95 protein-coding genes and 4 pseudogenes (2 of these 99 cut by a window edge) are annotated in these 115,343 nt (G+C 62.9%); 66 read left to right on the plus strand and 33 right to left on the minus strand.

Translation table 11 applies throughout. The features are described from left to right. The 4 genes from pdxA to B5V03_RS32885 all read left to right on the plus strand — a co-directional run. Positions 1–33: the final stretch of a 4-hydroxythreonine-4-phosphate dehydrogenase PdxA gene (gene pdxA, locus B5V03_RS32870; protein WP_433995357.1), read on the plus strand. It extends 948 nt beyond the left edge of the window; only the last 33 of its 981 coding nucleotides appear in the window; its start codon lies beyond the left edge, outside the window; the stop codon is at positions 31–33. Next, positions 33–1,064: a cupin domain-containing protein gene (locus B5V03_RS42930; RefSeq protein ID WP_129274540.1), complete on the plus strand. Its 1,032-nt coding sequence runs from the start codon at positions 33–35 to the stop codon at positions 1,062–1,064. The genes pdxA and B5V03_RS42930 overlap by 1 nt, the downstream gene beginning before the upstream one ends. A 353-nt stretch (positions 1,065–1,417) precedes the next feature. Next, positions 1,418–2,752: an NAD(P)/FAD-dependent oxidoreductase gene (locus B5V03_RS32880; RefSeq protein WP_129274541.1), complete on the plus strand. Its 1,335-nt coding sequence runs from the start codon at positions 1,418–1,420 to the stop codon at positions 2,750–2,752. Positions 2,753–2,841: 89 nt separating this feature from the next. Beyond that, positions 2,842–3,195, plus strand: coding sequence for a cupin domain-containing protein (locus B5V03_RS32885; protein WP_129274542.1), 354 nt, complete (start codon positions 2,842–2,844; stop codon positions 3,193–3,195). Between the two features lie 70 nt (positions 3,196–3,265). On the opposite strand, the pseudogene B5V03_RS42835 reads toward B5V03_RS32885, so the two are convergent. Beyond that, a pseudogene (locus tag B5V03_RS42835) lies at positions 3,266–3,472 on the minus strand (ATP-binding protein); the annotation flags it as partial. A gap of 98 nt (positions 3,473–3,570) precedes the next feature. Here B5V03_RS42835 and B5V03_RS32895 point away from each other — a divergent pair. Genes B5V03_RS32895 through B5V03_RS32910 form a run of 4 tightly spaced genes read left to right on the plus strand, consistent with a single transcriptional unit; the run spans position 3,571 to position 7,305 of the window. After that, positions 3,571–4,485, plus strand: coding sequence for an ABC transporter permease (locus B5V03_RS32895; RefSeq protein ID WP_129274543.1), 915 nt, complete (start codon positions 3,571–3,573; stop codon positions 4,483–4,485). Then, on the plus strand, positions 4,482–5,360 hold the full coding sequence (locus B5V03_RS32900) for an ABC transporter permease (RefSeq protein ID WP_129274544.1): 879 nt from the start codon (positions 4,482–4,484) through the stop codon (positions 5,358–5,360). The genes B5V03_RS32895 and B5V03_RS32900 overlap by 4 nt, the downstream gene beginning before the upstream one ends. After that, positions 5,357–6,352, plus strand: coding sequence for an ABC transporter ATP-binding protein (locus B5V03_RS32905; protein WP_129274545.1), 996 nt, complete (start codon positions 5,357–5,359; stop codon positions 6,350–6,352). Before B5V03_RS32900 ends, B5V03_RS32905 begins: the two co-directional genes overlap by 4 nt. Continuing rightward, a complete protein-coding gene (locus B5V03_RS32910; RefSeq protein WP_129274546.1) occupies positions 6,349–7,305 on the plus strand; it encodes an ABC transporter ATP-binding protein in 957 nt (318 codons plus the stop codon). The genes B5V03_RS32905 and B5V03_RS32910 overlap by 4 nt, the downstream gene beginning before the upstream one ends. A gap of 59 nt (positions 7,306–7,364) precedes the next feature. Here the strand turns inward: B5V03_RS32910 and B5V03_RS32915 are convergent, their stop codons facing one another. The 5 genes and pseudogenes from B5V03_RS32915 to B5V03_RS32930 all read right to left on the minus strand — a co-directional run bounded on the left by B5V03_RS32915 (position 7,365) and on the right by B5V03_RS32930 (position 11,846). Continuing rightward, positions 7,365–8,729 (minus strand): ABC transporter substrate-binding protein, encoded by a 1,365-nt coding sequence (locus tag B5V03_RS32915; protein ID WP_164988456.1) that lies wholly within the window; start codon positions 8,727–8,729, stop codon positions 7,365–7,367. 313 nt (positions 8,730–9,042) lie between these two features. After that, positions 9,043–9,603, minus strand: a pseudogene (locus tag B5V03_RS42095) (serine hydrolase domain-containing protein); the annotation flags it as partial. Positions 9,604–9,654: 51 nt separating this feature from the next. Beyond that, positions 9,655–10,260, minus strand: a complete 606-nt coding sequence (locus B5V03_RS42100) for a hypothetical protein (protein ID WP_206736217.1) — start codon at positions 10,258–10,260, stop codon at positions 9,655–9,657. 170 nt (positions 10,261–10,430) lie between these two features. Beyond that, positions 10,431–10,556, minus strand: a pseudogene (locus B5V03_RS42585) (helix-turn-helix domain-containing protein); the annotation flags it as partial. A 309-nt stretch (positions 10,557–10,865) separates the two neighbouring features. Continuing rightward, entirely contained in the window at positions 10,866–11,846 is a 981-nt protein-coding gene (locus tag B5V03_RS32930; protein WP_129274548.1) for a LysR family transcriptional regulator, read from the minus strand. A 103-nt stretch (positions 11,847–11,949) separates the two neighbouring features. Between B5V03_RS32930 and B5V03_RS32935 the strand changes: the two genes are divergently transcribed. The 12 genes from B5V03_RS32935 to B5V03_RS32990 are packed head-to-tail and all read left to right on the plus strand — an operon-like array spanning position 11,950 to position 21,269. Then, positions 11,950–12,894 (plus strand): ketopantoate reductase family protein, encoded by a 945-nt coding sequence (locus tag B5V03_RS32935; protein WP_129274549.1) that lies wholly within the window; start codon positions 11,950–11,952, stop codon positions 12,892–12,894. 4 nt (positions 12,895–12,898) lie between these two features. Then, entirely contained in the window at positions 12,899–13,285 is a 387-nt protein-coding gene (locus B5V03_RS32940; RefSeq protein ID WP_129274550.1) for a VOC family protein, read from the plus strand. Between the two features lie 13 nt (positions 13,286–13,298). Beyond that, positions 13,299–13,769 carry a MaoC family dehydratase gene (locus tag B5V03_RS32945; protein ID WP_129274551.1) on the plus strand — a complete coding sequence of 157 codons (471 nt, stop codon included), beginning with the start codon at positions 13,299–13,301 and terminating at the stop codon, positions 13,767–13,769. Then, the gene (locus B5V03_RS32950; protein WP_129274552.1) at positions 13,766–14,992 is read left to right on the plus strand and encodes a CaiB/BaiF CoA transferase family protein; all 1,227 of its coding nucleotides are present in this window, start codon (positions 13,766–13,768) and stop codon (positions 14,990–14,992) included. Before B5V03_RS32945 ends, B5V03_RS32950 begins: the two co-directional genes overlap by 4 nt. 3 nt (positions 14,993–14,995) lie before the next feature. Next, a complete protein-coding gene (aroE, locus tag B5V03_RS32955) occupies positions 14,996–15,823 on the plus strand; it encodes a shikimate dehydrogenase (protein ID WP_129274553.1) in 828 nt (275 codons plus the stop codon). Positions 15,824–15,838: 15 nt separating this feature from the next. Beyond that, complete coding sequence (locus B5V03_RS32960; RefSeq protein ID WP_129274554.1) at positions 15,839–16,693, plus strand: shikimate dehydrogenase; 855 nt, start codon at positions 15,839–15,841, stop codon at positions 16,691–16,693. Positions 16,694–16,744: 51 nt separating this feature from the next. After that, a complete protein-coding gene (locus tag B5V03_RS32965) occupies positions 16,745–17,413 on the plus strand; it encodes an amino acid ABC transporter permease (RefSeq protein ID WP_129274555.1) in 669 nt (222 codons plus the stop codon). A 10-nt stretch (positions 17,414–17,423) separates the two neighbouring features. Continuing rightward, on the plus strand, positions 17,424–18,080 hold the full coding sequence (locus tag B5V03_RS32970) for an amino acid ABC transporter permease (RefSeq protein WP_129274556.1): 657 nt from the start codon (positions 17,424–17,426) through the stop codon (positions 18,078–18,080). Positions 18,081–18,130: 50 nt separating this feature from the next. Then, a complete protein-coding gene (locus B5V03_RS32975) occupies positions 18,131–18,958 on the plus strand; it encodes a transporter substrate-binding domain-containing protein (protein WP_129274557.1) in 828 nt (275 codons plus the stop codon). Between the two features lie 60 nt (positions 18,959–19,018). Continuing rightward, complete coding sequence (locus tag B5V03_RS32980) at positions 19,019–19,765, plus strand: amino acid ABC transporter ATP-binding protein (RefSeq protein WP_129274558.1); 747 nt, start codon at positions 19,019–19,021, stop codon at positions 19,763–19,765. A gap of 13 nt (positions 19,766–19,778) precedes the next feature. Beyond that, the gene (aroQ, locus tag B5V03_RS32985; protein ID WP_129274559.1) at positions 19,779–20,228 is read left to right on the plus strand and encodes a type II 3-dehydroquinate dehydratase; all 450 of its coding nucleotides are present in this window, start codon (positions 19,779–19,781) and stop codon (positions 20,226–20,228) included. Between the two features lie 6 nt (positions 20,229–20,234). Beyond that, complete coding sequence (locus tag B5V03_RS32990) at positions 20,235–21,269, plus strand: Gfo/Idh/MocA family protein (protein WP_129274560.1); 1,035 nt, start codon at positions 20,235–20,237, stop codon at positions 21,267–21,269. A 55-nt stretch (positions 21,270–21,324) separates the two neighbouring features. On the opposite strand, the gene B5V03_RS32995 is transcribed toward B5V03_RS32990, so the two are convergent. The 3 genes and pseudogenes from B5V03_RS32995 to B5V03_RS42590 form a co-directional block, all read right to left on the minus strand. Continuing rightward, complete coding sequence (locus B5V03_RS32995; RefSeq protein ID WP_129274561.1) at positions 21,325–21,594, minus strand: hypothetical protein; 270 nt, start codon at positions 21,592–21,594, stop codon at positions 21,325–21,327. 89 nt (positions 21,595–21,683) lie between these two features. After that, positions 21,684–21,770 (minus strand): annotated as a pseudogene (locus B5V03_RS41810) (3-hydroxybutyrate dehydrogenase); the annotation flags it as partial. Positions 21,771–21,855: 85 nt separating this feature from the next. Then, positions 21,856–22,140: a hypothetical protein gene (locus tag B5V03_RS42590; protein WP_245502412.1), complete on the minus strand. Its 285-nt coding sequence runs from the start codon at positions 22,138–22,140 to the stop codon at positions 21,856–21,858. Positions 22,141–22,343: 203 nt separating this feature from the next. Between B5V03_RS42590 and B5V03_RS33005 the strand changes: the two genes are divergently transcribed. The 9 genes from B5V03_RS33005 (at position 22,344) to B5V03_RS42935 (ending at position 29,520) form a co-directional block, all read left to right on the plus strand. Beyond that, positions 22,344–23,090 carry a GntR family transcriptional regulator gene (locus B5V03_RS33005; protein ID WP_129274562.1) on the plus strand — a complete coding sequence of 249 codons (747 nt, stop codon included), beginning with the start codon at positions 22,344–22,346 and terminating at the stop codon, positions 23,088–23,090. Positions 23,091–23,297: 207 nt separating this feature from the next. Further along, positions 23,298–23,804, plus strand: a complete 507-nt coding sequence (locus B5V03_RS33010; protein ID WP_164988457.1) for an ureidoglycolate lyase — start codon at positions 23,298–23,300, stop codon at positions 23,802–23,804. Positions 23,805–23,816: 12 nt separating this feature from the next. Next, positions 23,817–24,734 (plus strand): allantoinase PuuE, encoded by a 918-nt coding sequence (locus B5V03_RS33015; RefSeq protein ID WP_129274564.1) that lies wholly within the window; start codon positions 23,817–23,819, stop codon positions 24,732–24,734. Between the two features lie 20 nt (positions 24,735–24,754). Then, the gene (locus B5V03_RS33020) at positions 24,755–25,621 is read left to right on the plus strand and encodes a substrate-binding periplasmic protein (RefSeq protein WP_129274565.1); all 867 of its coding nucleotides are present in this window, start codon (positions 24,755–24,757) and stop codon (positions 25,619–25,621) included. Positions 25,622–25,671: 50 nt separating this feature from the next. Beyond that, positions 25,672–26,343, plus strand: coding sequence for an amino acid ABC transporter permease (locus tag B5V03_RS33025; RefSeq protein ID WP_129274566.1), 672 nt, complete (start codon positions 25,672–25,674; stop codon positions 26,341–26,343). 10 nt (positions 26,344–26,353) lie between these two features. Next, positions 26,354–27,025 carry an amino acid ABC transporter permease gene (locus B5V03_RS33030; RefSeq protein WP_129274567.1) on the plus strand — a complete coding sequence of 224 codons (672 nt, stop codon included), beginning with the start codon at positions 26,354–26,356 and terminating at the stop codon, positions 27,023–27,025. A 3-nt stretch (positions 27,026–27,028) separates the two neighbouring features. Next, a complete protein-coding gene (locus B5V03_RS33035; RefSeq protein WP_129274568.1) occupies positions 27,029–28,024 on the plus strand; it encodes an NAD-dependent epimerase/dehydratase family protein in 996 nt (331 codons plus the stop codon). After that, the gene (locus B5V03_RS33040) at positions 28,021–28,797 is read left to right on the plus strand and encodes an SDR family NAD(P)-dependent oxidoreductase (RefSeq protein WP_129274569.1); all 777 of its coding nucleotides are present in this window, start codon (positions 28,021–28,023) and stop codon (positions 28,795–28,797) included. Before B5V03_RS33035 ends, B5V03_RS33040 begins: the two co-directional genes overlap by 4 nt. Before the next feature lie 147 nt (positions 28,798–28,944). Beyond that, positions 28,945–29,520, plus strand: a complete 576-nt coding sequence (locus tag B5V03_RS42935) for an ATP-binding cassette domain-containing protein (RefSeq protein WP_349643412.1) — start codon at positions 28,945–28,947, stop codon at positions 29,518–29,520. Positions 29,521–29,612: 92 nt separating this feature from the next. Here B5V03_RS42935 and B5V03_RS33050 read toward each other — a convergent pair whose 3' ends face one another. The 9 genes from B5V03_RS33050 to B5V03_RS33090 form a co-directional block, all read right to left on the minus strand. Beyond that, entirely contained in the window at positions 29,613–31,058 is a 1,446-nt protein-coding gene (locus tag B5V03_RS33050; RefSeq protein ID WP_129274570.1) for a GntP family permease, read from the minus strand. A 110-nt stretch (positions 31,059–31,168) separates the two neighbouring features. After that, positions 31,169–32,185: an urea transporter gene (gene yut, locus B5V03_RS33055; protein ID WP_129274571.1), complete on the minus strand. Its 1,017-nt coding sequence runs from the start codon at positions 32,183–32,185 to the stop codon at positions 31,169–31,171. Between the two features lie 64 nt (positions 32,186–32,249). Continuing rightward, on the minus strand, positions 32,250–33,146 hold the full coding sequence (locus B5V03_RS33060) for an urease accessory protein UreD (RefSeq protein WP_433995358.1): 897 nt from the start codon (positions 33,144–33,146) through the stop codon (positions 32,250–32,252). Positions 33,147–33,196: 50 nt separating this feature from the next. Then, positions 33,197–33,841, minus strand: coding sequence for an urease accessory protein UreG (gene ureG, locus B5V03_RS33065; protein ID WP_129274573.1), 645 nt, complete (start codon positions 33,839–33,841; stop codon positions 33,197–33,199). Positions 33,842–33,859: 18 nt separating this feature from the next. Further along, a complete protein-coding gene (locus B5V03_RS33070) occupies positions 33,860–34,579 on the minus strand; it encodes an urease accessory protein UreF (RefSeq protein WP_129274574.1) in 720 nt (239 codons plus the stop codon). Continuing rightward, a complete protein-coding gene (ureE, locus tag B5V03_RS33075) occupies positions 34,563–35,255 on the minus strand; it encodes an urease accessory protein UreE (RefSeq protein ID WP_129274575.1) in 693 nt (230 codons plus the stop codon). The genes B5V03_RS33070 and ureE overlap by 17 nt, the downstream gene beginning before the upstream one ends. 10 nt (positions 35,256–35,265) lie before the next feature. Further along, positions 35,266–36,987, minus strand: coding sequence for an urease subunit alpha (locus B5V03_RS33080; protein WP_129274576.1), 1,722 nt, complete (start codon positions 36,985–36,987; stop codon positions 35,266–35,268). Positions 36,988–37,031: 44 nt separating this feature from the next. Further along, complete coding sequence (locus B5V03_RS33085; protein WP_129274577.1) at positions 37,032–37,469, minus strand: urease subunit beta; 438 nt, start codon at positions 37,467–37,469, stop codon at positions 37,032–37,034. 20 nt (positions 37,470–37,489) lie between these two features. Continuing rightward, a complete protein-coding gene (locus tag B5V03_RS33090; RefSeq protein WP_129274578.1) occupies positions 37,490–37,792 on the minus strand; it encodes an urease subunit gamma in 303 nt (100 codons plus the stop codon). A 202-nt stretch (positions 37,793–37,994) separates the two neighbouring features. On the opposite strand from B5V03_RS33090, the gene B5V03_RS33095 reads away from it, so the two are divergent. The 3 genes from B5V03_RS33095 to B5V03_RS33105 all read left to right on the plus strand — a co-directional run bounded on the left by B5V03_RS33095 (position 37,995) and on the right by B5V03_RS33105 (position 42,536). Then, a complete protein-coding gene (locus B5V03_RS33095) occupies positions 37,995–38,831 on the plus strand; it encodes a high-affinity nickel-transport family protein (protein ID WP_129274579.1) in 837 nt (278 codons plus the stop codon). 974 nt (positions 38,832–39,805) lie between these two features. Beyond that, the gene (locus B5V03_RS33100; RefSeq protein ID WP_129274580.1) at positions 39,806–40,975 is read left to right on the plus strand and encodes a metallophosphoesterase; all 1,170 of its coding nucleotides are present in this window, start codon (positions 39,806–39,808) and stop codon (positions 40,973–40,975) included. After that, positions 40,968–42,536, plus strand: a complete 1,569-nt coding sequence (locus tag B5V03_RS33105; protein ID WP_129274581.1) for a GMC family oxidoreductase — start codon at positions 40,968–40,970, stop codon at positions 42,534–42,536. Before B5V03_RS33100 ends, B5V03_RS33105 begins: the two co-directional genes overlap by 8 nt. 24 nt (positions 42,537–42,560) lie before the next feature. Here the strand turns inward: B5V03_RS33105 and B5V03_RS33110 are convergent, their stop codons facing one another. From B5V03_RS33110 to gspD, 6 genes are all read right to left on the minus strand, one after another. Further along, positions 42,561–43,982: an HlyD family type I secretion periplasmic adaptor subunit gene (locus B5V03_RS33110; protein ID WP_129274582.1), complete on the minus strand. Its 1,422-nt coding sequence runs from the start codon at positions 43,980–43,982 to the stop codon at positions 42,561–42,563. Then, on the minus strand, positions 43,969–46,167 hold the full coding sequence (locus B5V03_RS33115) for a type I secretion system permease/ATPase (protein WP_129274583.1): 2,199 nt from the start codon (positions 46,165–46,167) through the stop codon (positions 43,969–43,971). Before B5V03_RS33115 ends, B5V03_RS33110 begins: the two co-directional genes overlap by 14 nt. A gap of 248 nt (positions 46,168–46,415) precedes the next feature. Beyond that, a complete protein-coding gene (locus B5V03_RS33120) occupies positions 46,416–49,799 on the minus strand; it encodes an AIDA repeat-containing protein (protein ID WP_129274584.1) in 3,384 nt (1,127 codons plus the stop codon). 491 nt (positions 49,800–50,290) lie between these two features. Beyond that, positions 50,291–50,950, minus strand: a complete 660-nt coding sequence (locus tag B5V03_RS33125) for a transglutaminase-like cysteine peptidase (protein ID WP_129274585.1) — start codon at positions 50,948–50,950, stop codon at positions 50,291–50,293. A 229-nt stretch (positions 50,951–51,179) separates the two neighbouring features. After that, the gene (locus B5V03_RS33130; protein ID WP_129274586.1) at positions 51,180–51,668 is read right to left on the minus strand and encodes a tetratricopeptide repeat protein; all 489 of its coding nucleotides are present in this window, start codon (positions 51,666–51,668) and stop codon (positions 51,180–51,182) included. A gap of 37 nt (positions 51,669–51,705) precedes the next feature. Further along, a complete protein-coding gene (gene gspD / locus B5V03_RS33135; RefSeq protein WP_433995359.1) occupies positions 51,706–53,988 on the minus strand; it encodes a type II secretion system secretin GspD in 2,283 nt (760 codons plus the stop codon). A 412-nt stretch (positions 53,989–54,400) separates the two neighbouring features. On the opposite strand from gspD, the gene B5V03_RS33140 reads away from it, so the two are divergent. The 9 genes from B5V03_RS33140 to gspM are packed head-to-tail and all read left to right on the plus strand — an operon-like array spanning position 54,401 to position 61,879. Then, complete coding sequence (locus B5V03_RS33140) at positions 54,401–56,083, plus strand: GspE/PulE family protein (protein WP_129274587.1); 1,683 nt, start codon at positions 54,401–54,403, stop codon at positions 56,081–56,083. Positions 56,084–56,087: 4 nt separating this feature from the next. Next, positions 56,088–57,305 (plus strand): type II secretion system F family protein, encoded by a 1,218-nt coding sequence (locus B5V03_RS33145; protein ID WP_129274588.1) that lies wholly within the window; start codon positions 56,088–56,090, stop codon positions 57,303–57,305. 16 nt (positions 57,306–57,321) lie between these two features. Continuing rightward, on the plus strand, positions 57,322–57,792 hold the full coding sequence (gene gspG / locus B5V03_RS33150) for a type II secretion system major pseudopilin GspG (RefSeq protein WP_129274589.1): 471 nt from the start codon (positions 57,322–57,324) through the stop codon (positions 57,790–57,792). After that, positions 57,737–58,243, plus strand: coding sequence for a prepilin-type N-terminal cleavage/methylation domain-containing protein (locus B5V03_RS33155; protein WP_129274590.1), 507 nt, complete (start codon positions 57,737–57,739; stop codon positions 58,241–58,243). The genes gspG and B5V03_RS33155 overlap by 56 nt, the downstream gene beginning before the upstream one ends. Then, positions 58,233–58,628: a PilW family protein gene (locus tag B5V03_RS33160; protein ID WP_245502414.1), complete on the plus strand. Its 396-nt coding sequence runs from the start codon at positions 58,233–58,235 to the stop codon at positions 58,626–58,628. Before B5V03_RS33155 ends, B5V03_RS33160 begins: the two co-directional genes overlap by 11 nt. Then, positions 58,625–59,314, plus strand: a complete 690-nt coding sequence (locus B5V03_RS33165; protein ID WP_129274592.1) for a PulJ/GspJ family protein — start codon at positions 58,625–58,627, stop codon at positions 59,312–59,314. Before B5V03_RS33160 ends, B5V03_RS33165 begins: the two co-directional genes overlap by 4 nt. Then, positions 59,311–60,258, plus strand: a complete 948-nt coding sequence (locus B5V03_RS33170; RefSeq protein WP_129274593.1) for a general secretion pathway protein GspK — start codon at positions 59,311–59,313, stop codon at positions 60,256–60,258. The genes B5V03_RS33165 and B5V03_RS33170 overlap by 4 nt, the downstream gene beginning before the upstream one ends. Continuing rightward, positions 60,255–61,325, plus strand: coding sequence for a PilN domain-containing protein (locus B5V03_RS33175; RefSeq protein ID WP_129274594.1), 1,071 nt, complete (start codon positions 60,255–60,257; stop codon positions 61,323–61,325). The genes B5V03_RS33170 and B5V03_RS33175 overlap by 4 nt, the downstream gene beginning before the upstream one ends. Before the next feature lie 23 nt (positions 61,326–61,348). Further along, the gene (gene gspM, locus B5V03_RS33180) at positions 61,349–61,879 is read left to right on the plus strand and encodes a type II secretion system protein GspM (protein ID WP_129274595.1); all 531 of its coding nucleotides are present in this window, start codon (positions 61,349–61,351) and stop codon (positions 61,877–61,879) included. An 18-nt stretch (positions 61,880–61,897) separates the two neighbouring features. Here gspM and B5V03_RS33185 read toward each other — a convergent pair whose 3' ends face one another. Next, positions 61,898–63,127, minus strand: a complete 1,230-nt coding sequence (locus B5V03_RS33185; RefSeq protein ID WP_129274596.1) for a hypothetical protein — start codon at positions 63,125–63,127, stop codon at positions 61,898–61,900. Continuing rightward, complete coding sequence (locus tag B5V03_RS33190) at positions 63,124–65,670, minus strand: tetratricopeptide repeat protein (protein ID WP_129274597.1); 2,547 nt, start codon at positions 65,668–65,670, stop codon at positions 63,124–63,126. The genes B5V03_RS33185 and B5V03_RS33190 overlap by 4 nt, the downstream gene beginning before the upstream one ends. Positions 65,671–65,963: 293 nt before the next feature. Here B5V03_RS33190 and B5V03_RS33195 point away from each other — a divergent pair, with 293 nt between their 5' ends. From B5V03_RS33195 to B5V03_RS33210, 4 genes are all read left to right on the plus strand, one after another. Beyond that, complete coding sequence (locus B5V03_RS33195; RefSeq protein WP_129274598.1) at positions 65,964–67,220, plus strand: lipid II flippase MurJ; 1,257 nt, start codon at positions 65,964–65,966, stop codon at positions 67,218–67,220. A gap of 192 nt (positions 67,221–67,412) precedes the next feature. Then, positions 67,413–68,081 carry an FkbM family methyltransferase gene (locus tag B5V03_RS33200; RefSeq protein ID WP_129274599.1) on the plus strand — a complete coding sequence of 223 codons (669 nt, stop codon included), beginning with the start codon at positions 67,413–67,415 and terminating at the stop codon, positions 68,079–68,081. 7 nt (positions 68,082–68,088) lie between these two features. Continuing rightward, the gene (locus B5V03_RS33205; RefSeq protein WP_129274600.1) at positions 68,089–69,228 is read left to right on the plus strand and encodes a glycosyltransferase; all 1,140 of its coding nucleotides are present in this window, start codon (positions 68,089–68,091) and stop codon (positions 69,226–69,228) included. An 88-nt stretch (positions 69,229–69,316) separates the two neighbouring features. Beyond that, positions 69,317–70,741 carry a hypothetical protein gene (locus B5V03_RS33210; RefSeq protein WP_129274601.1) on the plus strand — a complete coding sequence of 475 codons (1,425 nt, stop codon included), beginning with the start codon at positions 69,317–69,319 and terminating at the stop codon, positions 70,739–70,741. 25 nt (positions 70,742–70,766) lie between these two features. Here the strand turns inward: B5V03_RS33210 and B5V03_RS33215 are convergent, their stop codons facing one another. Further along, complete coding sequence (locus B5V03_RS33215) at positions 70,767–71,567, minus strand: class I SAM-dependent methyltransferase (RefSeq protein ID WP_129274602.1); 801 nt, start codon at positions 71,565–71,567, stop codon at positions 70,767–70,769. A 77-nt stretch (positions 71,568–71,644) separates the two neighbouring features. Then, a complete protein-coding gene (locus B5V03_RS33220) occupies positions 71,645–73,030 on the minus strand; it encodes a glycosyltransferase WbuB (RefSeq protein ID WP_129274603.1) in 1,386 nt (461 codons plus the stop codon). Between the two features lie 619 nt (positions 73,031–73,649). On the opposite strand from B5V03_RS33220, the gene B5V03_RS33225 reads away from it, so the two are divergent. The 5 genes from B5V03_RS33225 to B5V03_RS33245 are packed head-to-tail and all read left to right on the plus strand — an operon-like array spanning position 73,650 to position 79,286. After that, a complete protein-coding gene (locus B5V03_RS33225; protein WP_129274604.1) occupies positions 73,650–74,669 on the plus strand; it encodes a hypothetical protein in 1,020 nt (339 codons plus the stop codon). Next, positions 74,669–76,102, plus strand: coding sequence for an MBOAT family O-acyltransferase (locus B5V03_RS33230; RefSeq protein WP_129274605.1), 1,434 nt, complete (start codon positions 74,669–74,671; stop codon positions 76,100–76,102). Before B5V03_RS33225 ends, B5V03_RS33230 begins: the two co-directional genes overlap by 1 nt. Positions 76,103–76,113: 11 nt before the next feature. Continuing rightward, complete coding sequence (gene gmd, locus B5V03_RS33235; RefSeq protein WP_129274606.1) at positions 76,114–77,199, plus strand: GDP-mannose 4,6-dehydratase; 1,086 nt, start codon at positions 76,114–76,116, stop codon at positions 77,197–77,199. Further along, positions 77,189–78,151, plus strand: a complete 963-nt coding sequence (locus B5V03_RS33240; RefSeq protein WP_129274607.1) for a GDP-L-fucose synthase family protein — start codon at positions 77,189–77,191, stop codon at positions 78,149–78,151. Before gmd ends, B5V03_RS33240 begins: the two co-directional genes overlap by 11 nt. A 13-nt stretch (positions 78,152–78,164) precedes the next feature. Next, complete coding sequence (locus tag B5V03_RS33245; RefSeq protein ID WP_129274608.1) at positions 78,165–79,286, plus strand: acyltransferase family protein; 1,122 nt, start codon at positions 78,165–78,167, stop codon at positions 79,284–79,286. A 20-nt stretch (positions 79,287–79,306) separates the two neighbouring features. On the opposite strand, the gene B5V03_RS33250 is transcribed toward B5V03_RS33245, so the two are convergent. From B5V03_RS33250 to B5V03_RS33260, 3 genes are all read right to left on the minus strand, one after another. Continuing rightward, positions 79,307–81,496, minus strand: a complete 2,190-nt coding sequence (locus B5V03_RS33250; RefSeq protein ID WP_206736220.1) for a glycosyl hydrolase family 28-related protein — start codon at positions 81,494–81,496, stop codon at positions 79,307–79,309. A 38-nt stretch (positions 81,497–81,534) separates the two neighbouring features. Beyond that, positions 81,535–82,449: a glycosyltransferase family 2 protein gene (locus B5V03_RS33255; protein ID WP_129274609.1), complete on the minus strand. Its 915-nt coding sequence runs from the start codon at positions 82,447–82,449 to the stop codon at positions 81,535–81,537. An 83-nt stretch (positions 82,450–82,532) separates the two neighbouring features. Further along, positions 82,533–83,453, minus strand: coding sequence for a peptidylprolyl isomerase (locus tag B5V03_RS33260; RefSeq protein ID WP_245502415.1), 921 nt, complete (start codon positions 83,451–83,453; stop codon positions 82,533–82,535). Positions 83,454–84,026: 573 nt separating this feature from the next. Between B5V03_RS33260 and B5V03_RS33265 the strand changes: the two genes are divergently transcribed. From B5V03_RS33265 to B5V03_RS33295, 7 genes are all read left to right on the plus strand, one after another. Further along, the gene (locus B5V03_RS33265) at positions 84,027–85,526 is read left to right on the plus strand and encodes a substrate-binding domain-containing protein (RefSeq protein WP_129274611.1); all 1,500 of its coding nucleotides are present in this window, start codon (positions 84,027–84,029) and stop codon (positions 85,524–85,526) included. A gap of 270 nt (positions 85,527–85,796) precedes the next feature. Further along, a complete protein-coding gene (locus B5V03_RS33270; protein WP_129274612.1) occupies positions 85,797–86,594 on the plus strand; it encodes a hypothetical protein in 798 nt (265 codons plus the stop codon). A 295-nt stretch (positions 86,595–86,889) separates the two neighbouring features. Next, positions 86,890–100,068 carry a filamentous haemagglutinin family protein gene (locus tag B5V03_RS33275; protein ID WP_129274613.1) on the plus strand — a complete coding sequence of 4,393 codons (13,179 nt, stop codon included), beginning with the start codon at positions 86,890–86,892 and terminating at the stop codon, positions 100,066–100,068. A 412-nt stretch (positions 100,069–100,480) separates the two neighbouring features. After that, complete coding sequence (locus B5V03_RS33280) at positions 100,481–100,693, plus strand: hypothetical protein (RefSeq protein WP_129274614.1); 213 nt, start codon at positions 100,481–100,483, stop codon at positions 100,691–100,693. A 342-nt stretch (positions 100,694–101,035) separates the two neighbouring features. Continuing rightward, positions 101,036–102,244, plus strand: coding sequence for a polysaccharide biosynthesis/export family protein (locus B5V03_RS33285; RefSeq protein WP_245502416.1), 1,209 nt, complete (start codon positions 101,036–101,038; stop codon positions 102,242–102,244). Between the two features lie 164 nt (positions 102,245–102,408). Next, positions 102,409–102,819, plus strand: coding sequence for a hypothetical protein (locus tag B5V03_RS42600; RefSeq protein ID WP_245502417.1), 411 nt, complete (start codon positions 102,409–102,411; stop codon positions 102,817–102,819). Further along, positions 102,819–103,664, plus strand: coding sequence for a lytic transglycosylase domain-containing protein (locus B5V03_RS33295; protein ID WP_129274615.1), 846 nt, complete (start codon positions 102,819–102,821; stop codon positions 103,662–103,664). The genes B5V03_RS42600 and B5V03_RS33295 overlap by 1 nt, the downstream gene beginning before the upstream one ends. A 42-nt stretch (positions 103,665–103,706) precedes the next feature. Here the strand turns inward: B5V03_RS33295 and B5V03_RS33300 are convergent, their stop codons facing one another. Together B5V03_RS33300 and B5V03_RS33305 are read right to left on the minus strand one after the other, a co-directional pair. Next, on the minus strand, positions 103,707–103,970 hold the full coding sequence (locus tag B5V03_RS33300; protein WP_206736221.1) for a FecR/PupR family sigma factor regulator: 264 nt from the start codon (positions 103,968–103,970) through the stop codon (positions 103,707–103,709). Further along, positions 103,921–104,712: an RNA polymerase sigma factor gene (locus B5V03_RS33305; protein WP_206736222.1), complete on the minus strand. Its 792-nt coding sequence runs from the start codon at positions 104,710–104,712 to the stop codon at positions 103,921–103,923. Before B5V03_RS33305 ends, B5V03_RS33300 begins: the two co-directional genes overlap by 50 nt. Positions 104,713–104,876: 164 nt before the next feature. On the opposite strand from B5V03_RS33305, the gene B5V03_RS33310 reads away from it, so the two are divergent. The 9 genes from B5V03_RS33310 to B5V03_RS33350 all read left to right on the plus strand — a co-directional run. After that, the gene (locus B5V03_RS33310; protein WP_245502418.1) at positions 104,877–106,697 is read left to right on the plus strand and encodes a ShlB/FhaC/HecB family hemolysin secretion/activation protein; all 1,821 of its coding nucleotides are present in this window, start codon (positions 104,877–104,879) and stop codon (positions 106,695–106,697) included. Then, a complete protein-coding gene (locus tag B5V03_RS33315; protein WP_129274616.1) occupies positions 106,698–108,623 on the plus strand; it encodes a DUF2341 domain-containing protein in 1,926 nt (641 codons plus the stop codon). 4 nt (positions 108,624–108,627) lie between these two features. After that, a complete protein-coding gene (locus tag B5V03_RS33320; RefSeq protein ID WP_129274617.1) occupies positions 108,628–109,032 on the plus strand; it encodes an ExbD/TolR family protein in 405 nt (134 codons plus the stop codon). Between the two features lie 9 nt (positions 109,033–109,041). After that, complete coding sequence (locus B5V03_RS33325; protein WP_129274618.1) at positions 109,042–109,764, plus strand: energy transducer TonB family protein; 723 nt, start codon at positions 109,042–109,044, stop codon at positions 109,762–109,764. Positions 109,765–109,805: 41 nt separating this feature from the next. Then, a complete protein-coding gene (locus B5V03_RS33330; protein WP_129274619.1) occupies positions 109,806–111,608 on the plus strand; it encodes a putative porin in 1,803 nt (600 codons plus the stop codon). A gap of 2 nt (positions 111,609–111,610) precedes the next feature. Beyond that, entirely contained in the window at positions 111,611–112,204 is a 594-nt protein-coding gene (locus B5V03_RS33335; protein ID WP_129274938.1) for a hypothetical protein, read from the plus strand. An 8-nt stretch (positions 112,205–112,212) separates the two neighbouring features. Then, positions 112,213–113,238, plus strand: coding sequence for a peptidylprolyl isomerase (locus tag B5V03_RS33340; protein ID WP_245502419.1), 1,026 nt, complete (start codon positions 112,213–112,215; stop codon positions 113,236–113,238). 155 nt (positions 113,239–113,393) lie between these two features. Then, positions 113,394–114,854 carry an undecaprenyl-phosphate glucose phosphotransferase gene (locus B5V03_RS33345; RefSeq protein WP_129274620.1) on the plus strand — a complete coding sequence of 487 codons (1,461 nt, stop codon included), beginning with the start codon at positions 113,394–113,396 and terminating at the stop codon, positions 114,852–114,854. A 257-nt stretch (positions 114,855–115,111) separates the two neighbouring features. Next, on the plus strand, positions 115,112–115,343 hold the 5' portion of the coding sequence (locus B5V03_RS33350) for a helix-turn-helix domain-containing protein (protein ID WP_129274621.1). 134 nt of this gene lie beyond the right edge of the window; only the first 232 of its 366 coding nucleotides appear in the window; its start codon is at positions 115,112–115,114; its stop codon lies off the right edge, out of view.

The following is a 115,343-nucleotide window of genomic DNA, read 5'->3' on the forward strand; positions in this document are numbered from 1 at the left end:
ACCACAACCAAAGAACTTGAAAGGGTAGTCTAATGGGCCTCCGCTTCATCTTCATGCTGACGCGCAACGACCGCACGGTCGTGGACGCATCAGAACAGCTCAAAACCGCCTTGAATCTCGGCGTTCGCCATATCGGCTTCAAGGACATCGGCCTGCCTATCGACCGACTCAAGGTCCTCAACCAGGTCATCAAGGCAGACGGCGCGACCTCCTATCTCGAGGTCGTTTCACTCGATCCGGAAAGTGAAATCGTTTCAGCGAAGGCGGCGGCCGAAATCGGCGTTGACATCTTGCTCGGCGGCACACGTGTCGACGATGTCCTGCCGATCGTCGCCGACACCGGGATCCAATACTTCCCGTTCCCGGGTCGCATCACGGGTCACCCGAGCGTGCTCGAAGGGAGTATCGAGGAGATCGTCAACAGCGCCAAGGCGTTGACCGCGCGAGAGGGCGTGCATGGTCTCGACCTGCTCGCCTATAGGTCCAAGGAAGACGTTCCGGCCCTCATCAAAGCGGTGTGCGCGGCGGTGTCCAAGCCCGTCTACGTGGCCGGCTCGATTGATACGCCCGAGCAGATCGCCATCCTGAAGGAAGCGGGCGCCGCCGGATTCACGATCGGCACTGCCGCCTTGGACGGCAAGTATCCGGCCGACGACAAGGACGTCGCTCGCCAACTCGGGGCCATCATTCGTGACGTGGCCGTGCTCAATCGGCACCTCTCGCCGTTCCACAAGAAGAACCTGACCAGCTCGTTCGGGCGCTTCAACGACACCTGGTCTCCAAAGATCGCCGGTCAGATCAATGATATGCAAATCAAGCTTGCCAAGTTCTCGGGCGAGTTCATCTGGCGCTTTCATAAGCGCGAGGACGAACTTTTCTTCGTGCACAAGGGCCGGCTCCTGATGAAGTTCCGCGATCGGGACGAGATCATCGAGGCGGGCGAGTTCATCGTGGTCCCGCATGGCGTCGAGCATTGCCCTGTCGCGTTGGACGATACCTGCGAGGTCGTGCTGCTCGAACCTGGTACGGCAGCCGCCAATACCGGTACCGCTCACATACCCTGACATCGATGGCGCAGTTCAGCCGGGAATAAATGCCGGCCCGACCTGCGATGAGAGCCGGACCGCCAGGAGCGAAACGACTGCCTCACGCTGGACCTGCGGACTGACCATCAGGAGACAGGGTGAGCACCCTCCGTGTCGGTTCGACTCAGGAGGGGCGAAAGAGACAGCACTGCGAAACTTCGTGCTGGTTTCGCCGTCAACCGGTGGCCCTTCTGCTGAATGACCACGCATTGCGGCACATTCTATCAAACGCCTGCGGCTATGCTCGGCCGACAAGGCAAACGCGCGCTGATCAGGGTCGCAGGCTAGGTCGCCTATCTGCGATCAGAACAAAAACTCGGAAAAATCTTACAGTGCCCGTTCAAGTTGATCTCGTTCAAACCAGCCCGGATTTTCCGACGCATGTCGATGCTGTGGTCATAGGCGCCGGCATCATAGGCACTTGCACAGCCTACGAGCTCGCGAAAAAGGGGCGGTCTGTCGCTCTCATCGAGAAGGGGGTGGTCGCAGGCGAACAGTCGAGCCGCAATTGGGGTTGGGTCCGTCAGCAGAACCGCGATCTTCACGAACTGACACTGGCGATGCTGAGCCTGCAACGTTGGGACGAACTCGGCCGGGAAATCGGACGTGATCTCGGGTTCAGGCAGACCGGAAATCTCTATTGTACCGATGATCCGGGGGTCTTTGCCAAATGGGAAAGTTGGCTGAGGTCGGCCGCGGAGAGAGGCTATCACAGCGAATTGCTGACGTCAGTTCAGGCGGGGGAGCGCTCACCCGGGACAATGACCAAGTGGATCGGCGGGGTCTGGTCGCCGACGGGTAGCCGCGCCGAACCGAGCATGGCAGTACCGGCAATCGCTGAAGGCGCGAAGGCGCTCGGAGTTTCACTTCAGCAGAATTGCGCTGTACGCGGCCTCGAGATTACCGACGGATCGGTTCAGGGCGTCTGGACCGAGCGAGGTTTGATCCGGGCGCCGATTGTGGTGGCCGCAGGCGGGGCCTGGACCTCGCGTTTGTGCCGTCGGCATGGCATCGACCTGCCTATCGCAAACATTGGCGCGACGGCGCTGCGCACCAAGCCGATCGCCGATGTGCTGACTGCCGGAAATTTTGCCGCTCCCGGCTTCTCGATGCGCCGACGGGTCGATGGGGGATATACTGTCGCGGTCCCCGGCCACGGCACACTGAATATTGCACCGCAGGGTCTGCGCTATGCGACGCGGTTCTATCAAATGTACCGCGCGAAGTTAGCCAAGAAGCTCAAATACCGTCTCAACAGCTCATTCTGGAATGGGCCCGAGGCGGCTGGCGGATGGCATAACGACGAAGTCTCGCCATTTGAACGGATTCGGATCCTGGACCCGGCTCCCGATCCGCAGATGGTGGATCTGGCCATCAGCAATCTCACCAAGGAGTTTCCTGCCCTGCGGGGCATAGAGGTGGCCGCGTCGTGGGGCGCGCTCATCGATACCGCTCCCGATCTCGTGCCGATCATATCGACGGTCGATGCGTTGTCGGGTCTGGTCATCGCCTCGGGCTTCAGTGGACATGGCTTCGGAATCGGCCCTGGTAGCGGCCTTATCGCGAGCCAGTTGGCGACCGGGGATACGCCGTGTGTCGATCCGAGCCCCTATCGACTTGCTCGCTTCAGCGACGGGTCAGCGATCCGCCGTCCTGAGATGATGTAAAATGTAGATTTGCGCGCCGTGAACTGTTGCCCACCGGCCAGGGCGGTTATCGACAACGTCGCCTGCACCACGAAAGAAAGGCTGTCACCATGTCTCTTCTCGTTAAGCTCGACCTCGCCCCCACTGGCGAGCCCAAGCACTCCAAGACCTTGCCAGGCCGCCTGGTCTCCGGCGATCCATCCTACAAGACCTGGGCACAGGACGCTTCCCGCGGCGACTCAGTCAAGACCGGAGTCTGGGAGGCCACGCCCGGCGAGAACCGCTCGATCAAGGGCGAGACCTTCGAGTACTGCTACATCCTTTCCGGCGTGGTGGAGCTGACCGAGGAAGGCCGGGAGCCTCGGATTTTCCGCGCCGGCGACAGCTTCGTGATGAAACCGGGCTATGTCGGCGTCTGGAAGACGATCGAGACGGTGCGGAAGATCTACGTCGTCGTGGGCTGACCCGGCCGCCGAAAATCTGCTGTCCCGGTTGGACAAAATGGACTTTCCCGCCTGGTGCGCGAAGTTGGCGCACTGTGAAGTGGAAAATCGCGCCACGAGGCAGGTTGGCGGTCACCCACAGGCGCCCGGTATGAGCTTCGATGATCGAACTGCAGATCGACAGTCCCACCCCCAGGCCGCCCGGCTTCGTCGTGTAGAAGGGGCCGAAGACGCGCTCGATACTTTCTGTGGCCAATCCCGGTCCCGAGTCCTTCACCTCGACGAGAACACGGTCAGGCGCGGTGCAGGAAAGACAGGCAGAATTCAGATTTCGCCATTCCGGCGGCTTGTCATCTTGAACTTGCCGTTAGTTGCTCGCTATCGTAGTTGTCGCCAATGGTGCTCTTCATTCTTCGCCGACTATGGTTGGCCGCCTTGGTGTGCCTGACGGTGCTGGTCGTCAGCTTCGCCTTGACACACCTTTCGGGCGATCTGGCCGCGTCCATCGCAGGCCCGAACGCGACCGCGGCCGATATCGCGATCATTACGAAGAATTATGGCCTCGACCGGCCGTTAGTGGTGCAGTTTCTCGAGTGGGCCGGCCATGCCGCCGAGGGCGATCTCGGCCGATCCTTTCTCTACCATGCCCCGGTCTCTGGACTGATCCGCGACCGATTGCCGGTCACTCTGACACTTGGCCTGACCGGACTTTCGATCGCCCTGTTGATCGGCCTGCCGCTAGGCATTCTGGCGGCGGTGCGGGAGGGCTCGGCCATCGACCGTGGCATCATGATGGTGGCGTTGCTGGGACAGGCGATGCCGGGCTTTTGGCTCGGCTTGGTCATGATCGTTCTGCTTGGCCTGGAACTGCAATGGTTGCCAATTTCGGGCGTGGAAACGTGGCAAGGCTATATCATGCCGGGGATCGTGCTCGCCTTTTCGGCTATCCCGGCATTGATGCGCCTGACGCGGTCGGGAATGATCGACGCGCTGGCAGCGGATTACATTCGCACCGCGCGCGCCAAGGGACTGAGTCGAACGAAGATCATCCTCAAGCACGCCTTGCGCAATGCGGCAATGCCGGTGGTCTCCATCGCGGCCGTGCAGCTTGGTTTCATGTTGGGAGGGTCAGTGGTGATCGAGTCCGTATTCGCGCTGCCGGGCGTCGGCTATCTGGCCTGGGAATCGATCATCAAAAATGATTTCCCGGTCGTGCAGGCTGTCGTGCTATTCTTGGCCGTCATCTACATCGTCCTGACCTTGCTGGCGGACATGATGAATGCGCTGCTGGATCCGAGGCTGCGAGCGTGAGTTCGGTCGGGATTGCACAAGCCCTTCCGGGTCGCCGGCGCTTTCCAGCTTTTCGCCGCCTCGCCACGCTGCTCGGAGTGGTGATCGTAGGGACCGCGTTGCTGGTCGCGATTTTCGCGCCCTATCTGACGCCGCATGATCCATTCGCTCAGGACCTCAACCTGCGCCTGATCCCGCCGGTCTGGATGGAGGGCGGCCAACCGACGCATCTATTGGGCACGGATCAGATCGGGCGGGACTATCTTTCGCGCCTGATCTACGGCACGCGCATTTCCATGCTGATTGGCGTGCTGGCCGTTATCACATCCGGGCTCATCGGCATCACGCTCGGGATCGTCGGCGGGTTCTATGGCGGGCGGACCGATGACTTCGTCATGTTCCTTATCACCTGCCGTTTGTCGATCCCGCTGATCCTGGTGGCGTTGACGGTGGTGGCGCTGGTTGGCAGTTCGCTTGCGGTGGTGATCCTCACGCTGGGGCTGTTGCTGTGGGACCGGTTCGCCGTCGTGGCTCGTACCACCGCGATGCAAGTGCGCAACCTCGATTATATCGCCGCAGCCCAAGCTGCCGGTGCCTCGCGCGTGCACATTCTCGTGCGCGAGGTGCTGCCCAATATTGCCAATCATTTGGTGGTGGTGGCAACGCTGGAAATGGCGCTGGCGATCTTGCTTGAAGCTGCGTTGTCGTTTCTCGGCCTAGGCGTGCCGCCGCCTTTGCCGAGCTGGGGCCTAATGATCGCCGAGGCCAAGGAATACATGTTCTTCAGCCCGTGGGTGATCATGACCCCGGGCGTCGTGCTGTTCGTCCTGGTGCTCGGCGTCAACCTTCTGGGTGATGGACTGCGCGACATGCTAGGAGCGGATCTGGAGCGATGACAGCCTCGTTGCAAGATCCGGTTCTCAGCGTCGCCAATCTGCGGGTGTCCATCGGCGGGCGCACGGAAGCGGTGCGGGGCATGTCGCTCGCAGTAGCTCGCGGCGAAACGCATTGCATGGTTGGCGAGTCGGGCTGTGGCAAATCCATCTCCGCGCTGTCGGTGATGAACCTGCTGCCGCGTGGCATCATCCGAACTGCCGATCATATCCGCTTTCAGGGGCAGGATCTGCTTGCTATGTCGGAGCGGCAGATGTCGCGGCTGCGCGGCGACAAGATATCGATGATCTTCCAGGAACCGATGACGAGTCTGAACCCGGCCTACACGATCGGGTCGCAAATGTCCGAGGTGCTCGAACGCCATCGTCGCGCCATACGGCGGCAGGCCATGGACAGGGCGGCCGAATTGCTGGCGCGCGTGGGAATCACGGCGCCGGGGATGCGTCTGGGCCAGTATCCCCATCAGCTCTCCGGCGGCCTGCGCCAGCGGGTGATGATCGCGATGGCGCTGATGTGTGATCCAGAGTTGCTGATCGCCGACGAACCCACCACCGCCCTCGATGTGACGGTGCAGGCGCAGATCCTGCGGTTGTTGCAGAAGCTGCAGCAAGAGTTGGGACTGGCATTGCTGTTGATCACGCATGACCTCGGGGTGGTAGCGCGCATGGCGCAGCGTGTCTCGGTGATGTATGCGGGCGAAGTGGTCGAAACCGGCGCGGTCGGTGACGTGTTTGCTGCTCCGACGCATCCCTACACCCGCGGGCTGCTGGACTGCATTCCCGTGCCCGGCAAGACGCAGACGGGCGAGCCTCTGGGTAACATTCCGGGCATGGTGCCCCGCATACCGCCTGGCTTTGCCGGTTGCGGGTTTCGCGATCGCTGTATGTCAGCCGCGCCGGAATGTGCGCAGGCCGTGCCGCTGCGCGATGCTGGCGGCGATCATTCCTATCTTTGCCGGCTACCGCCGGATTGGACGCGGGCCAGCGCGGCATGACTTACGCCATCGAAGTCAGGAACGTGCACCGGGAGTTCAAGCAGTCCGGCGGTATCGTGCGCCTCCGTCGACCGGTGCGCGCGGTGGACGGGGTGACGTTCTCGCTCCCGGCGGGCGACGTGCTGGGCGTCGTGGGCGAGTCCGGCTGCGGCAAGTCAACGCTCGCCCGGCTCATCATGGGCCTACTGCCACTGACCTCGGGCGAGATTTTGGTGGACGGACGCAGCCTGACCGGTATGGATCGACGCGAACGCGCCCGGCTGATCCAGCCGGTGTTCCAGGACCCGTTCTCCTCGCTCAACCCGCGCCATCGCATTCGCGATATCGTCGGCCTGCCGTTGGCCTCCCAGGGCGATATGCCGAAGGCGCGGCAGGTCGACCGGGTCATGGAGATGCTGGCGCGCGTTGGAATTTCCAGCGAGATGGCCGAGCGCATGCCGGGACAACTCTCCGGCGGCCAGCGTCAGCGTGTGGCCATCGCGCGTGCCCTCGTGCTGCACCCGCGCATCGTGGTGTGTGACGAGCCCACCAGCGCGCTGGATGTGTCGGTGCAGGCGCAGATTCTCAATCTGCTGACGGAATTGAGGCGGGAGCTTGGGCTGACCTATCTCTTCATCAGCCACAATTTGGCAGTGGTGGAACACATCGCCACGGAAGTCGCGGTGATGTATCTCGGCCGGATCGTCGAGCAGGCACCGGCGCAGGAGCTGTTCCGCACGCCTGCGCATCCCTACACAAGGGCGCTTCTCTCCTCCGTGCTGACACCGGATCCGGCTCTCGGCATTCCTGATGTTGGACTGGGCGATGCCTATCCGGATCCCACGAATGTCCCGCCAGGCTGTCGTTTCCACCCGCGGTGCCCGAGCGCATTCGCAGAATGCGCGGTAACAATGCCCGACAACATCCGCAAGGATGGTCGTCTGGTCGAATGTCTGCTGGCAACTACGTCATAGGCCAGCCGCCACCTGATCCGTATCAGGTCGCGGCCGTCCGTGGGAGGCTGTGCCAGGATCTACTTCCAGCTGGACAAATAGAAGCGCGGAATATCGTCCGGGAAGCCCTGGAAATTCAGCTGCTTTGAAAATGCGACATAGCGGACATCGCTGAACAGCGGGATGAAATTGACGCGCTCCGTCGCCAGGCGGATAGCCTCGGAAAAGGCCTTGCGACGCACCTCCGGATCGTTGCTGGCCCCGGCCTGATTCAACAGTTTGTGCACATCGGGGTCACGGGCGTAGTCGTCCAATCCGCCGCCGAGCCAATAGGGCATGAACGCCGAGGCATCGTTGACGGAATTGCTGCCCCAACTGCCCGAATACAGTGGCGCCTTGCCTGCTTCCGCGAGCTGGATGGCCGCGCCGATCTGCAATTGCTGGATGCGCATGTTGATGCCGACGGCCTTGAGATAGTTCTGTATCGCAGCGGACAGCTGCGCGGGAGCATAGGTCACGAGTTCCGTATCGAATCCGTTGGGATAACCGGCCTCAGCCAGAAGCTGCTTGGCCCGGGCCGGATCGTATGGATACTTTACCGCCGCCGATACATCGCAGCCGAACTGGCTGGGGAAGCACGGCGCGTCGATCACGCGCGAATCGCCCTGGATCAGTTGCTTGGCCATCGTGGCGCGGTCGATTGCCGAGATAACGGCCTGCCGAACCTTCAGCTTGGTCAGCGGATTGTCGGCGCCTGTACGGCCGGCGGCGTCGATAGTCATGAAATGGACGCGCATGGTGCCGAACCGCACGGCCTCCAAATTTGGCACCCGGGAGATATTCGCGAACTGGTCGGCATTATAACCCCAGATCCAATCGGCGCGTCCGCCAAGCAGCTCCGTCATTTCGGTTGTGGCGTCGGGTACTTCGTGGATCTTGATGTATCGGATGGCGGGCCGGCCCTTGGGGCTGCCGGCGTAGTAGCCGTCATACCGCTCCATATCGATCTGGGTGGTGCCGTCGACCTTGGTGATCTTGTAGGGGCCAGTACCGATCGGGGCCTTGGAATAGGCATCGGCGCCGATCTTCTCGCGATAGGCCTTCGGCCAGATCGGCGTGACCATCGACAGATATTCCATCACGGCCGGAGACAGGCCGGTCAGCTTGAGCCGCACGTGAAAGTCGTCGATCTTCTCGGCGCCGGCGAAGGAGGTGTAGTAGGCGGGGATCGCCACCCGCTTGTCCTGAATGATGGTGTTGATCGTGTACACCACGTCATCAGCGGTGAAGGGGTCGCCGTTCTGGAACGTTACGCCCTCGCGCAGGGTGAAATCGATCGTGGTGTCATCGACCTGCTTCCACGAGGTGGCCAGAGCCGGTTTGATCTCCATGGTTTGGGGATCGCGATACGCCAGGCAGTCGAAGGCCTGGAACGCAACGACCATGCCGGTGCGCTGCGAATTGTAGTATGGGTTGACGTCAGGAATCGCATCGCGCCAGGTGATGCGCAGCGTGTCAGCCGATTTTTGCGCCAGCGCCGGGGCCGCCAATACCATTGTTGTGCAGGCGGCGAGCAGCGCGCCGCGGAGCCAAGTATCCGATCGCATCTTTTTGTCCTTTTGATTCCGAAACGCAGAACGACGCCGGAAGATTCAGTGCCGAGAACCGGCATCCGGAACAGAGGCAACCCGCATGCCAGCGAACTGGCAGGGGCTACCGCCGCGTCCGGCGTTCAAACTAAGCCGTAACGCCTCCGATCTATCCATGATCGACGGCCGCGAGCAACTTTTTCAGGAAACCGTCGATGGCTTCTCCGTCGATCCAGCGAACAACGGCCACGAGGTCGTGCTCGGGATCGACATAGACCATGTTAGTGCCGTTGCCGACATGGGCGAATGCGGTGGCCGGAGCACTCGGCCAGCGTTTCCCGTCGGTGTTGAGAAACCAATTCATGTAGCCGTAGATCGGCTCGGGCTTGGTCGGCGTCAGGGCTTGATCGATCCATTGAGTCGAGAGTAATTGACGATCTTTCCATTTGCCGTGACGCAGCGTGAGGTAACCAAAGCGGGCCATGTCATAGGCATTGATGTACATGCCGCCGCCCCAGTGCCCACCGCCGGTCACCGACTGCACCGGGTAGCCATCCAGCACCACCCAGGAATTCTCGTAGCCGAACCAGCGCCAGGTACTGGAGGCACCGATCGGGTCCATGATATTATCCTTCAGGACCTGCGGCAGCGGGCGTCGCCATACATTGAGGGCCGCGAGCGCCAGAACATTGGTGCGAACGTCATTATATTTGTAAACAGTGCCTGGCGTGTTGCGTGGCGAAGCCCCCCATTCCGCTGGATTGTCGCTGGGCCGGTCCGCTCAGTCCGGCTTGCCCCACAGGATGCCTTCCCAGTCGCTGGTCTGTCGGAGCAGATTGTCCCAGGTGATGGCGCGATTGTGCGGCGATTCAAACGGGAGAAGTAGATCGGGCGTGTTGAGTCGATCCGATTTGTTGGTGGTCAAGGGTGGGGCGTAGAGCTGTATCGGCGCGACGTAATCCCTTACGGCGTCATCGACGCTCTTGATCATGCCACGCTCGACGGCAATGCCGATCACACTTGAAAGAAAGCTCTTGGTCACGCTGTGAGTCATATCGACCCTGAGCGGCTCTCCCCATTCGGCGACGATGTAACCCTTGTGAATAATGATTCCTGTCGGGTCACCACGCTCCCTGATGGGCCCGATTGCATAGCCGAACGGTTCGCGGCCGAAGTTTTGATAGTGATTCATCACCAAGTCGCGGGGCGCCTTCGTCTCCCCGGCAACTGCAAAATCGATGGCTTCCTTCAGAATGTCAGGGTTAATGCCCGACTCCAAGGGCTTCCTGTGTTGCCACGTTGCATCAGGGTAATAGGGCGCATCCGGATTTGCATCACGATCGGGTTGATCGACTGGCCCGCCCCGGCCCGAACGAGAAGAAGCCATAGCTTTCCTTTCAATCAGATTTCTTTAGACACTGGATGTTGCCGTCTCCGACGTGGCCGCCTCGATATTCGAACGTCGCCGCACGCCGGCGTCTACGACGATCTGCATAATTCCGCTACGACTTTCTCGCCTTCACCGGGGTAACATGTTGAGCGGGAATATCGGCCAGTGAATGCGGCGGTGTTACGCGAGATGCCAAGGATACACCCAATCTCCCAAGCGCTCTTCCCCCGCGAAGCCCATTGCAGGCATTCGAGCTCGCGAGGAGACAAGCATACTCCGCCGACATTTCGATCTGGCGTGTCGCGGTGAAGTGACCTTCTTTGACGAGGCATTTGACAGCTTCGGTTTCGCGTTGAACTACGGTACCCTGGCGCCGGCATCCCGAGTCGGATCGTCAATCGAATACAACGCGGCCGCCATGCGCCGAGCTATGATTGTCTACGAGGTGGTACGCCAGACGGTCGCGCATCAGTCGGCTGCAAAGGCGGTGGAGGGCTGCCTTGCCTCCCTGACCAACCGTGGCTTCGAGGGTTGGACACATGACATCGGCAGCCATTTCGTGCAAACCGGACGTTTAGCTTCCGCCTTCAATAAGCGTTCGACTACGATGCCAAGTCGCGTGGCCTTCGTTTCTTTGGCCGACCGGAACGATGTAGACCCCGCACTTCCTGCTGTTGAAAGAGTTCCCCGCAGACGTCACGCAACCATTGGTTTGCCGGGTCGTGATGGAAGCGGGCGTGCCAATATTGCTTCACCGTAAAGCCGCCGATCGCCAGCGGGCAATCGAGCACGCGCAGTCCGTAGTAGTGAGCCAACGTTTCGCCAATGTGTCTTGGAAGGGTGGCGATCAGGTCAGTCGTCCCGACGATTGCGGGTAACCCCAAAAAGCCCGGGAGCTCAAGCGCGACGTCAAGGACCATCCGCTGCTCCCGTAGCGCGTCCCCGAGCAACTGATGTCCGGTGCCGGAGCGAATGAGGACGTGGGCTTCACGCCTGAAATCCTTTGCGGTGATGCGGTCGCGGATCCTCGCATGGTTTGCGTTCGCCAAGCAGACCCAATCCTGCGGAAAGAGCACCTGTTGGAAGTGCCCGGCGTCGAGGTCCGAGATGTAGCCGAGGGCTAGATCGGCCTCGCCAGACTGCAGCATTCGTGGGGTGTCGGCGCCAATCTGCGCCGCCTCAATGCGGATGCCCGGAGCAACGCGACGAACATAGCTGAGGATGGCCGGAAGGAGCGTGATGTGGCTCGCATCCGTCATGCAGATGACGAAGCGGCGCTTTGCAGTCGCCGGATCAAACTCAGGGCGAAGCTCCGTCAGACGACGCAGCATCTCCAACGCCTGTCTGGCCGTGCCGATGAGAGCCTCGGCGCGCGGCGTCGGCAGCATTCCCTCCGCTGACCTGATGAAGAGCGGATCGTCCAGTTCCTTTCGCAGGCGGGCCAGCCAGATCGAAATGGTCGGCTGACTTTGACCGAGCTTCTCGGCTGCCTTGGTGACGCTGCCCGTGGTGAACAGCGCATCGAAGAGCCGGAGCAGGCGCGGCTCCAGCAGGTTGGTCTCGGCGTGATGCTGATGTTTCATTAAAAATCGCAATAATGGATATAGCGATCATAGCATATCTTAATGTGGACCGGCCTGCTACCACGCGACCAATGCCGACAAAGGCACTGGGAGAAGCGTTCGGATGAGGATCTGCTTTATCGGAGCCGGCGCCTTGGGCTCGACCATCGGCGGCACGCTAGCGCGTGGCGGAGCCGAAGTCTGGCTGATCGATCCGTTCCAGGACCATGTTGACGCAATCAATGCCCGCGGCCTTCGCGTGCTCGAAGGTGGCGGCGAGACCGTCGTGAAGGTCACTGCCTGCACCTCCGCGGCCCGGGTCGGCATCAAGGCGGACCTCGTCATCGTCCTGGTCAAATCCTACCACACGCGGGATGCGATCCAGGCGGCAGCGCCGATCATCGGGCCGCAGACGGTTGTGATGTCGCTTCAAAACGGTCTTGGTCACGAGGACATCCTTTCGGAGGAAGTTGGTCGCGACCGGGTCATGGCAGGCAAGACCTACGTTGGCGGCGTGCTGCTTGGACCTGGTCATGTTCGGTCCGGGGTCATCGGCAAGGAAACCATCATCGGCGAACTTGATGGACGCTTGACGGAGCGCGCGCAGCGAATTTCCGAGACTTTCAATCGTGCCGGCATTCTCACGCTGCTCAGCGACAACATCTTGGGCACGATGTGGGACAAGTTGTTCATCAACGTCGCCGGAGGAGGAATCACCGCCGTTACCGGACTGACTTATGGCGGCCTCTATTCACTACCGATCCTGGAAGATTGCGCGCTGGCCGCCATTTCAGAGAGCATTGCTGTCGCGCAGGCCGCCGGCGTGAAGATCTCCATCGCAGATCCGCGCCGTGCCTGGACGATGGCGTCTGCTGGACTCCCGCCCGAGTTCAAGACGTCGATGTTGCAGAGCTTGCAGTCCGGCAATCTGACCGAGGTCGATTACATTCACGGCGCCGTCGTGCATTGGGGCGCCAAGCTCAACGTGCCGACCCCCGTCAACTCTACCCTCGTCGCTTTGGTCAAAGGGCTCGAATACGCCCGCAGCGATTATCCAGGAAAGGCCTGAGACGATGTCGTTGCCACGCGCCTATGTCGAACACGTCGCGATCCGCGTGCCGGACGTTGATCATCACGTCGACTTCTTTCGTCAGGTGCTTGGTCTTGCCATTCGCGACGAGCAACCCGCCGATGGTGCGCGCCCACGTCAGGTATGGGTGCTCGGAAGCGTGCAACTCATTGAAGATCCGAATTTTGTCGGACCGGAGGGGCGTCTCGCCCATCTTGGCATCATGGTCGACGATTATGACGGTGTGCTCGCCCGTGCCACTGCCTGGGGCGCCAAGGCGTTGCCGGCCGGGCCGAACTGGCTCGAACTGCCGGGCGGGCTGAATGTCGAAATCTTGCAAGCGAGCGCAGGTGCCGTGGAAGCGGTCCTGGCGATCAATCCCCGTGCCTAGAGGAAGACGCGACATGACCGATGAGCGCTACTGGGACGATGCCAAGGTCGGTGACGAATGCGTCACCCCCGCAGTGACGGTCACCGAAGCGATGGTGAATGCCTATGCCGAACTGACGGGTGATTTCACGCCGGTTCACCTCGACGAGGAATACGCCAAGACCACACCCTTCGGCACGCGCGTCGCGCACGGGCTGTTTGGTCTGTCGCTGGCCGACGGTTTGAAGACCCGTGCCGACTACCGCTTTCTCCCGGGTATGTCGCTGGGCTGGACGTGGGATTTCAAGCTGCCGATCAAGCTCGGCGACACTGTGCATGTGAAGTTTCGCGTCGGCTCCATGCGCACTACCAAGCGCAATGGGTGGGGCATCGTGGTGCTGCCCTCAGAGCTGATCAATCAGCACGGCGAAGTGGTGCAGCTAGGTGAGCATCGACTGATGATTCCGATGCGCCCGAAGGCCAACGCCGCAGGAGAGCAGGCATGACCGCGCAAGATCTGCCGCTTAAAGGCATTCGGGTCATTGACTACAGCCATTTCCTGGCAGGCCCGTTCATGGGACGTTGCCTCGCCGCGATGGGCGCGGAAGTCATCAAGGTAGAGCGTCCGAAGCAAGGCGATGCGGGCCGGGCCCACGGCTATTTCAAGGACGGACAATCCGGCTACTTCCTGCAGCAGAACATGGGAAAGCAGGGATTGTGCATCGACCTGCGCGACACGCGTGGTCTCGACCTGATCATGAAGCTGGTCGACACAGCCGACGTCTTCATCGAGAACTACCGCCCCGGCGCACTCGAGCGCCTCGGGCTCGGTTACCAGGCCGTGTCGGCGCGCAATCCCAGACTGATCTACTGCTCGGTCTCCGCCTATGGCCACACCGGCCCCTATGCCGACCGTCCGGGCTTCGGCCTGATCGCGGAGGCGATGTCTGGCGCCCTGGCGCAACTTGGCTCCCCCGGTGAAGCGCCGCCGCTGCTGCGGATGCCACTGGCCGACATGTATACCGGCATTCATGGTGTGGCTGCCATCAATGCCGCGCTGGTCGGCCGCGCGTCGTCCGGGCGTGGCCAGCATATCGATCTGGCGCTGTACGACTGCATGGTCTCGATGCACGACTATGCGGTCCAGCGCTACTTCCTCTCCGGGGGTAACGACCTTCCGAAACAGACCGGCAGCGGCCAGCCGGACTCGACCGTCTACGGAGTGTTTCCGGCCAAGGACGGTAATCTTGTCATCGCTGCGCAAGTCGATGATGCGTGGCGACGGTTGGCGACACTGATTGGGGGAAGCAGATTGTCATCCGACGAACGCTTCACCACGCCTGCCGCGCGGAACGCCCATTATGCCGAAGCGATGGATATTGTGCGCAACTGGACGCTGTCGCAGCCGTCTCGGGATGCTTGTCTCGCCGCACTGGAGGAGGCGGGTGTTCCGTCCGCTCCCGTGCAGACCATCGAGGAGGTCGTGAACGATCCGCAGATCCAAGCGCGTGGCATGCTGGTCGAGCAGGAGCATCCTGTGCTCGGCAAGGTGACGTTGCCGAACCTGCCGTTCCGGTTCTCCGATTGCGACACCACGGTGCGCGCTCCGGCCCCTCTGCTCGGCCAGGACAATCGCCGCATTGCCGTCTCGCTGGGACTGTCGGCCGAAACCATCGATGCGATGGTGCGCGACGGCGTGCTGTACAACGAAGCCGCAGTGCAGGAGTGAGCCATGAGCGATCGTTATGCAGTGATTGGCAATCCGATCGGCTTCAGCAAATCACCCCTTATCCATAGCACTTTCGCCAGAATGACCGGACAAGACCTTGTCTATGAGGCGATCGAGGGACCCCTCAATGGTTTCAACGAGCGGGTTGATCAATTCCGGACAGAGGGGGCCAAGGGGCTGAACATCACCGCCCCGTTCAAGCTCGATGCTTTCGCCTACGCAACCGAGCTTTCAGACAGCGCCAGACGCGCAGGCGCCGCAAACTGCCTGAAGTTCGACGGTGATCGGATCGTTGCCGAGAATTTCGATGGTGTCGGCCTCGTGCGCGATATCACGGTCAATCTCGGCGTCAAAGTGGCCGGCCGGCGCGTCCTGATGCTCGGCGCTGGAGGAGCAGCGCGTGGCGCGCTGCTGCCGTTCCTGCGCGAGGAGCCGTCCGAACTGGTGCTCGTCAACCGAACGCTGTCGAAAGCGATGGCATTGGCCGAAGAGTTTGCCGGTTGTGGTCCCCTGATTGTCAGCGGCTATGCTGAACTGGCCGACCTTGCCGAGGGTTATGACGTCGTGGTCAACGCGACGTCGGCCAGCCTGCGCGGTGAAATGCCGCCGCTTCCAGGCAATGTCTTCCGCGGTGCGGAACTGGCGTACGAACTTGCCTACGGCAAAGGATTGACTCCGTTTCTGCAAGCGGCCCGCGCCGAAGGCGTAGCCAAGCTGGCCGACGGCGTCGGGATGCTGGTCGAGCAGGCGGCGGAAGCTTTTTCCTGGTGGCGTGGTGTTCGACCGGGCACGGCTCAGGTCATCGCCGAACTCACCGTCCCATTGAGCTGACCGGCGATGCCAAGCATGTATCCGAAGCCCAGCTTTCTCGTCGGCTTGATCGGCAACGGCATTGCTGCGTCCCGCACCCCGCCCATGCACGAAGCGGCCGCTGACGCCGCTGGCATCCGCTATCTCTACAAGAAGATCGATCTGGCGGAGTTGAAGCTCGGCGTGGAGACATTGCCGGAACTGCTCACGGCAGCAAGGTGGATGGGCTTTGACGGTTTGAACGTGACCCATCCGTGCAAGCAAGCGATCCTTCCCCTGTTGGACGAGCTTTCGCCTGACGCGGAGGCGCTTGGCGCCGTGAACACCGTCGTCGTCAGGAATGGTCGGATGACCGGCCACAACACCGACTGGTTCGGCTTCGCCGAGAACTTTCGCCGCAACATGCGAGGTGCACCACTCAATCGCGTCGTCCAATTCGGCGCGGGCGGCGCAGGCTCGGCTGTCGCTTTCGCACTCATGAAGCTTGGCGTGCAGGAACTGACGATCATAGACGTCGACCAGGCCAAGGCGCAGAGTGTGGTCGACGGTTTGTCTCCCCGATTTGTAGAGGCGCGTTTGAGGGCCGGCCACGATGTTGCAGCCGCCGTCGCCGCCGCGGACGGAATCGTGAACGCGACGCCGATCGGCATGGACAAATATCCAGGCACGCCGCTGCCGACGGCCCTGCTGCGTCCTGATCTGTGGGTCGCTGAGATCGTCTACTTCCCGCTTGAAACCGCCCTGCTGCGCGCGGCGCGTGCCCTCGGCTGCCGCACCGTCGATGGTGGTGGCATGGCGATCTTCCAGGGCACCGAAGCATTTCGCCTGTTCACGGGCATCTCACCTGATCCAGACGCCTTCCTCGCCACTTTTGCATCCCTGGGAGGGTGACACCGGGCCGATGGGCGAGCGGCACGTACAACGCCCGAGAGGAAACGCAAGATGGGCTACAAGCTCGATTTCTCGGTGGTTTGGCATGCGATGCCCGCGCTGCTGTGGGGGTGCGTGGGTACATTGAGTCTGGCGCTTGCCGGCATGACGCTCGCGATGGTGATCGGTGTCGCCGGCGTCGCGGCACGCGATTCGAAGGCGGGCTGGTTGCGGGCCATCGTGATTGGCTTCGTTGAGATCGTGCGCAACACGCCTTTCCTGGTGCAGATTTTCTTTCTGTTCTTCGCCCTGCCGCTCATCGGCTTGAAGCTCAATCCGACCGCCACTGCCATTATCGCACTTGGGCTCAATGGCGGCGCCTACGCCATCGAGATCATCCGCGGCGGCGTCCAGTCTGTTCATAAAGGACAGGTGGAGGCCGGCTACGCGCTCGGACTGCACAAAGGGCAGGTTTTCCGGTTCATTGTGCTCAAGCCCGCGCTTCGCGCGATCTATCCCTCTCTCACGGGTCAGTTCATCATGCTGACGCTGACCTCGTCGATCTGTTCGGCTGTATCGGCCTACGAACTGACATCGGTTGCGCAGCGCATCGAAAGCGACACCTTCCGCAGCTTCGAGGTCTATTTCTCCGTCACCTTCCTCTACCTCGCGATCTCCTGGCTGTTGATGCTGGGCTTTGCGGTCATCTCTCACCGCTTTTTCTCTTATCCGACACGCTGAGGGGGAGATCATGGTCCCGCATTTTGGCCTTCCGGAGTTCGGCTTCCTGCTGCGTGGCCTGCAATGGACGGTGCTGCTTACGCTGGTCGCATTCGCAGGTGGCTGCACGGCGGGGCTCGCTATCGCATTGCTGCGCACCTGTGGCCACAAGAGAGTGGAATGGATCACGCGCATATACATCGGGATATTCCAGGGCACTCCGCTGCTGCTACAGCTTTTCGTCGTGTACTACGGATTGGCGCTAACCGGGTTGAAGCTGGACGCGTTCGTCGCGGTGGCGATCGGTTTCACCGTGAATGCATCCGCCTTTCTCGGCGAGATCTGGCGCGGAGCGATACAGGCTGTGCCGCGCGGTCAGACCGAGGCGGCGATGGCGCTTGGATTGCACTATTCGTCCCGCATGCGCGACATCGTGATGCCGCAGGCAATCCGCATCTCGCTGCCGGCGACCATCGGCTATCTCGTGCAGCTCATCAAGGGCACCTCGCTCGCCGCCATCGTGGGCTTCATCGAACTCGCCCGCGCCGGTCAAATCGTATCGAACCAGACCTTCCAGCCGTTGCTCGTCTTCGGCGTGGTCGGCGCAATGTACTTCGTCCTCTGCTGGCCACTCTCATGGTGGGGCAGTCGGATGGAGGCCAGGCTTGCCCTGGCCAATCAAAGGTAGGAACGGCGCACCTGCTCAAAACATACAGCCATCATCAGGAGGAGATATCCATGTTGTTTTCACTCAATCGTCGCCAGCTCGGCATTGCCGTGCTGACGCTGGGTGCCATCGCTGTTGCAGGCGAATCGCAGGCGGGGACTCTGGAAGACGTGAAGAAGAAGGGCGTCGTCGTCATCGGCATTCAGGGCGATAATCCGCCTTGGGGCTATGTCGATAGTTCAGGAAAGCAGGACGGCATCGATGCCGACATGGGGCGCGCCTTCGCTGAATATCTCGGCGTCAAGGCCGAGTTCGTCCCGCTGGCGGTGGCCAATCGTATTCCGGCGCTGACCACAGGCCGCGTCGACATTCTGTTCGCAACCATGGCCATGCTGCCTGAGCGCGCAAAGGCGGTGCAGTACTCCAAGCCGTATGTTGCCAACGAGATTACGCTTGTCGCTGCCCAGGCAACGCCGATCAACAGCAATGCCGACATGGGCAAGTACGTTATTGGCGTTCCGAGGTCCTCCACGCAGGATACTCAGGTTACCAATAACGCCCCGTCCGGGACCGAGATCCGCAGATTCGACGATGACGCGGCCACGATCCAGGCGCTGCTCTCCGGTCAGGTGCAGGCCGTCGGCGCAAACAGCTTCTACTCGCAGCGTCTGAACGCTGCAAAGCCGGAACTTGGGTTCGAGCCCAAGCTTCACTTCACAGCTCTGTACAACGGCGCATGCACGCGCCTGGGAGAGAAGGAGTGGAACGAGACGGCCAACAAGTTCATCGACGAGATCAAGTCTAACGGCAAATTGGCCGGCTTCTACGCCAAGTGGATGAAGGCGCCCATGCCGACCTTTCCCGACTCGGTTCCCGGCGTTCCGTTCACAGTTCAATAATCACGGCGAGCGGCCGACGCGCTGCGCGTCGGCCGTCGTCCGATAGTGGAGGCCGAATCCATGCAGGATCATATCCTGATCGAAATGATGGGTGTGCAGAAGTGGTACGGCGGGTACCAAGCTCTCCGCAACGTCGATCTCACCGTGCGCAAGGGCGAAAAGATCGTGCTCTGCGGTCCGTCCGGCTCAGGCAAGTCGACGTTGATCCGCTGTATCAACCGCCTGGAGGCGATCCAGCAGGGCAGTATCGTGGTGAACGGTCATCGGCTGGACGACAGCATCAAGGCAATCGACGTCGTACGCCAGGACGTCGGCATGGTCTTTCAGAGCTTCAACCTTTTTCCGCATATGACGGTCTTGCAGAACTGTACGCTCGCACCCATTCGCGCGCGCCGCATCAGCAAGACCGAAGCGGAAGCGACCGCGCGAAAATACCTCGAGCGTGTCCGCATCGGTGACCAGGCCGAGAAGTATCCGGCTCAGCTTTCCGGCGGCCAGCAACAGCGTGTCGCGATTGCGCGTGCGCTCTGCATGCAGCCCAAGGTGATGCTGTTTGATGAACCGACGTCAGCGCTCGATCCCGAAATGGTCAAGGAGGTGCTTGATACGATGATAGGCCTCGCCAACGACGGCATGACCATGATTTGCGTCACCCACGAGATGGGTTTTGCTCGCCAGGTTGCCGATCGTGTGATCTTCATGGCGGAAGGCCAGATCATCGAAGAAGGCGCGCCCGACGCTTTCTTCCGTAATCCACAGCACGCCCGCACCAGGCAGTTCCTTGGCGAGATCCTCGCCCATCACTGAACGGAGTTCTTTCATGAATCCTCTTGTCTACGTCCTCAACGGACCAAATCTCAATTTGCTTGGCAAGCGCCAGCCCCACATCTATGGTTACGAGACGCTAGCGGACGTGGAGCGGGATTGCCGCGCGCTGGCCGGGGAGCTCGCACTGGAGATGCGCTTTCACCAGTCGAACAGGGAATACGAGCTGATCGACTGGATCCATGAGGCGCGCGAGACGGCTGCCGGTATCGTGATGAATCCCGCGGCCTTCACCCACACGTCGGTCGCCATTCTGGATGCTTTGAACACGTTCGAGGGGACGGTGATCGAGGTGCATATTTCCAACGTGCACAAGCGCGAGGAATTCCGCCACCACTCGTTTGTCTCCAAACGCGCTGATGGAGTGATCGCAGGCTTCGGCACTCAGGGTTATCTGCTCGGCTTGCGTCGTGTGGCCAAGCTGCTTGATGAGAAGAAGGGATAGTAGCGCATGAGTGCACCCGTCCGCCTGTCGGTGATGGGAGCGGGCCTCATCGGCAAGCGACACATCGAACATATTCTCGCGCGGCCGGAGACGATACTGTCGTCGATCGTCGATCCGATGCCAGCGGCGCGAGAGTTGGCAGTGTCGCTGAAAGTGGACTGGTTTCCGTCGTTTCAGGGCATGCTCTCCGTAAATCGGCCGGAGGGGGTGGTCGTCGCCACCCCCAATCAGATGCATGTGGCCAACGGCATGGATTGTATCGCTGCGGGCATTCCAGCGCTCATCGAGAAGCCGTTAGCGGATGACGTCGTCGCCGCGCAGGCCCTGGTCGAAGCCTCCGAGCGGGCGGGCGTGCCGCTGCTCACCGGCCATCATCGCCGCCACAACCCGATGATCCAGCGCGCCAAGGCGGAGATCGACAGCGGCCGGCTCGGCCAGATCGTGTCGGTGCATGGCATGTTCTGGCTGATCAAACCGGACGACTATTTCGATGTAGCCTGGCGTCGCGAAAAAGGGGCGGGGCCTATTTTCCTGAATCTCATCCACGATGTCGACCTGCTGCGGTACCTGTGTGGGGATATCGTGGCGGTACAGGCCGCCCAATCCAATCGACTGCGTGGAAATACCGTTGAAGAGACAGCGGTGATCATTCTGCACTTCGTCTCCGGTGCGCTGGGAACGGTCAATGTCTCCGACACCATCCAGTCGCCTTGGAGTTGGGAATTCACGGCTGGTGAGAACCCGGCGTACAGTCATACGCAGGAGACTTGTTACCAGATCGGCGGCACAAGGGCATCGCTGTCTGTTCCGCAACTCGATCTTTGGCATCATCCAAGCAAGGCCAGCTGGTGGGCGCCGATAGAGCGCGAGCGGCTGAGGTATGAGAAGGAAGACCCGCTTGGCCTGCAGATTGCCAATTTCTGTGCGGTTATCCGAGGTGCAGCCGCGCCTGTAGTGAGCGCGCGCGAAGGTCTCAAAACCCTCGAAGTGATAGACGCAATCAAGCGCGCAGCGGAAACCGGAGATCTCGTGTCGTTTTGAAGCCGGCGGGTCCCAGGTTCGAGCCCTGGTGCGCCCACCAAATCAAAAGACCTTTTCAATAAATTACGGGATTGGTCGCCGAGAATAAAATGGGTCTCGTGCGACGCTTTTTGGTGGTCGGACGCCGCACACCGCGAGATTGCTGCAGCACGTCCTCATTGAAGGCGTCCTCGCGCAGGCGCAAGGCCGTGGTCGGGTGTTCATCTTCGGCGATGTCGAGCAGCGTGCCGTTTCTCGCAACATTGCGCGTCGAGCGATCCCTCTCATGGAAGACCTCGCTGCGGTCGGAGTAATTGAGCGGATTGCTGCTTGCGCTGGGAAACATAGTTTGAGGTCCGTGTTGCGAGCGGTACCGGCATCGCGTGCCGTCACGCGTTGCTTGGGCTGATTTGAAATGCCTTACACTGTGGTCTAGGCGCCGGCGTCCGCGAATGCACGGGCGCACGCGAGCCCTATGCCGCTGGTTGAGCCGGTTACAACGGCGGTTTTACCTTTCAGAATTCCCCTCTCGGTTACCTTATCCGTAGCTTGCAAAGACAATCGAAGACTTGCGGGCCGGAGCGTCCTTCCGGCCTCCTGCGGCGCTCTACTTAGAAGGCGCGCCCACCTTATGAATCAAGACCTTAGCGGTCTTGACGTGCGGGGAAACCAGCGCCGTTTCCGGCTTTGCTCTCGCTTCGAGCTTCAGCACCGCCGCTTCAGTGAGCCGCATGTCACGACGGAGGTCGTGCGAGTCGAGAATGGCTTCGACGTCCTTCAACAGGTGGCCGGTCACGGCGGCGATCTCCGCTACGCTGGCGCCGGCGATTGCCGAGCGAACCACCGCCGTGCCCTTAACGTCGTGAAACGGCCGGCTTGGCGAATTCACCACCTTCGTGGCGATTCCCTTCGTCGAGGACAGGCGTTGGTATCCTATACGGATACACCCGGTTTATTGCGGAATCGGATCCAAAACGGTATCCTCTGCAGCGAGAGAGGCGGTCGTGGCAGTTGGGGTCGCGCGGCCGGCGCGTCCCTTCGACGTGATGCGTCTCGACAAGCCGAGTCGGCACGACTATCAATCTGCGATTGGCGATGCCGCGAGGATCGAACGTGACCAGGCCAACTGCGCGTAAGCACCTTTCCGCCACTGCTTCTGCGCGCAAAACCGCAGCGCCAAGGCGTTCCCGCTCCGAGGGCAGTGTCACTGAGGCGACCTATAGAAGGCTTCTTGACTTAATCGAACTGCGGCAACTCGCGCCGGGTGAGGTGATCGAGGAACGCCGCCTGGCGCTACGGCTCAAGGTGTCACGCACGCCCCTGCGCGCGGGAATCAGCCGCCTGCTCGGTGAGGGCAGGCTGGAGCAGCTTTCGAACGGCTCGGTCATCGTGCGCAACATCGGGATCGCCGAGCTGCTCGAGCTGATCCATTTGCGGCTGATTCTCGAGAGCGAAGCCGCCTCACTTGCGGCGACCCGCATCGGCCTGGATATCCTTCAGCCAATCAAGGCCAACTTGGAGAAGATCCTGGCGACCGCCGAGATCACCAAGGCCAAGCATTGGACGCTGGACGATGAAATCCACGACCAGATCGCCGGCAATTGCGGCAACCGGTCGTTGGCCGCGCTGATCGGCGAGACCCGCCGCAAGATCAGGATGTGCAACGTGGAACGACGTCCCGAACGGCTCTTGCCAGCATGTCGCGAGCATCTCGCCATCGTGGATGCCATCATCCAGCGCGACGCGGCTGTGGCGCGCCACGCCATGATTCAGCATCTCACCAACGTCCGCCAAGGCATGCTGGAAACCTTCGGAATCTTCCTGCCCGACAGCCACGGCTGATCGCCACTGCGGCACCGGTATCCGCGGACGGCCGCTCAGGTGTAAAGCAATCTGCTCAATTTTTTGTCGGCGATCGCCGCGCATGTGTTCATGGGGCCGCAATGGCTGCGCTTGACACGATAAATCCCCTGGGCTCCAATGGTATACCATTGGAATAACAAAGTTGGTCGCCTTGATGTGTGTCCTTGCCAGGGATCTCAATTTTCGATGATGGGCTCGCCTTCCTATACGATCTCGGTCGAGCCGCTGTCCGCGGCCGCGTTTGCTCCCTTCGGCGACGTGGCGTCGCGCCCGACCGGCGAGCGGCGGCGGTATCTGCCGACAATGCTAAACCGTGCCGACGAAGCGCAATCGTTCTCGTTCTGGATCAGCAGCGCGGCCGCGCTCCGGCGCCTGCCGCTGCGGGCGACCACGCTGGAGCGGCATCCGTATTCGGCTCAGACATTTGTCCCGCTCGGCTCTGCGCGCTACCTTGCCGTGGTCTGTGGCGCGGACCCCGGCGGCGAACCCGACCTGACGACGCTGAGAGGATTTGTTGCCGGTCCCGAACACATCGTCACCTATGCGCGCAACGTCTGGCATCATCCGATGACGGTGCTCGACGCGCCCATGGAATTCGCGGTGGCGATGGGAGTTACAGGTCGGCAGGATGACGACGTCTTCTTCGATCTCGATGCCGAAGTGATTGTCGTGATGCCGGCGGCGGCATTCTGAGGAGCGACCGTCATGACGGTGCAGAGTTCCCATGATCGTGATTTCGTCGGCTATGGACGCAATCCTCCGGATCCGAAATGGCCGGATGGTGCGCGGATCGCGCTGAACATCTGCATCAACTATGAAGAGGGCTCCGAGGCCTCGTTGGCCGATGGCGACGGTTTCACCGAGACGGCGCTGACCGAGGGCGGCGGTGGCTTCGAGGGCAGGGATCTCGCCGCGGAGTCGATGTTCGAATACGGCAGCCGGATCGGCTTCTGGCGGCTGATCCGGCTGCTGTCCGAACGGAATATGACGGCGACGGTCATGGGGTGTGCGCTTGCGCTGGAGCGCAATCCGGATGCGGTCGCGGCCATCCGCGAGCACGGATACGATGTGTGCGCGCATGGCTGGCGCTGGGAGCGGCATCAGCATCTCGGCGAGGATGAGGAGCGCGAGCGGATCCGCAAGACCGTGGCAAGCCTGACGCGGACGATCGGCGAGCGGCCGCTCGGCTGGTATTGCCGATATGGCGCCGGCGTGAACACCCGCCGGCTCGTGGTCGAGGAGGGAGGCTTCCTCTACGATTCCGACGCCTATAATGACGAGTTGCCGTACTGGACGAGCGTCTCGGCCAAGCCGCATCTGATCGTGCCCTATGGCCTCGTCAACAACGATGCCAAGTTCATGCGCGGCGCGATGGCGACCGCGGACGATTTCTTCGCCTATCTGAGAGACGCGTTCGACATGCTCCATGCGGAAGGCGCCACCGCGCCGAAGATGATGTCGGTCGGCCTGCATACTCGGATCGCCGGCCATCCGGGCCGGGCCGCAGGCCTTGCACGCTTTCTCGATCATGTCGCCACCCGCGAGGCCGTGTGGGTCTGCCGGCGCGCGGACATCGCCCGGCACTGGATCGCCACCCATCCTGCACAACCTGGACAGTCGTGACCCATGGAAGGACCAGACCGATGACACTCCGATCAAAGCTTGTTGCAATCGCGCTGGTTCTCGGCGGGGTTCAGATTGCGATCCGGGCGAATGCCCAAGAGGCGGACCATCCTTCCGAGAAGCCGCTGGTGGTGGCGTCCGACTTCGGCGTCGCGCCCTGGATGGTGCGGGGTACCAGCGGACCCGAGGGCTTCGGCGCTGATCTGATCAATGAGATCGGCAAGGACCTCGGCCGACCGAAGGTCGAGATCGTGGATATCAATTTCTCCGGGCTGTTTGCCGCGCTATTTGCCAAACGGGTCGAGTTCCTGGTCAATCCGCTGAATCTGACGGCGGAGCGCTCCGAGCGGATGCTCTATACCGAGCCGCTGTTCACGACCGGAAACGGCTTTCTCGTTCGCGTGGCCGACGAGATGAAGGGCTTCGAGGATCTCAAAGGCAAGAGCGTCGCGGTGAACAGGGGCACCATTTCCGACACCTGGGCAACCGCGAATGCCGAGAAGTACGGGTTTGAAGTGCAGCGGTACGACACGTTTCCGGACAGTGTGCAGGCTATCCTGACGCGGCGCGCCTTCACGGCGCTGAACGAAATTCCGACAACCGTTTACGCTGCCAGCCAGAACAAGGCGATCAAGGTCGGCTACAAGGATTTCAGCGGCCGTAACTTTGCATATGCGTTTCGTCTGGAAGACGTCGAGTATCGCAACAAGGTCGAGAACGTCATCGAATGCATGAAGCTCGACGGACGTCTCCGCAAGCTGCACGAGAAGTGGTACGGCGCGGCTCCGGACGCAGGCTCGGCGATCGAGACGGTGTTCTTCGGCTACGGCCCTCCTGGCTTCAAGGGGTTCGAACCCACCGCCCACGTTCCGGCCTGCAAGAAGTAGATACGACAGCCGGACCGTTTCGCGGTCCGGCCACCGGATGATGGCAGCCGATGGACCGCATTCTGGAATACTATTTCAATCCCAAAGTCATCGCGCAGGCATTTCCGGATGTGCTGGCGGGTTTCCGCGTGACGGTCGCGGTGGCGCTGCTGATTATCGTGTTTGGTATCGCGATCGGTTTGTTGCTGGCCCTGTTGCGTTGCGCCAACTTGCGGTTCTTGAATGCGCTGATCATCGTCTATGTGGATGTGTTGCGGACGCTGCCGCAGCTCGTCATTATTGTCTTCATCTATTTCGGCCTGCCGTACGTGGGCCTCACGCTGTCGCCGTTCGTCACCACCGTGCTGTCGCTAGCCATGGTGCTGTCCGCGTTCAGCAGCGAGATCTTCTGGTCTGCCATCATGGCAGTGCCGCGTGGGCAATGGGATGCCGCAAGCGCGCTGGGGTTCGGGCCGGTACGCACGCTCCTGCAGATCATCCTGCCGCAAGCTGTTCGGCTGTCGGTTCCGCTGCTGACCAATCGGGCGATATCGATCAGCAAGGGCACCGCGCTCGGCACCGCGGTGTCGCTGCCGGAGACACTGGGCCAGGCCCAGAGCGTGACCGCGATCGTCGCCAATCCTTCGCCGCTGACGCTCGCTGCCGCATTCTACGTCCTCTTCTTCCTTCCGCTCGTGGTCGCGAGCCGATGGATCGAGCGGCGATCCGGCCGGGGACGGTGAGGAGAACGCCATGCAGGCGCTGTTGGACAATTTCGCCGATATTGACGCCTTGATGCGGGTCTACCCGCTGCTGCTACAGGGGCTGCTCTACACCGCACTGCTGGCGGCGGTGGCGCTGCCGCTTGGCTTGCTGCTTGGCCTTGTCGTCGCGGTGGCCTACAGCTTCCACCATCGCTGGGTGAACATCGCACTGCTGGTCTATATCGACCTGTTCCGGGCGTTCCCCGTGGTAGTGCTGCTGATCCTGGTGTTTTACGGTCTGCCGTTCCTGGGCCTGACGCTGGGCGGATTTGCCGCCGCGGTGTTCGCGATCGTGCTCAACAATTCCGGGTACTATGGCGAAATCTTTCGTGCCGGCATCGAATCGGTGCCGCGCGGCCAGTACGATGCGGCGCGCGCCCTCGGTTTCAAGCCGTTGCATGTGGTGGTCTACATCGTGCTGCCGCAGGCGGTGCGCAATGTGCTGGCGCCGCTGGCGAGCAACTCGCTCGAACTGATCAAGACCACATCAATCGGCGCGCTCGTCGCGCTGCCCGAACTGCTGCGTTCGGCGCGGGTCGCCCAGGAGCAGACTTACAACCCCACGCCGCTGATGGCGGCCGCGGTGATTTTCTTCGTGCTGCTGTACCCTATCGCCCGCTGGGTGGCGCGCCTGGAACGGCAGGCTTTGGTGTCAAGGTAGGCCATGGCGATCCTGATCACAGGCGGTGCCGGGTTCATCGGTCTTGCGTTGGCTGAGCATTTGCTGGCCGCGGGCCGGTCCGTGGTGCTGTTTGACCTGGCCGCGCCCCCTGCGGACGTCATGGCGCGGCCAGAGCTCGCAGGCGCTCGGTGGATCACCGGCGATGTCAGACGCCGCGCCGATGTCGATGCGGCGCTTGCGACCATACCGATCGAGCTCGTGATCCACGCGGCGGCGGTGACGCCGAACGAGATGCGGGAACGTACCGATGCGCGCGGAATCATTGATGTCAATATCGGCGGGACCGTCAACCTGATGGAGCGGGTCGTCGCTTGTGGCGGCATCCGCCGCGTCGTCGTGTTGAGCTCGGTTGCTGTGTACGGCTTCTCCTCACCCGCGCAGTCGGGCTTTTTCGAGGAAGAGACCAGCCATCCGGCGCCTGCGGCGCTTTATGGCATCAGCAAGCTTGCGGCGGAGCAGGTGGCGCAGAGGATTGCGCATCTTCACGGTTGCGATACGCGGATCGTCCGGCTCGGCCCGGTCTATGGGCGCTGGGAGCTGCCAACCTCGGTGCGCGATGCGCTCAGCCCGCACCATCAGGTCCTTCAGGCACTGCGAAACGGTCAGGAGGCGATCCTGCCGCGCCTGATGCGCGCCGACTGGATCTACTCCCGCGATGCAGCGGCCGGCATAGCCGCGGTCGCCATGGCGTCAGCTCTTGGTCATGCGATCTACCATGTCGGCGGCGGCAGGCTGTCCGACCTGCCGGACTGGTGCCGCACGCTGGCAAGCCGGTTTCCGGATTTCCGCTGGCGGTGCGCCGAGCCAGGTGAGCCAGCCGGTATTGTCTACAATCTGCCGGTCGATCGCGCGCCACTGAGCATCGCGCGTCTGGTGCGTGATACCGGATTCGATCTGGCCTACCCGGTGGGCGCGGCGGTTGCGGATTATTTGTCCTGGGCGAGGCTCGATCGCCCGGCATCGGGAGGCGTATCATGACGGGGCGGCTGCTGGGCAAATCGATTGTGATCACGGGCGCCTCATCCGGGATCGGACGCGCCATCGCATGCCGCTTCGCGGCCGAAGGTGCGCGTCTGGTGCTCGCCGACATCACCACCGACGTTCGTGAGGGAGGTGTGCCGACCATAGAGCGGTTGCGCGCGGACGGCTGCGAGGCGGAGTTCATCTGCACCGATGTCTCATCGGAGGCTGATGCGAGGCGGGCGATTGCGCTAGCGGTGGAAAGGTTCGGCCGGCTCGATGGTCTCGTCAACAACGCGGCCATCGGCATCGGCAAACCGCTGCTCGAGGCGAGCCTTGCGGAGTGGAACAGGGTCTTTGCGGTAAACCTCACTGGCGTCTTCCTCATGAGCAGGGCCGCGGTTGCGGCGATGCTGGAGCAGGAGGTTCGCGATGGCGTTCGCGGCCGTATCGTCAATATTTCATCCCAGCATGGCATGATCGCCTGTCCGGAGGACATTGCCTACGGCACCTCGAAGGCGGGCGTCGTCTACATTACCCGACAGATCGCGGCGGACTATGCGAAGGATCATATCATCTGCAATGCGGTAGCGCCCGGCAAGATCGTGACCGGAAAGCCGGGGCGTGCCGCCGAGCCGCGTTGGATGGATTATTCCCGTAGCCGCACGCCAATGCCGCGCCTGGGCGTGCCAGACGATGTGGCCAATACGGCGCTGTTCCTGGCGTCCGACGACGCCACCTTCATCACCGGCGAGAACATTCTCGTCGACGGCGGCTGGATGGCCGCATGACAATCGCGGAGACATCGATGATCCAGGACCCCGCAACCGTAGCGCCCGTGATCGACTTGCAAGGCGTCAGCAAATGGTACGGCACGACTCAGGTGCTGAAGGGAATCGACTTCCGCGTGGCGCGTGGCGCGTGGCGAGCGCGTGGTCGTGTGTGGGCCGTCGGGCTCCGGCAAATCGACCATGATCCGCTGCATCAATCGGCTAAAGGACCACCGGGAGGGAAAGATCATCGTCAACGGGGTGGAACTCGACCACACCACCAGGAACGTCGACATGGTGCGCCGCGACGTCGGGATGGTGTTCCAGCAGTTCAACCTGTTCCCGCACCTGACCGTACTTCAGAACCTGATGATCGCGCCGGTCAAGATCCGTAAGGTCCCCAAGCCTGAAGCCGAGGCGACGGCGCGTCGGTACCGTCCAGCATCGCCTGCATCGCGGGCTCCCCGGATTGGATGGCGCTGCGATTTGCTTCTTGACCTCCTCCGCCTGTTGGGAAAGCGCGCGGCCGGCTTCTCTTCCAGACAACGTCAGCCGCGGCCGCTTGGAAGAAATTGGGCGCCAGCATCCGCGACTTTCCTGCTAGATTGCACCCGAAGACGCTCTGCCAGCCACTGCCCGTGTAGTGCTCGCTTCCGTGTGTTGCTTCAGATCCGAATGCCTATGTTACCCGTCCACTCATCGACTCGTTGGCCGTGCGAAGCCGCTTCCGCCGCGAGAGCGTAGACACCGCCCCCTGCGGCTATCACGGCCGCCCAGCCCAACGTCACGCCAGTTCCATTGATGCTGCGGCAATTTCCAAAGTATAACCGCTGTCGTCAAAATGACCCGAACACCGTACCCAGGACAAGGACAGCGGCGAGCGCAATGATGCAGGTTACGATCACGGTCATCACCATATCGAAATAGCTCTCGCGGTGGGTCAGCCCGCTGATCTGAAGCAGTAACAAGACTGTACCGTTATGTGGAAGAGCATCGAGCGTGCCAGCGCCAATCGTGGTCACGCGATGCATCAGCGCCGGATCGATTCCGTGCTCAGCGGCGAGCCGCAAGAAGGTGTCGCCAAGTATATTGAGCACGATCGCCATCCCCCCGGAAGCGGTACCGGTAAGCGCAGCGAGCGCGTTCACGGAGATCGTGAGAGAGATAAGGGGGCCTCCGCCAATCGCGAGTAGCGCGTCACGTACGTCCGCGAACGCGGGCAGCGCCGCAACGACAGCACCAAAGCCGACGAGACTGCCGATCATCAGGATTGGCATGACGGAGGAAGCAGCGCCAGCATCCAGGCTTTCTCGCAACGCCGGGAAACGCCGATAGTTGAAGATGACGACAGTAAGGGTCGCAGCTCCGAGCGCAATGAGAACCGACCAGACGCCGGCCACTGCTCCGATCGTGGTGTCGCCCCACACCTCTTTGGCCAAGAACGAAAAATCCAGCCGTGGGAGGACGACCAGAGACATTAGGAAATTCGTACAGATGACTACAACCAGCGGCAATGCGGCAATCGCAAAGAGGGGTAGGCTGGCACTGTGCTTGCCATGCTGAAATTCAGCTGGATCAAAATCGCCGGCCGCGGTCGCCTGCATACGAACGGTCTCGTTGATACTGGAAGATACCTCCGAATTGCGATCATAGCCCTCGCCGGCCCTGCGAGCGGCCGCTTCTGCGCGGCGGAGCCACCACATGCCGATAATAAAAATGATGATCGAAGCGATGATGCCCAGACCGGGCGCCGCGAAGGTTGTTGTGCCGAAGTAAGGCATCGGAATGGCATTGTTGACAGACGGCGTTCCTGGCATTGCCGACATCGTGAACGTGAACGCCCCGAGACCGATGGTAGCCGGCATCAAGCGGCGCGGAATGTTCGCAGCCTGGAACATCTCTTTCGCCATGGGGACTAACACGAAGAAGGCGACAAAGACGCTGACACCGCCGTAGGTGACCGCGGCCGAAGCCAGCACCACTGAGAGTATCGTGCGGCGTGTTCCCAATCGTTCAGTCAGAAAACGCGCGATCGAGGTGATCGAACCGCTGTCGTCCATCAGCTTGCCGAACAACCCGCCAAGCAGGAACATCGGAAACCACTGCGTAACGAATCGACCAGCAGCCGGCATAAAGGTCTGCGTCCAATGAGCAAGAAGCGGCTCACCCGAAATCGCGGCGGCAAGGAGCGCAGCCACCGGTGCCACTATGAGTACGCTCCAGCCTCGATAGGCAAGCCACATCAGCAGCGCGAGCCCGAGCAGTATCCCGACGAGTCCCATGATTCAGGCCCCCTCTTATCAACTTGATATCCAGGACGCTATGACGTCCCAGTTCGTCTTGGAGTATTACGAAATTAAGGTCAGACATATGAGCTTCCAAAAGTAGGGATCTAGGTTGTGCGCGCTGTCGCGGCATCGTCTGTTGCGGTCGACGCCGGCTCGAAACACTGGCGTGGAAGAAGGAAGATCCACGTGATGAGCACAAAAGGCGCGGTAAGCGCAGGGATGGCGAGCGGCGTCAAGGCAACGTTCAACGCCGCTTGTGCGATGACCGTAACCAGCGTGCCCAGCATGGCGTAGATCGCGACCCGCCAGCTCGGTCGGTAGAATACGGCACCCAGCGCGATCGCCGTCAGAACCGGGCTGAAACCGAGAAGACCGCCGGTGACCAGCTCGCTTTCGGCACCGAAAAGATGAGCCGCCAGGACTGCCAGTATCGCACCGGCGAGCGCGAATGCGGCGGCAGCCCATGAGTTCACGGCCAGGCCAGCGAGCAGCAGAAGGCCGGCCACGCCGCTCGCCTTCAGGAAGACCTGTGAGATGCTTTGAAGCACACCCTGGACAAGGTCGATGAGCTCGAGCGGGTTAACCTCATAGCGTTGAAAGGCGGTGACAACGTCGCCAGCCGGTAGTGCAGCCCCTGTGAGGCCGGAAAATCCATACGTGGCCAGCAGAAGGAGCCACGTCGTCAGCACGAACGGAAACGTCAGGCTGGACACACCCCAGGGCTTAAGGGCGTTGACGGTCCCGAGCATCGCGATAACCGAAACTGACGCCCCCAACACCACATAGACCCACATGAGCGCGTTCGGAGATAGAAATGTCGTCAACGCAAGTCCGACAAGGACGCCGTTGTATCCATAGAGCCCGGCATGGAGCGACGCTTGATCAGCGTTAAGCCATTGGGCCGTCACGTTTGCCACGACGACAGCGAGGACGCCGGCTATTGCCACTCGAGGAACGCCGGCTGCGTATGAACCCCAGGCGATCGCGGCCAGAAAGAGAAGCCCGGTTAATGGGTTGTCCTGAAACATGACTTGCCCGATGCTGCGCAAATTGATGTCCAGGAACCGCACGATACCTGACGACGCAGAGAGGCTTTCCCACTTTGCCAAGATCTTGATCAATGCTGCCTCCTCGAACGTGTCGACGTCGGCTGTTGGAGATCACCTGTTGGGCGCAGCCGATCCGCTAGCGCCAAAGATAGGGCGGAGGTAGCGCGGCGCCGATGATCTCCTGACGTGCCACGCTCCAGAACTCACGCGCCTTGGCTTTCACTTGCGCGGTTTCGCGGCCCAACACCTTGAAGATCAGGCCGGCGTCGTTGGGCAAATGGCACGCGCCGAACGCAACACCCTCCGCAAGGTCAATGTCGGCTTCTACACGCTCGTAGATCCGGTCTGCCTTGTCCTTGGGCGCGCACAGGATCACATTGGCGAACACATCAAAGGAGTCCATCACGCCAGTCTGCCGCATCACATATCGCTGCGGCTCGATTACCAGCTTCTCTGCGAACAAGGAAAGACCATCGGGCCGCGCAGCTGCTGTTGATATCGACAGCACGGTTGCTCCGAAGCACTCGTCGGGATGATGGTGCTTTCGGCCCGGCTGAATAAGTTCCGAGAGGAGCAATGTGGCCGACGGAGCGACGGAGATTTGTGTGTCGCTGATAAATCGTGCGTGCCGGTGCGGGATCACGGGTTCGGGAAGGAACTCCAGGTATGCGTCATCGGCAAGCGTTATGGTTTGACTTTGCGCCGCATAATTGGCGTCCATCGCGTGGATCTTGGTTGCCGATTGGGAGGTAAGGTGAGCTTGCGCGCCCGGACAAAGGGTGACGTCCAGAGCGAGCCGGTCTCCCTGCAGCAAGCAGCCCGTGGTGGTGATCAGGAAGACATAGGCCAAACCCGGCATTTGTTCGTCGCAATGCAACGCGCGCTGCACCATGTAGGGAGCGCGGCGTTCCAGGTTTGCCAGGATCGTCTTGCCAGAGCGGTGCTCGAAACCCAGACGGAGGAAACCCGTCTTGCCCACTGTGCCGCTGCTCATCTGCGGCGGTTCATCCTGGAACGAGGCGAATTCCGGCATCGATGCGCCGAGCGCCTCAGCGCGTGTCCAGGGAGGGAAGGGCGCTGGTATCATGCTGAACGCCGTGCGCGCGGATTGATATCGAACAGAAACTCCCGCTCGATCAGCGCGACCAATTCCGGAACACCTTCTCCCGTCTTGCAGTTCGTGAACAGGAACGGTTTGCTGCCGCGCATCATCCGCGAATCGTGCTTCATCACGTCAAGGCTGGCCCCGACATGGGGGGCAAGATCTGTTTTGTTGATCACTAGTATGTCGGAATACGTGATCCCGGGTCCGTTCTTGCGAGGGATCTTATCGCCCGCGGCGACGTCGATTACATAAATGAAGTAGTCCACCAATGCTGGCGAAAAGGTGAGCGTCAGGTTGTCGCCTCCGCTTTCGATCAGCACGACGTCGCTATCCGGAAAGCGCCGTTCCATATCCTCGACCGCAGCGAGGTTCATGCTTGGGTCTTCGCGCACCGCAGTATGAGGGCAGGCGCCCGTCTCCACTCCGAGAATGCGTTCCTGGAGCAGGATGCCCTTGAGGGTACGCTGAACGTGCTTGGCGTCTTCGGTCGTCACCACGTCGTTGGTGATGATAAGCACCTTGATGCCGAGGTCGAGCAACCGCGGTGTTATGGCTTCCACGATCGCGGTCTTGCCTGACCCGACCGGGCCGCCGATGCCGATGCGCGTGATATTCTTCGACATCCGAGGCTCCCTTCGACGTCAGTTCATGAACAGGCGCACATGCGCTCTGGTATGGACAGCGGCCAGAATGTCCGTCAATGGCGCAAAACCTGCCATGTCCGACAGCCGCGCCGCCGCGGCGGCCTCGTACATCCCTGCCGCTTGCCCGGTAAGCTCGTACAGAATCGTCTGGGTCTCGATGTGGCTGACTTTCATCAACCGCAAGGCCGCGCCAAGGATTGTTGTCGCAACGCCGTATTGGTGCACGACAAACGCCCGGCTGGCCGGCAGATCCTGTGCGGAAAAATTGATCGCCAGAGCTATCGGGTAGCAACCGGGGGTAACAGACGTTTCGATGCGTTCACGCCAGGTGCGAAGCAGCGGCGCGCCCACCATCTCCACACCCATCTCCGTGAATTTCTTGCCCATGCGAACCGACATTGTTCGCGCTTCATCTGAAAGCTTGCGCGCGTACACCTGCGCATCGATCCTGACGAGGATATCGACGTCACCGGCAGCCGCCGCGCGATGCGCGGCGATCAGGGCGATACAGTCACCACGCGCCGCCTGGTCCAACGCGGTGCGTGCGAACGCTCGAAGCGTTGCCGCATTGGTGACGACGCCTTTCTGGATGGCGGATTCCAGGCCGGAAGAAAACGCGAACGCCCCAATGGGGAACATCGAGTCACCAAACTGCAGCATCCGCGAGAGCGATGCGATGCTGCTCGACGCATCGGCGCCGTCATTCTCGATGGTCATGTGCAGAACCGGCCGTTGCCGGCGATGTTAATTCCTGAGCGGCGGCTCCCGGATGGGCGTGGACGTGTGTCGGTGGATGTCCGTACACGCGTCCCGTCTCGGCCTCGACACCGGCATAGCTCTCATGGGTGTGTGAATGGACCGGCCCCTCCGCGCCACCGAAAAGCCGACGTGATTCATGCGGCGCGAGGTAGGGAACGACCACCCGGCCGGGTACGAATTGGTAGCGGATTCCTTCAAAACGGTGCGTATTCATGACGGACGCCATCACCTTGCGATCGACGGTCAGCGGGACGTAGACGGAGTTGTCCTTGACCAATGCCGGCCAATGCTGATTACCCATCGCGTGGCCCAGTTCAACGCATGTGCGCATGGCCATTTCGGGCGCGAGGTTCATCAGCTCGTCCAGATGCACGATCATCACGTCACGCAACTCGATTCGCGCGACAAGTGCCGAGAGCGCCTGGGCATCCCAGAGCAGCACGTCGCCATCGTGGATATGGGTGGCGCGGTCGATTGAGACTGCGATCTCCACCCCCTTTGCAGTCGTCTTGCGGAAGCGGCTTTTCTGCGCTTCCCACTGGTCGATCTCCAGCAAGTCAGTGTCCGCGGCAGACAAGCGGTCGGCCCATTCGGGATCGCCGATGTTGCCCAGAACGGTCTGGATGAGGATCATGGCGGGCGCCTTAACTGAAGAAATACTTCTGGTTCAGCGAGACAGTCGTCAAAGGCTGTACGGTCGCGTGCTTGCCGTCGACGGTGACGGCGAAAGTCTCCGGACTGACTTCAATTTTCGGGGTTCCGGTATTTCGGATCATGTCGCGCTTGCCGATCTTGCGGACGTTTCGCACCGGCATCACCTGCCGGCGAAGCTCCAGACGCTCCTTGATCCCGGCAGCATGAGCGACGCCGGAGACGAACGTGATGCAGTTGGCCGCCAATGCATGGCCGTAAGCCCCGAACATCGGCCGATAGTAGGTCGGCTGCGGCGTCGGCAGCGACGCGTTCGGATCGCCCATCACTGCCCAGCTGATGAAGCCGTTCTTGATGATGATCTTGGGCTTGGCGCCGAAGAACGCTGGCTCCCACAGGACGAGGTCGGCGATCTTGCCGACCTCGACCGAACCCAGCACGTCGGCAATACCGTGCGTGATCGCCGGATTGATGGTGATCTTCGCCACGTAGCGCAGCACCCGGAAATTGTCGTTGCCGGGCGCGTCCTCCGGCAGCTTGCCGCGCCCGTTCTTCATCGCATCGGCGGTCTGGATGCAACGCAGCCAGCATTCCCCGATGCGTCCCATCGCCTGCGAATCGCTTGAGAACATCGAGATTACGCCGAGGTCCTGGAGGACGTTTTCGGCGGCGATGGTTTCAGCTCGGATTCGGCTCTCGGTGAACGCAACATCCGACGGGATGTCGGGGCTGAGGTGGTGACACACCATGATCATGTCATAGAGCTCCGCCTGTGAGTTGATGCCGTAGGGGAGCGTAGGGTTGGTCGAAGACGGTAAGACGTTGGGAAGGCCCGCGATCTTGATGATGTCGGGCGCGTGGCCGCCGCCGGATCCTTCGGTATGGAACGAATGGACCGTGCGCCCCTCAAACGCCTCGATCGAATCGTCGACGAAGCCGGATTCGTTCAGCGTGTCGGTATGGATGCACACTTGAGTGTCCGTCTCGTCTGCGACGGTGAGCGCAGACCGAAGCACCGCCGGGGTGGTGCCCCAGTCCTCGTGACATTTCACGCCGATCGCGCCCGCCTCGATCTGTTCCACCAGAGCTGCTTTGCCGTGTCCGTGCCCCTTGCCGAGAATGCCGACGTTGAGCGGCCAGTTTTCGAACGCGCGCAACATCATGCGGATGTTTCCGGGACCCGATGTGACGGTCGTCGCGTAGGAGCCGTCCGAAGGACCGGTGCCGCCACCGATCAATGTCGTCGTGCCGTTTGAGAGCGCCGCCTGCGCCTGCTGCGGAGAGATGAAATGGATGTGCGTGTCGATCCCGGCGGCCGTCAGGATCAGATGTGAGCCCGAGATGGCATCGGTGGCCAGGCCAATCTCCAGGCCAGGTGTAACGCGATCCATCGTCTGCGGATTGCCGGCCTTGCCGATCGCGCTGATACAGCCGTCCCTGATCCCCACATCTGCTTTCACCACGCCCAGTACCGCGTCGATCACGGTCACGTTGGTGATCACGAGGTCAGGAGCACCGCCCGCCCGCGTCACCTGATTGTCCATGCCCATGCCCTCACGCATGCTCTTGCCACCGCCGAAGACGAGCTCGTCGCCGTAGCCGCCGCGTAAATCGCGCTCTATTTCCACGAACAAGCCCGTGTCGCCCAGGCGGATGCGGTCACCTGTCGTCGGACCGAACAGGCCGACATATTCTTGCCGAGACATGGTAGGCATAGTGGCCCTCGTTCAAGCTCTGCTGTTCGACGCGATCTCACGCCTTATGTCGATCGGAAGCCTCGCTTCGCCGCCTGCGCCACCGCCTTGGATTTGACTGTGGCGGCGTCTTGGCCTGCGGTTGGACCATCGACGAGATTGTTGAAACCATAGACGGCGCGCTTGCCGCCGTAGGGAACGAGTTGAACCTCGCGTTCGTCACCGGGCTCGAACCGCGTTGCGGTCGATGACGGAATGTTCAGGCGCAGCCCAAAGGCGGCCGAGCGATCGAATTCCAGCGCACGATTGACTTCGAAAAAATGGAAGTGCGATCCGACCTGTATCGGGCGATCGCCCGCGTTGCGTACCTTAAGCGTCGTCACCGGACGATCGGCATCGAATGCGATCGCCGCTGAACTGCACACGTAGCCGCCGACCGGCACGTCCCTTGTCGCCGGGTCGACATTTGCGGCAACGGCAGGGCCCACTTTTGGTCCAGCCATGTTAACCTCCTGTCAGGCACTCACTGGATGGGCGTGTGCACCGTCACCAGGCGGCTGCCGTCGGTGAACACCGCCTCGATCTGCACCATTGGAACGAGATCGGCGACGCCGTCCTTCACATCAGCCTTGGTCAGGGCGGTACGCGCCTCCTTGGTTACGTCTTCGATTGTTTTCCCAGCGCGTGCGCCATCGAGGGCGACCGCTGAGATAACGGCGACGGCTTCGGGATAATTGAGCTTGAGGCCCTTGGCTCTTCGCTTTAACGCGACATCTGCCATCATGTAGACGAGCAGCTTGTCGAACTCTCTTGGAGTGAGCTGCATGCAATCCTCCGGGCCCGCCTGGCTTGCCTTAGTGCAAGGACAGCCACCACGAGTAGGTGCCTCACACCCGTCAGTGTCAATCAGGGTTCTCCCCCGGTCTTCTATCGGAATCGCCCTGATGGACTAGCCATCACAAGCGGACGTATCGTTTTGCAGTATCCGAAAGTTTCCTGGCTCCGATGCCCATCTTGAAACGTGCGCAATGACCGGAGCCGCCCTGAATGTCTTGTCCTTCCTGTATCTCGGCTTCCTGCTCGGGATGCGGCATGCGGCCGACGCCGACCATGTGGTCGCCATTGCGACAATCGTCAGCCGCGAGCGCAGCGTGGCGGGCTCGGTGCTGATCGGCGCCGCCTGGGGCGTCGGGCACACCGTCACGGTCATGGCAGTCGGCGCGGCAATCATCGTGTTCGGGGTCGTCATTCCGCCGCGGCTCGGCGTGTCGATGGAATTTGCCGTCGGCGTCATGCTCGTCCTGCTCGGCGTTCTCACCTTGGCAGGGATAGGCCGCGCGGGCGGGGTGGCCCGTGTGCATGCGGGCGTTCCCAGCGTACATGAACTCGACGTCCACGACCACCTCCATGCGCACGGCGACTATTTGCACCGGCATCCGCACGGTCACAGTTCCGGGGTGCACGGTCACGCCGACGAGCACACGCCGCTGGCGCGGCTCGACCGCAGCGGGCTCGGTTGGATCGCGCTTTATGACTGGCTGCGCCCCTTCGTAATCGGCCTCGTGCACGGCCTGGCAGGGTCGACCGCCGTCGCCCTAATGATCCTTTCGATCATCCGCGAACCGGTGGCCGCGCTCGGGTATCTCCTGCTGTTCGGGCTCGGGACTATCGTCGGAATGATGCTCATCACGCTAATCCTGTCGGCGCCGTTTACGTTCACGGCGGTCAATCTGCCGAAATTCAATTGGCTGCTCCGCGTGGCATCGGGCTTGGTCAGCTTCTCCTTCGGGGTGGTCCTGATCTACGGCATCGGTTTTGCCGAGGGCCGCATGTTCACCGACATGCCGATCTGGAATCCCCATTAACCTAGCCGTCGGCTTGGGGTCAGCGGCAAGCCATGAGTGCGTAGGTCTGATTCGTTGCCGACACCGCTCAGAAACCGAAGGACAGTGTCGCAATAATACATGGAGGATTCGCCATTCAGATGATGAGCATGCGCGGTGGGCGGACATTGTTGCCGGTCGGGGTCATTGTGGCGCTCGCCCTAATGATCGGGGCTCGAGGACAAGTAGCTCGCTTTCGGTTGGGGGTGGACTCAGGCGGTGCATTGGCTAGCTGTTCTCGATGCTGCTGCGCCTGATGGGGCGACGCTAGGGTGCCATTTCGGAAGTGCGGCTCCAATGAAAATGTCGAGAGCCTAGAGGAACATTTTGCCGCGCGCCGTCTCTGGGCTCCCGGTCTGGGGATCCTGAGGTGAAAACGCCTTCCCCGCGATTCATAGTAGAGCTTGGTAGGAGCGTCGCTTGATGCCGTCACGCGCCGAAGGCCTCCGCGATCGCGCAGCTTGCTTCGCGGCGGGGCCCGTCATTCCTCGGCCGAGCTAACCACCAATTGACCCCGAAACCCCGTGAACAAACGACGATAAAGGTGGTCAATCGCGAGCCATTGTTTTTGTCGATCTTTTCGCTTGCTATTTGCGTTCGGGACGCAGGGCTCGCGGGTCAGCAGGACGCGCCTTGCGATTTACAATTCAATCATAACCTATTGACCTATATAGCTCCGGTGAGGCGGTCTTTTACAGCTAAGTGCCTGTAGTTGTGTGTAAAAGATCGGACTCTCAATCAGCGGGTCCCAGGTTCGAGCCCTGGTGCGCCCACCAAGCTTTTCAATAGCTTAGGGGTTTTCGCGGTTGTCGCTCCGGCAGACGTCGTATCGCTGATTCGACAAGCCGGCTGCCATTGTTCTCTCGTCGCTTTCCGGCACCGGAAATGGGCGATTTCCGAACGCGCTTTGCATAGGTCGGGTAAGAAGGTCGCGCTGATACCGGCGGAGAGAACCGATTCCCCAACTCATATTCGGCCTGATCTATCTGCTGATCCTGACCCGCTTCCTATGGCCGATCGATTTGCCGCTCTGGGTCAAGATCGTGGTCGCCGTGCTTGCATTGGCGGCCTTGCAGTTTCATCGGTGGAGCGAGCTCTCGTCGGGCTCCGTGTTTTCTCCCGAGTTTCCACGTCCGGTGGTCGCCCTCTTCAACTGGGCGTTCGGCGCAATCGTTTTGCTGGCGTTGCTGCTGCTGGCGCTCGATGTCGGGCTTTTGCTCGCAATCCCATTCAATGGCGGCCTCGTGAGTGTGCCCGACGACGTCCGCTATGGCTTGGCTGCGTTGGCCGCGCTCTCGGCCGCGATCGGCGTCCAGCAGGCGATGCGGATTCCGCCGCTCAAGGATGTCGAAATCGCGATCCGGGGGCTTCCACGCCAGTTCGACGGCTACACCATTCTGCAACTCACCGATCTTCACATCAGCCGCCTGTTTCCCGCGGCATGGGCGCGCGCGGTCGTTGAGCGGTCGAACGCGCTGGGTGTGGACCTGATCGCGATTACCGGAGACCTGATCGATGGAACGCACGATGCGCGACGCGCCGACATCGAGCCGTTGCGGGACTTGAGGGCAACGGATGGAGTTCATGTGATCTCCGGCAATCACGAGTACATTTTCGGCTACAGCACGTGGATGGCGCACTTTGCCGCGTTGGGGCTGCTGTCGCTGGAGAACAGGCACATCGTTCTCGATCGCAATGGCGGCAAGCTGGTCATCGCCGGCATCACCGACCGGGCAACGCGCCGGAGAGGTCATCACGTCCGCGATCTTGCTGCAGTCCTTGATGGTGCACCCAAAGACGCCCCGGTCATCCTGCTTGACCACCAGCCGAGCGATGCGCGGCACGCCGCCAAACTCGGCGTAGCCGTGCAATTGTCCGGACATACGCACGGCGGATTGATCATGGGTCTAGACCGCCTGGCCGCACCCGCGAACGCAGGCTACGTCTCGGGCCGGTACGACGTGGACGGGATGACGCTCTACGTGAATAACGGTACTGCGCTATGGCCAGGCTTCGCGCTGCGGCTCGGTCGCCCATCCGAGTTGACGCGGATCACGTTGCGTCAGGCCCCCCGGGAAGCGACCGGGCTTGAAGGGCACGAAATGGAAGTGAGCCGAATTGATTGAACAGGGATACGACACGATCATCATCGGCGGAGGTTCCGCCGGAGCGACGCTGGCCGCGCGCCTCAGCGAAGATCCAGCGCATCGTGTGCTGCTGCTCGAGGCCGGGCAAGATCTCCGCACCGCGACCACGCCGGAACACATCCGCATTCCGAACCCGATGCGCGCCATCGGTGATGACGACTTCCGCTGGCCGAAGCTGCTGGCGCGACGCACCGAGCGGCAGCCGCCGCTGCTGCTCTGGCGTGGCCGCGCCCTGGGTGGCAGCTCGACCATCAATGGCCAGATCGCGATCCGCGCCGTGCCCGACGACCTCGACCGCTGGGCGGCCGCGGGCTGCACTGGCTGGTCATGGGACGAGATGCTGCCTTATTTCTGCAAGCTCGAGACCGACAAGAATTTCCCCGACGCACCCTATCATGGTGATCGCGGTCCGATCCCGGTGTATCGCGCTCCGATCCCGGATTGGGGCAATGTCGACCGGGCGCTGCGCGCCTCGGCGCTCGGCCTCGGCTATGGCTGGTGTGAGGACCACAACGCGCCCACAGGCACCGGCGTCTCGCCCTATGCCATCAACAGCGAGTCTGGCTTACGGATCTCCACCAATGACGGCTATCTGGAGCCGGCGCGCGGTCGCGCCAACCTCGACATCGTCGGTCACGCCTTGGTCGACACCATCACCTTCGAAGGCAACCGGCTGCACGCCAGCGGCGTCCGGGTCCGCGTGAACGGCCAATTCTTTGCGCCCCGCGCGACGCGCGAGGTGATCCTCTGCGCCGGCGCCATCCATTCGCCGGCCATCCTGCAGCGTTCCGGCATTGGGCCTGTCGCCCTGCTGGAGAAGCTTGGCATCCCCATCCGCGCGGACTTGCCGGTGGGCGAGAATTTGCTGGACCATCCGATCGTCAACGCGCTGCTGCATTTGCGTGAAGACAGCCAGGTCAGCACCCTGATGCACCGGCATACCAATTGCTGCCTGCGCTATTCGTCAGGTCTCGCAGGCGCCGGCGACAACGACATGATCATGATCGCCGGAAATCTCGCCCGCTCGTCGAAATCGATGGTTGAGGTCACGCTCGGACGCATCGCCGTGTCTGTCTATCAAGCTTTCAGCCAAGGCCACGTCCGCATCGTGACTGTTGACCCCGAGGTCGATCCTGAAGTCGAGGAACGCATGCTGTCTGACCCCAGCGATCTCCTGCGCATGCGCGACGGCGTCCGCCGACTGCGTGATATCTGTCTGCAGCCTGCGGTGACCGATATCGCCGACCGCGTCGATTATGGCGCCAGCGGACGCTCCATGGACGAGCCGTTCAGCGACGCGGAGCTGGATGACTGGTTATTGGCCGAGTGTAGCGACGCGCAGCACGCCAGCGGCACCTGTCGCATGGGCGCGCCGGACGATGTGCGCTCGGTCGTCGATCCCGAATGCCGGGTGATCGGATGCACGGGATTGCGAGTCATCGATGCCTCGATCATGCCGGAGGTTCCGCGCGCCAACACGCATTTGACCACGGTCGCGATCGCGGAGCGCATGGCGGGCCGGCTGAAGGGCGCGAGATAAAAGGCATGGGCTCGATCTGAAAGCTCACCGCTCGCGCAGGCTCTCCTGGCTGTAGCGGACCAGCGGCGAGAGCACATAGGAGATGATGTGGCGGGAGCCGGTCTTGATCTCCACCGTCACCGCCATGCCGGGTGTGAGGTTGACCGTTCGTCCGTCGATGTCCATCTGGGCGCGGTCGAGCGAGACGCGGGCGGAGTAGACCAGCTCCTGGCCCTTGGGCTCGCTGGACGCGGTGTCGGTGCCGGCGGGGGCGTCGCCCGGCTTTTCCGGCGGCTTCTGGCGGACGATGGCGTCCTGGGAGACGCTGAGCACCTTGCCCTGGCGCAGGCCGTAGCGGGTGAAGCTGAAGGTGTCGACCTTGATCGCGGCTTCCTCGCCGGGAGTGACGAAGCCGATGTCCTTGTTCGAGATCATCGCTTCGATCTCGAGGCCGCCTGAGGTCGGCACCACCACCATCAGCGTCTGCGCCGGCGTCACGACCCCGCCGACCGAGTGCACGGCGAGCTGCTGGACTATGCCATCCTCCTGCGCGGCGAGACGCAGCAGGCTGGTGCGCTGCTCGGCCTTGACGATGTCCTGGCGCAGGCCGGCCGCCTTCTGCTCGGCTTTCGCAAGCTCATCGAACAGGCCGCGCTGATATTCGGCCTCGGTGCGCCGCAACGTCTCCTCGATGCCTCCGACTGCAGCATCGGCCTCGGCATAATGGCTCTTCTGGACCAGCAATTCCTGCTGTTGTGCGACCAGATCCTGCGTCTCGGTCAGGTATTGTAATTTCGAGCCGAACTCGCGATCGACGAGATATTTTCGCACGTCGACGCGCTGCTGCATGATCGGGATCAGCGCGCTGATCTTGCCGACCGTGGCCTCGGTGGTCGAACGCTCCGCTTTCTTCTGCGTACCCTGCCATTCGAGCGAGGTGACCTTGGCGGCCTGTTCGGCGGTCTGCGAGGCCAGGAAGCGCTTTGCGGTGCGGATCTGCTCGGCGGTCGCGCGCGCGGGTGGGGTGAACTTGGCGGGATCGCCGCCGGCGAGCGCTGCGTGCAGGCGCGCGATGTCGAGCTCGCTCGCAAGCAGATCGCTCTGGAGATGGCCGAGCTCGGCCTGGCTCATGGTGGGATCGAGCTCGATCAGGAGGTCGCCCGCCTTGACGCGCTGGCCGTCCTGCACGTGGATCGCGCGGACGACTGCGGTCTCGAACGGCTGGATCACCTTGGTGCGGCCATCGGGCACGATCTTGCCGGTCGCGGTGGCGATGATGTCGACGGTGCCGATGCTGGCCCACGCCAGCGCGATCAGGAATACCGCCGAGATTGACGCGGAGATGGCGCGACCGATCGGCGAGGGCGGGGTCTCCACGATCTCGAGCGCCGCGGGGAGGAACTCAAGCTCGTCGCGCGTACGCGTCGGGCTGCGCAGCGCGGCGATCATTGCCTTAGCCGACTTCATGGATGCCTGCCTGTACCCGGTGCAGCGTGGCGTAGCGGCCGCCGCTGCGGATCAACTGGTCGTGCGAGCCGTCCTCGACGATGCGGCCGCGCTCGACGGTGATGATGCGGTCGGCGGTGCGCACGGTCGAGAGACGATGGGCGATGATCAGCACGGTGCGGCCCGCGGTGATCTCGCGCATGTTCTGCTGGATGATGCGCTCGCTCTCATAGTCGAGCGCGGACGTGGCTTCGTCGAAGATGAGGACGCGCGGATTGGTGGTCAGCGCGCGTGCGATCGCGATGCGCTGGCGCTGGCCGCCGGAGAGCGTGCTGCCGCGCTCGCCGATCACCGTGTCGTAGCCGTCCTGGAGCTCGAGAATGAACTCGTGCGCACCGGCGAGCTTTGCCGCGGCGACGACGCGCTCCATCGGCAGGGCGGGATCGGCGAGAGCGATGTTGTCGCGCACCGAGCGGTTGAACAGCATGTTCTCCTGGAGCACCACGCCGACCTGCCGGCGCAACCAGGTCGGATCGATCGCGGCAAGATCGTTGCCGTCGACCAGCACGCGGCCGGCCTCGGGCAGATAAAGACGCTGGATCAGCTTGCCGAGCGTGCTCTTGCCGGAGCCGGAGGTGCCGACGATGCCGACGATCTGGCCGGCCGGAATCTTCAGATTGATATCGCTCAGGATCTGCGGACCGTCGACGCGGTAGCGGAAGCCGACATGCTCGAAGGTGATGTCGCCGCGAATGGCAGGCAGCGCCGCGCGGCCGGTGCGATGGGTCGGCTCGGGCACCGTGTTGAGGATGTCGCCGAGGCGCTCGACCGAGAGCCGGGCCTGGTGGAAATCCTGCCACAGCTGGGCGAGCCGCAGCACCGGCGCGGTGACGCGGCCCGACAGCATGTTGAAGGCAACCAGCTCGCCGACGGTGAGGTTGCCGTCGATCACGAGCTTGGCGCCGAAATAGAGCAGCAGCGCCATGTTGATCTTGCTGACGAACTGCACCGCCTGGCTCGCGACATTGCCGAGATTGACGACGCGGAAGCTGGAGGCAACGTAGCCGGCGAGCTGCTCTTCCCAGCGTTTCTGCATCTGCGGTTCGACCGCCATCGCCTTGAGGGCTTCGACGCCGGTGACGCTCTCGACCAGGAAGGACTGGTTCTCCGCGCCGCGCTTGAATTTTTCGTCGAGACGGTAGCGGAACAGCGGCGTGGCACCGGCCGAGATCACGATGTAGAGCGGGAACGAGGCCAGCACGATCGCGGTCAGCAGCGGCGAGTAGAACGCCATCAGGCCGAGGAAAACGAAGGTGAAGAAGAGGTCGATCACCAGCGTTAGCGCCGAGCCAGTGATGAAATTGCGCAGGTTCTCGAGCTCGCGCACCCGCGCCACGGTGTCGCCGACCCGCCGCGCCTGGAAATAGGACAGCGGCAGCGCCAGCAGATGGTGGAACAGCCGCGCGCCGAGCTCGACGTCGATGCGGTTCGTGGTGTGCGAGAACAGATAGGTGCGAAGCGCGCCGAGCACGACCTCGAAGATCGAGATCGCGATGATGCCGGCGACCAGCACATCCAGCGTGCCGAGGCTGCGGTGTACCAGCACCTTGTCGATCACCACCTGGAAGAACAGCGGCGAAACCAGCGCGAAGATCTGCAGGAAGAACGAGGCGAGCAGCACCTCGCCGAGCAGGCCGCGATAGCGGTTGATCGCGCCCATGAACCAGGTGATGTCGAAGCGCCGCGACAAATCGGCAAGGCCCGCGCGCTTGGTCATCAGCACGATGCGGCCGTCCCAGATCACCTCGAACTGGGCCTTGGTCAGCATCTGCGGGCGCGGCGAGCCCGGATATTGCACGATCGCCTTGCCGTCACCGGCTTTGCCCAGGATCAAGAAGCCGCCGTCACGCAGGGGGACGATGGCCGGCAGCGGCGTTTTGTCGAGCCGGTCCCAGCTCGTCCTGACGAGGCGCGCCTTGATGTCGAACTGCCTGGTACAGCGCAGCATCTCGGTGGTGCGGATCTCGGCGCCGCCGAACTGATGGCGGATCTGCTCGGGGTCGGCGGGCACGCCGAGGAACTGGAGCATCATGACGAGCGCGGTCAGGCCGGGATCGGCCGGCGGCTTCGGAACGGCCTGGACCGGCGGCTCCTTCGGCAGCTCTTGGGCGGCCGGATCCCGTGAAATGGTCTCGTTCAGGCTCATCGGCAGCACATTTCAGCAAGGTCTCGGTCCGGCGATCTCACGGACAGCTGTCCCGCCGGCCGGCGGGGCGGGGCGATAGCTAGCGCGGCTATGTTACGGTTTGATAACTATGTCAGACTGCTCACATAATTCGTGAATTTGGTGAACGGCGCGGGCGGAATATGAAAGCGGCGGGAGCTGGTGAGCTCCCGCCGCGGTCGCAAGGCGCATCGGGCTGCCCCCGATGCGCCAGGCTCGTGTTGGCTGGCTCAGCCGTGGCTGGCGAGCTGCGGCTGCTGCTGCGTCGTGTCCTGGGACATGAGGCTCTCGATGCCGGCATCCGGAACGATGCTCGCCGACTGCTGCACCAGCAGCGACAGCGAGATCGCCGTGCCGCCATGACCGTCGTCGGCGACGTTGAACTCGGTGCCGGACTGCACGCCCGCGAACTGATAGGCAACCGTGCCCGAGTTCGTGGCCAGCGTCAGGGTCGAACCGTTGAAGGTGAACGAGGAGACCGACATGTTGAGCAGGTCGATCGTGTCGCCGACTTCGAAGTTCGACACCGTGCCGGTCAGGCCGGAGGCCTGGTCGAGCAGGAGGGTCGCCGCGCTGCCGGCAAAGTCGACGCCGTCAGCGGTGCCGCCGGCGGTGACATACTCGAAGCCGTTGATGAGGTGGGAGTCGTTCGTGACGCCACCGGCGCCGACGAAGAGCTGACCGCCGGCATTGACGGTGGTGTTGTTGGCGGTGCCGCCGACAAACTCGACGCCGCCGTTCAACGTGGTGCCGGTCGCGAGACCACCGGTGGCCACGTCCTGGGTACCGCCGGCATTCACGATCGCGTTGTAGGCCGTGCCATCCTGGCCGATACGCTGGCTGCCGCCGCTATCGACAGTGGTCCCCGTGGCGACGCCGCCGCCGATGACCTGTTCGATACCGCCGTTGCCGATCGTGGTGCTGCTGGCGTTGCCGGCGACGTGGAGGAAGCCGCCGTCAACCGCCGTATTCGTGGCGGTCGCGCCGGTGGCGACATATTGCAGGCCGCCGGCGTTGATGACCGTGTCGATGGTCGTTCCGCCCGAGCCGACATAGGCCGAGCCGCCGTTCTGGATCACGGTGTGATAGGCGACGCCGCCGTCCAGCACCTGCTGATTGCCGCTGAGCGTCGTACCGCTGACGGTGGCCTGGTAGACGTCCTGGTAGCCGCCCGCCTTGACGGTCGTGTTGATCGCGCTGCCGCCGTAATAGACGTTCTGTGCGCCACCGCTCTCGACTGTCACGTTGGCCGACACGCCACCGCTGAGCGCGTTGCCGTCGCCGACGGTGCTGCCGCTCGAGAAGCCGCCGACATACTGGAAGCCGCCGGCGATCACGGTGCCGGTGGCCTTGCCGCCGGCATCGACATACTGGAAGCCGCCGGTCTTGATCAGCGTGCCGTTCGCGATGCCGCTCGTGCCGACATACTGCCGGCCGCCGTTCTCGATCGTGGTGTCGGTGGCGGTGCCGTGCATCACCTGCTGATCACCGCTCAGGTCGGTGCCGATGACGGTCGCATACAGCACGCCCTGGTACCCGCCGGCCGCAACCGTCGTACCGGTCGCGGTGCCGCCGAAGTAGACGCGCTGGGTGCCGCCCGCCTGTACGGTCGTACCGACCGCCGAACCGTAGTCCAGCTGAACGCCGCCGTTGACGATGTTGGCGTGCTGCACGGTCGCGCCGGATTCAACGGTCAGCTGACCGCCGTTGCCGACGGTGATCTGGCTGGAGACGTTGCTGCCCGCGAGGACATCGAGCGTACCGCTGCCGCTGACGATGAAGCCCATCGCGGTCGCCGTCGATGCGTCGACCGAGATCGTGCCGGTCGAGACCACGGTCGGAGCCGCGAACGGGGCCGAGGTGCCGGTGTTGCCGGCCGCATCGGTCGCCTTGGCGCTGACATTGTTGGCGCCAGCGGACAACGTGACGCCGGAGAGGCTCCAGATGCCGTTGCTGCCGGCCGTCGCGGTGCCCACCAGGGTGGCGCCGTCATAGATCGACACCAGCTGGCCAGCTTCGGTCGTGCCGCTCACCGTCACGGTCGGGAGGTTGCCGCCGTCGACGACCACGCCGGTCACTGCAACAGCGGGCGCAACCGTGTCGACGATCACGTTGATCGCGGTGGCAGCATCGCTCACGGCGCCGGTCGTGTCGGTGACCTTGGCCGTGATGGCGTGGGCCGCATTGCCGAGCACGCCGGTCTGGATGTCGACATAGCCGCGCGCGATGTCCGCGAGCGAGAGCGTCACGGCGGTGCCGATCGCGGTCTGGCCGTCGAACAGCTGCACGACGTCGCCGGCGAAGTTGCTGCCGGTGGCGATGCGGACCGTCAGGTTGGTGTCGTTGGTGCTGGCACCATTGGCAAGCGCGCCGGTGTTCGGCGAGACGTCGTCGGTGACCGAGACGATGGTCGGCGCGGTCGGGGTATTCGACAGGTTGAAGATCTGCGCGGTGATGCCGTAGGCGGAGTTGTCGCCGAGGGTGTGGCTGAAGTCGGTCCAACTGATCACGAAGCCGCCGTTGGCGAGCGCCGCAACGTTCGGATAGAGCTGGTTGCTGCTGGTCTGCGTGTTGACGATGTACTCGCCGCCGATCTTGCTGCCGGCCGCATCATAGACCTGCGCCTTGATGCCGGGGCCGCTGCCGTCGCCGGTGCCTTCGTCCGACCAGGTCACGACGAAGCCGCCGCCCTTCAGTGCGGTGATGCTCGAAAAGCCCTGGTTGCCGTCCGTCTGGGTGTTGACCTGGAATTCCGCGCCGACCTTGACGCCGCCCGCGGTGAAGACCTGCGCACGGATCTCGCCGGCGGTGTCCTCGAAGCTGATGACGAAATTGCCGCCGGCAAGACCGGTCACGCCGGCTACCATGCGGTTGTTGTAGAAGGCGGTGTCGACGGTGAATTCGGAGCCGACCTTGGTCGCGCCGGTCGCGCCCGGGTGGAACACCTGGCCGCGGACTTGCCAGTCGCCGGTGCGGAAGTCGTTCCAGGTGACGACGAAGTCGCCGTTGCTCAGCGTTGCGATCGAGGCACGCTCTTGATCGAAGCTCGGATTGGTCGAGTTGACGAGGAATTCGGAGCCGACCTTGGCACCGCTCGCGTCATAGACCTGCGCCTTGACGTCGGCGGCCGACGAGCCCTGGTTGCTCCAGGCGACGACGAAGCCACCATTCGGCAGGCCGGTGATGGCGGGGGTGTTCTGGTTGTTGGCGGTGACGGAGTTGATCACGAACTCGCCGCCGACCGGAGCGCCGTTGGCGCCGTAGATCTGCGCCTTGATGTCGCCGCTGGTGGAGTTCTGGTCCTGCCAGGAGATGACGAAGCCGCCGTTGGACAGGCCGGTCACGACCGGGGTTGCCTGCGAGCCGGTGACCTGGGTGTTGACGAGGAATTCGCCGCCGACCTTGCTGCCATCGGCCGCATAGAGCTGGGCGTGGACGGCGGAGCCGCTGGCATCGCCGAGCGTGCTGCTGCCGCTGGTGGAGCCGGCGAGGCCGTCCTGCCAGGTGACGACGAAGCCGCCATTGGAAAGACCGGTGGCGGAGGGATACCACTGGCCACCGGCCGTCTGGCTATTGACCTGGAATTCGGTTCCTATTTTTACGACGGTGGTCATAACATAACCTCAAGTGATGCTGATGGGAGTGCTGAAGGACCGGATTTACGCGCTGCCAGCTTGTTTTGTGGAGGCATTCGCGAAACCCGCATGGGCTCTAAACGATCTATTTATGATGTTTTATGATACATTTTTGCGCAACATGCGGCATTTTGTCCGGATTAATGTTACATTTATGATGTGAAGCGCTTCCGTCTGCGCAACCGATGAGGGCGCCGACGATGCTATGCAATCGCGCGCCGGGTATGCCTTCGGTGGTGTAAGCATGCGCGAGTGAAGGATCCTAGCCGCTGACAAGGCGCCACGCGCGTTGCCGCGCGATCCGCGGCGTTCGTAACTTGGATTATATTATTGCAAGTGCGCGTAACCGCGCATCCAGTGCGTCGACACAGTGCCAATACGGGTCTGAGATGACGCGCGTACGATGACGGCGCCGTTCTATTCGTGCGCCGTCCTGGAGGTTCGATACTGAGCGATAACGCCCCGCCCGATCAGCGGGCGGGGAGCTCGGCGGGCGGCTTTGTCTGTTCGGCGCTGAAGGACACCCAGATGTTGGGATCGGTCGTGCTCTGTCGCGCGATATAGCGGTAACTTGTTTCGTACCAGAACAGGATTTCCGGGGTCTGGTTGTCGAGTATCATCTCGCCACGATCGGAACGGACGGTCAGGACCGCATGGCGGCCTTTGCCGACGCCGCGTTCCTCGACGGTCGTGATCAGCAGCGCGCCCGCCGGCCAGCCGGCCTTGGCCAGCATCCGGCGCTTGAGCAGGACGATGTCTTCGCAATCGCCGCGATCGATCGGATAGGCCCAGCGTTCGCTCGCGCCGTAGAGCTCGGCATCACTCGTCCACGTGACGCGATCGTTGGCGAATTTGTTGATCTCGTACAATTGCTGGAGCAAAGCGGGTGTGAGCGGCACGTCGCGGGCCTGATCCGGAGCCGGCCGGCACTCGTCTGCGTTCTCCGCGCAGAATTTCATCCAGCCGGTCGGCGCTCTCGTCGCGTTGCCGAGCGCTGCGAACAGCGCGGGACGGACGAGAAAGGCGTGGGCAGGAGAGGACAACCAGACGGCGGACAGGCCAATTGCGGCGATGGCCCACGCCCGCGCTCTCGCGGTTGCCGTCCAGCCCTCCCAGCCGAATTTCGCCATGCCCGCCCCCACCACGATCCTGGCGGGGAAGGTGGCAGAAACAGCTCGCGATCCTGCTAAGCAATTGCCTCAAATTGAATCGATCCGTCCGATGACAGGCGGCGTGGGCGACCGGAAATGGTTTACGTCTCGTAACTTGACCGGCGTCGTGCAGGGGAGAGTATCACCCGCCATCGTGGCCTTCCGACAGTGATGTTACAGCCATCATGCTAGTCGCCGGCAATCACGGCTAGTCCTCGGGCCAGCGCAACGCGTGCCATTGGCCGGCCGCGATCTGGCCGCGGCTCATTTTCGAGGCCAATGCATTGCGGAGTTTGGCAAAATTTTCGCGATTCTTCTTCGGTGCATGGGCCGCCGCGAGATTCAGCCATTTATAGGCGGCGACGTCGTCCTGCGGCACGCCTTGGCCCTTGTCGTAGGCGAGGCCAAGCAAATATTGCGAGGTGGGATCGCCTTGCTCGGCAGCCAGCCTGTACCAGTAGCCCGCGGCGTCATAGGCTTGCGGCAGGCCTTGCCCCGTCGCGTACATGAAGCCGACCATTCCTTGTGCGCGGGCATTGCCGCGCTCGGCCTGCGGCAATAGCAGGCGCGCGGCCCTGTTGTAGTCGCCGCGGTTGAAGGCTGCAGTCCCGCCGCCCGGCGCATCCGCGCGCACAACGCCTGTCGAGGCCAATGCAAGCACGATAGCGGCGACGAAGACCTTGCCGGACCTGATCATGTGAACCGCTCCTGCTCTTCGGGAAATTTGTGCCGGCTCAGCGATAGGTCGTCGGCGCCGTCTGCTTCGGACCGATCGCGTTGATCGTGCCGCGCAGCTTGGTACGCAGCTCCTCGGCGACGAAATGCGCATCGGCTCCGTCGCGGATGATCTGCGGACGGATGAAGATGATCAGCTCGGTGCGCTTGACCTGCTTGTCGGTCTGACCGAACACGGTCTCGCCGAGGCCGGGAATCTGGTCGAGCCCCGGAATGCCGGCGCGGGTCTTGGTCTGGGTGTCGCTGATCAGGCCCGCCAGCAGCACGGTCTGGCCGCTGGCGACCGCGACCGAACTGCGCACCTTGCGGGTCGACACTGTCGGCGTCAGCGAATTGGTCGACGTCGACGAGTTCGACGAGCCCGAGTTGCCGACGGGATTGCTGATCTCTTGCTCGACGTCGAGCCGGACATTGCCGTTGGCATTGATCCTCGGCACCACGCGCAGGATGATGCCCGTGCTGCGATAATCCGTGGTATTGGCGATGGTGTTGTTGCCGGTCAGCACCGTCGCGCTGCCGGTCTGGATCGGGATCTCGTCGCCGACCTGAAGCGTCGCGATCTGGTTGTCGATCACGACGACGGACGGGTTCGACAGCACCTTGACGTCGGTGATCGCATGCAATGCGTTGAGCACGGCGCGCGGCGTCTGCGCGGAGCCTACCAGGAAGTTGAAGCCGGGAACGGCGCGCTGAAGCACGACATCAGCTGCTGCAGCGGCAACAGATGTTGCACCATTGAAGCCAGCCGAGCCGGTATTGGGCTTGAGGCCGACATCGCGGCTCATGATGTAGGACTGGATGCCGTATTGCAGATCGTCGGTCAGCGTCACCTCGGCGATCGTGGCGTCGATGGCGACCTGCAGTTGCGGCTGGTCGATCTCCTTCACGGTCTCCTCGATGAGGCGGTATTGCTCCTGACTGGCATAGATCAACAGCGTGTTGTTGACACTGTCGGCGGTGATGCGCACCCCGTCCAGCACGCCCCCGGGACCACCACCCGCGCCCGATCGTCCACCGCCCTGGCCATTTGCTGCATTATCGAAAAGACCGCTGCCTTGCGTATTGGAGGCCGAGCCATACCCGGACTGACTTCCGGCGGTGGCATCATTTGTCGTTCCGCTTGCCGCGCGTCCGCCCGATCCAAAGCCGCCCGATGATTGATTTGTCTGGCCAGCCGAGAGGCGATTGAGCGCGCTGCCGCCGCTGCTTGAGCTCGATGCCAGGCCAGAACCGGGCGCGACCTGTCCGCCCGCGCCGTCGAGCGGTGAGGACGACGTCGATCCTGACGCGCTGCCCCCGCCGAAGACGTCATTGAGCACGCGCGCGATCTGTCGGGCGTCACCGAACTTCACGCGGTACACATGCACGGCGGAACGGCCCGTATTGGTGGTGTCGAGGCGACGGATCCAGGTGCCGACGCGTTGCAGGATTTCCGGCTTCCGCGTCACCGCGAGCACGGCGTTCATTCTGGCGATCGCCTGGAACTTGACGAGGCTCTGCGACATGCCGCCTTCGCCGGAGTCCAGGATCTTCTCGAGCTCCACGATGATCGGACCGGGATTGCTGTTCTGCACCGGAAAGATGCCGGCGGATTGTCCCTTCATCCAGTCCGCGTCAAAGCTGAGCACGAGGTCGACCGCATTTCGACGTTCGCTGCCGCTGCCCTGAATCAGGATCACGTTGCGATTTGTGTCGGCGCGGATCATGCCCGGCTTGACCGCGAAACTGTCGACGAGCTTCAGGATCGTCTGTGCCGACGCGTATTGCAGCGGCACCACCGAAATTCCGTAGCCCGGTGTCATGCGGTCGGCAGCGTCCGCAGCTCCAGTTCCGACGGCGTCGGCCTGCGGCATCAGCCGATAGCCGGTATCGTCGCGCACCAATGCGACACCGCCGATCCGAAGCGCGTTCTCCAGTGCGAAGGCGACATCGGATTTCGGGATGGGCCGTCCCGATGACAGGCTGATGTTGCCCTGGACGCGGGGGTCGATCACGTAGCCGACGCCGAGGATGTCGCCGAGCACGATCTTGGCGACGGAGGCGATCGGCGAATTGTCGAAATTGAGCTCGAAACGATCGCCGCTCACCGTAGCCTGCTGGGCCGAGGTGGCCGGCGCGGCATCATCGGCGGGTGCTGCAGCGTAGATCGCCGTCTTGGCGCGAGGACCGGTGCTGAGCTCGCGTTGCGGCAACTGGTTAGGATAGCGCGGCAGCAGATCGACCGAGCGGACCTTCTCGAAGACGTCTGGATCCTTGGTGTCGGCATCGGCAATGCCGCTCACGGTGTTGCAGGATCCAAGCAGCACGCAGATCATTGCGCACGGGACAAACAAGCCGATCCGGAATGCTGTTCGGCTCAATTTCTGCCTCACTCACGCGCCACCTGCCGTTCCGCTTGATGAGCGGACCGGCTTCAGGGGTAACGTTTGCATAATCTTCGCGTGTGACAGCAGTATGTTGCGAATCTTATATCTGGCGCAGGTGCTGTGAGTGTTCGTTATTCGCCGGACTTTCGTTGCGCGTGCAGTGGCGAAATTTGCTGTAATTCAAGTGAGGTACGCTCTGTTTTGGCTTATCATATTCTGGTTGGAGTAATGATGTTACGAATCGTATTGTCACATTTCCAATGGAAAAGGTGAGGTAAACGGCGCGCTCGCTGCGATGTGGCTTCAAGAGTGATCCCGGTACAATTTCATGACCCTTCCGAGTGCGCACGAGTTTGCTGCTCAGTTCTGTCAGAAAGCCGGGCTGAAGGCGGACTCCCACAAATCAGGCGCGCCCAACGGCGCTGGTGGTGAAGGCAGCCTTCGCAAGCTCTGGGAGATCAGCGAATTGTCGGCGAGCGAGTTTGCCGATGAAGTCGCTCGCTACTTCGAGCTGCCACGGACGAATTTTCAGGAGATGATGGCAGCGGAATCCCGAGTGCAGCAGTTCTCGCGGCGCTTCCTGCGCGAGATGGCGGTCTTCCCCTGTCATGTGGCCGAGATTGGTCCGGTCCTCGTTCTCGCCGACCCAACCGACAGCGCATCGATTCACGCGGCCGCAATCGTGTTGGGGGCGGCGCCCGCGATCAGGGTTGCCTCATTCGAGGACATCGCGACCGCGCTCGATCAGCGCCTCGGCGAGGAGGAGAGCGCGACCACCCAGGCCGCCGCCAGTGCGACCGTGCGTGACGACGACATCGACAATCTGCGCGACCTCGCCAGCGGTGCGCCCGTCGTCCGCGCCGTCAACGACATGTTCGAGACCGCCGTCGAGCTGCGCGCCAGCGATATCCACATCGAGCCGGGCCGCAATGCGCTGGTGATCCGGATGCGCGTCGATGGTCTGTTGCGCACTGTCGGGACGCCGAACGGCGTTCCTCCGGCCGCGGTCATCTCACGAATCAAGATTCTGGCGGGCCTGAACATCGCCGAGCGCCGGCTGCCGCAGGACGGTGGTGCGCGGGTGCGGGCCGCGCGGTCCGAGATCGACGTGCGCGTCGCGATCATGCCGACACAGCATGGCGAGTCCGCCGTCATCCGCCTGCTTCCCCGAGATCGCGCCCTTCTGTCGATTGACAAGCTCGGCTTCCTGGCCGGCGACCAGAGCAAATTGCGGCGCATGCTGGCACTGCCGCACGGCATGATCATCGTCACCGGCCCGACCGGCAGCGGCAAGACCACCACGCTTGCGACCGTGCTGTCGCTGCTCAACGAGCCGACCCGAAAAATCCTGACCATCGAGGATCCCGTCGAATATGAGATCTCCGGCATCTCCCAGTCCCAGGCTAAGCCCTCGATCGGTCTGACCTTCGCCACCGCGCTGCGCTCCTTCGTGCGCCAGGACCCCGATGTCATCATGGTCGGCGAAGTCCGCGACTCCGAGACCGCGCATGTCGCGATCCACGCCGCGCTCACCGGCCATCTCGTGCTGACCACGCTGCACACCGAGACGGCGGCGGCCGCCGTGCCGCGCCTGCTTGATCTCGGCGTCGAGGCGTTCCTGCTGCGATCGACCCTGCGCGCGGTGATCGCGCAGCGCCTGGTGCGCCAGCTCTGTGACCGATGCAAGAGCAGCCGGCCGCTGACCCATGCCGACGTCGAGGCCGATCCGCGCTACACGGCGGTCGGTCTTTCCGTCGGCAACGTCATCTTCGAACCCGTCGGCTGCGAGCGCTGCGGCAATGTCGGTTATCGCGGCCGTATCGGTGTATTCGAGGTGCTGGAGATGAACGAGGAAGTTCGCGCGCTGGTCGAGCAGCAGTCCGACTGGGAATCCATCGACAAGGTCGCCATCCGCAACGGTATGACGACCATGATCGAGGACGGCCTCGCCAAATGCTTGTCGGGCATGACCTCGGCGGCGGAGATCCTGCGCGTGACCACCGTGCGGTGACGAGATGCCGAACTTTCGCTATCGCGCGCTGACGCAGAAGGGAGAGGTGGTCTCCGGCTCGATCACCGCAGGCGATCTCGCTGAAGTGGCCCAGCGCATCGAATATCTCGGGCTGGTCGCGATCGATGCCGGTCCCGAGGAGGAAGCCAAGGGCTGGTCATTCTCGCTGGCCTCCCTCACGTTGTCGAAGCCGGGGCCGGCTGACGTCACGATCTTCACACGCGACCTTGCTCTGTTGCTGAAGGCCGGTGCCCGGCTGAACGATGCGCTGGAACTGCTCGCTGGCGATATGGATGTCAGCCGGCTTCGTCCGGTTGTCAACAAACTCAAGACGGCGATTCTATCAGGCGAGAGCTTTGCCGAGGCGCTCTCCCGCGAGCCGACGTTGTTTCCGCCGATGTACATCGCGCTGGTCAGGGTCGGCGAGATGTCGGGCGGGCTGGACCATATCCTGGAGACGATCGGGATCGAGCGCACGCGCGCCGAAGCCTTGCGTCGCAAGGTCACCGGCGCTCTGCAATATCCAGCCTTCGTGCTGCTCGCGGCCGGCGGCGTATTGATCTTCTTCGTGACATTCGTGCTGCCGCAATTTTCGGCGGTGCTGCGCGACTTCAACGCGAAGACCGATCCTGTCATCGAGGTGTTTCTCACGCTGTCGGACATCTTGCGCGGCCACGGCTTCGAGGTCGGCGCCGTCGTCGCGATTGCCGTCATCGGCGGCTGGCTGGCCTGGCGCAGGCCGGCGGTTCGCGCCAGCATCGTGACGCAGGTCGCGCGGCTGCCTGTGATCTCGGCCGTGATCGAATTCCATCGCGCTGCGCTGTTCTCGCGCAACCTCGGCATCCTGCTCGGCAGCGGCGTGACGTTGACGGCGACACTGCGCATCCTGGTCGACATTATGACCGCGACCGGCAACGTCTCGGCCTGGACGGCGATGGCTGACCGCGTCCGCCATGGCGGCCGGCTCGCGGAGGCGCTGGCTGCGTCCGCCGTGCTGCCGCCGGTCGCGGTGCGGATGCTGCGGCTTGGCGAGGAGACCGGACAGTTGCCGACGCTGTCGGGCCGGGTCGCGGAGTTCTACGAGGAGAAGCTGCAGCGGCAGCTTGATCGCGTCGTTGCCATCATCGGGCCGGCCGCGATCATCCTGATCAGTGTCGTGGTTGGCGGTCTGATCGTGTCGGTCATGACGGCGCTGCTGTCGGTGACGCAAGTCGTCGGTTGAGAAGGGAAGGGTTCGTATGGTCGGCTGTTCGGAGAAGGTCCCGCGTTCTCGACCAAAACATCGGCGACGGCGTCAGGGTGAGGACGGCTTTACGCTTGTCGAGATGCTGGTCGTCATCACCATCATCGGCATGATCATGGCGCTGGTCGGTCCGCGGGTGCTCAATTATCTCAGTGAGTCCCGCGTCAAGGCCGCAAAAATCCAGATCCAGAGTTTCAGCAGCGCGCTCGACCTGTTCTACCTCGATGCCGGGCGCTTCCCGACCGGCTCGGAAGGGCTGGCTGCGCTCGCGCGTCCGGTCAGCGGCGTGGTGTCCTGGAATGGGCCTTATCTGAAGGGCGGCTCGGTTCCCAACGATCCATGGGGCAATCCCTATGTCTACAAGCAACCTGCAGAACGCGCGCCTTACGAGATTCGCTCGCTCGGTTCGGATGGCCAGGAGGGCGGAACCGGGACCTCGACCGATCTCTCGTCAGGACAGAATTGACGCAGGCGAAGCTGGCTTCACACTGCTCGAGATGATGTGCGTGCTGGCAATCGTGGCCATGCTTGCGGCAATCCTGCTTCCGCGTCTGCCGACCTCGACGTCGCGACCACGGCTCGAGGCCTATGCAGTTGAAGTCGCAGCCTTGCTCAAGGCCGACCACAACGCCGCGCTCTCGCGCTATGGTGCGGTCAGCGCCGTGGTGGACGCGCGCGCGCGGACCGTCAGGTCGGGTTCAAGCGCATGGATCGTCGAGATCCCGCAGGATGTCGTGTTCGATGCATTGTTGCCGCAGCGCTGCAATGGCCGGCCGGCGCTCTCGACCATCAGCTTTTTTGCGAGCGGGATGTCCTGCGGCGGCACGATCCGGCTGACGCGGTTCGGTAGCGCGATCGAGGTGCGTGTGAACTGGTTGACGGGAGGCGTGGAGATTGTCGCGCAGGATGTCACCTAAGCGTAGAGGTGAGCGCGGCTTCACGATGATCGAAGCCGTCGTGGCGCTTGCGCTCGTCATGATCGGGCTCGCGGCGATCGGGACGCTGGCCGCCACCAATTCGCGCGGCGCATGGAAGCTCGAGCAGCGCGCGGCGTTGGCTGATACCGCCCGGCTGGTCGCCTCGACGATCCCGCGTGCAGGCGTCCCGATACCGGAGGATCTCGCGGGAAACGTTGCCAGTCATCGCTGGCAGATGCGGGTGACGCCGTTCCTCGGCGAAGTTCCCGAGGTTCCGCAATCGCGCTTCATTCCGCAGCGTGTCGAGCTGCGGGTGCGGGCGCCGAGTGGCGCCATCCTGTCGCTTGAGACGGTACGCCTGCAGTTGAGGAGCGGCGGCGGATGATCCGGCCCGATGTCCGAACGCGGCGCTCTCAACGTGGCTTCACATTGCTCGAGGCATTGATTGCGCTGGCCTTGATGGGACTGATTATGGGCGCGCTGGTCTCGGTGACCGCGCAATGGCTGCCGAGCTGGAATCGAGGGATCATCCGGGCGCAGCGAAACGAGCAGGTGGCCATCGCGCTCGATCGCCTGGTGGCCGACCTCTCGGCGGCCGACTATGTGGGGTCAGGCCGATCGATCGGCCCGCTGTTTCGCGGGGAGGCGCAAGGCGTCATATTCATTCGCTCCGTGGTCGGCCCGAACGGGCGTCCGGGCCTCGAGATCGTTCGGATCGCGGAGATGACCGACAGCCGGGGCGCGCTGCTGGTCCGCACACGCGCGCCCTTCGCGGTGCTTCCGAACGGCGACCCTTTGGTGGATTCTGTTCCCTTCGGCGATCCGGTCGTGCTTCTGCGCGCGCCGTTTCGGGTCGGCTTCAGCTATGCCGGTGCCGACGGCAAATGGGAGAGCAAATGGCCGACCGGCGAGCTGCCTGCGTCGGTTCGTTTCGAGGTCAGGGACATCGAGCGTGGGACGGTGATGTCCACGGCGGCAAGAATCCATGTGGATATGAGTGCGCCGCGACCCGATCCGTCCAACCAGCCTGAAACCGCTCGGGCGCAGCCAGTGAGTGGATTGATGCGATGAGCGGCGCGACGTGGACCGGCAAAGGCGCGTTCGGATCGCACGACGGGTTCATCGTCGTCGTCGTGTTGTGGATGCTCGCGGCGCTCGCAGGCCTCGCCACAGTTGCTTCTCTCTACATGGCACAGTCTGCTGCTACTCTCTCGTCGCTCGATGCCGCGACGCAGTGGGAGATGCTGAGCTCGGCGGGTGTCGAGCTTGCAGCTTACGAACTGTCGGCCCCCGTGACGGCTCGTCGTCCGACGCATGGCGGATTTAGCTTCCGCCTGGCGAATTCGCTGGTACGGGTCGAGTACATGTCGGAAGCCGCCCGGATCAATCTCAACATGGCGCCGCGAGCGATGATCGTGAGCCTGTTCGCCTCGCTCGGTGCGCCGACCGAGGCGGCCGATCAATACGCCGATCGCGTCATCGCCTGGAGGAGTGCGCCACGGTCAGGCGCGCAGGATGACGAGCAGGAGCTCTATCGCGTCGCCGAATCGAACACGCTGCCTCGGCGAGGAGCGTTCAACAGCGCCGACGAACTCTGGTTGGTGCTCGGCTTGCCCGTCGCGCTGGTCGAGCGGGCGATGCCCTTCGTCACTGTGTATAGCGGTATTGCGGAAGTCAACGTTCTGGATGCGCCGCCAGAAGTCATCGCTGCGTTGCCGGGCATGACCCAGGCAAAACTCGATGCGTTCCTCGGTCAGCGTGATGATCTTCCGCGAGACGATCCCGCGTTCGTCATCGGAGCCCTCGGCGGGAAACAGCCAGGTGCGACGACGGCGGGGAGCGAGGCCTATCGTGTCCGGATGCGGATCGCGCTTCCCGACGGCCGACAGCGGACACCGGAGGCGGTCATCCTGATTTCGGGCCCTGGAGAGACGGAGGCGTTCCGCGTGCTTGCCTGGCAGGACGAGATCGATCCATATCGGGGAGGACGGCCGGCGCCGTCGGCGAGCCGATGAGCCTTGCTACTCAGATCACAACGGCGCTCTCGCTGTGGATCGAAACCGTTGTGCGGACGGCGAGCGCGTGGCTCGCGCGTGCGCAAGATGCGCGGCGGATTGCGGTCAGTGAGGACGAAGCGGATATCTTCACGTTCCGCTTTGCATCAAAGGCGAGGAGCAAGGACGGCGACTTGCCGTCCTGCCGGATCAAGCTCGTGGAAGGCGGCTTGGATGGACCGCTGCCGCCGGAATGGGCGGCGGCCATACGAGGCGCGAGCGTCGAGCTGACGCTGCAATCGTCGCGGTTCGTTTTCCGTCCGCTCGAGCTGCCGGCCAAAGCGGCCGAATTTCTCGACGGGATCATTCGGTCGCAGATCGACCGGCTGACACCCTGGAATGCAGCCGATGTCGTGTTTCGCTGGACACCGCCACAAGGCGCCGCCGATGATCACATCGCCCTGACCGTGGTTGCGACGGCCCGCACCGCCGCGACGTCGCTCGCGCGGATTTTCCTGGATCTTGGGGCCGCCGGCGTCGAGATTTCACCCGCCTCCAGTTCCGAGCGGGTCGTCGTGTACGACCAGCGCGTCGGGGGAATTGCCAAATCCGGTCGCCTGCGGATCGCGCTGGTCGCGGTGCTTGCGACCACTGGCGTGTTGGCCATCCTGTCGGCAGGTCTCGGTGGGTTCATCACGGATTCCTACGATTCGGAGCTGCAACAAACCCAGCGCCGCATCGCAGAGCGGCGTGCGATCGCAAGGGGTAACCAGAATGGATCGGGCGGTTCGCCGTTCGACTTGCTGGCGCGCCGAAAGCAGACGGTGCCGTCGGCCGTCCTCGTGATGGAGGAGCTGTCGGCCATATTGCCCGACCACACTTACACGACCGAGATGCGCATCGAGGGCGACAAGCTTCAGATCACGGGACTGACGCAGGATGCACCGTCGTTGATCCAGATTCTCGAACAGTCGCGGCAGTTCGTAGCCGCGGGATTCTTCGCACCGACGACACGCGCCGCCACCGAGCAGCGAGAGCGCTTCCATATCGAGATGAAGATCAAGCTGCAATCCGGTTCGGGCACATGATCAATTTGCAGAAGTTTGAGGCCATGCTCACCCGGTACCCGCGCGGCGCGGTTGCCGCTTATATCGCGCTGGTGGGATTGTTTGCTGTCACGACGGTCCAGACCGTGTTCGAGGTGCTGCGGAGCCGCGCTGCCGCGGTTTCGGCATCCGACATCCTGCAAACTCTGGAGTCCCGAAATCCGGTGCGTCCGTCGGTGGCCAGGTCGGATACTGGCGTGCCCATGGGATCGCCCTTCCTGGAAGGTCCGACTGTCTCGGTCGCAGGAGCGACACTGCTGCAACGGGTGCTCAGCGCCACCAAACGCGTCAACGGCAATACGTTGTCGTCGCAGGTCGATCTACAGGGTCCGCAATCGAAATCCGGCTTCGTCTCGGCGACGTTCAATCTCGAGGTCACGGCCACGTCGCTCCAGATGCTTCTCTACGACATCGAGGCCGGCATGCCCTTTCTGTTCGTCGATCAGCTCGTGATCCAGGCGCCGACCGGCACGGCGGATAACGGCAAGCTGCGGGTGGTTCTCGGCGTTTCCGCGCAGCGGCAGGCCGCAAAGTGAGCGGCGAGATCGGGAGCGTCAGCTGCGAAGATAGCCGCCGCTGATCGGCCTCGGCGCCACGCCTGCGGCCGGCGCGGGAGTGGATTGCGGTGTCGATCTGGGCCTGAACAACAGCAGCAGTAACGCCATCGCGAACGTGTCGCCGAGGCTGAGGAGCTGCGGCTGGAAGAACGCGCCGAACGACAGGCCTGCCAGTCCGCCGAACCGGGCGCAATCAAACCGGCGCTGCTGTGCAGTCTTGCTTGCGGCGATGCTCGCTTCGATCCCGGCTGCGGCAAGGCTGCATGCGAGAAAGAAGATGATCAACCCGCCGCCGGTGACGCCGAATTCGAGCAGGAGTTTCAGATAGCCATTATGGCCCGCCTCGTCCCCCAGTGCCCGTTTGAAACCGATGCCGACCGGGTTGTCGGCAATCGCGGCCATCGCAAGGTTCCAGCGTTCGTCTCGGCCGGAGAAGCCCGACGAAAGACCCCGGCCGGAATCGTCGAGCGCCAGGATTTCGACGATCTGCGGCCAGAGCAGGATGCCGGCAAGGATGGCGATGATCAGTGCCGCGAGTTTCCTCGGGCTCAGGGGATCGAACGTCATCTTATGCAGGACGAGAGCTGTCATGCACCCGATCAGGGCAAATCGAGAACTTACCAATGCGATCATGGCCAGGCACAGGATCCGTACGACAAGGCCAAGGGCGCCCGGCCGAAACTGCGAGAAGATGAATGCCGCAAGCAAAGGCGCAGCAAACAGATTTGGCTGGATGGCGCCGACCGTGCGGTCTTTCGGCCATCCCAGGATTGCGATTGCCAAAATGCCGAACGAGCACAGGATCACGGACGCGACACCCATGCATCTTTCGAAATCGGCAGGGTCGAGCGTCCAGAGAACGGATAGCGTCAATAGCGTGACCAGGAGCAGGGCAGTGTAGAAGATTCCGGTCAGCGTGGCCAACTCGCCGTCGTGGAGCTGAAGACCGAAGGAGAGAAAGACAACAGCAAGGATGGCGAGCTGCGGGGTGTTCATGCGGCCGATGGTCGGGAGGAACCGGGAGTGAAAGGCCAGGCACATCGTCGAGAGGAACGCGGCCAATCCGATCACTTGATAGACGATCTGGGTGGCGCTGGTCGTATAGGCAGCCGCGGCCTCGGCGAAATTGACGTTCTCGCCGAGCAGTGGATAGCTCAAAAGCGCGCACCATGCCCAGAATGCGACCGATGCCGCCATTCCGGAGCTGTGGGCGAAAGATCTGTTCATGCGGATGTCTCCGGCTCTGCCGCCTTCTGAGCGGTCGCGCCCGCCGATGCTGCCGCCGCGGCAACGCGGATATGGCCGGGTGCCAGTCCGGCCCGATGACGATCCATCATCTCGGCATAGGCTGCTTCGATATGATTGGTGAAGCGGGCCGTATCGAACAGCGGCGTCGTCAGCCGATGGCGCGCGAGCGTCTGCCTCAGGCCGGCGAGCCTGGCTGGATCGTGAGCCAGTGCGACAGCCAGCCGCTCGTAGTCCGCCATCGTGGTCACGATCAGCTCCGGTAATTGAATGGCCTGCAGCAGGCTCGCTCCGACGCGGCTCGCAAAGGTGTCGCCGAGGCACGTCATCACGGGGAGGCCGCTCCACAGCGCGTCGCTCGCGGTGGTGTGCGCACCATAGGGAAGCGTGTCGAGGAAAAGGTCGGCGCAACGATGCCGCGCCAGATGCTCGGCGTTGGGAAGGCGGCGGGCGAAAACCAGACGTTCCGCCGCTACGCCCGCGGTTGCAGCTTCTCGTCGAAGATTGTTCGCAGCCGCCGGATTGTCCTCGAACAGCCACAGCACGCTGTGCTCCACCGCCAGCAGGATACGCATCCAGCATGAGAACATGATCGGCGTGATCTTGTAATTGTCATTGAAGCAGCAGAAGACAAACGCCGCCTCAGGGAGCCCGTGCTCCGACCGAACCAGAGCCGTGTCAGCGATCGGCCTGTTGCGATCGTTCGGCTGGTAGCTGTCGGGAAGCCAGGCGACCTTCTCCGCGTAGCAGTCGACTTCATGCTCCGGAATGACGATTCGATCGGCGATGATATAGTCGACGAAGCCGGCGCCGAGGGTACCGGGAAAGCCGAGATAGTTGACCTGGATCGGCGCAGCACGTTTGGCGAGGATGCCGGTTCTGGCGTCCTGGGTGTATCCCTTCAGGTCGACCAGGATGTCGACCTCGAGATCCCCGATCATGTCCGCAATCTGGTTTTCGCCGAGTGGTTTTGCTTCGACGAAACGCTCGAAGGCCGCCTCGATCCGCCGCCGCATATCGGAATGATCGTTCGGGCCGACCGAGATGGCGGTGACCTCGAACCGCGACCTGTCGTGGTGCTCGAACAGGCCGGCCGTCAACTGCGCGGTCGCATGCTGATGGAAGTCCGCGGAGAGATAGGCGATGTGGATGCGGTCGCGATCACGGCGCTCGCTGTGGCGGACGGGCGCGCCGGCCGATCGGAAGTTGCTCTCGATCCAGGCCTGCGCGCATTGCATCTGCTCGGCTGGCGTGGACGGAATGGCGATGAACATGAACGGCGCGATCGTCTTGCCGCTCCGGACCGACGATCTCGCCGCTTCGCACGCCGTCTCGAAGCCCATCCAATCGCAGAGATGTTGACGGATGCGCAGGCACGCGGCCGCCACGCCCGGTTGATCCGGACTGAGCGCAAGCGTCTTTTCCCAGGCCGTGAGCGCGTCGTCGTAGCGCTTCAGGAGATAGGCGACCTGGCCGCGCGCGAGCCATGCCTGCGGGAGTCTCGGGTTCCGGGCCAGTGCCCTGTCGAGCGCCGCCAGGGCGCTCTCATGTTGACCGAGTGCCAGCAAGGCCTTGCCGTGCCCGATCCACGCATCGGCGAAGCCCGAATCTTCAGCGAGGGCTCGGGTGAAGGCGGCGTCCGCGTCGAGATGATGTCCGGAACGAAGCAGGACGTTGCCGCGCCCCGACCAGGCCGCAGCCAGCTTTGGCTGGATCGCGAGCGCACGATCGTAGGCAGAAGCGGCCTCATCCGGACGATCGCAATCGAGCAGGGCATTGCCGCGGCCGACCCAGGCTTCCGCAAAGCCGGGGCGAAGCCTCAAGGCGCCGTCTGCGGCTGCCAGCGCCTCGTCGTGCCGACCCGACTGGGTCAGCGTGAGGCAGCGGCCAAGCCATGCTTCGGCCAGGTCCGGCCGCACTTTCAGCGCGTCGTCATAGGCCGCAAGCGCATCCTGGAAACGGCGCTCGTTGAAATGGATGGTGCCCTTATCGAGATGCGCCTCGGCGAGCTGCGGATTGAGCCGCAAGGCGTGGTCGTAGAAGCCGAGGGCTGCATCATGTTGGGCCGACTTGGCATGGGCTGACCCCAGCATGACGTAGGCGGGGACATGCGCGGGATGATGCGCGACGAGCAACTTCAGTCGCGCGATGGCGTCGGGATAGCGACCCTGCGCGAGCAACACGGCTGCGCTGGCGTGCAGCAGGATCACGCTGGTCGGTGCGGACTGAAGGCCCCGCTGGCACAGTCCGATCAACTCTTCATGCTCGCCGGCGCGGTGAAGGATGGCGGCATAATTCTCGATGAACTGGACATTCACCGTGCTCGACTGAAGCGATCGCCTCATGAGCGATCTGGCACTGTCGATGTTCCCGGCTGCGGCCTCGGCAACACCAAGGAAATGCAGCGCCTGGAGATGTCCGGGATTGGCCTTGATGACACGGCGGTAGAGTTTTGCGGCGCCCGCGATGTCCCCTTTGTTGTGCAAGGACAGCGCTCGATCCAGAATTTGTCCGTCGTCACGCATCGCCGTCCGTCCAACCACGCCTTTCTAGGGGCGCATTTGAACAGAACTGTGACAAATCACAGTGTAATATCAATGAATGTGACTCTGATATAACGAGACAATCACGCCTGTCATCCGTTGATGATCTTCCTGCGATAGCTCAGTCGGCTGGCGGCGTCAGATCAGAATTGGTGCAGGTGCAGGAAGTCAGATCAACCGGAGGGTCGGAGGCCGGGCAGATTGCGGCTGTGCCGCCGCGCCCTGCTGCGGATACCGCGCCAGGCCGTCGCGTCAGTCCTCATTTGCCGCATATCATGAATCTGGGACTGCTGATTGCCGCCATGGCGGTCGGTCAGGGCGCGATCTTCGCCGTTCAGACCTGGCTGCTGGCGAACGGGCGGTTCGAGTTGCTCTCCTGGTTCGGCACCCACTATTCCTTTGCAATCTTCGGCATCATTCTGACCGACGGCGGTACGAGCACGATCCTCGCCCGTGACGTCGCGCGCTTGTCGGGCAGTCAGGATTCGTCCGACGAGTTCTGGCAGTCGTTTTGCGAGATCGTCGTGTTCAGGCTGTCGGTCGTGATGCTGTTGGGCTGTGCAGCTGCCGTCTATGTCGCGACGTTGACCGCCGACGGATTTTCCCGATCCTACCTGCTGTGCATCCTGCCCGGGTTGTTGGTCTGGACCGGCAACGCGACCGGCTTGCTCGATGGGCTGAAATTGTCGGGCATCGGCGGAATGACCGGCTCGCTCGCCTACGTCGCGTCCGCGGTTGCTCTCGCTCTCGCGCCGAACGCGTCGCCGGAGATGGCCGGCATGATCCTGGGAGGCGCCTTTTCCGGCGGTTATGTCCTGGCCGTGCTGGCGCAGTGGACGATCCTGAGCCGCCTCGGTTGGACGCCCCGGATCAGGAAAACGACGGCGGCAGGCCTTGTTCTGGCGTTCAAGAACGGTGCGGCTATGATGTTCCAGCTGGTGCCGGGGCAGATCGGTTGGCGTGTTCAGCTCACTTTGAGCGCGGTCTATCTCGGCCCCGAGGCAACTGCCGTGCTGACTTACGTCAAGCAGATCGTCAACGCGGTGACGATGATCGTCATGACGGTGGTCCGCGTCGATTTTCCCGGCCTGGTTCAGAAGGTCTCCCGAACCGCGGAGCATAGCTTCCGAACCATCGCCGAAGCCCAGAAGACGACGCTGTTCTGCGCCATCGCCTTCACGGTCGGCGCTATCACTGTCTCCTTGCTGTCTTACATCGTGCCGCAGAGCCGCTTCGCCGCTGCGGCCCACGCGCTTCTGATGTTCTCTCCCACGATATTGACCACCGCGATCTCGGCCATGATGGCTCAGGGAATGATCGCGCTCGGCGCCTACGCCGCGGTGGCGCGAATAACAGCCATAGGCGCCGCGGCCGGGATTGCCGCGAGTTATCTCCTCATCGTGCCTCTTGGTCTTTATGCCATTCTGGCCGGAGAATTGGTGTCCCACATCCTGGGATTTGCGCTGATGCATATCGATATATCGCGCTTCGGTCGGCTCAGGGGATCGCGGCTCGAACGCGCTGCCACGTGATGCATCGGGAGGTTCGTGGTCCGTTCCGCACAGACATCGGCCATGTCACCCGAACGACATGCCAGCGCGTTACCAATGATTACGATATGATAGGGGCGTAACATTTTTAACCGCGTCAAACACTTCCACCTCGGCAAATATTTGCGTGCGGCGTCCACGCCCGATTTCTGGCCGGCGCTTGCGAAGGGCGTCATGCCGGGCATCGAGCATAGCGAGGCGCTCGCATGCATTGATGTCCGCAGCGTGATCGACGTCGGAGCCAACAAGGGACAGTTTTCCCTCATGGTCAGGTCGCGATTCCCCGACGCTGAAATTCACGCCTTCGAGCCGCTCGAAACCGAATTCGAGATCTTCAAGTCGGTCGTCGCCGGGCCGGTCAAGCATTACGCGGTGGCGCTCGGCGCGGAGCCGGCAACGGCCAGCTTCTACGTCGCGTCGCGGCCCGACTCGTCCTCGCTCTTCAAGCCGAGCAAGGATCATGAACGTGTCGCCGGAGTTACGGTGGCATCGTCACAGACTGTCCCGGTGGTGCGTTTGAACGACGCCGTTGACGTCAGAACCCTGGCCGGCCCCGTTCTGATGAAGCTCGACGTTCAGGGCGGCGAGCTGGACGTTCTGAAAGGAGCGGCCGACGTGCTGCCTTTCGTCGACGCGATCTACACCGAAGCCTCCTTTGTAAGCCTGTACGAGCATCAACCTCTGGCCGGCGAGATCATCGGCTTCCTGGCAGAGCACGGGTTTGCGCTGCGTGGCGTATTCAATCCCTCGGTCGAGCCGGAGGTCGGCCCCATCCAGGCCGATTTTCTGTTTGTCAGAGCGAACGCCAAGGCCGTGCCGGCGCCGGTAGCGCCGACACAGTAACATCCCGATGAGAATTCTCAGGATCGTCTCAACTCTCAATCCGGAGGCCGGTGGTCCCGTCAGCGTATTCAGCGCGGCAGTGATATCCGTTGCTGCCGCGGGAGCGGAGATTGAATGCCTGACGCTGCTGACGCCGGGCAAGGACATCAGCAAATTTCCCGAATACGAGCGCATGGTCGAGCGCGGCGTCAAGGTGCATGCGTTCCGGAACGTGTCCGAGGCCGTCCTGTTCCTCGGCCGCTCGATCATGTCATTCGACATCGTGCATGTTGACGGCTGCTGGGATCCGCTGTGCGTTCTCGCGATCTCGATCGCCAAGGTGACGGGTCGCGCGACGGTCGTCACACCGCACGAGACGCTTACCTATGAGGAGCTGCAGCGGACGAGATCGACATTCCGCCTCGCGATCAAGCGATTGCTGAGATTGTACTATCGTGCGGTGATCGACAGCATCGTGTATTCGTCCACGCTCGAGCAGCGGGATTCACTTTGGCATCCCAACGCCGTCGTCGTTCAGCATCCCGTGTTCGACGACACCGAGGGTGCAAGACCTGTCGCGATCCGCGACGCATTTGCGTCGGCCAGCCGGAGACAGCTGGGCTATCTCGGCCGGTTTCATTTCAAGAAGAAGCTCGAGACCATCGTGTCCGCGGCCGTTCGGACCGCAGATGTCGAACTGTTGGTCGCGGGAAGCGGACCCAGGGAATACGAGGAGTCCGTCCGCGCGCTGTCGAGATCCGAGGACCGCGTGAAGTGGCTTGGCTTCGTGCAAAAGAGCCGCAGGGAGGAGTTTTTTCGAAGCATTGATGTTCTCGTCCTTGCTTCCGAATACGAGTGCTTTGGCATGGCCGCGGCGGAAGCGTTGATCCGCGGAATACCGGTGATCGTGAGCGAACGCGTCGGCATCGCGGACGACGTGCGCGAGATGCGGGCGGGCTTCGTGGTCGAGGGCGATGTGGAATCGCTGGCCGGCGCATTTGCCGGATGCTCGAAGCTGGCATTGGCTCAATATTGCGAGATGCAAGAGAACGCGTTGACGCTCGCGAAACGCTATTCCTTCTCGGCGCATGCCAACGCGCAACTCGGCGTTTACGCCGCGTTGCGGGTTACGCCTTCAAGTCGCGAGGTTAGCGCGGAGCAATCCTAGCAGTCACGAGATCGTCGAGGAGATCGCGTAAAGACAAGCACGCGGAACCTTCGATCAAATCGCGCCAGAGCTACGAATGGAGCCTCATGTGCTGCAACTGCATCTCCCTCCGACGTCTCCGTTCTGCGACACTGCCGATTTCCTGGTGTTCGACAACTTTCCCGGCACGCCTTCGATTTTGAACGGAAAGCCACCTGTCATCGGCTCCGGCACGTGGAGCGTCGCCGGAAATCCGGATCGTTCCCTGTCGGGGAATGGGTATCTCTATTTCGGACCTGGAGGCGGTCTTGATACCGCCTACGCGCAGATGGCGCTCAGCGAGATTCCGGGCGAGATCGGCTGCACGTTCCAATACGACTCGGTGGCGCCGACGCCGACGTTGTCATGCTATCCCGCCCTCGGCGGCTTCTCGCAAAACAACTTTCATTTCCAGGTTGGGCCAACTCAATTCGGCTTTACGTTCTGGAAGAACGGCGTTGCCTCGAACATTCCGGCCTGGAATATCAGCAACCTTTACCTTCTTTCACCGAACGAAATCTATACCTACAGGGTGTTCATCGATCCACCCCGCGCGCAAGGCTTCCTGTTCGATTCCGCCGGCACGTTAGTTGGTTACAGCAGCATCGACGAGCCCAACATGGCTGCCGTGATCGGGCCGTTCATGTTCGTCCAATTGTTCGATAACAGTCTCAAATATGGCTCTGTCTGGGCCCGCAAGAAGGCCGTCAATCCCGACTTGACCAACGCATCGTTGATGCGCCCGGGCGCTCTTCACGTCGGTGGCGGATTGCCCTCGGGCGTGTTGTCGGCGCGTTATGATGGATTCACCGAAGATCAAGCGCCTGCGATAGCGGCAACGACCCACGACGCCGAACTTGGCATCAAGGCCGAAACGCCCGGATATGGCGCACGCCTCATCCTATCGGCTTCGCTGACGCCGCTTGCGATGACGGGTGCGACGGTTTTGAAAGGTGGCTCCGGCTACCAGCTCAATGATCTGTTGGCGGTGGTCGGCGGCACCGTGCATTCAGGCGGCGCGCCGGCGCAACTCAGAGTCGCCAGGGTCGGCGCCGCCGGAGATGTGACGGCGGTATCGGTCACGGTACCGGGTCTATATGACTCGCCACCACCTGTCGCCGATGACAACGTGACGCCGATCACGGGTGCAGGAGCTCACGCGAGTGTCGTGCCGACGTTCATTGGTAAGACGCCATTTTCGTCCAGCATCGAGCTTTCAGCTTTGCTGGAGGTCATCTTCAAGGATACGGATGGACATCCGTGGCTGACGAAGCCTCAATTTAACGGGAATCCGGAGAGCAGTTATCCCACTGTCCCGGGTGGCGTTCGCATCGGCGGCGCAACCGGGCCATTCTGGGTCTCGGGAACTGGGGCGCCGGAGGGCCACGTGGTCGCGCCGGTCGGATCGCTCTTCTCCCGGACGGACGGCGGTGCCGGATCGACGCTCTACGTCAAGGAGAGCGGGGCGGGCGCCGCCGGTTGGACGCCGAAGTGACCACCACGCGGCAGCGGTCGTCCAGTTACATCCGGCGGATCTTCAGCCGCCACTTCACGGAATGGAGCACTTTGCGGGGAATCTCGCCGGCGACCGCGATGCTCTTTCGAAGTCCCGGAGATTGATACATGTCCGGGACAACCAGGTCAGTCACGAACAGCTTGTACTTGTTCTCGTGCAGAAGCTTGCCGTAAAGCTCGGCGGCCTCGGCGTTCCTGACGTACAGGAGGAGGTTGTTCTTGTACCAACCCAGCACATCGTCGTGTTCGGCCACCTGGGGGCGAACGACGTCGATTGGCGTGAAGCCATTGGCCATGAATTTCTTCGCCCAATAGCTTTGCCATTGCTCGTTGATGTGAGACGAGCCGCCTTGTTCGGGGATGGCCGCTCCGAACAGCACCCGCGGCGCGGCAGCGCAGAGATCGGCGACAAATCCGTCTGCTCGCGCCTCGGACAGATGCTCTCCGACCTCACATGACATCGCCAGATCGAAGGTCTCGGACAGCAGAATGGGTTGCTCGAGCTCCATGGGCCTGAACTCCATGCCTGGGCACACCAGCATCTCGGGTTTGACCCAGTCGCCATCGATGCCCAGTGCCCTGACATCTCCGAGCTCCTTCGCCGCGCGCAGCCAGGCGCCCGTTCCGCAGCCGAAATCGACCACGGATTTGAGCTCGAGGACGTCGAATACGACGGAAAGAACCCTGACGGCCGACGCGTAGGAGGTGTCCTGCAGGTCCTGGTAGAAACCGGCGTTATATGTCGCTGCTTCCGTCATGGATACCTCTTTACTGCCGCGTCGGCCGGGCAGGAAGACGCCGGACAATTCCGCTCTCCGCGAGCGGTTCTATATCCGGAAGATGTGACAGTAGACCGCGGCACGATCCCATATCATCCGCAACGTTACTCTTTGCTCAAGCTGACGCCGGCCGTGCGACGCGCGCGACCTGCGGTGATCCGATTGACGAACTCGGGCCTGCGGCGGCTCCCGGTCGTCACCTGTTCGATCGAACGAACCGGCATCGCAGGCTGGGCAGGGCGAGAGCCTCCAACGGTCGATGTTCGCGAAAACGCGAGGAATTCGCGCTCGAGCGAGCTCACGATTGACGCGCGATCCCATCGCTGTTGCGCACGGGCGCGCGCGACGGCGCCAAGGCGCGCCCGCAAGGCTTCGTCGCCGGCTAGCGCAACGATGGCGGATGCGAGCGCCTGCGCGTCGCCGGGAGCGACGACGAGACCGGCGCCCTCCGTTTCCGAAGCGATGCCCGTTCCGGGGGCTGCCATCGCAACGACCGGCCGTCCGGACGCCAACATGCCTGCGAGCTTGGAGGGCAGCATCAGGTCTGACACCTGAACCTTTTGCGGCAACAGATGAATATCCGCGGTGTTGAGCAGCTCCGAGACGCGGTCGCTGGGCTGGAGGTCGAGGAAGTGGACGTTGCTCAGGCCCTCCGCCATGCGGGTCAGCGCCGGCTTCACCGGACCGTTTCCGCAGAGAACGAATTGCAATGACGGATGGCTGCCGGCGGTTGCGGTGGCGGCTTCGATGATCAGCTCCAGCCCCTGCTTGTTCGACATCGCTCCCGAATACAGAGCCACGATATCGGTCGGTTTCAGGCGCAGATCCGCGCGAAGCCTCGTCTGGCTCGAGCCAGGCACGATGACGTTCGTATCGATCCAGTTACGGAATTTGCCCAGCCTTTCCGGCGCGATTCCCTTGCGCTGCAGACAGTCCATCATTTGCGGCGAGATCGTCGAAACGCGATCGAACATGCCCAGGATCAGCCGCTCCGCGCCGAGCATGAGCTTGCGTGCCGTGCCGGTCTTTCCGAGCATACCGAGCTCGAGCGCGGCATCCAGTTCAAGATCCTGGACATGGAGCCAGGACACAGCCCCGGTCATCCTCGCGACGATAGCCGCGAGCGGAGCGGACAGCAACGACGGTGCGACCGCGAACACGACGTCAGGGCGCCAGCTCAGAGCGGTCGAGACGACCGGAATTGCAGCCGATAGCAGGAATGATGCGTGGTGGAGCAGTCGCTTTATTCCCGACGGCCGGCCCGGCACGTAGATGGGGGCACGAATGACGGTCACGCCGTTGAGGCCCTGACGGCGATACCATCCGGAACGATATCCCGGGGGTATCTTCCAATCAGGATAGTAAGGGGGCGCGGTCACCACGCGCACGTCATGACCTGCCGCAGCCAAGCTCTCGCATAACTCGGTATTATATTTTGCGACACCGATAAGATCGGGAGCGTAATTTATCCCAATCATCAAGATCCGCATGATCGTCCCCACTTGGCCAAGCGAAGCCGTTCAGCGTCCGTGTGGCGGACCCGACTGAAACGTCATGCGGCATTTCCCATTGCCTGGTAGGATCGACTGCGACAGCCCCGCCGCAGGCAGACTACAAGGTCGACGCTGCAGCACAGGTCTGAGCTGGTCGCGCCGCAGCGTGATATCATTTGATGTGTGACAATATCATAATAATGATGCGAAATTCACAGAACCATCCGTGGCCGGACGTCGGGCGGCGAATCTGACCGCGCGCATATCGTGAAACTGTAATGATGCTCTGTTAGTCGTCGCATCAACTATAATACAGTGATGGCGGGGCTGAAATTTCAAGGGGTTGGACGAAGGTGTGTCGGGCCGCCGATCCAGTCGGGGGCTTGAGCTGGTGATGCGATACGCCCGGCTTGCTGAGGCATACGCGATCCTGCCCGATTGCCCACGCAGTGGATCCTGACGCGGAAGGCGAGGCCGCATTGCGGTGCTCGGCAATCGCGAGCAGGCCTGTTCGAGTTCGCCGGCAAGGGAATTGCCGGATGGGTGAGGCTGCGTCGACGCCGAAGATCTGACCTGACTTCCCTGCTTTCGATGAGTTCAGGAATGAGGCGTCGCTATGGCTTATACCTCCCCATCGTCATCCGCGGCGCTGCCGACGGTTGAGCGACAGCTATCGGCATTCGATGCGGGTCAATGGTGGAAGCCGGTCGCCGGCTTCGTCCTGCTGTTCGCGGCGGTGTGGCTGTCGCTCTATGCGGCTTACGCCTTGCTGCCGTTCATGCGTCCCGGCTCCGTCGTGATCGCGGATGCGAAGTTCGACACCCTGGTGCGGGGGCACATGTTCGAATCCGAGCACCGCTATCGGGTCATGGTGTTCGGTCACAGCAAGGCACTCACGTCCGTGCGGCCGCGCGAGCTTGATGCCGCGATCGGCGCCGAGTTCCGCTCCTACAATCTCGGCCTGCCCGGCGAAGAGCAGTTTCTTCCCATGTTGGAAGCTGCGCTGGAGGCCGGCAACGTTCCAACGCATGTCTTCCTGACGCTGCCCTGGGACAAGAAGCTCGACAAGCAAGGATTCATGGATTTCCTGCGCAACGATCTCGAGATCGCCAAGGTCGTGATGCCGTTCCGCACATTTCCGCGCGACGCTGCCATGTTCCTGTTCATGAACAGGAACAGGCTCACGGAGGCGGTTCACGACGTCGGCGAGCAGCGCGACAACATGCTCGAAGAGCGTGGCTACTACTTCATCAAGTCGCAGAGCCACTACGCCAATGATCGCCTGCCGGACGACTACGCGCTTCCGTCCGATCGTCCGAACCGCATCGACCAGCGCAAGTTCCCGGAAAGATCCTATGCGCGTTCGCGCCTCGAGCAGCTTGCGACGAAATACGGCTTCGAGGTCGTCTTCATTCCGGTGCCGCATCGGATCGGCGAGTTTGCGCCCGCGCCGGCCGCGGACGGTGCCCGGCTGGCGACCCTGTCGGATCACCCGCGCGTCCGCATCATGGGACCCGACTATTTCAACTATCCGCCTGCGTTCTTTGCCGATCCCGTCCACATGAATCTGCAGGGTGCGCTGGCCTACACGGCCGATCTCGCGAAGCTCCTGAAGAGCACCGGAGTGGTTGACTGATGCTGTTCAATTCCTTCGAGTTCTTCGCGTTCTTCGCCACCTTCCTGGTGGTGTATTTCTCGCTACCGACGCGCTTCCAGCCGTTCATCATGATCATCGGCAGCTACATCTTCTACATGGGCTGGCGGCCGTCCTTCGCACTGTTGCTTGCGCTCACGACGATCGTCGACTACACGACCGCGCTGGCAATGGCACATGCGCGCACCGAGGCGGGGCGCAAAGCCGCGATGATCACGGCGCTGACGATCAATCTCGGCGTGCTCGGGACAGTCAAGTACCTCGACTTCCTGATCTCCAACGTGATCGGCCTGTCCGGCATGTTGGGCCACCATCTGCCGGACTATGCACTTGGCATCATCCTGCCGGTCGGCATTTCCTTCTACACTTTCCAGTCGATCGGCTACACGCTTGATGTCTACAATCGTCGCATCGAGGCCGAGCGCAACTTCATCGCTTACGCCCAGTATGTCGCATTCTTTCCACAGCTCGTGGCGGGACCGATCGAACGCGCGCCGCACATGCTGCCGCAATTCCATCGCGCGCAGAGCTTGAGATTCGAGAACATTCCGCCCGGTCTCTGGCTGATCGGCTATGGCCTGTTCAAGAAGATGTGCATCGCGGACGCTTTGGCGCCGATCGTCAACGGGATCTTCGCCGAGCCGCAGGCCTATTCCGGCACATATAATCTGATTGCTGCGCTGGCCTTCATCCTTCAGGTCTATGGCGATTTTTCGGGATATTCCGATATCGCGCGCGGAGTAGCCCGGATCATGGGCTTCGATCTGATGATCAACTTCCGTCAGCCGTTCTTCTCGACCAGCATCAGCGAGCTGTGGCGGCGCTGGAACATGTCGCTGATCTCGTGGTTCCGCGACTATCTGTATTTTCCGCTTGGCGGCAGCAAGAACGGCGAGGTCAAGGCGGCGCGCAACATCATGATCGTCTGGCTGGCGAGTGGCCTGTGGCACGGTGCGGCATGGACCTATATCGTTTGGGGCTTCTATTACGGCGTCTGGCTGCTCGTCGAGCGCTATGTGTCGAGACACATCCAGCCGGAGAAGTGGCTGGGACCCCAATTGTCGACCGTGCTCGGCTGCTTCTGGGCAATTTCGATCTTCACCATCGGCGAGATCATCTTCCGGGCACCGACCTTTGGGCACGCTGTTGCGATGTTCCGGAGTTTTGGCAGCTTTGGGCCCTTGTCGTACGGCACGTTCAAGGTGTTGGGCCTGCCGAGCTTCGAGCTCGCGACGCTGTGCGTGTCGCTGTGCGTCCTCTTCATCGTCGACTGGCATATCGCCTATCGGCCGGACCGGCTCGTCGCGCTCGCGGAGATGCCCAGGCTGCCGACCGCCGTCGGCGTTGGGCTCTGCTACTACGTTCTGCTTTTCGGTGTGATGGGCCGGATAGAGTTCATCTACTTCCAGTTTTAGGACCGACTTCAATGTTGAATAGAGTATCGAACGGCCGCGTTGCGCTCGTGACCGGCATCACCGGGCAGGACGGCGCCTATCTGGCTGAATATCTCCTCGGCCTCGGCTACACCGTTCACGGCATCAAGCGGCGCTCATCGTCCTTCAACACGGCGCGGATCGATCATCTGTACCAGGACCCTCACTCGGGCCAGGTGCCCTTCCTGATGCACTACGGCGACATGACCGACTCGGCCGGGCTCATTCGTCTGGTTCAGCAGATCAGGCCGACCGAAATCTACAATCTCGCGGCGCAAAGCCATGTCGCCGTGAGTTTCGAGACGCCCGAATATACCGCCAATTCCGATGCCATTGGCGTCCTGCGGCTGCTCGAGGCGATCCGCATCCTCGGCATGGAGCGGGAGACGCGCTTTTATCAGGCGTCGACCTCCGAGCTCTATGGGCTGGTTCAGGAAGTGCCGCAGCGGGAGAGCACGCCGTTCTATCCCCGCTCACCCTACGGCGTGGCCAAGCTCTACGGCTATTGGATCACGGTCAACTACCGCGAGGCCTATGGCATGTTCGCCTCGAACGGGATTCTGTTCAACCACGAAAGCCCGATCCGCGGCGAGACCTTCGTGTCCCGAAAGATAACGCGCGCGGTCTCACGGATCGAAGCCGGTCTCGAGCAATGTCTCTATCTCGGAAATCTCGACGCCAAACGCGACTGGGGTCATGCGCGCGACTACGTTGTCGGAATGCACATGATCTTGCAGGCCGACACGCCCGACGATTTCGTCCTGGCGACCGGCGAAACTCATTCAGTCCGCACATTCGTCGAGGCGGCCTTCGCCGAAGTCGATCGCAAGATCGAGTGGAGGGGAGATGGGGTGGAAGAGACTGGCGTCGATCGGCGATCGGGCCGGACGCTCGTGCGGGTCGATCCCGCCTATTTCCGACCGACCGAGGTTGACTTGCTGATCGGCGATGCCAGCAAGGCGCGCGCGCAGCTCGGATGGAAGCCGAAGGCGAGCTTTGCCCAGCTCGTGAAGGAGATGGTTGCAAGCGACCTGGCCATGGCCAAGATGGAGGCCGCCGTTGCCAGCTATGCCCTTTGAACTGGGCGGGAAGAGCGTCTTTGTCGCCGGGCATCGTGGGATGGTCGGCGGCGCGCTGCAGCGGCGGCTTGCCCGGGAGAATATCCGCCTGCTGACCGCTGGACGTGCCGAGCTGGATCTGCGTGACCAGGCCGCCGTCAACCGATGGTTCGCAGCCCATCGCCCGCAAGTGGTGTTCATGGCCGCGGCGAAGGTCGGCGGCATCGCCGCCAACCATGCGCTGCGCGGCGAGTTCATCTATGACAATCTCGTCATCGCGACCAACGTCATGCATGCCGCCTATGTCAACCGGGCGGAGAAGCTGATGTTCCTGGGATCGTCCTGCATCTATCCGCGACTGGCGGCACAGCCGATCACCGAGGAAGCGCTGCTCACCGCACCGCTGGAGCCGACCAACGAGCCCTATGCGATCGCAAAGATTGCGGGGATCAAGTTGGCGGAGGGATATCGCCGGCAATACGGCGTCGACTTCATCAGCGTGATGCCGACCAATCTGTATGGTCCCGGCGATAATTATCATCCGGAGCACAGCCATGTCGTCGCCGCCCTGATACGGCGATTCCACGAGGCCAGGCTGGCAAGGGCGCAGAGCGTCGTCGTGTGGGGGACGGGGACCCCGAGGCGCGAGTTTCTGTATGTCGACGACCTCGCCGACGCCTGCGTCTTCCTGATCAAGGGCTATTCGAGCGACAAGCCGATCAATATCGGGACCGGCGAAGACATCACCATTGCCGAGTTTGCCGCCGAGGTCGCGATCACGGTCGGATATGGTGGTGCGATCGAACTCGATCCGACCCGTCCCGATGGCACGCCGCGCAAGCTGCTCGACGTCAGCCGCCTGTCGCAGCTCGGCTGGCGCGCCAGGACGTCGCTGCGCGAGGGCCTGCGGCTTGCCTACGAAGCGTTTCTACGGGAGCAGGAAGATCTCATGCTCCCAGCGGCCGCGGGCTGAGGCGCAGCAGCAAATGTGGGTCCCCGGAGCGAAACTCTTTTCCAGGCTGCGCCCGGCATCCGGCGAGCTGCTCAATCTGGACTTCCTGCGCTTCGTCGCCTCCGCAGGCATCGTAGCGTATCATTCGCTCGAATTTTTCGTACCCAAGGCCTATCGCGAGGCGCTGAACGAGCAGACGAGGGGCCTGTCGCTGTTCGTCGACCTGTTCTTCGTCATCTCCGGCTTTGTGATTGCTTACGTGTATTGCGGCAAGATCGGCAGTCTCGCCGATTTCGGCATTTTCATGCAGCGACGGGTTGGGCGGCTGGTGCCGCTTCATCTCCTGACGCTGGCCGTGTCGATTGTGATTATCGGCACGGCAGCAGCGCTGGGGCTGACGGTCAATCGCAGCCCCTCATTCGATCCGCGCTGCATTGCGCAGACAGCCGTCTTTCTCCATGCGATCGTCAGCTGCGGTAACGGCATATCGTTCAACGGTGTGTCATGGTCGATCGGCGCCGAAATGGTCATGTACCTGCTGTTCCCGTTGCTTGCATGGGTCGGCTACCGGACGAAAACCGGCCTTCTTGTCGCGACTCTGGCTGTGCTTCTCATTGTCGCGGCGGTCCATCGGATCGAAGGCGGGGCGTGGGAGCTGCTCCCGACCGTTCCAAGAGCGTTGCCATCGTTCCTGATCGGGATATCGTTGTTCTGCTGGCGAGATGCCTTGCGCCGCATCCCGAGGCCTGGGCTCATCCTGGCCGCATCACTGCCGATTGCATTGGTTGCGATGACGACAGGAATGCCCGATATCGTGAGTCTCGCGCTTGTCTATGTTGTCGCGGGATCAGCGATTGCGGCCGATGTTCAGGGCTCGGTCGGAGCGGCGGTCAGGCGGATCGGACCGCTCGGGCAGCTCACATACTCGCTCTATATGTGGCATTCGATCCTGATCACGGTCCTGATGAACGGGATCGGCGACAAGCTGCTGCATGCGGGCTCCGGCCTGATGCTCGTGATCGGCTTGGTGTGCTATGCGAGCATCCTTGTGGTCTCCTGCATCTCGTATCTTTTCATCGAGACGCCCGCGCGCCGGTGGATCGATGGTCTCGCACTGTTTCCGTCAACGACACGGACGGAGCTGTCACCTCGCTGATGTCAGGGGCGCGGAGTGGTTTATCGTGCGATACGCCGTCCCTCGACGTTGCGGCGGCCAAGCCATGCGGTGACGCCGCGATCGACGACGAGTCCGACGCGAGACGGGCCGGTCGTATTCGCCTCGATGATGACATCACGAACGCCGGATGAAGCACCGGCAAAACCTTCGACCTGGATATGGGCATCCTGGTCGAGGCGATTTCCACGAACGATGACCGCCTGCACGAGTGGCGGCCTGCCGGCCGCGGCTGGAACCTGGTTGGCCCGGACGAAGATCAAGGCCTCGTTCGAAATGACGTTTCTGTCCGGGCCCGCCCGATAGACGTTTCCTTCAAGGATATGATTGTCGAGAATCTGGACGCGCCAGCACGGTTGAAAATGGCCGTAGAATTGGCCGATCGCGGCGAAGCCGCTGGTCCGGTTCGAACGATTGTCGGCGATGACATGCCCCAGCGCCGTTCCAAAACTTTGGGCCGCGACGCCGGTGTCTTCGAAGAAATTGTCGATGATCAAATAGTTCTCGTGGGCCTGAACGATCGTGACTTCCGACGTCTGGTCGAGCGCGACCTGTAACTGCCGATCGAGCGTTATCGACAGTCCTGGCGCCGAGCCTGCCGTCGCGACGATGCGGCCATATTGACCAGCGCCGCGGCCGTTCACCACCATCACCATGGCGCCGATCCAGTCCTGGAACGGTGGAGGGGTGTAAGGATCGGCAAGAACCAGATTGTCGGGGGCATTGTTCACGACGTGGCCGAAATAATAGCCGCTCGGGCCGTCGCTGGTCAGCCCCTCGCGATCCAGGCCGTAAATTCCCTTGAACGTATTGCCTCCTGCGAAAATGTTTTCCGAGGCTGTCACCATTCTCGACAAGGTGGTGATTCCACCGCCCGTCGCCTGGAGATCCGCGCCAGTTACGACATTGTTCTCGAACACGACCCGGCGAGACCCGAGAATATAGTAACTGCCGTCCCGTCCACTGTTCAGGATGTTACCGGAAACAACTGCGTCACTCGCCTTGAACAGCCGGACGGAATTGCCGGAGCCGAGGACATCGCAATCCGACACCTCGATCCTGCTTCCGGTCAGGCGGATGGTATCCGGAGCGCCTTCCTGAAAGAGCTGGTGGAATTCCCTCATGCGCTTGACGGCGGTCTCGACGTCCAGCAGCACGCGAAAGGCGGAAGCGCGGATGCGGACGCGTCGGACGGCGATGTCGCCCGCACCGGGTGCTTGCGTGTCGCGAAACACGAAGCCGCCCGAGATGACGTGCAGATGGTTGGAGGCATAGATCGTGACGTCTTCGATCGCGAAGTGCGACGTGCCCTGCAGAAGGGCGGCCGGAGGATTGGCAAGATCCGGCCAGAGCAGATTGACGAGGTCGGTTCGCTCACCGCGGATGCTGACATGCGGCGGAATCACCAGCATGTCCGAGATCAAATACCGGCCTTGCGGGAAGTAAACGGTCCCGCCGCCGCCCTGGCGCGCCGCGTCGATCGCGGCCCTGATCGCGCGCGTGCTGTCGAACTTGCCATCGCCGATCGCGCCATAGGCACGGACGTCGAATGACTGCGTCGGCTCGGGATCGGGCATCCGGACGGTGATGCTGCCGGCATCGACCCATTCGCCGCTCCCGCCGCTGCCGTTGAACAGGCGCAGCTTGTAACGGCCGGGCGACAATCGGTCGGGAAGTCGAAATGCGCCCCGCCACAGATTGCCCTTGGTCAGAACGGCACTGGCCGGCGCGCCGCCGCTGTCAGACTGGAGCTCGAGCCGTGCGTTGCTCGACTGCCTGATAATGTTGCGGCCGAACAGCTGGATTGTGCCTCCGGGGGACGCGGCATCACCGAGGTCGGCTTGCGTCCAGTAGATCGTCGGAAGATTGACCCGGCCGGTCAGCGATCCCCCGGCATGATTGAGGGTGAACCGGTAGATGCCGGGTACGAAATCCTTCGGGATGACGAACTTCAGGGAGAGGGGGGTCGCCTGGAGGATTTCGACGGATGTCTCCCGTTCCGCCTTGGATCCCTGCTCATCGATGCGGGCGATGGTTGCGGACGTGACTTCATTGAGGTCCGCGCCGGTGACGAGGACGGTCTCGTCGGGGTCGACAGGGTCGTTGAACCAGAATATTGCCGGCTGTGCACTCGCGCTCGCGAACCAGAAGAGTTGAAACAGGGCAACGAGTGTCGCGCGCTTCCAGGTCATGTCTGCCGCCGTTGTTGGATTGCGAGGGATCGCGGCGATCAGGACTCGATCGCGAGCCCGGTCAGACGACGCAGTTCGGCGCGCGTCTGCGCGGGATCTTCGATATGCGCGATCGCCGCCTCCAGCTCCGCCACTTTCGCGCCCACCAGAAACCGGTACCAGAGCCCCTGTAGCGCGTGATAGACGAGGCCTTCTTTGCCGTCGAGGAATCCGAGCTGCAAGGTCATGCGCCAAAGGAAGTAGGCTGGCGTGCTGATCTGATACGGAATTCGGTTGTAGACCTTTTCCTTGATCCAGCGCTTGATCGCGGCCTGCTTTGAGCCTTCTTCCGTCGACAGATCAACGTCGCGCTGGAACAGGCCGCGACGCTGGTTGATGATGTCGATCGCCTCGCGCGTTGCATATTTGTTGTGCTTGTCCGTGAAGAAGGTCAGGTCCTTGAGATTGTGATCGGAGAAGCCGCCGTCGAGCGTCATGGTCCGGCCGCCCCACAGGATCATATGCTCGTCCATCCAGCGGTTCTCGATGCGGCCGTGGCCACGCCGCCATATCCGCAACAGCAACAGCGGATAACGTCCGCCGTGGCGAATCCAGCGGCCGAGGAAGATGTGCTTGCGCTTGAGGTTGATCCCGACGATATCGTCGGCAAGACGCGGCAGTTCGTCGCGCAGCCGGACGGAAAGATCAGGCTCGATGATCTCGTCGGCATCGAGACGCATGACCCATGATGCCGAGATCGGCGCATTGTCGAGCGCCCACTGGAACTGCCTGGCGTAATTGATGAACTTGTTCTGGAGCACGGCGGCGCCCTGCGTGCGCGCCAGCTCGACGGTCCGGTCGGTCGAGAAGCTGTCGACGACAAAGACCTCGGTTGCCAATCCGGCAACCGAGGCGAGGGCGCGCGCGATGTGACACTCTTCGTTATGGGTCAGGATGATGACGGCAAGGCTCATGTCTCGATAAGGCTCATGTCTCGATGCCTGCCATCATCATGATGCGCGACGACGCGGTTGACGTGGGCAAATCATCCGGCCGCTCAATTCTGCTTCGGCGCCGCGTTGTCCGAAGCCTGCTGCGCGTCGAAGCGATCGATCTTCGCCTCTGCGCGCAGCTTGTCGACGAATTCGAACTGGGCGTTGGCCGCGACCATTGCCGCGACCCGTCCGCGAATTTGCTCGAGTGCGATCGGCGTGCGCGTGCGCTGATCTTCGACCTTGACGATGTGCCAGCCGACTGCGGTCTTGAGGGGCTCCGACACCTCGCCCTTCTTCATCGTGAAGGCGATCTTGGCGTATTCCTCGCCCATTTCGGCCCGGCCGCGCCATCCAAATTCGCCGCCCTTGGCCTTGGTGATCGGATCTTCGGACACATCGGCGGCGACGGCTGCGAAGTCTTCACCTGCCTTGATTCTCTTGAAGGCCGCGTTGGCTTTTTCCTCGGCGCCCTTGACCGCAGCATCGTCCTTCGGGTCCTTGAACAGGAAGAAGATGTGACGCAGCTGCAGCTCCGGCTCGTTGTTTGCCGGCTTCACCACGACTTCCTCGTAGGCCTTGCGGATCGATTCATCCGTCACCGCTTGCTGGCCGATGCCGGCCAGGAGATTGTTCATCAGGCCTTGATTGCGCGCAAAGGTCACTCGGCGCTGAATGTCCGCCTCATCGACGATTTTCCGGTCGGTCGCTACCTTGGAGAGCAGAAGCGTGTCGATATACATCTTAAGGATGATGTCGTGTCGTTCGACCGGGTCCTGGCTGTTCAGATTGCGGCCGACCATGTCGTCCGTGACCTTGATGTCGCTCTCGTGAATCTGCGTTCCGTTGACGATAGCGACGACGCGGTCGGTCGTCGCAGACTGTGCGAGGGTCTGTCCTGTCGTGCCGAGCACAGCCGCGAGCAGGATGGCAGCCGTACGGGCACGTGCCGTGGCGAGCGGATTCGACGCGCGAGAAGCGGACATAACCTTCATCACGTAAGGTCCTTTATCTTGCTGAGTTGGCTTGATCAGTGGCGCGGCCGCGGAATGAAACGCGCTGGTCGAGGACGTTCATTGCGGACGCGGCAACACCTTTGTTAAGACGCTCGCTTCTTAACGAGGTGATCGTAACGACCGTATGATATCAAAAAGACAAGTCGGTGACGGACCGGGGCTCTGCGATGCGCCATCGCCTTTGGATCCTTGATCCGAGCGTGGTGCGGCGCGTGAAGCTGCTTTGGTCCGGGCGAATCGTCCGCGTCGCCGTCGTCTTGAGCGTCCACGTGCCGGCATCAATATGAGATGCGGCGGGCGATCTCACGTTGCTCATGTGGATAACAATAAATCCGCGGAACGCGCGAACAATCGAATGGCGTTGATTTCGCGCAGGATATTGCGTCGTCGGCGCACTCCGGTGTGTTATTGTTATGAGAACGGATAACACAATTCACAAAAGGACAACGAAAGCCTCACATATCGCGACTAGCTTGCGCGCGACTTCGATGCACAGCCGTGGGCACGCGCGAAGTTCGTAGAATAATCAGGAGGTCTTTCGACATGAACTTGAAGAATATCTTGATGGGCTCGGTTGCGTTTGCCTGCGCTGGCATCGCTTCCGGTGGCGCGCAAGCGCAGCTGGCGTTCGGCGCCGGCGCGACGTTCCCTCAGATCGCCTATCGGCAGCTGATGGACTGCATGTACAACCAGGCCCAGGGCAGCTCCGGCAAGCCTGGTCCGTATGCCAAGGCTGCGAACTGCTCCGCCTTCAATGGCAGCGGCTTCGGCGGCGTGATCCTCTACGCCGGCACGGGTTCGGGCAACGGCAAGACGGTGCTCCGCACCAACAACAAGGCCAGCGTCACCACGCCCGGCTCCACGGTTCCCTACACCGACAGCACCTTCGGCATCAACGCCATCACCGACTGGGATGGCGTGCAGTTCGCCGGCAGCGACGACGTGATCAACGCTGCTGACGTGACCGCCTGGAACAACGCCGGCAATCCGGCGACCTTCGGCAACATCGTCCAGATCCCGACGCTCGTCGGCCCGGTTGCGATCGGGTTCAACGGCAAGGACGGCGCTGGCGCCCCCCTCAACATCCTCCCCGCCACTCCGACCGGTGGCAGCAGCGGCCTCAACCTCTCGCGTCAGGCTCTCTGCGGCATCGTGTCGGGCCACATCACGAAGTGGAGCAACCCGATCCTCACCGCTCTCAACGGCGGCGCGCTCGGCAGCGGCAACATCACCTTCGTACATCGCACCGACGGCAGCGGCACCTCCTTCCTGTTCTCCAACGCCATGGTCGATCAGTGCCGTTATCAGTTCGGCCCGATGAACGAGACGAATTCGACCGTCGTCTCCTACGCGTTCCCCTGGACTGACCATGCTGGCGTGTGCACCCAGCCGCTGCTGCCGGTTGGTGCGAACCAGCTGAACTGGCCGGATCAGTTCCCGACCGACCAGTGCTCCGGCACGGTTGCCAATCCGGGCGGCGGCACCTTCGCTAACGCCTCGGGCAGCGGTAACCTCGTCGCGCTCGTGGGCTCCACCAATGGTGCGATGGGTTACGCCTCGTCGGACTACTGGCTGCCCGTCCGCGTCGGCGGCATGAAGACGGCGAACCTGCAGAACGAGTGGGACCTCACCGTCGGCACCGGCCAGTTCCACGCTCCGAGCTATACCAATGCCAAGACTGCGATGAGCTCGGCTGTGCCGCGGTTTGCCACCGCTGCGGACCGCGCCAACCCGCTGGCCTGGAGCCTCCAGGGCGTCGTGTCGAACCCGGTCCTGCCGGACTCCTACCCGATCTCCGGCTTCACCTGGCTCCTGATGTATCAGTGCTACCAGAATAAGCCCGTCAACGGCTACAACTGGATCATGACCTGGCTCAACTACGTCTACGGCAGCCCGAACGCCTTCCAGATCCTGCACGACAACGGCTTCGCCGAACTCCCGGCCGCCTGGAACCAGGAAGCCTACACGCTGCTCACCGACTCGACCTACGGCCCGAAGTTCACGGGCTCGGGCGGCTGCACCGGCAAGGTCGGCGCCTACTGATCTAACGTTCGGGCTTCGGCCTGAGCTTGAGGATTTGACAAGATCTGTGCACCCGGCATTGCCGGGTGCATTTTTTGTTTGCGGGGGCCGCTTTCGCATATGGCGAATGCCGCATCGTCATGTCGCAGTCACATTATCAATAACAATGGGCGTTACTAGCGCTAGCCTGAGCCTTCGCAAGCACAGCCTTGGCAAAGACAGCGTTGGGGTTCGGCATGCGGTCGTCACCTGACGGCTTGGGTGGCTGACGCGGAGAGGGCAGCTGGTTCGATGTCGATGCGTGCGCTGACGCTGATCGTGCTGCTGGTGATCGCCACGACCGATGCGCTCGCGGTGAACGTGCCATCGGCGGTGGAGCCGCGCAGCGCGGAGCCGCAAGAGGATTTGTTTGCCACCAGGCCAGATACGGCCACTCCCGCGCCAACCCCGGTGCCGCTAACGCCGCCGCCTGCGGCCGCAGCCGAACCGACGCCGCCGGCGGCCAACCCGCTGTGGGGCAAGCCGCTCAACCGGCTGACGGCGACGCGCGAGCGGCCGCTGTTTGCGCCGACCAGGCGGCCGCCGGCAGTTGCCGCCGCGCCGCAGCCCGTCGCCGCACCGCCTCCGCCGCCGAAGCCGGCCGAGCCCGAGAAGCCGCAGCTCTTGTTGCTCGGCACGGTCGCTGGCCGCGAAAAGATGGGCCTTTTTCTCGATTTCGCCACCAAGAGCGTGGTGCGGCTGAAGGCCGGCGAAAATCACAAGGGCTGGGTTCTGCGGGACGTCACTCCGCGCGACGTGGAGCTCGCGCGCGGTCTGGACACCGCTGTCCTGTCGATGCCGTCTCCTGACATGAAAGCCGGCGGCGCGGCGCCGCTTGCGATGCCGGTTGTTGCAACCATGCCGGCAGCCCAGGGCAATCCTGCACCGCTCCAAACGAGCCTGGCCGGCCAGGCCCCGGCCGCCGCGGGCGCCATCGGACCGACCCCGTCCGGCGCGACAATCGTGGTGCGCCCGCCTGTGTCCCAGCCATCGCCCGCGGGCACCAACCCGTTCCTGCAGGCCGGTCCATTCCCGACGAGGATGCAGTAGGCCCGGACCCAACGCCGGCGCGGCCGACGGCTGCGAGACCCGGTCGGACGTCACTCAAGCTCGGGGCTGTATATCGTTCCATAACATAAGAAAATAACTCCGCGGTAGGGGAGCCGGTTCCTTCGGATCCAAAGCCCGCGAAATTCATCATCCGGCACCATATCGTCGTGTTTGATACACATCTGACATATGAATGTTAGTAAACAATCTGTAAATGCCCCGCGAGTTTCTGGCCGCCTCTGTCTGGCGGCTTTGATCGTCCGGCCTGGACGATCCTGACAGTGGGAAGTGCAGCGTGGCTCATCGCGAAACCCTTGTTCGCCCGATCCTGATGCGCCGCGCGCTCAACAAGACCTTGCTCGGGAGCGTGAGCCTGCTCGCGCTGATGGCCGTCAGCGATCTCGGCGAGGCGCGCAGCCTCACGCCTGGCGCCAGCACGGTTGCGCCGACTGCGGCCGCGATCCAGGCCGGCCTCGCCGCCGCGCAGCAATCTGCCGGCGCTGCGGCGCAGGCGCAAGAGTCGCTCGCCCGCGCCGCGGCGGCGCTGAACGCCGCGCGCAATCTGCAACTGGATGCCGCCGCGGCGGCGAGGGCGGCGCAGTCGTCGGTCCCCAACGGGGTGACCGCGGGCGGATTGATGCAACTCAATCCCGCCGGCTCCATGTCGAGCACGGTGTCCTGCGGTGTCTCCTGCACCAGCACGACCACGACGTGGCAGACCGACTCAAGCTGGACCGGCGCCAACGGACCGGTCGAGACCGTTCAGTCCAATAGCCCGAAAGTCACCGTCGATATCCAGCAGACCCAGTCGAAGGCGATCCTCAACTGGAAGACGTTCAACGTCGGCGCCGACACGACGGTCAACTTCAGACAGGGTGCATCCGACTGGATCGCGCTGAACCGGGTCGATCCCGCCTCGGGCTCGCCGACCCGGATTCTCGGTCAGGTCAACGCGCCGGGCGCGGTCTACCTGATCAATCGCAACGGCATCATTTTCGGCGCCGGGTCGCAGGTCAACGTGCACACGCTGATCGCTTCCAGCCTCGACATCGGAAAGCTCGGCACCAACCAGGCCGAGCGCGACGACTTTTTCATCAAAACCGGTATCGCCAACCTCAATTCGTTCTCGATCTACGATGCAGTCGGCGGCAAGACGACCAATATCGTCGCGGGTGACGTCACGGTCGAGCGGGGCGCCTCGATTAAGACCTATATCGCGTCCGACGAGGTCGAGCTGGGTTCGCCGGGCGGGGTGTACTTGTTCGGCGCCAATGTCAGCAATTCCGGCTCCATCTCGGCCCCGAGTCGCGAGGTCGCCATGGTGGCGGCGCGCACAATCGATATCATTACCTATGGCTTTTCGACTCTGCCGGCGAACGTCCTGGGCACGGACTCCTCAGGCGCCGCCGTCAAGTTTCGCGGAGCCGAGTTCCGGATTTCCCAATTCGATTCCAAGTACGAGCTGAAAGATCCAGCAAACCTTGGTTACGGGACAAGCAACCACTATCTCGCCGGCACCGGCGCCGTGCGCCATGACGGTCTGATCGACGCGTCCCAAGGCATCGTCGTCATGACCGGCGACAGGATCTCGGTTGACAATCCGACTGACGCGACTGGCGGCGCCTTGAAGGACGCGGCCGGCAATCTCGTGCAGGGCGTGATCTCGGTCGATACCAGCATCGGCCGCAACGGCATGGTGCTGCTGCGCGGTGCAACCACTGTCACCATGAACGGCGTGATCTCGAGTCTCCCCGTCGACGACGGAAGCCAACCGCTGATAAGCGGACCGAGCAGCAGCAGCACAGTAGCGAAATTCACGCCGGCTTATATCGAGCTGAGCGCCCAGAGCACGGTCACAGTCGGCGCGAGCGGCCTCATCTCGGCGCCGTCGGCGCAGGTGGCGCTTCGCGCAATCAACCTTGGCGCCGCTTCTTCGGGCGTCTATCAGAATCAGCTGGTGCACCTGTTCAACCAGGGCGCAGATGCGGCCAACACAGGGGCAAGGGATATTGGCACCAATACCCCCGACGCGCCGCAAACGGTGCTTCTTGCACCCGGCGCGGTCGTCGATGTTGCCGGTCTTGCCAACGTCTCGCTGCCCGCGAGCTACAATTACATCGCTTTCAAGCCGACCGGGGAATACGCGGACATGCCGCTACAGCGCTCGCCTTACGAGGCGGCGCTGTATGGCAGCACGTTCTATATCGATATCCGTGCGTCCGGCACGCGTGCCGATGGCACCAAATGGGTCGGCACGCCGCTGGCGGATGCCAGCGGCTCTGTCAACAATGTCGGCCGCAGCATCTATCAGCTGATGACGGTCGGTGGCAGCGTGACGCTGAAGACGGATCTGTTAGCCGCCAAAGCCGGTGTGCAGACGGCCGGTTCGGTCATCAACGTGGCCGGCGGCAGCGTCAAGTTCGAAAGCGGCATGGTGAACACCACCCGCCTGATCGGCGCCGACGGCCGCATCTACAGCATGGCGAATGCCGATCCGAACATGACCTATCTCGGAATCGCGGGCCAGTTCACGCGCAATCATTCACGCTGGGGGGTGACCGAAACGTGGTCGACTGGAACGCAGATCTATTCGCCCGGCTATAGCGAGGGGCACGATGCCGGCAGCGTCATCGTCAGCACCGTCAACCCTCTCCTCACCGGCACGATGTATTTCGGTTCGGTGGCCGGCGAGCGCCAGATCAACGGCGGCCAGCTCCCGTTCCAGGGCACGCTGGACCTGACGACGCCGTCGAACGTCCAGATCGGCGGCGCGGCATCGGCCAATTACACCTCGCAAAGCGCGGTCACGACCAATTTGTCGGCCGACGCGCTGTCCGGCTACGGGCTCGGCAAGCTCGCGATCACCGCGAACGACGTCGTGGTGTCGAGCGGCAGTACGCTCAATCTTGCGGCGGGCGGCAATTTCTCGGTCCTCGCCAATGGCGCGATCGACATTGCCGGAACGGTGTCCGCAGCGGGGGGCGCGATTGATCTCAAGACGGATCGGACAAAATTCGTCGGCGCTCCACTTTTCAACTCGCCGAAGGACCAATCTGGCGCGGTGATTGCCGCCAACGTGTTCGTCGAAGGAACCCTCGACGTCAGCGGTCGCTTCGTAAACGACACCGGCCGCACAGTCTCCGACATGTCGGGCCCCGCCTTCATCGACGGTGGTACGATCTCGATCACCACGTTGAAGAGCAGTCTCAACGAAGCTGATACAACCGGCAGCATCCTGCTTGCCAAGAACAGCACCCTCGACGTGTCGAGTGGCGGCTACATCTCGCCGCAAGGAAAAGCCAAGATGGCATCCGCCGGTTTGATGGCGGGCAAGGCAGGCAGCGTCTCCCTTGCCATCTATCAAGGCCGCTCGTGGGGGGCGCCCGGTGAAATCCCGACCCGGCCGATACCTGCCTCCAGCAAGGTGGCCGTGCTGCAGCTTGACGGCAAGCTGCTCGGCTACGGCTTCGAGAGAAATGGCAGCCTGAGGCTGGCCGGCGTCGATACCATCCGGATCGGCGGCGCGCTGCAACCTGGCGAGACATCGTCGATCCGCATCGGCGGTGTGCCGAACGAGCTTCCGGCATCGCTGCTCACCGGCGGCGGCTTCGGCAGCTATACGATCGAATCCGTTACGGATGACTGGTCCGGTGCGACTGCCCGGATCATTGTTTCCTCCGGGACCAGCCTGTCGCTGCAACAGCAAAACCTGTCGAGCCTCGCCTACTACGGAAACACCGCGACCGGCACCAGGCTTGGCCAGCAGGGCGCACCGCTGGCGCTGCTTCCGGACGACCAGCGCAAGCCGGTCGACCTGACGCTGAAATCCGACAACATCACGATCGATACCGGCGCGACCATCGTCACCGATGCGAAGGCGAAGATCGCCCTCGCAGCGGTCGCCGATGACCATACCCTCCTTGCGACCGATCCGCTGCGAACCGTTCCTGCGCAAAAGGTCGAGTTGCTCGGCAGCATCGTCGATCACGGCGGCACCGTCTTCGTCAATGCGCTGAAGACGCATCTCGGCGCGAAGGCGGTCGTCGATCTCTCCGGCACCTTCGTTGCCAATTCGACGTTCGGCCAGCCCAACGGTGCGAGGACCAGCGGCAGCTATATCGCCGGCGGCACCTTCTCGATCGAAGCGGGGCAGACGATCCAGACCACCGGCGGAAACTATGCTTACAATGCGCCGAACAGTCTGAACTATCTCGTGTCCGATGCCGCCAAGGTCGACATCTCCGGCGCCGCGGGCTTCATCCAGGTGGCGGGCGCACGCGGTGCCACTTCGTCGCTGTGGTCCTGGAGCGATGCCGGCACGGTGAATGTGGATGTGTCGCGCTTTGCCTGGGGCGGCAGTTTTGCGGCGGCCGGCGGTCGGTATGTCGCAGCCGACGGCACCACGCAGGCCGATGCGCGCGCCAATGGCGGCATAATCAGGCTCGGCGGCGGTGCGATCTCCCTGCGGCAGGACACGACGGACGTCAACGCCGCCGTGGCAGCCTTCAAGCAGGGCGTCGGCGCTGCGCCATCGTCGCTGCTCGTTGCGGCCGACCAGCTCTCGCAATTCGATAACGTCTACCTCTATGCGGCGTCCGGGACAGGCGGTGCGGCGCGCTTCTTCAACGACGTGCCCGGCACGATCTACGGCAGCGAGTACAGAGCGCCGTCCTACAATGCGCTGAGCATCACCGGCGCGCTCGACTGGACCGTCACCAACCGCCTGGAGATCGCCGCCGGCGCGATCCTGGCCCCGCCGAATTCGGTCGATGCCAGGATCTCGGCGGCCTATGTGCTGCTGACGGGCGGCGGTCTTCCGACCGCAACCGGCGCCAGCACGCTGACTGTGAGCGGTCAGACGATCGACGTCCAGGGTGCCACCTTCTCTAGCTTCAGCAAGGTGAGCCTGCTCAGCGGCGGCGACATCCGCCTCAGCACCCCCAGGGTCGTGAACGGCATCATCCCGGCCAACGCGACTCAACCCGTTGATCCCGCGACATTCACCGGCAATATGTCGTCGTCCGGCGATCTGCTGCTGTCCGCGCAGCGGATCTATCCGGTCTCCGCCGTCAACTTCACCATCCAGACGCCGGGCAAGGTGACCTTCGCGGCGCCCTCCGGAAGCGATACGCGCGTTCCGCTGTCCGCCGGCGGCAGCCTCAACGTCTATGCGACGACGATCGAGCAGGGCGGCAATCTGTTCGCGCCGCTCGGCAAGATCGCGCTCGGCAACACCGACACCACGGTCTCGCCGATCGTGACCCAGTCGGTGAAGCTTCTGCCCGGCAGCCTGACCTCGGTGACGCTCGCCGATACGACCGTGCCGTATGGCGCCACGCTGGACGGTAGCGGCTGGTACTACAATTCCAACACCAATCCGCTCGCGCAGCCGCCGTCGAAGGGCATCGTGCTCGCCGGCAACAATGTGGAGCGGCAGGATGGCTCGACCATCGATCTGCGTGGCGGCGGCGACCTTCAGGCGATGGAATGGATCCAGGGCAAGGGTGGTTCGCGCGACACGCTGACCACGACGCCGTTGGGCCAGACGGTCTACGCCTTGCTGCCGTTGGGCGATTCAGTGGCGGCCTTCGACATTCACATGACGGCTGCGAGCAGTGCCGACCTCGGCAAGACCGTCACCGCAGGCGACGCCTATCCGCTTGCCGGCACGCAGGTCACGATCGACGGCGGCAACGGCATTCCGGCCGGGACCTATACGCTCTATCCCGCCCATTATGCGACCCTGCCGGGCGCGATGCGCGTGGTCTATTACGGCGACAATACCGGCGTGAACCGGCCGACGACGACGCTGCCCGATGGCACCGTGCTGGTCGCGGGTCACTACACGCAGTCGACCGCGCCCGGAAAACAATCGTCGGGCCAGAGCATGTTCGCGGTGCAGACCAACTCGGTCTGGCAACAATATAGCGAGTACAGCTTCAATCGCGCCAACAGCTATTTCACCAGCCTTGCGGCGAAGAACAATGTGACCGTGCCGCGGCTGCCAATGGACGCCGGCCGGCTCGCCGTCGTCGCCCAGCAGTCGATCCTGCTCGGCGGCATTGCCCTGACCCAGCCGGGTCAGGACGACAAGGGCAATGTCGGACGTGGTGGCGAGCTCGACATCAGCGCGCCCAAGCTCGCCGTTCTCGGCCATGCCGGATATCTCAACCATGAGACGCCGGCCGGCTATGTCGGCCTCGATGTCTCCGAGCTCAACGGCTTCGAGAGCATCCTGATCGGCGGCCTCCGCAGCGACACGACCAAGGGCACGCTGATCACGGCGACCGCCAGCTCCGTCCTGGTCGACACACACGGCGACACGCTCAGCGCGCCTGAAATCCTGCTCGTCGCGGGGGTCCCCACGTCCTCGCAGTTGCAGACGATCCCCCAGACCCTGACGGTGAACGGCCAGACGGTCGTCGTGGAAAACCAGATCTACGCGCCGGGACCGGACAGCGGCACGGTCAGGATCGCGAGCGGCAGCGTCATCAAGGCCACCGGCATCGTCCACGCCGGCGCGGGCCGCAACTACTATTTCGCCGATCCCGCGAACGGTACGCCCACCACCGCCCAGCAGATCGCAGCAGCGCTGGGCGGCACGCTCGATCCGAGCGGCACCGCCATCACCGGGGTGGACATCTCGAAGTTCAACTATTTCGTCAAGAATGCCGACGGCAGCTTCGTGCTCAATCCGGACGGCAGCGTCTATCGCAACACCGGCACCGTCGGCAATCTGCTGCGCGACTATGCCAACCAGGCCAAGGGCCTTGGTGCGCTCTTCGTCGCCACCAACGATTCGAGCCTGAAGGTCTCCGGCCCGAGCGGAGTGGCGCCGCCCTCGCTCACGGTCCAGTTCGCCTCCAGCACCGATCCGAAAGCACCGGGTGCCGTGAACGGTTCGCTCCTGCTGCCTGCCGACGCCGGACGCCTGGTGATCGAGTCCGGCGCCAGCGTCACCGCCAAGTCCGCGACCATGCAGGCGACCGCGTCGAGGAACGCGATCGTGGGCAACAGCAGCGACCTTCATCTGCAGCAGCTCAACGTGACGGCGCGGACCATCGCGCTCGGTTCACCCACGCTCGTCGGCGACAAGAGCGTTGCGCTGTACAACCAGCAATTTGCCGACGTGAAGGAGCTGTCGCTGAAGGCGCTGTCCGGCAGCATCACGATCTATGGCGACTACAATCCGGGCGCGGTGTCCAAGCTGACCCTCGACGCCGCCACCATCGTGCGCGCCGACAACGGCGGCAGCGCCAGGGTTTCGGTGACCGGGAGCGACAGCTCGATCACGCTGGTCAATACCGGCGCGGCGGGCGGCGCGACCAATGCGCCTGCAACTGCCGGGTACCAGCTCGGCTTCGATGCGTCCGCGATCGTCCTTGGCGGCGGCGCACAGACGCTGCTGGGCTACGGCGAAGTCTTCATGACCGCAGCCAATCGCGTGTTGGTCGCCGGTTCCGGCAGCCTGGCGCTCGGCGGCAGCAACGACGCCGTCGATCTCAACCTCGCCACGCAGAACGTCCTCGTCGCGGGCGCGACCTCGAAGGGCAGCGGCTCGTTCGCCGTCACGACGCGCGGTCATATCGTTCTGTCGGACATCCTTCAGCGCGATCCGACGCTGGCGCGGCCGGCCGACAGTGCCGAGACCGGCGGCAATCTTTCGCTCACCGCCGCACAGGTCGTGATCGGCAGCATTATCCAGGCGCAGGCCGGCACCATCACGCTCGAGGCCACAGTGGGCGATGTGTCGTTGGCGCCCCGCGGCTATCTTGCGGCGGGCGGATACAAGAAGACCCTGGTCGACGTCGACACCTACCTGTCGGGCGGCAAGGTCGTGCTCAAATCCGACAAGGGCAACGTCTACAGCGACGCACTCAGCGTCATCGACGTCGCGCAGCCGGAGGGCGGGCTCGGTTATGGCGGCACCATCGAGGTGACCGCGCTCGGCGATCCCGTATCCACGTTCAGCGGCAATGCGACGCTAAATGGCGTCCTGCGCGGCGCCGGCGGTCCGGGCCTCGGCGGCCGGTTCAAGCTCGACATCAAGGGGAAAGCCGAACTGACTGCGTTGGCCGACCGGCTGCTTGACGGCGGCGTGACCGGGGCGATCGACATTCACACGCGGACCGGAAACCTCGAGCTGCTGCAAGACCACACGCTTAGGGCACACGACGTCACGCTGACGGCCGACGATCCGTCCTGGAGCAGCGATCCCAGCGGGCAATTCGGCCAGATCAAGATTCGCGGCCTGATCGACGCCACCGGCTATGCCGGCTACTCGCTCGACGGCAATGGCCAGGCCGGCGGCGAGGTTTCGCTCTATGGCGCCAACGCCGTCCTGCTCGCGAGCAGCGGCGTGATCGACGCGTCGACGACGCACACCGACGAACGCGGTGGCGACGTCACCGTTGGGATCGGCTGGGACGCCAGGTCGAAGATCTTCCTGCAGCAGGGCACGCAGATCAACGTGTCGGGCGGCACCAAGGGCGGCCTGAGCGGCGGCACGGTGACGTTCCGCGCGCCGCTGGACGGCAACAACGACGTCAAGATCGTCGCGATCGGCAACACCGCGAATCCCAGCGGCACGCACGGCGCCAACTATTACGCCGACGGCGACAAGACCTACGACGAGCTTCCCGTGCTCGATGCGACGAACAACGTCAACGACCGCTCCAGGACCAGCATCGTCGGGGCGCGCGCCGTCGCGGTGAACGGCTTCGTCGCGTTCGACACCCAGGCGGGCACGCACGGCATCGATGGATCGAGCCTGGGCTGGTTCGGAACGATCGACACCGCCGGCTGGTACAAGGGGGTGGATCAGAACGGAAATCTCATCCCGGCGACCGAGGGGTCGTGGACCAATGTCACCGGATGGAAGATTTCGGACATTACCGGCGCCACGGGTGGATTCGCCAACACCGCACCCCCGGTTTCCGTGACCAATAGCTCCGGCGCCGTTGTTGCGACTATCAATTTTACGATGGGGATAGGCCTTTTCAGCCCGGTGCAAATCCCAGAGTTCAATCAGCTTACGCCCGGTCAGACGAAAATCCCGGTCACCTTCCCAGAGCCGCAGACTCCGGGAGGCGTCAGGGCTCAGGGCCTCGCCTCAGTTGATGCAAATGGGGTCGTTTCAATCGAGATCACCCAAGCCGGCAGCGGCTACACGACAAGAGCGGCAACGGTAAAAATTGCCGGCGTCATGAAAAATGGTGCTGAAGTTGATGTGCCGCACAACATCTTGTTCAATGTTCTTCACCAATCCAGCCTCAAGATCGTTTCGGCCCAGCTGTCGCTTCCGTCCGGCAGCACTGGCTTTGACGGCGCCTCGCTTGTCTCGGTTCCTGCCGGCACCGCGACCGTGAACTTCGAGAAAGTGTCGAACCTGTCGGGAACCACGAAGCTGATCAACGGGACGCCCCAGTTCGTGCCTGGCACGCCGGACTACATTCCGGCGACCTCGAGCGGTGTGTTCGCATTCGACCCGGCCAACCAGGGCAAGCCAGGCATTGCAAGCTTCACCGGCGGGGCCGGCACGGGGCATGCGTTCTTCGGGGACACGGTGTCCCAGATCACCCAGGGCAACTGGACCTATAACGGCCAGAGCTACCGTTTCAGCAATCTCTTCACGCGGCTGACACCACTGGTGAACAGCCTCGGTGCGGACGTCGTGCATGTGCAGCCGGGCGTCGAGCTCGTGAACTCCAAGGGCGACATCACAGTCAGCAGCAACTGGAATCTTGCAGCAGGAACGGCGGGCGGGCTCGTCGGCGATCATTACGACGGGGCCTCGAGCTACATTGGGTTCAACTATCGTCTGACGACCCCTTGGAGCGTCGATGCGGGCGCGCTGACCTTGCGCGCAGCCGGAAACATCAACGTCAACGCCTCGATCTCGGACGGCTTCTTCCAGTTCGGCGACTATCAGGATACGTCTTATCTCCTCAAGCTCGGCGCCACCGCCCGCACGATCGATAAGAATGGTGGCGCCTACACTTATTATCTCAGCGATTATACCGGCGGCCCGATCGCACCCTACAAGGATACGGCCAACAGCATCAGCCCGACCACGGTGGATCTCGCCAACGCGGATCTGTTCCCGCATGCCTTGCGCGTCTGCGTTGCCGACTGCAATACGTCAACTCCTGTCATCAGGCTGGTGACCTCACCATCGTCCTGGTCTTATCGCCTGACCGCCGGCGCCGACCTCGCAAGCGCCAGCCCCTCGGCTGTCCTGCTGACGAAAGCGGCGGACGTGGTCGTCGACAAGCACGTGAATTACGACAAGCAATCGGTGATCGGCGATTCCTCGTCGACTGCGACATCCGTGTCCTACAACCTCCCGACCATGGTGCGAACCGGTACGGGCAACATCAACATCTCGGCGGCGCAGGACGTCATCTTGAAGGATACGACCGCGCCCGGCGTGATCTACGCAGCCGGCGTCAACACGGCCAGGCTGACTGACCCGAACTACCACCTGGCCAACGGCAGCGTCGTGCCCGACGCCGACAAGGTGGACGGCTTCTTCGAGCCTCGGGTTCTGGCCTATGGCAACAGCGGCGCGAACCAGGGCCTCTACTATGGTCCGCCGACCGCGGCAGCATTTCCGGAAATGGGTGGCGATCTCGTCATCAACGCGCAACACGACATCAAGGGTTATAGCGCCAGTGGCAACAAGGTGCTGCAGTACTATCAGCCCTGGTTGCTGTCCCTTGCCGACGTGACGCCCGACGCCAACATCACGGCCTTGGGCGCAGGTATCTTCGCGCCCGCGGGAACGCAGATCGCATCGCAAACGGCGTGGTGGATCCAGTACGGCAGCTTCCAGCAGGGCTTCCTCAGCGCCGGTGGCAATGCGAGCGTGATCGCCGGCGGCGACCTTGTCGATGTCTCGGTGTCCTTGCCGACCACCGGCCGGGTCAGCGGCGGTCTGGCGGCGGGCAGCACGCCGGTGACGCATCTCTACGGCAGCGGCAACATGGTCGTGCGTGCTGGCGGCAACATCAGCGGCGGCTCGTTCTATGAGGGCTCCGGTTCAGCCGTCATCACGGCAGGCCGCGATATCGGTCAGAACGGGACGGTCTCGAGGTTCCAGTCGAGTAAGCTCCTGCTCCCGGACGTTCCGGTGCTCGCGGTCGATACCGGAAAGATCGCGATGACGGCGAATGGCGCCATCACGATGGCCGGGGTGGTCAACCCGGCCGCGCTGCATGCCCAGCAACCGAGCAGGGCAAATCCCCTCGACACGACTGGCTCCTTGCCTACGACGCCGCTCTACATGGACACTTACGGTCCGGACAGCAAGGTCTCGCTGGTGGCGCAGGCAGGCGACCTGACCATCACGTTCGCACCTCCTACGATCAATGATACGTCAACGACCCTAATTGACGTCAACTCAAAAGCGATTCCTGCGGCCGCGTCGGCGTATCCTGCAAGCTTCGACGCGCGCGCCCTCGATGGCGATCTGATCACGACCGGCATTCGCAAGGTCACGATGGACGATAGGAGCGATCCGCTAAAGATCGTGGCAGGTTCAATCGTTCCAATGCCAGGCATCGCATTGAGCCCATCCGAGCATGGCACGTTCAATCTGCTGGCGCAGGGCAGCATCGACCTCACTTTTGGCTACCCGACGGAGGCGAAGGTACCGCCTTCGGGTACGCCTCGCCCGTTCATCTCCGCCGGGCCATCGTTGATCGATGCTGCTTTCGATCCATTCCGCCCGAACAGCGGTAATGACGATCCCTCCAGCCGCGCGATCCTGGCGCATGAGAATGATGTGGCTGCGGGACTCGATACCACCGCCCGGATTTACGCCGCAACCGGTGACATCACGGCAACGGGCGGTTACGGCAAGATAGCCTCCGGTTCTATTTCCACCGAGATTGTCTACCAGCGAATTGAAATCAATCGCCCGGCCAAGGTCTATGCCGGACATGACCTCAAGGACTTCAACATCATCGTGCAAAATATTCACACCGGCGATGTGAGCACGATCGAAGCGGGCGGAGACATCTCCTACAATGGCCTCAGCAATGGCGGGGGACTGCAGGTCGCCGGACCCGGCTTCCTGGTGGTGCAGGCCGGTGGCGACATCGGTCCGTTCCTTCCCGCGGCCCATAACAATTCCGACGAAGCCAAGGTGCAGGATGGCATCATATCGGTCGGAAATTCCAGTCCGACCGCCGTCGGCAATTTCTATCTCTATAGCTCCACCGGAAGCGGCACGATCGGCATCTACAATCAGGCCCTGCTCGGCCCCAAGAATAACCCCCGGCGCAACGCGCTGCTGAATCAGGCGGCCGGTACCAATCGCGGCGCCGATATCGTCACGATGTTCGGTACCAAGTTCGGTGTCGACTACCAGGCCGTCGTCGATGCCTATGTCGATCCCGCGAACGCGGCGAATGTCACTCATAATTATATCAGCGAGCTGCAAGCCTTCCTTGCCCGGGCCGGCAAGCCCGTGAGCACGGACGACCCCGCAGCTGTCTTCGCGACGTTCAAGGCGCTGCCGGTCGACCTGCAGCATGTCTTCGTCGACCAGGTCTTCTTCGCCGAGCTGAAATCCGTCGGCGTCGCCCAGCTGAGCGGCGAGACGAAATCGCAGCGCGGATACCAGATGGTGGACACCATGTTCCCGGCGAGCTTCGGCTACACCCAGAATGCGCTCGACGGCGGACCCGGCGGCGCGAGCCAGCTCGTCAAGACCGGCGATCTCAACCTGCTGCACGGCACGATCCAGACCAAGCTCGGCGGCGACGTCTCGATCTTCGGCCCGGGCGGCAACATCATCGTGGGCTCGCTGGCCACCGAGCCGAACACCAACCTGAAATTGCCTGACCTCGGCATTCTCACGCTGGGCGGCGGGGCCATCAACACCTTCACCGACCAAAGCGTGCGCGTGAATGCGAGCCGCGTGCTCACCAGCCAGGGCGGCGAAATCCTGATGTGGAGCTCGAATGGCGACCTCGACGCAGGTCGCGGCTCCAAGACCATCTCGTCGGCGCCCTCGCTGCAGGTGCTGTTCGACCAGAACGACTACCAGTCGATCGACCTCAGCGGCTTCGTGACTGGATCGGGCATCCAGACCTTGCGGGCATCGCGCGTGGCCACCGCGGCGAATATCTATCTCGTTGCACCCCGCGGCGTGATCGATGCGGGAACGGCGGGCATCGGTGGGTCTGGTGTCGTGGTTGTCATCGCGCCCGTGATCGCCAATGCCGGCAACATCCAGGCGCAGGGCGGCACCGTCGGAATTCCCACGATTTCCGTGCCCAGCATCGGCGCGCTGACGGCGGGGTCGAACGCCGCGGGTGCGGCAGCCAAATCGGCCGATGCGCCCACCGCATCCGGCAACTCCAAACCGGCCTCGATCTTCATCGTCGAAGTGATCGGCTATGGCGGCGGCGATGGTCAGGGAGACTCGTCGGACGACAAGCAATCGTCCGGCGATGGCAAGCAATGACGCCTGCTGCAAGTCCCGCGCGGCGCGAGCGACAAAATGTCAGCTTGTCATGACGGAATGAGGCCTCGCTACGGGGACGCACTCAGCCATGCGTTGGTACATTGTCGGCAGATCGCCGGCTAGAGGCGCGGTTTCCGGCTCGATGGGACCCTGCAAATGCCGGCGGCGCAGGCAATTGGCGTATCGCGGCCGAGAAGCATCGCCGATTCCGCTTGTCTTGGCCGGATCTCGCGCACGCCAGCACGCTCCGGCCACTTAATATTCACCTTCAATCCGCAATTCTGACTTTTTGTTTAGGATCGGTCACAGCAACGATAAGAAACAAACCTACAAGAATATCATTGGCGGGGGCCAATGTAGTGCGACGCAGGAGCTCGCCTGTTTTTTTGAAATGCGCTTTTGGGGATTGGAAATGCGTGCGATGAATTCAACCGAGCTCGAATGTCTTGAGTCCGCGTTGCCAAAGGCGAACGTGAATGTGTACGATTTGGGCCTGAAGCAGGACGAAAACAGCCGGCTTCGTCGTATCGGGCATCTTGAACACGAGAATGCGCTTCTGATGCGCATGGTGACAGAGACGCAAATCGAGATCGTGCGCCTGCGCGAGCTTCTGTCCTCGAATTGACGACCCGCCATCCTTCCGGCGTCCTGCGCGAGCGTTCCACAGGTTTGCGCAACCTGCACAGCTTGAGCTGTGACGGCCGACGAGCAGGCGCGGCTGAACTGAGCCCATTGACCCGACGAGGCGCGTGCGGGCGGCATCATGTGCCGCCTGTGCCGCCGGTCGCCGTCGTGCGAGCCGGCTCGCTGTTCACCGCATCGCAAGTAGCGTTTTCGCTGTCGCCGCATGAGCGACGTCTATTCAGCAGGAATTGCATGTCAACTCGCGCCGTCGCGCGAGAAGCGTGCCGGCGCGCTTGCGCGTCGCCCGTCGGGACATGTTTGAACTCGGTGCGAATGAGCGGTCATGCGGTTGAGAAGTTTTCTGAAGATCGCATGTTGTCTGATCAGTTCTGCACTCCTCGGCGGCTGCGGCTTCATTCCGATGTCGGGACCGGCGAGCCTCGACATCAGGAACGAAAACACGACGGCGTTGCCGTTCGCGGTTGTCAAGCTCAATCCCGAAGTGGTCGAGATGCTCGAGAAATTCGAGCCCAACGGTTTGCCGGGATTTCTCACGGACACGCGTCCGCCCTCGAGCATCAAGTTCGGCATCGGTGACATCATCAGCGTCACCATCTTCGAGGCCTCCGCTGGCGGACTTTACGTGCCGCTGGAGGCGGGCGTGCGTCCCGGCAATTTCGTCAACCTGCCGGATCAGGCCGTCGACAATGACGGCAACATCACGGTGCCCTATGCGGGGCGGATCCGCGCCGCGGGCCGCACCAACGTGCAGGTCCAGGACGACATCCTCGCGCAGATCAAGAAGCGCGCGATCGATCCGCAGGTCGTGGTCACGTCCAGCCAGCAGCGCTCGTCGCTCGTCAGCGTGTTCGGCGAAGTCCGCACGCCGGTACGCTTCCCGATGCCGTCGGCGGGTGCGCAGGATCGCATCACCGATGCGATTACGCGGGCAGGGGGCATCAGTGGCGCCGGCTGGGAGACCTGGGTCGTGCTCGAGCGTGCCGGCAAGCGCGCGACGGTGCCGTTCGGCAACCTCGTCTATTTTCCCAACAGCAACGTCTTCGTGCAGCCCGGCGATCGCATCTATCTCTACCGCGAGCCGATGAAATTCATCGCGTTCGGCGCCACTGGCCAGCAGGGCGAATTCAACTTCGACGCCTGGCGTATCAATCTGACACAAGCCGTGGCGAAGGCGCGAGGCCTGCTCGATATCCAGGCCGATCCCGCCTCCGTCTTCCTCTACCGCCGCGAGCCGCGCGATGTGGCGCAGCGGCTCGGCGTCGACTGCTCGAAATTCGACGGCGATTCCGTGCCGATCGTGTTCAACGTCAACCTCCAGGATCCGGCCGGCTATTTCATCGCCACCAAGATGTCGATGCGCCCGTTCGACGTGCTCTACGCCTCCAACGCGCCTCAGGTCGATGTCACGAAAGTCCTGAACTTCATCAACACCACGCTCGTCACCGCCCAGAGCGGCACGACCCTCGTCAACAATATCCGCTTCCCAGGAACGACGACCTCGACGACCACCATCACCACCAGCGGGCCGTGAGCGTGCGAGGTGCTGCGATGATGGAGACGGGAGTATCGTGGTGGCTTGACGGCTCGCTCGCAAATGTTACTCATCGTGGGGAAGCGAGTCCGGCCGTATCGAATTATGTTAACGTTCGCTTCGGATCTGTTGCCGGAGCGCGCCGTCGAGCAGGGGAACAGGCCATGAGCCGCGCTTTGCCTTGGTTCGGATATGTTGGCGGAGCCCTTGGGCTGCTTACGACCGTAGCATCTGCCGCAGCCCAATCTCCCGGCCCCGGACCGATCCTGACGCCGCCCGCGGAGCGCCAGGGGACGATCATCGGCGGCGGCCAGCAGACCAACAGCTTCGAACGCTGCGTCGATGTGCAGATCGGAAACGAGGGCGCGTTTGGCTGTCTCAATCAGAAACTCAGGCGCGAGGTCGACAAGGTCAACCCCTCGATCAACCTGCCGCCGATCGATGCCCGATCGCCCGACGTCCGCGTTGGCAACGTGAACGAGGCCGCCGTTCGGCAGCAATATGGCTCCAACTACGGTCGCTCAGCCATTCCCTATCGCCCGCCCGTTCCCGCCTACGTCCTGCCGCGTCGCTGATGCCGGTCTCCTCAAATCCGTCGAGCCAGGTCCGCTCCGCCGCGCGGCAACTGGTTATTTCGGCAGCGTTGTGCCTGTTGGTCCTGCCGGGCAGTGGCGTGGCCGCGCAACCCGATGACGAGGGTGGCAAGATCGAAACCAGCGCCATCGTCTCTTCGCCCGATGACGCCGATCCGGAGGGACCACAGCCCCTGCAACTGGAACGGTTCGCGCCAAGGCCACTGACGGCCGGCGATCTTCCGCCCACAAATCTCTTTTCCGGCAGCTATGCTCCGCACACGGGCGCCATCTTCGGCCGCGACTGGCGCGCCGGCCGCGCCGAATATCGGGTGCTTGTGGAGCGAGAAGCATTTGCGTTCGGCCTCCCGCCGGCCCTGGTCGATGCAGTGATGGCCGTGGAGAGCCGGTACAATTCGGCAGCGGTTGGTTTCGATGGCGAAGTCGGACTGATGCAGGTGATGCTGCCGACCGCCCGGATGCTGGGCTTCACAGGCACACCGGCGGAACTGGCGGCGCCGGCCGTCAACGTTCACTACGGTGCTCAATATCTTGCAGGGGCCTGGCGCCGCGCCGGCGGCGATCTCTGCACCGCCACGATGAAATATCGCGCCGGACACGGCGAAACGCGGTTCTCGTTCCTGTCGGTCGATTATTGCATGCGTGTTCGCGCGCATCTGTCGGCGAATGGTGTGCCTGTCACAGGCACGGTTCCGCAACCGGTGTTTGGGCGGCCCTCAGGCAGCCCGCGCGGGCAAAGCCGGGCTCTCTCTGGCGGTGCCACGATCAATTTCGCTGCGCTCAATACGCGCCTGCGATCGCTGAGCGAGCGGAAGGTTCTGCCCTGACCACGTTAAGGCAGCTCGCACTGCCGCTTCCGTCTCTGTCCGTCATGCGCGCGGCTTGCTCTTGGACTTGCGCCGCTGGCGGGGCGCCGGGGCGGCGCGGCTCCCCGCAAGCGCGGCGCCGATCGAGCGCCAGCATCTTACCGCATCACGAAACGCTTCTTCGTGGGCGGAGCTCCGGGCGCGCCAGTCCATCAATTGCTCCGCGTCATCGAGCGTCGCCTCACCGGACTTGAGGAGTATCACCCACGACAATGCGTCACGGATTAAGGGATCTAAGTGATCGATCTGATGGCTTCGCTTCGTCACGGTCCAGCGCTTTCCCGCACACGTCGGTCACGAGCGACGAGCCCCGATCGACATATCTGTGTACGTAAGACGATGCGGGACGCTGAAAACCGAATTTGTCGCGCGCCGGGCGCTTGAGACGCTCGGCACAATGTTCGATCGCCTGCTTGAGATCCGTCTCGACGGTGCGAACCGTGACACCCAGAAGAGCCGCGATCTCGCGGTTCGGCACGCCGTCGATACGCGAGAGCATCAGCACGCGCCGGCGGCGCTCGGGGAGCTCGGCGATCGCGTGCCGAAGCAGATTGACCTCGGATCGATCCTCGATCACGCGCGCGGCATCCGGCCGGTCGTCGGGAATGTCGAGAAGGGCATCGACCTCGTCGGAGGTGAGGCGGCGCTTCTCGGCGCGACGGCGGTCGGCGGCGATGTTGAGCGCGATGCGGAACAGATAGGCCTTCGGGCTGCGCACCGGGCCGAGCTCGCGCATGCCTTCCAGGCGAAGATAGGTTTCGTTGAGGGCTTCTGAAGCGAGGTCCGGCGAGCCCAGGCGGCGCGTCAACCTTCGATCGAAGTCGACATACTCTGCCAGCAGAAGAGTCCGCAAGCTGCTGATGCTGTCGATGGTCATGCTATGCCCCACTTCACTCAGTCCCCATTTGACGGCGGGACGGTAGTTAGGCCGCACAACGATAATGTGACGAATTGTTAGTGAATAACAGGCGGTGAATGTTAGTCGCGTTATGTTGCGCGGAATCACCACGTCGATGGCGGGCGCATCAGGAAAAGTTTTTCGCTGCGGGTTTGCGCGCGACGTCTACCGGATAAGGCCCGCCAGACCGCGCGTTCGGTCGGTTCGGGCTGCCCGAACAACACTGCGAACCGTATGCGAGCGGGTCGCAATGCGAGAATGATATCGAGGCCGAGGTGAATTCGCGTGGTCTGTATCATAACGGTGCGCGTCGCCGTGCGCCGCTTCTGTTGCGCGCGTTGCGCGGCGGCAGGGCTCACGCCGCCTGCGCGTCGCGCCTCGCTTTTTGCGGCCTGATCATCTGCGCGATCTGTACGAAACCGGCTGCTGCGAAATCCGAGGCCGATACCGCCAAACCGAACGCAAAGTCCGTTGCCGCCGCGCCGGCAAGCGCGAAGCCGGCCAAGGGTGCGTCGGATAAGGGTGAAGCCGCGAAGGGTGCGGCGGACGCTGCCAAGCCGGCGGCCCCGGAGGCGCACTTCGATATCGACGAATTTCGCGTCGAGGGGGCGGACAGTTTGCCGCAGATCGAGATCGAGGCCGCGGTGTACCCCTTTCTCGGGCCCAACAGGACCGCGCAGGATGTCGAGAAGGCACGCGCCGCCGTCGAGAAGGCCTATCATGACAAGGGCCTTCAGACCGTCGGTGTCTCGGTCCCGCAGCAGGATGCGCAACGCGGCTTCGTCGTGCTCAAGGTCGGCGAAAATCGCGTCGGACGCCTGCGCGTCAGGGGCTCGCGCTATTTCGATCTCGCGACCATCAAGAGCAACGCGCCTTCGCTGAGGGAAGGAAGCCTGCCGAACTTCCAGGCGGTGACGAAGGATATCGTGTCGCTCAACCGTTGGCCGGACCGTCGCGTGACGCCGGCACTGCGGGCCGGCGTCACGCCCGGGACCGTCGATGTCGATCTCAACGTCGAGGATACGCTTCCGCTTCACGGCAGTGCCGAGCTCAACAACCGGCAGAGTCCCAGCACCACGGCGCTACGATCCAGCGTGTCTCTCCGCTACGACAATCTATGGCAGCTCGGCCACTCGATGACGTGGAGCTTCCAGTGGGCGCCGATGAATCCGAAGGACGCGATGGTGATCTCCGGCTCGTATCTGGCCCGGACGGACATCGACTGGCTCAGCGTGCTCGTCTACGGCCTGAAGTCGGACAGCTCGGTTGCGACCGTTGGCGGCGCGAATGTCGTCGGTCCCGGTCAGGTGATCGGCGGTCGCGCGGTGTTGACCTTGCCCGGCAAGGGCGAGCTCTTCCATACGTTGTCGCTCGGCATCGACTACAAGGACTTCAAGCAGTCGCTGAAGCTTGGTAGCGATGCCTTCGATTCTCCGGTGACCTACGCGCCGCTCGTCGCGAGCTATGGCGCGAGCTGGCAGGCCGAGGGAAGGCTGACGCAGCTCAACGCCGTCGTCACGACCGGCTTGCGGGGCATCGGCAGCAGTCCGGAAGAGTTCGACGCAAAGCGCTACAAGGCCACGGCCAGCTTCGTTCACCTCAATGCCGACATATCGCACACCCAGGATCTGGCAGAAGGCTTCCAGCTTTACGCCAAGCTGCAGGGACAGGCCGCCGATCAACCGCTGGTGTCCAGCGAACAGTTGAGCCTCGGCGGACAGGATTCGGTGCGGGGCTATCTGGAATCCGAGGTGCTCGGCGACTATGGCGTGGCAGGGACGCTCGAGTTCCGCAGCCCGAACCTTGCGCCCTACATGGTGCAGAACCTGCCGAACCCGACCGGCGATCCCATCAAGTACAACGCGTTCGACGACTGGCGGTTCTTTGCATTCGCCGATGGCGGACACGCGCGCATCCACGATCCCCTGGTCGACCAGCAATCGCATTTCGATCTTGCGAGCTACGGCGTCGGGATGCGGATGAAGACACTTCGCTACTTCAACAGCATCGTATTCGTCGGCGTACCCCTGACCAACCAGCAGGTCACGGTCGCCAATCATCCGCGGTTCGGCTTTCGGCTCTGGGGAGAATTCTAGATGTCGCTCCTTCGTTTTGGATCACATCCCCGATTTCGCTTGAGCGCGCCGGTGATGCTCGCTCTGTTGTTCCTCGCGGTGCTGTGGCCGAGCCCGGCGTCGGCGTGGTGGAACGAGCAGTGGACGCTGCGCAAGAAGATCACCATCGACACCGGGCCGTCGGGTGCCGGCATCAGCGATGCCATCGGTGCAACACCGGTGCTGGTCCGCCTCCATGTCGGCAATTTCCGCTTCGGCGCGGCCAAGGAGGATGGCGGCGACCTTCGCTTCGTCTCCGCCGACGACAAGACGCCGCTGAAGCACCATGTCGAGAAATACGACTCGCTGCTCGGCGAGGCGCTGGTCTGGGTCGGCGTTCCCGACCTGAAGCCGGGCGCCAAGAACGACATCTGGCTCTACTACGGAAACCAGAAGGCGCCGACCGCGGTCGATGCCAAGGGCACCTACGATCCCGATACGCTGCTGGTCTATCATTTCAACGATCGCTCGACCCCGGCGCAGGACGTCACGGCCTGGGCGAACATTGCGCAGAACGCGGTGCCGGGCGCGGACGGCGCCATCATCGGCCAGGGTGCGCGCCTCGACGGCCAAACCGCGCTTACGCTTCCCGGCTCGCCTTCGCTGGTGGTCGCCGAGAACGGCGAGCTCACCTGGTCGCTCTGGGTCAAGATGACTGCGCTGCAGCCCGGCGCCGTGCTGTTTTCGCGCACCGAAGGCGCGAACGGGCTCACGGTCGGATTGGATAACGGCGTGGCCTTCGTGGAAGTCACGAACGGCGGCAACACGCAGCGCGGCGCCGGTGGCGCGGCGATTGCGGCCGGCACATGGCATCAGATCGCCTTTGCGGCGAAGGGCGCCCAGATCATTCTCTACGTCGACGGCAATCAGGCTGCGACGCTCGCCGCTGGCTTGCCCACCATGACCGGCGTCGCGCAGCTCGGCCGTGCCGCATCTGCGGCGGCTCCGGCAGCGGATGCCGCCGCGCCTGCCGCCGATGCGGCTCAGGCAGCGCCGGCGAGCGCTGCTGTCGGCTTCGCCGGTGACATCGACGAATTCCACATCGCCAAGGTCGCGCGCCCCGCCGGCTTCATCAAGCTCGGTGCGATCGGGCAGGGCCCCGACCAGGCCAAGCTGATCGCGTTCAGCGTCGATGAAGAGAATGCGGGCTGGTTCAGCGGCGGCTATTTCGGCGTGATCCTGCGCTCGGTGACGCTCGACGGCTGGGTCGTCATCGGCCTGCTCGGGATCATGGCGGTCATCAGCTGGTACGTCATGGTCGATCGGATCTCGTATCTGAATCGAGTCTCTGCCGGCAATGAGATCTTCCTCAAGCATTTCCGCGAGACCTCGACCGACATCGGCGGCCTGCTTCAGCTCGACAATCAGGAAAACGATCCGAGCTTCGGCGGCGAGCTCGGCAAGAAGCAGCGCAAGTCGGTGCATGCCGCGCCGCTCTATCGGCTGTTCGCAGCCGGCGCGCAGGAAATCCGGCGGCGCTTCGCAGGCGGCGGTTACCGCCGGCTGTCGCCGCAGGCGATCCAGTCGATCCGCGCCGTGCTCGACAGCGGCTTCGTGCGGGAGAGCCAGCGCCTCAACCGGTTGATGGTGATGCTCACCATCGCGATCTCCGGCGGTCCGTTCCTCGGCCTGCTCGGCACCGTCGTCGGCGTCATGATCACCTTCGCGGCGATCGCGGCCAGCGGCGACGTCAACGTCAATGCGATCGCACCGGGCATCGCGGCCGCGCTGGTCGCGACCGTCGCAGGTCTCGGCGTCGCGATCCCCTCGCTGTTTGCCTACAATTATCTGACGATCCGCATCAAGGACGTCTCGAGCGAGATGCAGGTCTTCGTCGACGAGTTCATCACGCGGATCGCGGAATCCTACGAGCTTCCGGAAGAGCCGGTGAAGCAGGCGGCGGAGTAGACCGATGCAAGTCCAGTCCGAAAGCAAGCCGTACGACGACATCAACATCACCCCGATGCTCGATCTCGCCTACGTGCTGCTGGTGATCTTCATCATCATGACCACGGCGACCGTGCAGGGCATGAAGGTGAACCTGCCGAAGGCAAGCGCGGCGCCGAGCCTCGCGCAGCAAACCACCAAGGCGATCACGGTCGCCAATGACGGCAAGCTGTTCCTCGACACCATTCCGGTGACGCTGCCCGAGCTCGAGCAGCGGCTGGTGCAGCAGCGCGCGCTGACGCCGGAGTTTCCGATCGTCGTGCGCGGCGACAGCCAGACGCCGTACCAGAACGTCGTCGACGTGCTCGATCTGCTCGGCCGCCTCAACTTCACCCAGGTCGGCATGGCGACCAAGCCTTCGGCGCGATGAGACGGGACCATGGCGTGGGACGACAGCAGCAACGACGAGGACGGCACGCCGGCATGGCGGCGCTGGCTGCTGCTCGGCGGCTCCGCGCTGGTCGTGATCGCGTTGACGGTCGGAATCGTGGTCATGGTGATGAGCGGCGACAAGAATCCGCCGCGCAAGGTCAACGAGCTTCAGGTGACGATGGTGCTTCCACCGCCGCCGCCTCCGCCCCCACCGCCGCCTCCGCCCGAGCAGCAACCGGAACAGCAGCCCGAGCAGAAGGTGATGGAGCAGACGCCGGTCAAGGATGTCGTCGAGGAGAAGCCGGTCGATATCCCCAAGGACGCGCCGCCGGACTCTGGTCCGGATCCGACGCCGGGTCCGCCGGATCTCGGTCTCGGCAACGGGCCGGGCAGTGGTGGTCTGGCGCAGGGCAAGGGCCGCGGTGGTGGCGGAGGCGGCGGCAACAGCCGCTTCGGCTGGTACGCGAGCATCGTGCAGTCGCAGATGGAAGCGGCGCTCCAGGCCAACGAGAAGACCCGTTACGCCTCGATGCAGGCGGTGATCCGGGTTTGGCTCGACAATTCGGGCAAGGTCAGCCGCGTCCAGCTGTCGCCGTCGACCGGCGACGGCGCGCTCGACGCGACCATTCGCGATCAGGTGATCGGCGGCATGCGCATGCGCGAGCCGCCGCCAAAGGACATGCCGATGCCGATCATCACCCGCATCACGGCGCGAAGCCGGGCGGGGTGAGATCGAGTGAACGTGAGTGAGTTGAGAGAAGAGGTGACGTCATGTGGCGTGAAATGAAGACGCGAGAGCTGACCGCGACGGCTTTGATGCTGATCGCGTGCGCGGTCCCCGCCGCAGCGCAGGACGATGGCATGCCGCAGGGCAAGCGTCCGACCGTGTCGCGCGACGCGCCGCCCTCGTCGAATGCAACGGTCAATCTGATCAATCTTCTCGTCAAGCAGGGGACGCTCAGCGAGGAGCAGGCGGCCACGCTGGTCAAGCAGGCCGACGACGAGGCCTATGTCGCGCGCCAGGCCACGCGAGACGCGACGGCCAAGGCGGAAGGCGCCGAGAAGAAGGCTACCAGTGCGGCGGACGCGGCGTCGCCCCCCGGCACCAAGCGCGTCACCTACGTGCCCGAGATCGTCAAGAAGCAGCTGCGCGAGGAGATCCGGGCCGAGGTGATGGACCGCGCCCACAAGGAGAACTGGGCCTCGCCCGGCATGTATCCGGAATGGGCGCAGCGGATCAGGTTCTATGGCGATATTCGCACGCGATATGAGGGAGACTTCTATCCTCCCGGAAACGGCCCGTTGCAGAACTTCAATGCGATCAACACGGGCAGTCCGTTCCTCGAAGACAATGCCAACGCGATCAATCCGTATTTTCCGCCGACCTACAACACGACCCAGGACCGCAATCGCTTCCGCTTCCGGGCCCGGCTTGGCGCCGACGTCGATCTGTTCGAAGGATTTACCGCGGGCCTGAGGATTGCGACCGGCGAGAACAGCTCGCCGGTGTCCACAAATCAGAGCTTCGGCACCAACGGCGGAAACTTCTCGAAATATGCGCTCTGGCTCGACCGCGCCTTCGTCAAGTATCAGCCGGTTCAGGACGTCGTCGGCTCGGTGGGGCGGTTCGATAACCCGTTCTGGTCGCCCACCGACCTTGCCTGGTACAAGGATCTCGGCTTCGACGGTGTCGCCATTCAGGCGAGACATGAAGTTGCCGAGGGCATTACACCGTTCTTCGTCGGCGGTGCGTTTCCCGTCTTCAATACGGATCTTAACGCGGGCCTCAACACCGTCGACCAGTCGGGGCCGGTCAAGTCGGCGAGCCGCGACAAGTGGCTGTTCGGCGCGCAGGGCGGCTTCGCCGCGCGGTTCGATCCCGAGACGACCCTGACGATGGCGGCTGCGTATTACCAGTTCACCAACGTGCAAGGCAGGCTCTCCAGTCCGTGCCTGGTCGCCACCGCGAGCGATTCCTGCAACACGGACCTGCTGCGGCCGCCGTTCGCGCAGAAGGGCAACACCTATATGCGGCTGCGCAATGTTCCGACCGTCACCTCGCCCGTCACCACCTTGAACTATCAGTATTACGGCCTGGCGAGCGAATTCCAGCCGGTGGTCGCGAGCGCCCAGCTCGATCTCGCGCAGTTCCACCCGATCCACATCATCCTGGATGGCGAGTACATCTGGAACGCGGCGTTCGACCGGGCCGCGGTGTCCGCCAACGCAGTCAACAATCTGGCTCCGACCGCGACGGGTACGCCTGGTGCGTATGAAGGCGGCAACAAGGGCTGGCTGGCGCGGCTTACCGTCGGCAACAAGGAGGTCAAGCACCTCTGGGATTGGAATGCGCATGTCGGTTACAAATACCTCGAGTCCGACGCGATGGTGGATGCATTCGTCGATTCCGACTTCGGGCTCGGCGGCACCAACCTCAAGGGCTATTTCATCGGCGGCAATGTCGGGCTCGGCGAGAACGTCTGGGCGTCCGTGCGCTGGATGAGTGCCAACAACATCGCCGGCCTGCCTTACGCGGTCGATATCGTCCAGCTCGATCTCAATGCGAGGTTCTGATGATGCGGCTGTTGCGAGTTTCATCCGTTGCCATGCTGGCCCTGATCATCGCCCCGGCCGCGTACGCGGACCAGGAATCCGACCGCTTGCGCGAGGCGCTTCGCAGCGCCACGGCGCAGGCGCGCGCAGCCGAGGACCAGCGTGCCGCGCTGCAAGCCAAGCTCACGGCGACCGAGCAGGAGCGCGAGCGCCTGCGCAAGCAGAACGAAGGCTACCGCGCCCAGGTCAAGGAAGCGGAGCAGGCCTATCGCCAGGCGGTCAAGGATTTCAACGAACGTATCGCCGAGCGTGACGACTCGCTCGAGAAATGGAAGGCGGCCTACGGGGAAGCGGCCAGCGTCGCCCGGACCAAGGATGCCGAGCGCACCAAATTCGAGAGTGAAGCTGCGACCTTCAAGGCGAGCAGCAAGGCCTGCGAGGCCAAGAACGTCCGCCTCGTCAAGATCGCCGACGACGTCGTTGCGCAATATGAGGCGATGAGCCCGTTCGAGAAGATCCTCGACCACGATCCGGTCATTGGATTCAAGCGGGTCGAGCACCAGAACGCCGCCCAGGACTTCCGCGACAAGATCATCGAACAGAAGGCCAAGCCATGAACAGGGCCATGAAGAGACAAGCTCTTGGGATCGCGATGCTCGCCACCGCGCTGCATGTGGGCGCGAGCGCGACGGCAATGGCCCAATCTCGCAACCCGGCAACGCCCGCACGGCCCGCGGCGCCGGCCGCTCCCGCCGCCGCGGCGCCGGCCCAGGCGGCTCCGGTCGCTGACGAAGGTGCGGCCGTCAAGGGCACGGAGATCGTGGCCCGCGTCGGCGGCAGCGATGTTACGGCCGAAGAGGTCCGCGCGACGATTGCGCTGCTTGACGCGCGCCAGCAGGCGGCCATGGCACGCGATCCGGCCCTGCTCAGCCAGACCGTGCGGGCAATCCTTGCCAACCGCCTCGTGCTCAAGGAGGCTCTCGCCAAGAAATGGGACCAGCAGCCGACGGTCGTCGCGCAGTTGGCCCGCACACGCGAGAGCCTGATCGTCGACAGCTATCTCCAGTCGGTGACGTCGCCGCCCGACAACTATCCTGCTGAGGCCGACATCAAGAACGTGTACGAGGCCAATGCGAGTGCGTTTCTGGTCCCCCGGCGGTTCCGCATGGCCCAGATTGTCGTCACGCTTACGAAGGACGCCGACAAAGCCGCGGAAGAGGCGGCACGCAAGAAGCTCGATGACATCGTCAAGAAGATCAAGCAGCCCGGCGCAGATTTCGCAGCACTTGCCCGCAGCTCTTCCGATGATGCGGCGAGCGCGGAGCGCGACGGCGAGATCGGCTGGGTGGCCGAGCCGGACCTGCGCACCGAAATTCGCAGCCAGGTGACGGGGCTGCCAAAATCGGGCATCGCAGATCCGATCCGGCTCGAGGACGGCTGGCACATTCTGAAGCTCGTCGACACCGAAGCGTCGCACACGCGGCCGCTCGTGGAAGTGAGAGATGCGCTGGTACAGCGCATCAGGACCGAGCGCGTCGAGGCCAATCGCCGCGCCTACGTGGCGGAATTGCTCAAGCAGACGCCGCCTGTCGTGAATGAGATCGCACTGTCCAGGCTGCTCGAACCGAAGGGCGAAGCGGCGCCGCGCTAGCGCAAGAGGCTGCGTCACCTCATGTCAGTTCGATGACAGAGGCGGGTGGTTTCGTCGTACACGGGTACTATCGTTACTAGTGGGTAAAAGTATCATAATTATGGTGCAATCGATGTGATATCGGGACCGGCAGAGAGCGACCCGCGAGGTGAGCCGTGACGGATCTGATCAACGCGAGTGAACCGAACTCGGTATTTGAGGGGCGGCCGAGAGCCCGTCTCGCCATCCCGTTCAGCCTCATCGAGCCGCTGTTCGCGGCCGTCGATTGCCTGGTCATCGTCGCGGCGGGGACTTTGGGCGGCGCAATCTATCAGCACGCGCTTGGCGGCAACGCCGGTGACGCCGGCCTTTACGCCGGGCTGGGCCTGGTGGCGAGCCTCGCCTACACGATTGCCGCCCATTTTTTCGGGCTCTATCGGCTGGATCAGCTCCTGGAAGAGGAGCGTGATGCAGGACGGGTCCTGGCCGGCTGGTGCCTTGCGGGCTTTTTCCTGACGGTGGTGCTTTTTCTGTTCAAGTCCGGTGAGGATGCCTCGCGCGGCTCGGTGCTGTGCCTGTTCGCTCTCAGCGGCGCCGGCCTCGTGCTATCGCGCTGGCTGGGGCGAAATTACCTTCGCCTGGCATTGGTTGCGGAAACGATCCGCGGCCGCCGCGCCGTGGTGATCGGCACCCAGGGCGAGCTGGCGCAGTTCGCCAGAGGCGATCTGCTCACCCGGTTCGGCCTGGACGAGGTCGAACGCATCAGCCTGCCGCGCATCGACGCCGCTAGCCTCGCCTCGCCGATCTCGGCGCTGAACCGCGAGGAGCTGACAAGGCGCATACGCGAAGTCCGGGCGGAGGAAATCGTTCTGGCTCTGCCGTGGGCGCGTCCGCAGGAGATCGAGCTGCTGCTCGGCCAAATGCGTGTGATCCCGCTTCCGGTTCGCCTGCTGCCCGATCGGGCGGTCTCGACGGTGCTGCGCCGGCAGAGCGCGATGCCGCAGCGTCTCTATATGGTCGAGGTGCAGCGCACGCCGCTATCGGCGCTCGATCGGCTGGCCAAGCGGATGCTCGACGTGACGGTCGCGGCTGTCGCGCTGGGGCTCTTGACGCCGCTTCTGCTGGTGGTGGCGTTCGTCATCAAGCTCGAGTCGAAGGGACCGGTGATCTTCCGGCAGCGCCGGCACGGTTTTAACGGCAAGTCCTTCGTGATCTACAAATTGCGCACCATGAAGGTGCAGGAAGATGGCGGCGCCGTGGTGCAGGCGACGAAGCGGGATCCACGTGTTACGCGTGTCGGGCGCCTGCTGCGTCAGACCAGCATTGATGAGTTGCCGCAATTGCTCAACGTGTTGCAAGGGCATATGTCGATGGTCGGGCCACGCCCGCACGCCCTGATCCACGACTACGAATATGGCGGCATGATCGCGAACTACGCTTTTCGCCATCACGTGAAACCGGGGATTACCGGTTGGGCCCAGGTTCACGGCTATCGCGGAGGAACGCCGCAACTCGAGCTCATGGAGCGAAGAGTTGCGCTCGACCTGTGGTATATCGATAATTGGAGCCTGATGCTCGATATCTCCATCATATTCAAGACGTCATTCGAGCTGATCCGGTCCCGCAACGCCTACTGACGCGACCGCCGCCGGGGCTTCTGCGTCTCGGGATGGTTAACATTAGAGCGGTTTTGAAGTCACCCATGTGGTTCGTTTGGCGGATCGCGTGGGGTTAAATTGTTATTTTATATCGTCCCGTAACATGAGTTCGCTGCCGAGCGTAGCTCGTCCGATGGGGCATCCGCGGCGTGGATTTCCGGCCGGCCTATTGAAAAGGTTCACGATTCAAGCTTACTAAGTCTGAGGTGGCAAGATTCGGGCCGGAGACGACACATATGGTTGGCAAGAGGCATGCCTCGGAGGAGATTTCGGCCAAGCTAGCTCAGGCCGACGAACTTGCGGCCAGAGGCAAGACCCAGCGCGAGATTTCCAAGGCGCTCGGTGTCAGCGTCATGACCTACCACCGCTGGAAGAACATGCTCAAGCCCTCGCGGTCGTCGGCTGATAGTGTACGCGAGGAGATCCAGGGACGCTCGAGCGCTCCCGGCGACGCCAGCTCCGCGGACA

It is taken from the genome of Bradyrhizobium betae (assembly GCF_004123905.1).
Classification (GTDB): Bacteria; Pseudomonadota; Alphaproteobacteria; order Rhizobiales; family Xanthobacteraceae; genus Bradyrhizobium; species Bradyrhizobium betae_A.

What these genes read in the sequence shown, in the direction of transcription:
- B5V03_RS33125 (WP_129274585.1), bottom strand. Translation starts at nt 50,950, where the DNA reads ATGGCGAAATTCGGCTGGGAGGGCTGGACGGCAACCGCGAGAGCGCGG.
- B5V03_RS33280 (WP_129274614.1), top strand. Translation starts at nt 100,481, where the DNA reads ATGCGTGCGATGAATTCAACCGAGCTCGAATGTCTTGAGTCCGCGTTG.
- B5V03_RS33260 (WP_245502415.1), bottom strand. Translation starts at nt 83,453, where the DNA reads ATGTCCGCTTCTCGCGCGTCGAATCCGCTCGCCACGGCACGTGCCCGT.
- B5V03_RS33020 (WP_129274565.1), top strand. Translation starts at nt 24,755, where the DNA reads ATGACACTCCGATCAAAGCTTGTTGCAATCGCGCTGGTTCTCGGCGGG.
- B5V03_RS33120 (WP_129274584.1), bottom strand. Translation starts at nt 49,799, where the DNA reads ATGACCACCGTCGTAAAAATAGGAACCGAATTCCAGGTCAATAGCCAG.
- B5V03_RS33085 (WP_129274577.1), bottom strand. Translation starts at nt 37,469, where the DNA reads ATGGCTGGACCAAAAGTGGGCCCTGCCGTTGCCGCAAATGTCGACCCG.
- B5V03_RS32980 (WP_129274558.1), top strand. Translation starts at nt 19,019, where the DNA reads ATGCAGGATCATATCCTGATCGAAATGATGGGTGTGCAGAAGTGGTAC.
- B5V03_RS33155 (WP_129274590.1), top strand. Translation starts at nt 57,737, where the DNA reads ATGGCCAGGAGGGCGGAACCGGGACCTCGACCGATCTCTCGTCAGGAC.
- B5V03_RS33340 (WP_245502419.1), top strand. Translation starts at nt 112,213, where the DNA reads ATGAAGAGACAAGCTCTTGGGATCGCGATGCTCGCCACCGCGCTGCAT.
- B5V03_RS33040 (WP_129274569.1), top strand. Translation starts at nt 28,021, where the DNA reads ATGACGGGGCGGCTGCTGGGCAAATCGATTGTGATCACGGGCGCCTCA.
- B5V03_RS42930 (WP_129274540.1), top strand. Translation starts at nt 33, where the DNA reads ATGGGCCTCCGCTTCATCTTCATGCTGACGCGCAACGACCGCACGGTC.
- B5V03_RS32910 (WP_129274546.1), top strand. Translation starts at nt 6,349, where the DNA reads ATGACTTACGCCATCGAAGTCAGGAACGTGCACCGGGAGTTCAAGCAG.
- B5V03_RS33030 (WP_129274567.1), top strand. Translation starts at nt 26,354, where the DNA reads ATGCAGGCGCTGTTGGACAATTTCGCCGATATTGACGCCTTGATGCGG.
- B5V03_RS32965 (WP_129274555.1), top strand. Translation starts at nt 16,745, where the DNA reads ATGGGCTACAAGCTCGATTTCTCGGTGGTTTGGCATGCGATGCCCGCG.
- B5V03_RS32950 (WP_129274552.1), top strand. Translation starts at nt 13,766, where the DNA reads ATGACCGCGCAAGATCTGCCGCTTAAAGGCATTCGGGTCATTGACTAC.
- B5V03_RS33140 (WP_129274587.1), top strand. Translation starts at nt 54,401, where the DNA reads ATGACCCTTCCGAGTGCGCACGAGTTTGCTGCTCAGTTCTGTCAGAAA.
- B5V03_RS32960 (WP_129274554.1), top strand. Translation starts at nt 15,839, where the DNA reads ATGTATCCGAAGCCCAGCTTTCTCGTCGGCTTGATCGGCAACGGCATT.
- B5V03_RS32940 (WP_129274550.1), top strand. Translation starts at nt 12,899, where the DNA reads ATGTCGTTGCCACGCGCCTATGTCGAACACGTCGCGATCCGCGTGCCG.
- B5V03_RS32995 (WP_129274561.1), bottom strand. Translation starts at nt 21,594, where the DNA reads ATGTTTCCCAGCGCAAGCAGCAATCCGCTCAATTACTCCGACCGCAGC.
- B5V03_RS33225 (WP_129274604.1), top strand. Translation starts at nt 73,650, where the DNA reads ATGGCTTATACCTCCCCATCGTCATCCGCGGCGCTGCCGACGGTTGAG.
- B5V03_RS42100 (WP_206736217.1), bottom strand. Translation starts at nt 10,260, where the DNA reads ATGGCTTCTTCTCGTTCGGGCCGGGGCGGGCCAGTCGATCAACCCGAT.
- B5V03_RS33285 (WP_245502416.1), top strand. Translation starts at nt 101,036, where the DNA reads ATGCGGTTGAGAAGTTTTCTGAAGATCGCATGTTGTCTGATCAGTTCT.
- B5V03_RS33025 (WP_129274566.1), top strand. Translation starts at nt 25,672, where the DNA reads ATGGACCGCATTCTGGAATACTATTTCAATCCCAAAGTCATCGCGCAG.
- B5V03_RS33245 (WP_129274608.1), top strand. Translation starts at nt 78,165, where the DNA reads ATGTGGGTCCCCGGAGCGAAACTCTTTTCCAGGCTGCGCCCGGCATCC.
- B5V03_RS33175 (WP_129274594.1), top strand. Translation starts at nt 60,255, where the DNA reads ATGAGCCTTGCTACTCAGATCACAACGGCGCTCTCGCTGTGGATCGAA.
- ureG (WP_129274573.1), bottom strand. Translation starts at nt 33,841, where the DNA reads ATGTCGAAGAATATCACGCGCATCGGCATCGGCGGCCCGGTCGGGTCA.
- B5V03_RS32895 (WP_129274543.1), top strand. Translation starts at nt 3,571, where the DNA reads ATGGTGCTCTTCATTCTTCGCCGACTATGGTTGGCCGCCTTGGTGTGC.
- B5V03_RS32975 (WP_129274557.1), top strand. Translation starts at nt 18,131, where the DNA reads ATGTTGTTTTCACTCAATCGTCGCCAGCTCGGCATTGCCGTGCTGACG.
- B5V03_RS32970 (WP_129274556.1), top strand. Translation starts at nt 17,424, where the DNA reads ATGGTCCCGCATTTTGGCCTTCCGGAGTTCGGCTTCCTGCTGCGTGGC.
- B5V03_RS33270 (WP_129274612.1), top strand. Translation starts at nt 85,797, where the DNA reads ATGTCGATGCGTGCGCTGACGCTGATCGTGCTGCTGGTGATCGCCACG.
- gspM (WP_129274595.1), top strand. Translation starts at nt 61,349, where the DNA reads ATGCTCACCCGGTACCCGCGCGGCGCGGTTGCCGCTTATATCGCGCTG.
- B5V03_RS33320 (WP_129274617.1), top strand. Translation starts at nt 108,628, where the DNA reads ATGCAAGTCCAGTCCGAAAGCAAGCCGTACGACGACATCAACATCACC.
- B5V03_RS32905 (WP_129274545.1), top strand. Translation starts at nt 5,357, where the DNA reads ATGACAGCCTCGTTGCAAGATCCGGTTCTCAGCGTCGCCAATCTGCGG.
- B5V03_RS33240 (WP_129274607.1), top strand. Translation starts at nt 77,189, where the DNA reads ATGCCCTTTGAACTGGGCGGGAAGAGCGTCTTTGTCGCCGGGCATCGT.
- B5V03_RS33005 (WP_129274562.1), top strand. Translation starts at nt 22,344, where the DNA reads ATGCCGCGAGGATCGAACGTGACCAGGCCAACTGCGCGTAAGCACCTT.
- B5V03_RS33035 (WP_129274568.1), top strand. Translation starts at nt 27,029, where the DNA reads ATGGCGATCCTGATCACAGGCGGTGCCGGGTTCATCGGTCTTGCGTTG.
- B5V03_RS33335 (WP_129274938.1), top strand. Translation starts at nt 111,611, where the DNA reads ATGCGGCTGTTGCGAGTTTCATCCGTTGCCATGCTGGCCCTGATCATC.
- B5V03_RS32990 (WP_129274560.1), top strand. Translation starts at nt 20,235, where the DNA reads ATGAGTGCACCCGTCCGCCTGTCGGTGATGGGAGCGGGCCTCATCGGC.
- B5V03_RS32935 (WP_129274549.1), top strand. Translation starts at nt 11,950, where the DNA reads ATGAGGATCTGCTTTATCGGAGCCGGCGCCTTGGGCTCGACCATCGGC.
- B5V03_RS33130 (WP_129274586.1), bottom strand. Translation starts at nt 51,668, where the DNA reads ATGATCAGGTCCGGCAAGGTCTTCGTCGCCGCTATCGTGCTTGCATTG.
- B5V03_RS33195 (WP_129274598.1), top strand. Translation starts at nt 65,964, where the DNA reads ATGAATCTGGGACTGCTGATTGCCGCCATGGCGGTCGGTCAGGGCGCG.
- B5V03_RS33110 (WP_129274582.1), bottom strand. Translation starts at nt 43,982, where the DNA reads ATGAAGTCGGCTAAGGCAATGATCGCCGCGCTGCGCAGCCCGACGCGT.
- B5V03_RS33160 (WP_245502414.1), top strand. Translation starts at nt 58,233, where the DNA reads ATGTCACCTAAGCGTAGAGGTGAGCGCGGCTTCACGATGATCGAAGCC.
- gspG (WP_129274589.1), top strand. Translation starts at nt 57,322, where the DNA reads ATGGTCGGCTGTTCGGAGAAGGTCCCGCGTTCTCGACCAAAACATCGG.
- B5V03_RS33070 (WP_129274574.1), bottom strand. Translation starts at nt 34,579, where the DNA reads ATGACCATCGAGAATGACGGCGCCGATGCGTCGAGCAGCATCGCATCG.
- B5V03_RS33220 (WP_129274603.1), bottom strand. Translation starts at nt 73,030, where the DNA reads ATGCGGATCTTGATGATTGGGATAAATTACGCTCCCGATCTTATCGGT.
- B5V03_RS32885 (WP_129274542.1), top strand. Translation starts at nt 2,842, where the DNA reads ATGTCTCTTCTCGTTAAGCTCGACCTCGCCCCCACTGGCGAGCCCAAG.
- B5V03_RS33015 (WP_129274564.1), top strand. Translation starts at nt 23,817, where the DNA reads ATGACGGTGCAGAGTTCCCATGATCGTGATTTCGTCGGCTATGGACGC.
- B5V03_RS33145 (WP_129274588.1), top strand. Translation starts at nt 56,088, where the DNA reads ATGCCGAACTTTCGCTATCGCGCGCTGACGCAGAAGGGAGAGGTGGTC.
- B5V03_RS33295 (WP_129274615.1), top strand. Translation starts at nt 102,819, where the DNA reads ATGCCGGTCTCCTCAAATCCGTCGAGCCAGGTCCGCTCCGCCGCGCGG.
- B5V03_RS33265 (WP_129274611.1), top strand. Translation starts at nt 84,027, where the DNA reads ATGAACTTGAAGAATATCTTGATGGGCTCGGTTGCGTTTGCCTGCGCT.
- B5V03_RS33255 (WP_129274609.1), bottom strand. Translation starts at nt 82,449, where the DNA reads ATGAGCCTTGCCGTCATCATCCTGACCCATAACGAAGAGTGTCACATC.
- gmd (WP_129274606.1), top strand. Translation starts at nt 76,114, where the DNA reads ATGTTGAATAGAGTATCGAACGGCCGCGTTGCGCTCGTGACCGGCATC.
- B5V03_RS32945 (WP_129274551.1), top strand. Translation starts at nt 13,299, where the DNA reads ATGACCGATGAGCGCTACTGGGACGATGCCAAGGTCGGTGACGAATGC.
- B5V03_RS33060 (WP_433995358.1), bottom strand. Translation starts at nt 33,146, where the DNA reads ATGCCGGAATTCGCCTCGTTCCAGGATGAACCGCCGCAGATGAGCAGC.
- B5V03_RS33050 (WP_129274570.1), bottom strand. Translation starts at nt 31,058, where the DNA reads ATGGGACTCGTCGGGATACTGCTCGGGCTCGCGCTGCTGATGTGGCTT.
- B5V03_RS33200 (WP_129274599.1), top strand. Translation starts at nt 67,413, where the DNA reads ATGCCGGGCATCGAGCATAGCGAGGCGCTCGCATGCATTGATGTCCGC.
- aroE (WP_129274553.1), top strand. Translation starts at nt 14,996, where the DNA reads ATGAGCGATCGTTATGCAGTGATTGGCAATCCGATCGGCTTCAGCAAA.
- B5V03_RS33205 (WP_129274600.1), top strand. Translation starts at nt 68,089, where the DNA reads ATGAGAATTCTCAGGATCGTCTCAACTCTCAATCCGGAGGCCGGTGGT.
- B5V03_RS33165 (WP_129274592.1), top strand. Translation starts at nt 58,625, where the DNA reads ATGATCCGGCCCGATGTCCGAACGCGGCGCTCTCAACGTGGCTTCACA.
- B5V03_RS33010 (WP_164988457.1), top strand. Translation starts at nt 23,298, where the DNA reads ATGATGGGCTCGCCTTCCTATACGATCTCGGTCGAGCCGCTGTCCGCG.
- B5V03_RS33095 (WP_129274579.1), top strand. Translation starts at nt 37,995, where the DNA reads ATGACCGGAGCCGCCCTGAATGTCTTGTCCTTCCTGTATCTCGGCTTC.
- B5V03_RS33170 (WP_129274593.1), top strand. Translation starts at nt 59,311, where the DNA reads ATGAGCGGCGCGACGTGGACCGGCAAAGGCGCGTTCGGATCGCACGAC.
- B5V03_RS33230 (WP_129274605.1), top strand. Translation starts at nt 74,669, where the DNA reads ATGCTGTTCAATTCCTTCGAGTTCTTCGCGTTCTTCGCCACCTTCCTG.
- ureE (WP_129274575.1), bottom strand. Translation starts at nt 35,255, where the DNA reads ATGATCCTCATCCAGACCGTTCTGGGCAACATCGGCGATCCCGAATGG.
- B5V03_RS33250 (WP_206736220.1), bottom strand. Translation starts at nt 81,496, where the DNA reads ATGACCTGGAAGCGCGCGACACTCGTTGCCCTGTTTCAACTCTTCTGG.
- aroQ (WP_129274559.1), top strand. Translation starts at nt 19,779, where the DNA reads ATGAATCCTCTTGTCTACGTCCTCAACGGACCAAATCTCAATTTGCTT.
- B5V03_RS33325 (WP_129274618.1), top strand. Translation starts at nt 109,042, where the DNA reads ATGGCGTGGGACGACAGCAGCAACGACGAGGACGGCACGCCGGCATGG.
- B5V03_RS33330 (WP_129274619.1), top strand. Translation starts at nt 109,806, where the DNA reads ATGTGGCGTGAAATGAAGACGCGAGAGCTGACCGCGACGGCTTTGATG.
- B5V03_RS32915 (WP_164988456.1), bottom strand. Translation starts at nt 8,729, where the DNA reads ATGGTCGTTGCGTTCCAGGCCTTCGACTGCCTGGCGTATCGCGATCCC.
- B5V03_RS33185 (WP_129274596.1), bottom strand. Translation starts at nt 63,127, where the DNA reads ATGAACAGATCTTTCGCCCACAGCTCCGGAATGGCGGCATCGGTCGCA.
- B5V03_RS33315 (WP_129274616.1), top strand. Translation starts at nt 106,698, where the DNA reads ATGTCGCTCCTTCGTTTTGGATCACATCCCCGATTTCGCTTGAGCGCG.
- B5V03_RS42600 (WP_245502417.1), top strand. Translation starts at nt 102,409, where the DNA reads ATGAGCCGCGCTTTGCCTTGGTTCGGATATGTTGGCGGAGCCCTTGGG.
- B5V03_RS33080 (WP_129274576.1), bottom strand. Translation starts at nt 36,987, where the DNA reads ATGCCTACCATGTCTCGGCAAGAATATGTCGGCCTGTTCGGTCCGACG.
- B5V03_RS33190 (WP_129274597.1), bottom strand. Translation starts at nt 65,670, where the DNA reads ATGCGTGACGACGGACAAATTCTGGATCGAGCGCTGTCCTTGCACAAC.
- B5V03_RS33090 (WP_129274578.1), bottom strand. Translation starts at nt 37,792, where the DNA reads ATGCAGCTCACTCCAAGAGAGTTCGACAAGCTGCTCGTCTACATGATG.
- B5V03_RS32930 (WP_129274548.1), bottom strand. Translation starts at nt 11,846, where the DNA reads ATGAAACATCAGCATCACGCCGAGACCAACCTGCTGGAGCCGCGCCTG.
- B5V03_RS33115 (WP_129274583.1), bottom strand. Translation starts at nt 46,167, where the DNA reads ATGAGCCTGAACGAGACCATTTCACGGGATCCGGCCGCCCAAGAGCTG.